Source organism: Rhodococcus sp. FG69, assembly GCF_057808915.1.
Genome location: NZ_JBMDIX010000012.1, coordinates 1 through 107,156 on the forward strand (window position 1 = coordinate 1; position 107,156 = coordinate 107,156).

The following is a 107,156-nucleotide window of genomic DNA, read 5'->3' on the forward strand; positions in this document are numbered from 1 at the left end:
GGTGCCCGCGAACGCTCCGCAGCATCTCTGTGGTGAGTTCGGCATTCTCCGGCCGTCCCATCAGGTACCCCTGCGCGAGATCGCATCCTGTGGCCACGAGCGAGTCGAACTGGGCCTGCGTCTCGACGCCCTCGCCCACAACGGTGACGTCGAATGCCTTGGCCAGAGCGACGATTGCCGCTACCACCGCTTGCGCGCGTGGATTGGGCAGCGCGGCGATATAGGACTTGTCGATCTTGAAGCACTCGAACATCGGGTACCGGTCGAGGTACGAGATCGAGCTGTGGCCCTTGCCCAGGTCGTCGAGGAGTAGCGCAACACCCATCTCGTGGAGTGCGGTGAGGGTGTCGGCGACACGTGCTGTGTCCGAGACCCAGGTCGTTTCGGTGATCTCCAGTCCGAGAGCGTGGGGAGGTAAGGCGGCTTCCTCGAGCACCGCAGCGACGTCGTCTGGGAATGCCGAGCTGCGCAACTGCAGGGCGCTGACATTCACTCTTATCGTAATGTCCCACACAGCACGCCACTGTGCGGCTTGACGGCACGCCGTCCGCAGCGCCCAGGAGCCGAGAGCTGTTGCCAGTCCAGTTCGTTCGGCAACGGCGACGAACTCGGCCGGCGAGATCGCGCCGAGTTCCGGGTGATCCCAGCGGGCTAGCGCTTCGAGCGCGACGACCGTGCCCGACGCGATGTCGACGATCGGTTGATAGTCAAGGGTCAACGAGCCGTGGGCGAGAGCGTGTCGGAGGTCGATCGACAGCAACCGGACGCGTTCGGCGTCGTAGATGTCGCCGGTGTCGAACACCGCGTAGCCACCGGTTCCGCTGTCCTTGGCGCGGTACATGGCCAGGTCGGCATGGTGAATCAGATCTCTCCGCGTGGTCCCTGGCTCGGACACGGCGATGCCGATGCTGACGCTGAGCGGGGTGGGTGCTTCACCGGAAGGCTGCGGTGCCGCGATCGCGGTCTCGATGTGATGAGCGAGTTCCTCGGCATGGGTGACGCTGTCGATGCCCTCGCAGATGACCAGGAATTCGTCTCCGCCGAGCCGGGCGACGGTATCTCGCTCCCGGGTTGCCGCGGCGAGTCTCCGGGTGAACCGGACCAGCGCGAGGTCACCGGACTCATGCCCGAGACTGTCGTTGATGATCTTGAAGTCGTCGATGTCGAGCAGGAGAAGTGCCACCGACCCCGACTCATCGTGGGCACGCGCCAACGCGTCGTCGATCACTTCGTAAGCGAGAGCGCGGTTCGGCAGGCCGGTGAGGGTGTCGTGCATCCCTCGTAGACGGAGCTGACTGTCCAGGTCGATGCGTGCGAGCGCTGTCGACAGGATGCTTGTGATTGCAGTGAGGAAAGAGACCTCCCACTCTCGGTAGTCGCGCCGGTACGACGAGTAGATCGCGAGCGCTCCCCACGGGGCCGGTGTCGAGATGGGCACTGCGACGCCGCTGTGGAGCCCGAGACTGGTCATCGTTGCCGTGTTGAATCGGGTCTCCTTGTCCACATCGGCGCAGACCACCTGTGTGTTGTGCTTCAGGGCGTACCCGGCCAACGACTCATCGCCGGCACGCACCACGGCGCCTTTTCCCAGCACACGAGTCACGGAGTCGACACGGAGGGTGCTGTCGGTAGGGGAGTCGTGACGAATGACCGCCGCGGATTCGACGCCGAGCAGCGAACCGGCCGCGGCGGTTGCGGCGGCCAGGAGTTCCGGGAGGTCGGCGTCGACGGCCAGCCGGCTGAGCTCGGCGAGTGCCTCCTGTTCGGCGGCGTAGTGCTGAGCTGTGACTGCGGCAGCCTCCAGTTCGGCATCTCGCCGGTGTCCGACGGTGCGATCGCGGATGATCGTCGCGATCAGATCGGGTCGACCCTCCGTTCGGCGGACGATGAAAGTGCAGACGGCGGCAGGTATGCCTGCACCGGTCACTTGGTGCCGTAGCTCGCTGCGGCCTCGCCAGAACCCTTCGCCGCGCAACCCGCTCTCGGCATCGTTCGCCACCTCCAGTCCGCGTGCGGTGAAGAACTGCGAAGTGGTCATCGGGGGGTCGGTGGGCAATTCGTCGAGACCGACGAGAGCCAGGCCGGAGGGGTTGACGTAGACGACTTGTCCGATGAACTCGGACAGGGCAACGAAGTCAGGGGACAGCTCGAGTAGCGCCCGCAGAATTGCCGGGTCGTCCTTTGGGTCGGGCATAGGCCATCCGTTCGTATCCACACGGCATCAGTCCGCGACGCTGGGCCACGTCTTATCGTGTCAGGTCACAACGATCGGGAGACCTCTATGTCATCCGTCACGGTGTCATCGTCGCGCGGCGGCGTTGTGTTTCCCCTGACGCTCGATATCCAATCATTTCCTGTGCGGAACGCGGCTCTCGATGCCAGCGAGGAAGTAGTCGATTCCGGCGAGGAATTGCATACGGTCGTCATGCTCAGGCATCTGCGCCGCTATCCGGTGAAGAAAGGGGAAGCGTGCGGGGTCCAGTTCGGTCCACCGGTGTGCGATCGCGGTGAGGACCGTTGTTCGGTCGGTCTCGTTCCCGTGCAGTCGGGCGTTCGCGGCGTTCTGCACGGCGACGCCGAGGATGTAATTCACCAACGCAGTGGTTGCGTCGAATAGCGCGCTCTCGGGCACACCCAACGCGTGAACCTGCGCGCCGACGACTTCGAGGATCTTTGCGGTAGCCGAGTGCCCGGTCTCGCGGGCGAGTTGAGCGCCGACCCACGGGCGCGCATCGATGGTGTCGAAGAGTGCGAGTGCAGTAGCTGTGATCGACTCCCGAGGGCTTGCTTCGACCGCCTTGTCGGCAAGGACTCGGGTCACTACGCCGTCGGTCGCAGCGTCGAGCAGTTCGCTCTTGTTTCGGACGTGCCAGTAGATCGCCCCGCTTCCCGTGGAAAGTCGGGCCGACAGCGCCCGGAATGTCAGAGCGTTCTCGCCCACTGCATCGAGGATCTCGATCGCTGCGTCGACGATCCGCTCATGAGACAGCGCCTCGGATCGTCTTTCGTTCTTGCGCGCCATTCGTTCATCTTGACATAGCTGGAACGCTGTTCCAATATTCGTTGGAACAGCGTTCCAACGAAGGGATCATCGTGAAGATTGCCATCATCGGTGCGGGCCTCGGCGGCCTCACCCTCGCCCGTGTCCTCCGCCTCCACAACATCGACGCAACGGTGTACGAGTCCGAGGTGTCTCCAGCGGAGCGCACACAAGGGGGTCAACTCGACATCCATGAGCTCGACGGCCAAGTCGCGCTCGCCGCAGCGGGACTGACCGCAGAGTTTCAGGCGATCATCCATCACGGCGCGGAGGCAACTCGCGTGCTCGACAGTGCCGGTGTCGTTCTGTTCGATGAACCCGACGATGGCACAGGCGGACGCCCTGAGGTGCTGCGCGGGGATTTACGGAGGATTTTGATCGACTCCCTGCCGACCGGGATGATCAGGTGGGGCAAGAAGCTGATCGGCGTCGAGCCGCTCGGCGACGGCAGGCATGGCCTGAGATTCGCCGATGGATCCGCTTCTATCTCCGATCTCGTGGTCGGTGCCGATGGTGCGTGGTCGAAGATTCGTCCGCTGGTGTCCTCGGCGACGCCGGAATACGTCGGGACCACTTTCGTCGAAACCTATTCGTACGACGCCGACGAGCGGCACCCCGCAGCTTCGGCGGCCGTCGGCCGCGGAGCGATGTTCGCATTGAGCCCCGGCAAGGGAATCGCTGCGCACCGTGAGGCAGGGGGAATTCTGCACACCTACGTCGAGGTGAACCGTCCCGCCGAATGGGTCGACGGTGTCGACTTCACCGATGCTGCTGCCGCGAAAGCCTATGTTGCCGCCGAATTCGACGGTTGGGCAACTGAACTCACCTCACTGATCGTCGACGCGGACAGCGCGCCGGTTGCGCGGATGATTCGTGCGCTCCCGAACGACCACCATTGGGATCGGGTGCCCGGGGTGACGCTCGTCGGTGATGCCGCGCATCTGATGCCGCCGTCAGGGGATGGTGCGAACCTGGCGATGTTCGACGGTGCAGAACTCGGCAGGGAGATAGCTGAATACCGCGGTGACATCGAAACCGCCCTCGCAGCATACGAAGCCGCCCTGTTCCCGCGGAGCGCAGCAGCGGCCGTCGAGGCACACGAGACGCTGGATCGGTGCCTCGGTGATCGCGCTCCCTACGGCTTGATCGAACTGATCTCCGGCGCTGCCGTCATGGGTTCGTCGTGATGTCGCGGCCGGTCGTCGAACGAATATGAGCGGGAATGTCGTCGCTGCGATCACCAGTGTTGACCGTGCTCGACGGCTCGAACAGTAGGACGGATGCGCCGTCGACGGAGGAAGGCTTGTGTTCGACTCCGCGCGGAACGGTGAACACCGATCCGGCAGCGAGGTGGACGACGCGTTCATGTCCTGGCGTTTCGCGTAGTGCGATGTCGATGTCGCCGCTGAGCACGTGGAAGAACTCGTCGGTGTCGACATGGCGGTGCCAGACGAATTCGCCTCGGATCTTGACGACTCGAACGTCGTAATCGTTGACACGAGTGACGATGTGCGGGCTCCACTCGTCGGCGAACGTGTCGAGGACGCGCTGGAGTTCCGCGGGTTGCGTTGTCATGGATCCGATTCTGCATGTCGCCTGGACATGGTTGTGAGTGCTATAAATTGCACGTGTCGAAAGAAAACTCTCACCCGGGAGATCATCGCGTGGTGGTCATCGTCGACGAGAACTCGAACCCGTTCGAATTAGGCTGCGCGACTGAGGTATTCGGACTCTACCGGGACGAGCTCGGTGGGAAGCTGTACGACTTTCGGCTGTGTGCCCCCGAACCGACGACGAGAATGCGTGACGGGTTCTTCTCGTTGACCTCGGTCGAGGATCTCGGGGCTGCAGACACCGCGGATACGCTGATCGTGCCCAATCGGCCGGACACCGAGGTGCCGCGCAGGCAGGAGGTGTTGGACGCGGTGCGGCGAGCTCATGACCGCGGAGCGCGGCTCATTGGATTCTGTAGCGGCGCATTCACTCTTGCTGAGGCAGGAGTGCTCGACGGTCGTCGGGCCACCGCCCATTGGCAGTGGGCCGAGGTATTTCGCGGACGGTTCCCGCAGGTCGTGTTCGAGGAGGCCGTGTTGTTCGTCGACGACGGCGATATCCTCACTGCGGCTGGGAGCGCCGCAGCATTGGATCTCGGACTGCATGTGGTTCGTCGCGATCACGGTGCGGAGGTCGCGAACTCGGTCAGCCGCAGGTTGGTATTCGATGCCAACAGGGACGGCGGTCAGAAGCAATTCATCGAACGGCCGGTTCCGGCCCTGTCGTCGGAGTCGCTCGGTCCGCTCACGTCGTGGGCCGTGGAGCATTTGAGCGACGCGATCCAGGTGGCGGACCTTGCCCGGCAGGCCCACATCAGCGTTGCGACGCTGCATCGCCGATTCATCGCTCAGCTCGGTACGACTCCGCACGCATGGCTCACTCGCGAGCGCGTGCGGATGGCCTGTCGGCTGCTCGAGCGCGGCGATGCAAACCTGACTGCGATTGCGGCGGCCACGGGTGTGGGAACGACCACGACCCTGCGAACTCTGATGCGCCGAGAAACCGGCCTCACTCCGTCGGCGTACCGTCAGCGATTCGGCGGGCGGTGACCATACGCGGTCGACGGCTTCTGTTTGCGTGCAGTTCACCACCGCGGTGATAGGTCGTCGTGTTCGGACCACGACTCGTAACGTGGGCACTGAACACTTCGGACCATGCAGACTCTGAGGCCCGCGATCGACAGCGAGCAGAATCGAATGTTGGATTTCGCACGGCTGTGGGCTCCGCACGGAGGCGGACCGTCCGAGGACATCATGGTGCGCTTCGGTCTGACATCCACCGAGTTCTTCACACGTCTGCAGTCGCTGCTCGAGCATGATGAGCAGACCGAACTTCTCACACCGGGCACCCGTGCTCTCGTCCTCGCATGCTGCCGACGACGGCTGTGGGTCGAGGCCTGATCTGTTTCACTACCGAAACTCTCTGCAAGTTGCCAGCTTGATTTGCTTCTGGTTCACCTTTTGTCCATCTATCGTTAAGGCTGCCTCGGGACGCGAGGGAGTCGATCGATAGCTAGGCGGAGGGCATGGGCGACTACGCGGACGAGGAGCAAGCACGCGTGTTCGTCGATCTCCTCGGCCGCGAAATCGAGGATATCTCCGACCAGATCGAATGCGAAGAATTGCGCGCCCGTTCCGCTACGGCTCGCACGGATATGCCCACTTTCGAACGGCACCACACTGCAGCCCTCGCGATGAGGTCGACCCTCTACGAGCTGCACCGTCAACTCCAGGCGCTGGACGTCCGGTTCCCCCGCTTACGGATCCGCACGCCTCGTCCGCACGAGTGATGTGCGGCCGCTAGAACCGCGTCGGCGAATAGTGTTCTATGCGGCGTGTTTTCGGCGACGGTGGTAGCTGGGATGAGGCTTACGGCTCGGATCTTCGGAGGCAGGTGGGACGACATACGGGTGACCGTCGTCGCCCATGACGAGTTCCCATTCGGTGGTGTGGATGATGCGATGGCACTCTCCACACACGAGCGCGAGGTTGTTCAGATCGGTGGCGCCCCCATGTTGCCAGTACACGACGTGGTGCACCTGACACCATGCCGCGGGCCGGCCGCATTTCACACAGCATCGATCACGGATGACGACGGCGTTGCGTTGCCCCGGCGTCGCGAGTCGAACACTCTTGCCGAGCATCAGCGGAACCCCGGCACCGTCGACGATGACGGGCGTCATCGATGCATCGCAGGACAGGTATTCGGCGAGCTGGCGGCTGATGGGCCCGGTCCAGTCGAGCTGGAACGGCCAGTCACGTTCGGACCGCTCACCGGGACCGCTTGGCTCCGGAACGTTGTCGGATGGGGGATTGGCGTCGCTTGAATCGTCTGGGTTGCTGTCGGTCCGAGTGGCCGTTGAATTCTGCTGCGGGCATTGATCTTTCTTCATCAGGTCGGCGAAGTTGACCAGTAGGGCGACGTCCCCGGTGCCACCCGTGCCGGGCGGCCGGGAGTCGCCGAGGTAACGGTCGAGTAGTAGTGAGAACCCGTCTGCTCTGCGTTGGCTGGCTGATCTGTGGTCGAGCGTGCCATCAGGCGCGGGTGTGGGTGCGCTCAAAGGCGAGAGCGCGGTGAGGAGTTTTTCGGCCGTGAACTTGTCGACGTTTCCGTCGATCTTGCTGCGGCCATTGGCAAGCAAGAAGATGCCAAGTGTGTTCAGGGCGGTGTTCTCTGACATCGGAGTCGGCGGCGGCCCGGGAGGCGGGTCGTCAGGGTTTGGGTCTTGGTCTGGGGCGGGATCGGGGTGGAGATTGTCGACCGGGTCCTCTGCCTTCGTGCGTTCTCTCTCTTTGCGTTCTTGTTCTCGTCGACGCTGTTCTTCCTCGAAGCGCGCCGCAGCGTCGGCTGCAGCGTGGTGTGCGAGTTCCTGTGCACGTTCGGTGACAGCTCTGGCGGTCGAGCGGGTGGCGACGTCCAGGAGCACTCGCACCACGTCCGGCTGGGCGGAGTCCGTGAGGGTGGGCTCGGACAGAACGACGAGGGCCAAGCCGTCGGCGATAGCTCTGGCATGTGCAGCATGGATGGTCCCGTCGCTCAACGCGTCGGCGACCGTTCGGCGTTCGCCGAGCCAGTATCCGAGGGAGATCTGCTTTTCTGCATTGAACTCGGGGATTCGAACCGCGTCGGCGTACCAGCGCTTCACCGAACCGTGGCCGAGTTTCTTTGCGAGCCGACGGCGGTCGGCTTCGGCGAGCATGGCCATTCTCGCGGCGGCCAGGTATTTCTCGGTGGCATCGACGTGCGCGAGTCCGGACACGATCTCCTGATCGGAGAGCGTGTGTGCTGTGGTGAAGTCCCCCAACTTCTTCATGCCACGCAAGCTACAACGCACGACCGACAAGAAGTGGCGGGCGCGGAGGCGTCGGATACTCCGTGGCTGAATCGCTGCTCCGTTGTCTCTTGCTTCGAGCGTCCATGTAGTTCTACCGTTAAGGATATTCTCAGCCTTTTCCGTAATTCTTCGACCGACAAAAGGACCGTTGGGTCTGAAAGACGAGAATTCATCGGTGGCGATGCGGGCATACGGGCTGTTGTCCATATCGAAATGAGAAGAATGTGTCAGGAGGCCTCCCCTGAATTCAGTCGTACTCGGTAGTTGGCTAACCTGGTAGCTATTCCCTCGACACGAAAGGCCTCGCACTGTGGCTAAGCAAGTCATCTATGAATTGGTCGACGACATCGACGGCACCTCTATCGACGAGGGCCAAGGCGAGTCCATCGAGTTCTCGCTCGACGGCGTCGACTATGTCATCGATCTGAAGAACAAGAATGCCAACGATTTTCGAAAGAAGCTCGACTACTATGTTGGCTTCGCCACGCGCGTAGGTGGGCGCAAGCGCAAGGTTGCATCGGCAGGCGCCGTCGCCAGTGCCGGCGCGCCCGCGCAGCCGGCCGCCTCGACGAAGCGTGATCCTGCGCAGACGCGTGCAATCCGCCAGTGGGCTGCGGATAGTGGATATGACATCAACGATCGCGGCCGAATTCCGGCAGAGATCGTGGAGGCATACGAAGCAGCGAATTAGGCCTGTCGAGCCGGCGCCGGTTTTACAAGGTGGTGCTGGCTCGATCGGCAGTGCTTCCCTGCTCTCCGGGTCGTCGCATCGGATTCGGTTGGTTACGTACGGGTTCGATCGCCTGACAACTCGTGCACAGCGCGGAACTTCGTTCGTCGCAGCCCTGCGGGCCGTGATTTCCGATTCCAGTTTCCCGACCTCGGTAACGTCCGCCTGCCCTGGCCCGACGTGACAGTTACGACTGTCGACGAAGGGTGTGACGAGCATGAGGAATGTGAGCCGACGAAGTGCGGTCCTCACCGGTGTGATGGCGCTGCCGATCGCAGCGGGGGCCACTGTCGGTGTGGCGACCGCGGCTGCCGATCCCTGGCACTACGGACCGGTCTACCGATCTGAATCCTCCGGAGAAGGTGGGCAGTATCTCTGCAACAAGGCCCAGTCGCTCGAGCAGGCGACGCAGTCGATCGTTCTGGTGCCGTGCACCAATGAACCCAACACCGATGTCTGGTACCGAATAGTGGTGAACCCGTACAACTGGGGGTGGAGCGGGTAGGGGCAGCGCGGCCAGTCAGGCCATCGGTTCACGTGTCAGGCGAAAGCCTTTACTGCCCAGAGCTACACCGAGTGCGGCGCCGAGGCCTGCGCCGACGAGGGGGAGGACGCTCGCCCACCGATTCAAGAAGACCCCGGATCGAGCCTCGAACGAGATGTTCAGAGCTGTCTCGTCGGCTTTGCTCATTTCTACGCCGCGCAGGGGTTCGTAGACTCCGTTGTATTCGACTTCGGGCGCGAAGAAGGTCTCTTGGATCAAGTCCGAGAGCATCGGCAGCAGACCCACTGTGAGGCCGAGCGCCATGAGCAACAACACGAGTACACGCATGGGTGAAGGGTGCGTAACCTCCGCAAGAATCTCACGTGGCTGCAGTAGACATCGCGCCTGTGCCGACGGTACTATTTTGCCGGACCGACGCTCGGTCAGCGCTAGATGCTGTCCGCTCGAACTGCCGGGGGTCGGTGGGCACTTCGGTGCTGTGTTCTTTTGCAGCAGCTCTCCTCGTGCCGGTCTCGAGTTCGAGCGTGAAGCACCCGAAGGGCATTGTGGATTCGCATATCAGGAGCGCTGGCGAGGATTCGGCCAGCGAGAAGTTCGACGACGAAAACTATCCCGCCTACAACATCGGCACGGCCGCGCAGATGCTCGGTGCGACGCCGGGTTTTCTGCGTAGCCTCGACGAGGCAAAACTTCTGTCTCCGCACCGATCCGAGGGTGGTCACCGGCGGTATTCGCGGTATCAACTGAGGATCGCGTCGCGCGTTCGGGATCTACTCGACGACGGTATGGCGCTCGAGGCTGCGTGTCGCATAGTGCTTCTGGAAGATGAACTGGCCGATGCGCGTAGCCGCAACTCCGACTTGCAAAAGGCAATCGACCACCGTGAGAAGGCTGACGGGAAGGCTCCCGACAGCAAGGTGTGACAGTCGCCTGGCTGTTCAGTTGATCTGGGTGCAGATAGTCGGAGGGCCCCGGTGCCGAAGCACCGGGGCCCTGGAGGGGAATTACTACCATCTGTTTCCACTTGCCTGAAGCAACTGCAATGTTCGCCCCGAAAATCTTGTCCATGCGGGCGAACTGACGATACGCAACTCCTTCCTTCTTCCAATTTCCAATTACACCTGCTCGACGGCGATGGTGCTGCCGTCGTCCTGCTCGCGGGCAGTTCGTTCTCTCCCGCGCCTTGCGATCTCTCTTTGTCTTACGTCAGAAACTATAGCCAGACCGATCCTGAATGTCTACTCCGACCGAGATAGATTTTTGATGTTGGTTGAGATCGGTTGTTCCGCTGGTCGCGGTCCTCCTGCATCCAGGCGAGGCACCCGTACGCTCGGTTCTATGGAGACAGCACTGCTTGGGGCGGCGGGATTGCAGGACTCCGGCATGGACTGCATGCCAGGCTTCGGGTCCTTCCTGCTGCTCTACGGGGGCGGGTTCCTCGCTCTGCTCGTGTGGATTCCCATCTGTGTTATCGCAACCTTCGGTGTCCTGGGTGCGACCAGTCGCCTCGGTGTGGGCCTGAGCGTGTCGTTCGTGCTGGGAATCTGGCTCGCGCCATTGATCGGACTGGGCGTGTGGCTGGCCTACGAGAGATCGGTTGGAGAACGCCGCCCTAGTGACGCTCCACTGGAATCCACAGCTGGCCTTTCCCCGAGCTCCAATCCCCGGACGTTTCGGTAGTGGTCGGCAGCTCCCTTCGTGATCGTGGCTGGCCGCCGGCAACTCACTGGAATTGTCAACTGATCTGGCCCCGCGGTGGCTTCCTTCCGTGAGATGCACCATCAGGTCGCGAAGGCGGGATCAGCAGGTGCACTCTTTCGACGAGGCCCAGTGCAGTGTTGGTATCGGCACCGTCGAATACTGCTGTGTGAATGCCGCGCATCGCGCCGGTGAGGAGGTGCGCTGCAGCGAATACGTCTGTATCACTGTCGATCTGCTCCGCTTCGGTCGCAGCACGGAGCAGCTGGGCGATCGCATCTACGAAACTGTCGTGCCAACGTTCGGCTGAGCCCTCGGATTTCGGTACTCCGAGATTGCGGAACAGTACGTGGGTTCTCGGGGTGTCGTAGATGCTCGCTGCCGCGATACGAAGAAATGTCTGCAGCTGCTCGAGTGGGGTGTCCGGCCAGGTGGCGGCTGCCGATTTCTCGTGGATACGGTCTATCAGCACGGTCGCGGCGTCGTCGACGGCAGCCTGGAAGAGTTCACGCTTGGTGGGGAAGTGGTGGAATGCAGTTCTCGGTGCGAGACCGCATCGGAGAGAAACACTTTCGATCGTGATGTCCCCGTAATCGGCGTCCCGCAGCAGTTCCTGTGTGGCCTCGATCAGTCGGGCCGCTGCGGGCCCGGGTTCGTCGGTAGCCGACGACCCGGCCCAGCGATAGAGCGTCGTGGTGTGGATGCCCAGTGAGCTCGCCACGGCCGCCGGGCTCTCGGAACCGCCGAAAGCACGTGCGACGGCTTCCTGCCGATCAGCGAGTGTGAATCTGGAGACCCTGGCCATGCTCGTGACACTACATTCCTCGTCGGGTGCCGAGTCCGGCCCGAACCTAGTGGAGCATCCGCGCGAGGGTAGGCAGTAGAACTCGCGCGGGGACGAGACTCGCAGCGATCGCCTGAACAGTGTTTCGTCGGCCCGAGATCACCTGCGGGCGAGACCGTCTGGCGTCGAGTATGCGCATGGCAGTGGCGACGACCTCGGTCGGTGTTTGGTAGCTGCCGGCCGCCGCAGCGGTGTCTCCGATGACGTCGAAGAACTCGGTACGGGTCGGGCCTGGATTGAGCGCGAACACTCTGACTTCGTGTTGTGCTGCTTCGTACCACAGGGACTGGCTGAAGCTCAACACGAATGCTTTGGCGGCCGCGTACACCGCGAGCGACGGGACGGGCTGGAACGCAGTCGTGCTGGCGACGTTGACGATGGTGCCGGTCGAACGATCGATCATGTCCGGGAGGAACGCCGAGCAGATATCCACGACAGCGCGGATGTCGACGGCGATGAGGCGCTCGAAGTCGTCGGCATCGCCGTCTGCGAACGGTCCCTGTACGGCGAACCCTGCATTGTTGACGACGAGATCGATCTGCTCGGGCACGACATCGCGCAGTCGGCGTCCGCTCGATTCCTTGGACAGGTCCCAGGCGACTGTCCGGCAATGGATTCCGTGGATTTGCTCGAGCTCCTTCGCCAGGGTGGTGAGGCGGTCTTCTCGTCGTGCGACCAGTACGAGATCGGAGCCTCGGGCGGCCAGTGCTCGGGCGAACTCGGCACCGATTCCCGAGCTTGCGCCGGTGACCATGGAGCGTCCAGGTCGGTAGCGAGAACCTCGGAGGTTCATCGGTCCGAACCGACGGGCGTGCGCCCGAGCTCAGCGGCCGAACGGCGTGCGAACTCCTCGTACGACGTCGGTGTGTGTCCGAGCAGAGTCGGAAGAACCGTCAGGTCTCCGGCCGGTAGGCCGTGGCTGTCGTAGTAGGTCATCATCGTGCGGTACGCCTCGCGTGCATCGGCGGGCCAATTCTTCATGTCACGAGGGTTGGACGCGGCCCTGGCACCGCGAACGAGGTGGCCGGCCGAGTGCAGCTTCGTCGATCGCACAGCATGCCCGACAACCGAGGCGAGTGCAGGCAACACGTCGAGTGAGTTCGTCAGGGACGACGGGGGAATCCGAACGGCAGTCACCCGGTGGCCCAGCACGCGCGACCAGATCTGTGCCATCTCGTGGCGTGTGAGTTCTACCGTGGAGAGGTCGTAGGTGCGACCGGTGTGTGACCGCGGATCGATCAGGATGTTCGCCGCGGCCTCTGCGACATCGGCGACGTCGACAACACCCATGACGCTGTCCGGGGACACCGGGTACGGCATGACGCCCGCCTGCAGGAATTCCCATACTTCTAGGTAGTTCTGCATGTAGTGCGACGGTCTGAGCACCGTGGTGGGGATTCCGCTTTCACGCAGCAGGCCTTCGGCGATGTCCTTCTGGTGATGGTGGGTCAGTTGATGCAGGTGTGGATGGATAACGGAGTGGAATACGATGTGCTGCAGCCCGTTTGGAGGCCCTATCGCGATCAGGTGATCGATGATCGGTCGTTCGTCGATGATCTGAGTCGGTGCCGCGTGGTACAAGACGTCAGCCCCCGTCAGGGCGGTATCGAGGGTCTCGGCCGACCTTAGATCTCCTACGACCACCTCGGTCGCCCCGTCCTGCCGGGTGGTCGCAGCCTGGGTCGCATTCTTCACGACTGCGCGAATGGGCACATTCTGTACTGCGAGTTGTCGGACCAGTAGACGTCCGACTCCGCCCGCTGCGCTGGTCACTGTGATCATCAGTCCTCCTCGGCGATGAGTGAGGCGGGTGCCTGGCTCATTTGCGAATATTGCATATTGAGTGCATATAACGCAAGAGATCGAGGTGGAAGCTGCAGCTTCTGCGTTCAGGGCTGGGAATTGCCTGCGACAGCTCGGATGGTGACCGCGGTCCCTAGTTTCGCTCCACCGGAATCCACAGCTCGCCCTTCCCCGAGCTCCAGTCCTCGGACTTCTCGGTGATGGTCAGCAGCTCCGGCCCCGGCACCACTTGGTATGGATTGGACGGGAACCACTCGCTGAACGCGTCGGCCCACAGTCGTTGCAGTGCGTCTGTGAGATTTTCCTGACTGGTGGCTTCGAACACAACCCACTTCGATGCAGGCACCGCCAGGTTGTCCCAGTCATCGTGAACGTGGCTGGCCGCCACGGCGAAGTAGTAGTCGAAAAGGCTTCCGTCCTCACGTTCGGACTCGAATCCGGTGCTGACGAACAAGATTTCAGGCAGATCCGGTATATCGGCAAGCATGCGTAGCTCTGTCCCAGTTCCCGAGGGAAGGCTTCGATGGAATTCGGTCATGGCGAGGTTCTCGCCCTGATACTTCAGCGGGATTCGGGTCTTCCTGCCGACAATTGAAAACTCCGGTAGATCTACGATGCGGTATCGCATGGTGCGCCGCCCTCCTATGGTGAGTTGAAATGACACGGCTTGCTGCGAACGAAGGACAGCTCCAGGGCGACGGGCCTGCGACGGGGTCATGCCGTTCATCTGCCGGAATGCTCGGCTGAATGCATCGCCCGACGAATACCCGTACTTCGCGGCGACCTCGAGTATGCCGGTGCCGTCGAGTATTTCCGCTGTAGCCAACGTCATTCGGCGGTTTCGGACGTACTGCGACAAAGACATGCCTGCTAAGGCGGAGAACACCCGCCTGAAGTGGTATTCGGACGAAAGGGTGATCCGCGCCAGCGTGGCGGGGTCTATCGCACCGTCTAGGTTGTCCTCGATGTAATCGAGTGCGGCGTTCCATCGTTCGAGCATCGCGTGTAAACCTTCCCTCGTTCTGATCGAAACGATAGGGGCGGGCGCGGTGTCGAGTCTCGACTATTCCTGCCGCGAATTGTCGTCCGAATTCGTGAGTTCGGCCAGGATGGCGGCGTGTGGCCGGTACTCGAGTCCGGTGCGCGTGTGGGTCTCGGCGATCGCGAATCCTGCAGCGTCGAGTTGCGCACTCAGCGCCCCGACGGGCCACCGGTACGCAGTGATGACCGCATGATCGAATGGTTCGAGGGCGGGGGCCTCGAAGAACCCGATCAGCAGTTTTCCGCCGGGCCTGAGCGCCCTCGCGAATTCTTCGAAAGCAAATCGAATATCGCCTGGGTCGTGGTGAATCAGCGAGTACCAGGCGAGTATCCCGGCGACGGAACCGGACTGCGCATCGAGATCCTCGGCCCGGCCGTCGTCGAACCGGCAGCTCGGGTAAGTGGTGCGTGCATGTTCGACGAAGGCGTGAGTCGAGTCGATTCCACGGACATCGACGTCGTGCAGTTGGAGGTGGTTGGTCCACTGTCCAGGCCCGCAGCCGACGTCGATGACAGGGCCAGCGATCGACCGAGCCCAATCGGTGACGAGTTGCTTGTCAGACGGGTGCACCATCTCCATCGAACCCACGACGCGCACATACTCCTCGGCGCGGTCGGCGTACGAGGCCTCGACATCTCCCATGTATAGAAGATAGTTCAGCGGTGCTGCTGCGAATGAAGTCTGGCGCAGCTGTCGGGCCTCGCGGCGTAACACAGTCATTTCGAGTTGAGGTGCTGGATCAGGAGTCTGAATTCGATCCTGGTCTCGGCGGCAGCGGAGTAGGGGATTGCGCTGCAGCCCATTCCGCGGACCACTGCCACAGGGGTTCGAGTGCCGCGCTGAGTGCAACACCCGCCTGAGCTAGCTCGTACGTCCGCGAGGGACTCTTCTCGATCAGTCCAGCGTCCTGGAGTTGTCTGAGTCGTTCTGCAAGCATGCTCGACGAGCAGTTGTCCATTCGCCGTCTCAGCTCCAGGAACCCAAGCTGTCCGGCCTCGAGTTCCCACAGGATCCGCAAACTCCACTTCTGACCCAGAAGGTTCATCGCCGCGTGCGCAGCCGCGGTTTCGTCGGCGTGGCCTGCAGGCGGTGGCGATGGAGTGTTTGCGCTTCTCATTCAGAAGCACCATACTCACTTCTGTTTCAGAAGCGTTCGGTGACGGTGAGGGGCAAGCATGGAGGCAAACCAGGATGGTTCGGGGCGAGTAAGTCTCGTGACGGGTGCATCGCGCGGGATCGGCGCCGAAATAGCCCGACTCGGCGGCGCCGCCGGAGACACGGTCGTGGTGAACTATCGCGAGAAGCGGCCGCGTGCGATCGCGGTGGCGGCAGAGATCGAACGCGCTGGAGGCCGGGCTCTTCCGATCGGCGCCGACCTGTCGGACGACACGAGTGCGTCGGCGATGATCGAAGACATCTCACGCACCTTCGGTCGTCTCGATGTGCTCATTTTGAATGCATCCGGAGGGTTGGAACGCGGGGCTGATCCCGACTACGCAATGCGTCTCAATCGTGATGCGCAGGTGCGTCTTGTCGAACTGGCCATGCCGCTGATGAAGCCGGGTAGCCGGGTCGTCTTCGTCACCAGTCATCAATCGCACTTCTACGGGCAGAAGCCCGTACCCGAAGACTACGAGCCCATTGCCCAGAGCAAACGGGCAGGTGAAGATGCGTTGCGAGAACGTATCCCGGAACTTCACAAGCGCGGAATCACGCTGACCGTCGTGTCGGGCGACATGATCGACGGGACGATCATCGTCCGGTTGCTCGAGCGACGGGATCCCGATGCCGTTTCCGGGCGGCGCGAACACGGAGCATTGCCGACTATCGAGGAGTTCGCGTCGGTAGTGGTCGATGCATCGCTCGCGCAGGTCGAGTCCGGGCACACCTTCTATGTAGGCGGCGACGACTATTTGTCTTGAACGACATGCGCCAGTGGTCGGGCGGGGTTGCGTCTCAGTCCGACTCGCAGGCGGCGGCGAGACGTCAGCAGGCAGGAATGTCCCACAAGCGGTAGTCGGCGATCGTGGTGAACCCCATGCCGGCGTACATCGGATAGCCCGGGGTGGTCGCCTGGAGCACCGCGGCGTCAGCACCACGGTCGAAGCCGTCCTTCATCGCCATCCAGGTGACAGCTGCACCGTAACCGGATCGACGATGGCCGCGTCGAACGGCGACGAAGTAGATGCCGATCGTGCTCTCGTTCTTCACTCCGACGCTCACTGCTACACAACGGCCGTCGATCCACCCCAAATTGAACCGGATCGAGTCGTCGGAGAGAGCGCGTTTGTGTGCGATCGGCTTCAGTACCGCCGGGTCCATCCGGTATCCCGCAGCCGCGCAATCGACGAACGCACGGAGATCGGCCACGTCGCCGGCAGTAGTGAATGTCAGCGCCGCGGAAGGAGGCGGCACAGCCGTGGCCGCCGGGATGGCCATGATCGGATACAGGGGTTGGCGCTCGATTCCTCGGTGTTCCGAATATTGCTGTGCTGCTGCACTATTCACGTGGCTGATGATCCGCCAGTCGACGCCGCGCCGGTCGAAAATCGCCTCGGCCGCGGAGAGCACTGAATCTTCGTCGGCCTCGAGGTGGAGTTGATTGAAGCCGGTGGCCGGGATGCCCGTCGCGACAACAGTTCCGCCGGATAGATCGTGCACTGCGCCGTCGCAGATCCGCGAGACATGCTGCCAGAATGCGAGGTGGTTGCCGTTGGCCGAGTGGATGTCGATTGTCTTCCCCTGATCTGCGGTCCGGTGCAGAAACGACGCTACCTCGCGCGCCTGAATGTCGACGACGGCGGTAGGTTTGCTCGCTCGTCACCTAGTCTGGCCCGAACGAGAGTGCGGTGTCGCGTCCATCCCGCCGCACCGACCGCGAGTGCGATCGCCACCAACGCCGCGCTCGACCACAGTGGCGCCCGGTAGCCCAGGCCCAATCCGATTGTGAGCGCTCCGAGCGCCGGACCCAGTGCGGCACCGACGTTGAATGCGACGGTCGCGAACGAGCCACCGAGCGTCGGGGCGTCGTCGGCGGCGTAGAGCACCTGTGAGATCAGCGTCGAACCGACCGCGAAGGAGAGCGCACCCTGGGTGAACAGCAAGGCCAGCGTCACAGCTGGATGGGAAGCAGCCCAGGCGAATACGATCCAGCCCGCGAGCAGCACCACTGCCCCGACGCTCAGTAGCGACAGTGGCCGTGCGTCGGCGAGCCTGCCCGCAACGCTGACTCCTATGAATGATCCGAGCCCGAACAGCCCGAGAAGCACAGGCAACCAATGTGAGTCGAACCCCGAGACGTCCGTCAGCATCGGCGCCAGATAGGTGAACGAGCAGAAGGTCGCACCGTTGACCAGCGCGCCGAGTACCAGCATGAGGACGAGCTTCGGGCGGCGCAACGATGCGCATTCTGCTCTGGCATTCGGGATGGATCGTGTCGGTGGATCCGACGGTGTCGCACACAAGATCGCTACGACTGCGGGTGCGGAAATCACCACGATCGCCCAGAACGAGGCGCGCCAGCCCCACAAGTCTCCGAGAATGGCGCCGCCTGGCACCCCGACTACGCAGGCAATGGTCACGCCCCCGAGGAGCACTGATGTCGCCCGTCCCTTCATGTCGGCGGGGACCATCGACATCGCCACGCTCAAGGCCACCGCCAGGAACCCGGCGTTGGCCAGCGCGCCGATGATGCGGGTGACCATCAGCACCTCGAAACTGACTGTGAGTGCGCCGATTACGTGCACCACCATGAATGTGATCAGGAACGTCAGAAGTGCTCGACGGCGCTGCCATCGAATGCTTGCGACAGCCATCAACGGTGCTCCGACGATCATCCCGACTGCGAAAGCGGAGGTCAGCAGTCCCGCTGCGGACACTGATACTTGTAGGTCGTGGGCCATGTCGGGGATAAGGCCGGACAGCATGAATTCCGATGTGCCTTGGGCGAATACAGCAAGACCGAGGACGTAGATTGCGAATGGCATCGTGAAACTCTCAATCCGAGATCGCGAGAGGCTGTGCGGGTACGTGACCCGCGAGAGCAGAGGACACGACGTGCGTCACAGTATGAGTGTGCGCAGCCGACTTTTCGACTCGAAGTTCAGAAGATAGAGGTGTGCCACCGATTGCGCACGCGAAGAGAACGGCCGCGGTTCAACGCGGTACTCGAGCGCAACGAGATGTGGCCACCGGACTACTTCCGGTGGCTAGAGTCTGGACGCCTTGGGGCTGGACACAGTTGCGAACGTAGCAAACGCCGCTCGGTGATGTCCACCGCATTCGATCCAGCAATGTCGGAGCCGTGCGATACAGGGTGGCGCATATCTGACTCGTCCTGTACTTTGCCTTGCATGATCGAATTCAGTTCATCCACGACGACGCCGGGAGATGCCGGTGTCATTGCGACGGACTGACTGAGTCGGTCCAACCCAAGCCCCGGAACAGCTCCGGGGCTTTTTGCATTCCTGGGGTCTGTGTCGGGATTCATCGATTCAGGAGCACTCTATGGACTACGACCACCGCGATCTCAATCGAAGTATGTCGATCTTCGCCACAGACCCTCAGGTTGGCTCGGGGGTGCCGATGTGGCTGCCATCGGGCGCGGCCATTCGCCACGAGCTCGAATGCCTGGCGCGGGAACTTGCTCATGCCGATGGCTGTGTCAGCGTCTACTCGCCGGTTCTCGGAAAGCGGGGCCTCTACGCGCGTTCCGGGCATCTGAGCAAGTTCAGCGAAGACATGTTTCCCGCAATGCAATTGGGTGATGATGACCTGATGCTGCGACCTGCGAATTGCCCGCATCATGCGTTGATTTTCGCTGCTGACAATCGTTCCTACCGCGACCTACCGATCAGACTGAACGAACTTGCCTCGATGTTTCGTGCCGAACGTTCCGGTGTCGTCTCCGGACTGAATCGGGTTCGCCAGATCAACCTCGACGATACGCATGTGTTCTGCAGGCCGGACCAGGTTTTGGGCGAAGTACAGCGAGCGCTACGGTCCGCTCTCCGCGCGCAACAGACTCTGGGTCTGCCCGTGGACTACGTACGACTGTCGAAGCGTGACGACTCCGGCTCGTGGCTGGGGAGTGCTACTCAGTGGTCCGAAGGCGAGGGTGACCTGCGGGCTGCCGGTACTCCGGTCGCCGAGGAGCACGGGATCGGTGTTGTCGAAGTAGCGGGGGAGGCAGCGTTCTACGGACCGAAGCTGGACATCCAATCGCGCACTGGGCGCGGAAACGAAGAAACCATTGCCACCGTGCAACTCGACTTCACTCAACCCGAACGTTTCGACCTGAAATACAAGGGCGAGGACGGGCATTTTCATCGGCCCGTGATGATTCATCGGGGAACCGTTGGATCCATGGAACGTGTGACTGCGCATCTGCTCGAGCACTATCGAGGCCGTTTACCGTTCTGGTTGGCTCCGACTCAGATCGCGCTGCTTCCCCTCGGCACCGAACAGGACGCGTCGGTGCGCAGCTTCGCCGACGATGCGATCGGGTTGGGACTTCGGGTGAGAATCGACCATGGAGGTTCACTCGGCTCGCGAATCCGTGACGCGCGCGCACGCCGGGATCACCTCATCGGTGTGGTCGGGCCGAACGAGGACGAGGCGAATACCGTCCAGATCACCGATGTCGTCGGAGGCGCCCGACTGCAGATCGAGCGATCGGAATTACTGGCACTGATGCACAATGCCCACCGCGCACGCCGGAGGGCACCGAACTGGCCGTCCTCCGAATCGAACTCGACCGAGCTGATAGGAACTAGCGAATGACCGCATTCGCGAAACTGTTCGCCGTTACCGTCGACTGCACGGACCCGGTGCAACTGGCCACGTTCTACCAGGGTTTCATCGGTGGACAGATCCGGTCGTCCAATCCGGATTTCGTCGTGCTCACCAGCCCCCACGACGTACGCATCGACTTCCAGCGCGTGGAGAACCCGGAGCCACGTCCATGGCCGAGTCTCGACGGACCGCGGCGCGTGCACCTGGACTTCGGCGTCGACGACCTAGCCGAGGCCGAGCGAAAATTGCTCGGCCTCGGTGCAGAACGTGCATCGCATCAACCGGGTGGTGACAGGTTTCGGGTATTCCTCGACCCGGCCGGGCATCCGTTCTGTGTCACAACATTCGAGACTGCAGCGGCTGTGCCAGATGCGTAGGCTGCTTTCCTCAGCGGCATCGTCCACCTGCCAGATCGAGGGTGTTCCAGGAGTCCGTGTCGCGGAGCATCTGCCGGTCGTGGGTTGACACCACCACCGCGGCTTCTGTTGCGTCGAGCGCTCGAGTCAACTCATCGACCAACCTGATGGACAGATGATTCGTCGGCTCGTCCAGCAGCAGCACATGCGGCCGGTGAGCCAGCGCGACTGCGAGGTCCACTCTGCGCTGCTGTCCCATGGACAGCTCACCGATCCGCTGATCGACCTCCCGCGAGTGCAGAATCCCCAGCGAGGACAAGGACGCTGAGATGTCTGCATGCGAGCGAAAGTACTCGCCTGCTCGGCGATCTGCGGGAAGAGATGATTCCTGGCGGAGCAGAACTATCCGCGTCCCGTGGGGTGCATGACGTCGTCCCGTCGTCGGGTGCAACTCTCCTGCCAATACGGCTAGCAGAGTGGACTTTCCGGATCCATTGGGTCCGGTCACCACGAACTTGGAACGAGCGGACAGAGCCAGTGAGACTGGCATGTTCAACCGCCCGTCGACGGTGACCTCCTCGGCATCGAGCAGCGACACCCCGCTCCGAGCCCGCAGCTCAGGGAACCGAAATCGTTGTGGGGGTGCGGGGATAGGCAACAACTGAGACTGCAACGCCGATTGGCGACGACGCACGTTCTGAACGAGACTGCCGGCTCGGGTCGCGCGTTGGTGCTTTCCTGTACCTTTCCCGGGCCGCCATCCACTGACAAGGCGATTCTGCGCGCTGCTGAGATCCTCGCGCAGCTTCGTCGTCTCCGCTCGCTGCTGTTCGTATTCCTGCTCCCACCGATTCGTTTCGGACTCTCGTCCCGACCGATAGCTCGCGTAGCCGTCTCCATAGGTACGGGGGCGACCGTCGGGCGTCGGATCGAGATCCACTATGTGTTGTGCAACATCGGATATCAGCGCACGATCGTGACTGACGACGACGACTCCGCCCGCTCTTGTCGACAGTCGTTCGGTCAGATAGTCCAAACCTACCCGGTCGAGGTGATTGGTCGGCTCGTCGAGCAGCAAGAAGTCGTCCTGTGCACCGAGCAAGCACGCCAGACGAACACGATAGCGCTGTCCTACCGATAGTTCGGTCAGGAGACGCGACCGATCGGATTCGGCTCCCAGACCGTCGAGTGCGATGTCCACTCGACGGTCTGCATCCCACGCTCCGAGGGTCTCGACGTGTTCGAGCGCTGAAGAATAGCGCTCGTCGGAACCCGGCTGTCCTGATGCTAGCCTGATCGTCGCTGATTCGAATTCTTTCAGTGCGGAAAGGGATTCGGCGATCGTATCGTCGATGACCTGGCCCACGGTTCGATCGTCGGTGGTGCGCAGTTCCTGCTCGGCGAGACCGAGGGTGCCGACGCGTGAGACGCTGCCGGAATCCGGAACGAGCGTCCCCGCAAGCACGTGGAGAAGGGTGGATTTGCCACGGCCGTTCTCGCCCACGATGCACAAGCGTGACGTCGGCGTGACAGTGAGGTCGACACCACTGAGTACGGGGGTGTCGTTATAGGTGACGGTGATGTCGGAGGCGATTAGTTGCGCGGACGAGCGCGCAGGAACAAGCGTCGAGTCAGGCATTTTTCTCCCGAAGAGCGCGCGTCACCCAAGGCAATCGAAGTTGGATGAGGGCGCGCGAGTTGACGGCCGACCGCAGGGGTCCGAGGTTCACGGATGACCGGAACTGTCCGTCACTCGAAGATCAAATGCATGCCGTCACGGTAGCAGCGGACTGACAATCGCGCACCGTCTTTTCTTTCAGTGCTGGACGTCCCTGCTGTCATCGTCTTTGGGAGTGCTGCGTACTTGTCGTCGATTCCGTGCTCCGTGGACCGCGAGATACAGGACGCTCAGACCGCACACCACTGCCCCCGCGCCGATAGGTGCCGCCGCAGAAGCTGCATCGATACTGACAGCGCCGACAAGAGATCCCACCGCAATGGACACGTTGAATACCAAGACATACAGCGAAGTTGCGGCCTCACGCGCGTGGGGCGCCGCAGCGAATACGGCCAGTTGTAAGAGGACAGGCAATGCGGAGTACGACAGGCCCCACATCGCGATTACCGGACCCGGAAGGATCGCACCGAGCGGCAATGTCAACAATACCAACGATGAGGTGAGCGCCGCGGTACCGATCAGCAGACCGTTGCGCTGGGGTCCCACGCGGCCGACCAATACGCTGGCCCCCGCATTTCCGATGACGCCCGCCACGCCGTATGCGAGAAGATAGATGCCTACCGACTCGGATCGAATGCCGAGTTCGCCGACCAGAAATGGCGCAATGAAAGTGTAGGCGGCGTAGTTCCCGACGACGACGAGACCGGTCACGCACAGAATCCCGCCGATGCCGTTCCCTAGAGAGGGGACACGCCACATTCGAACCGGTGTGGAGTTCGAGGGTTCGAGCGTCGGCAGCAACACGAAGACAGCGCAGGCCGCCAGTGCGGTGAAGACAGCAAGGACCGCGAACGCACCGCGCCATCCGACGAGGGATCCCAGCAATGTTCCTGCAGGAACGCCGAGTACGAGTGCAAGTGATATTCCGGACAGCACCACGGCCGTCACCCGGGCTGCCGACTTGGGCGGCACCAACCGAATGCGGACAGCTGCGACCATCGACCTCAGCAGGCCGTGGAAGACTCCAATTGCCAAGCGCACCAGCAGTAATACAGGAAAGGAGTTCACCATCGCCGTTGCTGCATTGCCGACGACGAACACACCGAGGATGACCAGCAGCAGGACCCGACGGTCGCAGCGGCGAGTGCGTGAGGTCATCGCAGGTGCGAGCAGTCCGGCAACGATCCCGTAGATCGTGACGCTCAATCCTGCAGTTCCCTCGGAGACGCCTAGTTCCGATGCCATGGTCGGGAGCAGCCCGATCGGGAGCATCTCGGTGGTGGTCACCGCGAATACAGCGACAGCGAGGGAAACTGCTGCGCTCCAGGCGCGTAGCGGTGAAGCACATCCCGGAGACTGACTCGCAGTGCCGTACATCGATCCCCTTCGAAGGCAATGAGCTACAGAATTTGCCACTACTATCGCGCACAAGGGAACCGAATGTAAGTAGGTACCTACGGGTGCCCTACTGCTCGACGGGGAGAAGTCACGTGACATCGATACACGAGGACGCAGAAGAGTTCGTGGCCGCGGCTCAGCACGATTCGTTCCTTGCGACGTGTAGCAGCCGGCTGCTGCTGGCCCGACCGGCGGACAAGTGGGTCACGTTGGTGCTGTGCGCGTTGACGGAAGGGCCCATGCGCCACTCTGCACTTGCACGAAAGATCACGGGGGTAAGTCAGAAGATGCTCACTCAGACCTTGCGGAACCTCGAACGAGTCGGACTACTGACCCGAACTGTCACCCCGACAGTTCCGCTGACGGTCGAATACGAGCTGACGCCTCTCGGCCTCTCGTTGGTCGATGTGTTTCTGCAGCTCAAACGGTGGTCGGATGCCAACATGGACGAGGTTGCACGGGCACGCCGAACCTACGATTCCCGCACGGGTTAATCCTGGTCGAACTGCACTACTCGAAAGTTTTGTGCACCTTCATGATAGTTCCCTGTGCAGCCGCGACGAGTCGCTCGTCGCGTCCGTCGATGGCGTACACGAGGCTCTGGCAGATCGCCTGTGTGCGTGTAGTCGACAGGGTCGAGGCCCGCGCGAGGACGTACTCGCCCACCGCAGGCTTGATGTAGTTGATTTTGTATTCGGCAGTGACTGCGTCGCCGCCGAGTGCCGCTTTGTGTGCAGTGGCCATGGCGTCATCAGTGGCGGCGTCGCCCGTCACTGCTCGGCACTCTTGGGTCGCGCCCAGAACCAGGCGAGCGCCCCGAAGATCGGTACGGCAAGCACCAGCACACACCACCAGAACTTCCCACCCAGCCGGTCGTGGGAGGTCCGCAGAATCGACACCCATGCGATACCGCAGAGAGCCAGCCAGATCAGCGCTATCGCCGACCATGCGAGGTCGAACGCAAGCGGCACTGTGGGATTCATTGTTCTTCCCTCTTCCTCTGGTGCGGGTTCCGCAACCCTACTGCGCGTAGGCGTCGACTCAATGCACCCACGGCCGCGTCCCACGCAAGCGTGGTGGCGATCAGGTGGGGCAGGAAACGCATCGGCGATCCGCGGACGGCCAGCGACCGGATTGCCGACGAATCCGAGGCGGTGGTCAGGCTGGCAGCCCGACCGTCGGTCATTCGCTCGATCACGTGTAGTGCGACCAACTGGTGGGTGTCGAGTGCACTGTGACCGCTGTCGATGACCACGAGATGTGCGTCGGGAAGGAGACTGACGGCGGATTCGGCCACGGGCCTCGGCGTTCGCAGATCGCGCGTGCCGGAGATGATGGAGGTAGGCCACTCGAAGTCGGGCATGTGCGCGGCAATGTCGAACGGTTCGGAGGCGAAAGGTGGGCACTTCGATGCGATGTCGATGAATTGTGGCGCAGGATCGAACGGCTGGCCATCCGGTGGCGGAGCGTAGTTGAGTTCGGTGAACGCGATCGCGCCGACCGGACCGAACTCCATCCAATAGGGCATGGCAGTGTCGTCGACGGTTTCGCTGCGACCGAGCTGCGCGACGAACGTCCAGGTGCGTCGTGCATCGCCGGTACGAGCGAGGGTGAGGAGTCGGCGTAGTAGTTCTGGCCCGCCGAATTCGTAGACTTTCCGCACGACATCGCATGCTTCGTCCTGGTCGACGCCGCCGTCGACGAGGTCGCGGAGCATTCGAGCGCAGTCCTCGAGTGCCGGTTCGTCTCCGTCCCACAGCAGTGACCGCGCGTGCGCGCCTACGACATGGTGATCGTGCGCCGACATCACCGTCGAGTCGAGCACCATGCCCGCCACCCGATTCGGGTGCGTGATGCCGAAGCCGCACGCCACATAGGTCCCATACGACGAACCGTAGATCACTGCGGCGTCGATCTCCTCGTGCTCGAGTACGGCGGCGATGTCGCTGATCACCGCCTCGATCGTGATCGCAGCGGCCGGGAGATCGTTCCCGTCGATGTCGCTGCGAGAGAGTCCGATTCCCCGATGTTCGATCATGATGGTGTCTATGCCGAGCTTCTTCGCCCGCGAGCGGAACCTGCGGTACGGCAGAACCGATGCCAGACCGGGCCCACCTGGCAGTACGACGACGGGAACCGCCGACCTCGGGCCAGTGCGAGTGTAGGCCAGGTCGAATGCCGGACCGGCGTCCGTCGCTGGCCGTCGGAGAGTCCGAAGCCCGGGAGCCGCGAGCGCAGTCTTGCGTAGGCGCGCATGTCGTCGGTCGCTCGTCATGCTCGATTGCTTCCGAGAACGCCCGCGAAGTGCCGGGCAAGCAGTCGGCGCCCTTCGGGCACGGTGGTGGGTGACCCGGGTGTGAGTGCCTCCATGGCGATACCCACCGTCAGCGCAATGGCGGTGTTGGCGGCGTCGTCGACCGAGTCCGCATCCAGCAGGCTTTCGTCCACGAAATGTCGCAACCATCGACGCATGTGCTCGTGTGACCTGGCTGCCGCGGCGGCCAGCAATCGCTGGTTGGACTCGGCCGGGTTCGGTCCCAGTGCGGATGAGTAGGAGGTGAACCAAAGGCGAAGTGCCGCAACATCGTCAAGATCATCGGGCAGGAACTGAGTGATCATGCTCGAGATGCGAGCATCCAGTGTCGCTGAGGTGTCGAGCACGACGGAATCGTCGATTACCGTGTCGACCCGCCGCGCGACGATGGCGTCGAACAGTTCTTTCTGGGTTGGGAAATAGTGCCGAAGGGTGCCGACTCCAACACCTGCTCTGTCGGCAGTAGCGCGAACGGTGACGGCGTCGAGACCGTCGGTATCCGCGATCGACGACGCCGCGGCGAGTATGGATTCGCGACGACCACCCCGGTCCTTCCCTGCCATTCGCCCACGCTAGCACGTCGTACTAGTACGTTGTATCAAATCGAGTGTCAGGACTGGCGAGTCAGAATCCCGACTGCAACCGTGATGTAGAAGACGTTGACCGAGAGGATGAAGATTCGCTCGGAGATGCCGAAGGCGTAAGGCCGCAGCGGACGAATGACGAGGGCTGCAACGAGTGCAACGAGCGAGATGAGCGCAATCCACGAAACGACGACCAGTACCGATCCCAGCGGTTCGTCGGTGATCGGGCGCAGCAGGTTCACGAAGTTGCTCATGCACGCGTAGCTGAGTGCAAACCAGGCGATCGCGGCCACGTAGTGCAGCCGACCGACGGTGGTGGACTTCTGCCCCTCCAGGTCAGTGGGCAGAAACGGAAGCACGACGAAGATCGCGGCGAGGACGACCAGGAAGATGGTGACCTTTGTGCGATCGTCCCAGTCGGGGAATCCCGTGATCACGGCGAGTGCAAGTGCACCCCAGAGGCCCGCAGTGACCCAGGTCATGATCGAACTCAACGTCCGAGTGGGACCGACGGCGTAGTCGCTGACGGCGTGTTCGACGATGTTGTATTCGCTCTTCACGACGTGCAAGGCGATGAAAAGCGCAAGGCGCACCACGCCGAAGACGAGTGCGACTGTGGCGAACACGGTGGTCATGGTGGTTCCTTCGTTCACGGATGCGGTAGTTTGGCCGAATCGTCCGATTTGCAGGGTATTTGACGCTCCGGCCGGTGTGCAGCACTCGAAACATACGGCAATCATGCGTTTTCGGGGAGACCGTACGAAGGGTCCGACGTGTTCTCCCGTGCCGAGTCGAAATCGGTTCGGAAGGCGATGAATCGACCACACAAGGCCTGTACAAGCGGGGTGTCGTTTGCGAAGTGGGCTGCGCGGGTAACAGGAACGAATGGTGACGTCGAACCGTCGCCGATCTCGCATAGATGATCCCGGGCGTGGGCCGGGGAGCACGACGCATCCAGCATGTGGTGCTCCCGAATTCCAATACTGCATCCAGGTCGGTTCTTGGTGACAGCAGTCGTGGACGGGTACGAGTCCGAATCCAGGCAACAGTGAGGCCAATCCATGACGAACGACGTCGAAAAGCGGTGGCACGACTCCCATGGCTTTCGATCTGCCGCGGTTTACACCGTTGCGGTGATCGTGTCGGCCGTGGCGATACTGGTCGCTTGCATCATGTGGGCGGTGTGGGGCACGAATGCGGGCGCCTGCGATGACGCAGCATTCGTTGTATGCGCGGATCCTGAACGGACGGTTCTCGTCACCGTTCCTCCGGCACTCCTGCTTGCAGGTGGAATAGGCGCGTTCGTACAGACCTACCGGGTGTGGCGCAGGGGCGGAGCGTGGCCGATCTGGCAAGGAGCCGGGTGGGTGATCCTGGTCTTCATGGTGATCTACATGGGAATGGCAGTCAGTGTTGATCGCTGAATATCCAGCGGCTCCACCGCAGTGGCGCGGGTGGGTGTCCCAGGATGCACTTATTCGTGCCACTGGCGGCGGAGCCGCCAAGGAATCGACGTCGGAAGTTGAACTGAGAAGGATGTCATTCAGTGTTGAGTGAAGATACGTCGGGCGCACGCGCCGTGCCGCGCACACGTGAGCTCGCGAGTCACCGGGTCCGGTTCGTCGACCACGGCAGCGGCCCGACGGTGGTGTTGGTGCACGGGCTGATGGGCACATTGCACGACTGGGATCCTCAGATTGCCGACTTGTCAGCGCACTTCCGGGTCATCGCGGTGGATCTGCCAGGACACGGTGAGTCCGACAAGACCCCGGGAGACTACTCGTTGAGCGCGCACGCTGCGACCATCCGCGACCTCCTCGTCGATCTCCGAGTCGACTCGGCCACGATGGTCGGGCATTCGTACGGCGGAGGGGTGTCGATGCAGATGCTCTACCTCTTCCCCGAAATGGTGGACGGTATCTGCTTGATCGCCAGCGGAGGTCTGGGACAGGAAGTGAACCCCGTGCTGCGAGCGGCATCGATGCCGGGTAGCGGTATCGCGATTCCGTTCGCCGCGTCCCCTCTTGTCCGCGGTGTGCTCGGTGGTGTGCTCGGGGCCCTCAAAGGGCTTCGGGTCTTCACTATGAGTCCGGGGGATCGCCGCGCGTGGAGGAACTTCGCCTCGATGTCCGACGCGCCTACCCGCCGAGCTTTCCTCTCGACCGCCAGATCGGTGATCGACTACCGCGGACAGATTGTCAGCGCCGCCAGGCTACTGTCGTCGTTCGCCGACGTGCGGGCGCTGCTGGTCTGGGGTGACGGCGACGCCATCATCCCTCTCGCCCATGCACATTCGGTTCGAGATCAGATGCCCGTCGGAACCGTCATCGAAGTCGTCTCCGGGGCCGGCCACTTCCCGCACCTCGACGAGCCCGAACAATTCGCGTCGGTGTTTCGTACGTTCATGTCCTCGGCCGACGAACACGCCCCACCGCAAGTGGGGGCGTGAAAGCGCTGGCTCGCGCACACTCCCTGACCGGCCCGTGCACTTCACTATCGAAGGGGCCACCCGACGTCCGGCGCGATGTTCCAAACGCGCTGGGCTTTCGTCGCCGGCGGAATGTGCCTGCGTTAGATACACACCGTCTGCTCGTTTACAACACTCCTGTGCGTTGTAAACAAGAAATGTTGTTGCAAACGCAGGGGGATGAGTACTCATCCGAGCACAGATGGCTCGGCTCATTCGTTCGCTGGCACCAGTTTGAACGTCTCGAACTCCCCTAGCGCTCAATGCGATCAGGAGGACTTTCGGGCCTGCAGACGTTCCACGAGCCCGAGGGTGAACCGTTCGATCTTCTCGACGGAGAAGTTCTCGTCACCGTCGACGACGAGTGACGGACGGCGAAGGAAGTGCTCGCCGCCGACTGGGACGCTGATCAGTTCCACAAGTCGTTGTAGCCATCGAACGGGTCGGACGGACGATACGACGTGGTCGGCGAGCAGCAGGGTTCCTCCGGGCCGCAAGACTCGTGTCATTTCGGCGAGCGCGTCGTCGGGGGAGGGGATGGCACACAGGGAGAAGGTACAGACAACGGTGTCGAACGATGCGTCGGGGAATTGCAGATGGTGTGCGTCGCCGAGAACGAGTCGAGCATCCGGCATGACGTTCGCGGCGCGGATCTGTGCGAGCGCGAGCATGTCCGGACTCAGTTCGATTCCTGTCAGAACCGTGCCGGTTGGGTAGTGATCGAGATTGAGCCCCGTCCCGACAGCGACTTCGAGGACCCGGCCACTGGCACGCGAACAGATCCAAGATCTGGTGTCCCGAAAAAGTACACGATCGAGGAACGTCATGTGCTTGTCGTAGGTAGCCGACTGCGAGTCCCAGTAGCGCTGCCATCTGACGAGACGGCGCGTCGATTCGTCTGGCATCGTCAGCCGGCTTCCGTCGTGATCCCAGCGTCGACCGCGTTCGAGTAGTCATCGTCCACGAGCACCACGTCGCGTCCTGCCCGGTCGAGAAGACTGGCCGCTATGGAGGCGCGATATCCGCTGGCGCAGTGCACCCACAGTTGCCCAGCCGGGAGGGTGTCGAGGCGTTCGAGCAAATGATGCATCGGAACGTGTGCTGCGCCGGGGATATGTCCGGCGTCGTACTCATCGTCACGCCTTACATCGAGAATTACCGAATCGCCGTCGGTTGCGTCGTCAGCGGCGACGACGCTGGCCGGCAGTTCGGCGAAGGTGTGCACCGGGTACGACGAGAGCGGGGTGTCGCCACTGAGCTCCTCAGCGGAACCTGTTGCTGCGCCTTGCAATTCATCGACTCCGATGCGCACCAGCATTCGCTGTGCGTCGGCCACCTGTTCCGCAGTGTCACCGATCAAGGACAGAGGTGTCCCCCAGGGCATCAACCAGCCGACGTAGGTGGAGAACTGGGTTCCCAGTGCTATCCCGACACTGCCGTGAACGTGGGATGCCGCGTACGCGGTCTGGTCTCGCAGGTCGACGATCCATTCGCCCGCATCGATGCGAGTGCGTAGCTCGTCGGCGTGAAGCGGACTCGGGGGTGTGAGGTCGGGAGCCGTAGGACCTTGGCGGTTCAGCGCACCCATGTGTGCGTAGTAGGCCGGATAGGCCGTCAGATTGGCGATCAGCTTTTCGACGAATGCATCCTCGTCGTCGGTGGTCAACGCGTCGTTGCGTTGTTTCTCTTCTCCGATGGTTCCGCCGTCTCCGCCCGCTGCCGATCCCGACGAACAAAAGCTGCCGAAGCCGTGGGTAGGGAAAACCTCTGTCGCATCGGGAAGTTCGGCGGCCAACCGTCGCGCGGAGTGGAACTGGGCGCGAGTGAGTTCGTCGGTGCGTGCGACATCGACCAGGTCGGTTCGACCCACCGAGCCGTAGAGCAACGACCCTCCGGTAAAGACGGCGGGTGTCTCATCGCCCTCGCTGATCACGTACGACAGGTGAGTGTCGGTATGACCGGGAGTGGACAACACTCGGACGGTCATCTTTCCGACGGCCAGCTCGTCACCGTCACGAACAGCGTGTCGCTCGAACGAGACCTTGTCGTCGGCGTTGACGACGTAGGGGCAGCCGTTGCGTTGCGCGAGGTCGTATCCGCCGGTGACGTAGTCGTTGTGTATGTGGGTCTCGACGACCATCGCGCACGTGACGCCATGTTCGGCGAGGACTTTCTCGACGCGATCGATGTCGCGTTGTGGATCGACCACAACGGCGGAAGTTCCGTCGTGGACAAGATAGCTGCGGTCTCCGAGGTCTTCGGTCGAGATCACTTCGACGTGCACGACGATCACTCCTTGATGGTTGTACCAACGTACCTACTCAGCGTCTGAATAACGCTTGACCAGGGCTTGCTGCTCTGCGGCTCACGATGACGGGCGTCTTTCCAGTCAAACACCTGCTCGGGCGCAGCGCGACTATTTCTTGGAGAACATGCGGGACAGGAATCCCGGCGATTTCGGATCGGCGGCGTGTCCTTTGCATCGATCGGATGCCGGAACGCCCCGCATCACTTGGTCGACGTGTTGGCCGCAACCCGCCCAGGTGGTCTTTCCACACTTCTTACATTTGACTGCCCTGCACATGGCATCTCCTTCACTTGTCGAGCAATTCACCCGACTATACCCCATGGGGTATATGAACGGCGGCGGTCGCGGAATTCGGCGGGGTTCTCAGAAGTGGGGTACGACCTTGAACGCGGTGTACCCGCCGGTATCCGCAGCCAGTGCGACACCGTTGGACGTCACCACTGTCGGCGCATCGCCTGGTGAAGTGCCGGTGACGCGGCCGGTGGCCGCATCGATGGCGGTCACATCCGATTTCGAGCCGCCGTACACGACTCCGCCGACGAGTGTGAAGCGGTACGCGCCGGGAAATTGATCGGCGGTGAACCCTGTGGTGCCGTATTGCTCGAACAGAACCGCGATACCGTCGTCGGTGAGGTCATCGGTAGTGATCAGGGTTGATCCGCTACTGGCATCGGCAACAACCGTCATCGGGGTGCGAGCACCACTTACCCATCGGACTTCGGCGTCCGAAAGACGGTAGACCGCTTGGATCGGCTCGGAACGAGTAGGGATTGTCCACGCAACGATCACCGAGTTGCCCGCGGCACCGATGAATCGTGCGGATCCGGCTAGAGCTGCGGGCGGCGGTGTCAGCGTTTCGGTGGACCAGGCAGTGTTCCCGGTATCGACGGTGACGATTCGCGCGTTCTCGCCGTCGGCGACGACCGCGTGTCCGCCGAATTCTGTGACCGCGCCACTCAGGTCGATGGTGTGTCCGTCGGCTGCCGATACCGCTCCCTCTGCTGAATTCGATTCTGCAGCATTGTAATCGGCGTCGATCAGGAGCCCGGTCCCGGTCAAGCAGCCCTGGGTGCGGACAGGGCCCCACACGATTTCACCGGTCCGGGTGTCGCGTGCGGTGAGATAATCGATGTTGTCGGAGTCGGTGTCGCCGACGTCCTGGGTGATCAGTAGTTCACGACCACGGACAGATGCGACGGCGAACTGTAGGCGGTTCGCCGGCACGTCGACCCCGAACCGTGGTGCGCCGGTGTCGCCGAGTACCTGCACTGTCGCCGAATCGGATGCCTCTGTGTAGCCCAGTATTCCGGCGAATCCTTCGTCGACAACCTGGGGCGTCGAGATGAACGGGACCGACCACAATGGGGTTTCGAGGAATCCGGGAGGTGAAATCAGTTGCGACGTCGACGGATTCTCGACCGCGACTGCATTCGAACCGTTCACCTCGGCGACCGTTGATCGACTGCATCCGGAGAAACTCGACACAGCGCAGATTCCCGCTGTGGCGATGGCGGCGACTCGAACGCTTATTGGCAAGTCGGTCAGAATGTTTCGATCCTCCAACCTTTGTCCTTTTTTGAGGTGCCAAGAGCGGCGTGCGTCGAGGGCGCTCAGGTCATACCGAGCACGACGATGTAGTGCAGTCGCGTCTGCGCCATCGGAAGACCACGGCTGCCACCAACATTGTCAGCGATACGCCCGCAAGAATCGGTTGTATCGGCGCCCACAGCCCCAATGCGCCTGATGTGCCGAGCGTGAGGAGGACGAGCTTGTTGCACACGGGACAGCCGACGGCGAAGAAGGTCAGCACTACTCCGAGAGCGGCCGGAGTGCCGGTGCGCTCGGACTGCTCGGGCTTGTCGATACCGAACCACACGGCGGTCAACACGGCCGTAGCCAGCAGGACCGGGAGCTCCCATGCCCGCACCGGAACCTCGCGGCCGAACACCGGGGTGTCGATGATGTCGGTGGGAATCCCGACCACGAGCGTGGCGATCACCCCGGTCAGGGTGCCGCGCAGTAGTCGCATCCCCCACCTGCTGGGTCGTCCGGCTGCGCTGAGTTCCCGACTATCGGGAACTACAGCGACATTGACGTCGCGGCGTACGGACGTAGTGGGCTCAGGCATGAACTGGATTCTCCTACGGGTCGTAGTTGTGTGCGTAGGGTGTGTCGTGAGGGTATACCCGGATGGGTATATTCGCCAGCATCGCCGACTACCGAAAGGTATTGCATGACTTCGCCATCTCGTTCCACCCGCCGCCGAGACGCCTGGCTTCTTGGTATCGCCGTGCTGGTGGCTGCCGTCCTTGTGGGAGTTCTGGTGGTCGGAATGCGCGGTAGCGACGAACCGCAGGCGGCCGCGGACGGGGGAGCGAGTGCGATACAGGAGATGGGTCCCCTAGGGGACCTCGCGCGCCGCACGGTCGACGATCCGATGGCCCTCGGTGAGGTCGATGCGCCCGTCGTGATGATTGCGTTCTCGGATTTGCGGTGCCCGTTCTGCGCCCAGTTCAGTCGGGAGACCGAGCCACAATTGATCGACCGGTACGTCGACGCCGGCACCCTGCGCATCGAATGGCGTGATCTCCCGATTTTCGGGCAGCAGTCCTTCGACGCCGCTCGAGCCGCTCGAGCCGCCGCGGCCCAAGACAAGTTCTGGGAGTTCACCCATGCGGTCTACGCCGACGCACCCGAGACCGGGCATGCAGACCTGACCATCGAATCGCTCGAATCCTATGCTCGACAGGCCGGTGTCCCAGATCTCGCACGATTCACCGACGATGCCACCGGAACCGAGTTCGACGCCGCGATCACCGCGGACGCCAACGAGGCGCAATCGCTCGGTATCCCGGCCACACCGGCGTTCTCGGTGAACGGCGATCCCGTTCTTGGAGCGCAACCGTTCTCGGAATTCGTCGACTTGATCGACGCTGCGGCCGGATAGGGACCTGATGTCTCAGATCGGTCTTCTCGGAGCATTCCTCGGCGGACTTCTGGCCCTGGTCAGCCCCTGCTCGGCGTTGCTGTTGCCCTCGTTCTTCGCCTACGCGTTCGGCGGAGCCGGCAAGCTCGCCGGCCGCACCGGGGTCTTCTACCTCGGGCTTGCCGCGGTACTGGTCCCCCTCGGAGCCGGAGTCGGTGCCATCGGCTCCGCCATCACCCAATACCGCGAGATCACCACGATGATCGGCGGAGTGATCATCATCGGACTCGGGGTGATGATCATCGTCGGCCGCGGATTTGCACTGGGTTCGGCGCAGCGAGCAGCCGCACGCATCGACGTCTCCTCCACCGGCTCGGTGTTCGCGCTCGGAGCGGTGTACGGGCTCGCAGGCTTCTGTTCCGGGCCGCTGCTCGGCGCAGTGCTGACGGTTGCGGTAGCCGGCGGGCAGGCGATGTACGGCGGGGTCCTGATGGCGCTCTACGCAGCGGGGATGGTGGTTCCCTTGTTCGTTCTCGCCCTGGCGTGGGACCGATTCTCGCTGGGCTCGCGAACATGGTTGCGCGGCAGAGAAATTCAAATCGGTCCAGTACGCACCCACACCACGTCTTTGGTATCGGGTTTGCTCTTCGTCGGCATCGGTGTGTTGTTCCTGCTCACGGAAGGAACCGCCAACCTCGGTGGAGTGATGGGCGTCGACAGTCAGTACTCGCTTCAGGTGTCACTCGGCAACATCAGCGATTCGGTGTCGAATACGGCGGTCCTGCTCGTCGGAGTGCTGGTGATCATCGCGGTCCTGGCGGTGCGGATCGTTCGCAGCCGTAGCCGCGAAACCGAAGACGTGGTGCCCGCGAAAGGCGACGACGGGACGACGTGAGATACCGCGCAGATCGACCTATTCGGCTACCAGGACCAGCTTGCCGAACGCCCCACCGCTCTCCAACCGGTGAAGGGCCTTCGCGATCTCGGTCTCGGACGTTGCACTGGACACGGAATCGACCACGGGCCGAATGCCGTGCTCGTCGACGAAAGCTGTCAGCTGCTCGTACATCTCGCGTGATCCCGTCTCGACTCCGTGGATCGTGACGTTGCGGGTCACGAAGTCGTAGGTGTTGATCGACGCCGACAGGCCGGCTATCAGACCGATGAAGCTGATACTTCCGCCGACTCGAACCGACCTCAGAGAGACGTTGAGATTTTCCCCACCGACGGTCTCGACCACATGGTCGACGCCACGCCCGTCGGTCCAGTCCAGAACGCTCTGCGCAACGTCGTCGCGTCGATAGTCGATGGTGTGCTCGGCCCCGAGTGCGCGCACCTGTGCCAGCTTCTCCTCGCTGCTCGACGTCACAGCCACGCGGGCGCCCAGAGCTGTAGCTAGTTGGATCGCGTGGAGTGCAACGCCTCCGGTGCCGTGGACGAGCACGGTCTGTCCAGCCTCGACCTGTCCTCGGACCACCACTGCGTGCCAGGCCGTGAGAGCTGCGACGGGCAGTGTCGCCGCCTCTGCAGTGGTCAGTGTCCGCGGCGGCTCGGCTGCCTCGTCCTCGTGGACCACGACGTATTCCGCAAGCAACCCGCGGTTGACCGGACCACCGACCGGCAAGACGTACTTCTCGTCGCTGAGTTCGCCGTTCTGCCAGTGCGGCAGGAACATCGGCGAAACTCGACCACCGAGATCGAACCTCGTCACACCGTCCCCGCGCGCTACGACGACACCGACGCCGTCGGACAAAGGCACGACTGGACGTGGCGGACTCCATCCGTCCTCGCCGTTGATGACGAGAAGGTCGCGATAGTTGAGTGACCATGCGCGCATCCGAAGAAGAACCTGGTGTTCGCCAGGGGAGGGCACCGCCACAGCGGTACGTCGAAGGGTGTCTGTTCCGTGACCGTCGGTGAGCCACGCGAACATCGATTCAGGTACTACCGTTGAAGGATCGTGGTTCGTCATGGCACCGTGGATGTTGTGGTTCCAACGTGTTGTGGTCACCTGTCCACTGTGGCGTCGCCTCCGCGAGAAATCAATACCGATCGGTATTGTCGTGGGCAAGAGTGACCTTGATTGGCCCATGGGTGCAGTCCACGGCTGAGGAACTGGCTATCGATTCCACCTTGTAAGGCCCCAGAATGGGACTACCAGTCCGCTGCACAACCTGCCGAAAGATGAACGATGATCTCAATACACCTGCGGTACGAGATCGACCCCGACCGACTCGACGACTTCCGCGAGTACGGCCGTCGATGGATTCCTCTCGTCGAGCGGTTCGGCGGTCGACATCACGGCTACTTCCTGCCGAGCGAAGGTGACAGCGACGAAGCGTTCGCGCTGTTCACCTTCGACTCACTTGCGGCCTACGAGAAGTACCGACAGGATTCCGCCGTAGACCCCGACTGCATCGAGGCATTCCGGTTCGCTCGGACCACGGGATGCATCAGGCGCTACGAACGCCGTTTCTTGTCACCGTTGTTTGCGGGTGAGTGAAGACCTAGACGAGCGACGCCGACAGGCCCCCGTCGAGAATGTAGTGGCTTCCGGTGATCCACGACGCTTTGTCGTTCGACGCGAGGAACAGCGTTACCTCTGCGATGTCCTCGGGTGTTCCCAACCGTCCTTGTTTGGCAGCGACGAGATCGCCGAACGGCATCTGGGTAGCGGCTTCGAAGTCCGGGACCAATCGATCGACCATTGCAGTGTCGGCGAAGCCGGGGCATACGGCGTTCACCCGGACTCCCGAGGCTCGCATCTCGATGGCCGCGACACGCGTGAGCTGAATGACCGCAGCCTTTGTGGCGCAATAGGAACCGAGTAGCGGGCTGCCGCCGACGCCGGCGAGTGAGGCGATGTTGACGATGTTGCCCTTCGACTCGACCAGCGGGCCGATCGCGGCCTTCATGACCAGGAACGGGCCCTTCACGTTCACGGCATAGATCTTGTCGAAGCTCTCCGTCGACTGCTGCAGCAGCGGCGACGAGATTTCGATACCGGCGTTGTTCACCAGGATGTCGAGTCCGCCCAGAATCTCCACGGCCTGCGCGACTGCGGTCTGCACCTGGCCCTCATCGGAGACGTCGCAGTTCGCGATGCCTGCAGCGCCGATCTCCTCGGCGGCCTTGGCTGCCGCTCCCTCGTCGACATCGCTGACGACGACGCGTGCACCACGGTCGATGAACATCTTGGAGATGGCTTTTCCGATGCCGGCGCCGGAGCCGGTGACGAATACTCGCTTGCCCTCGAACTCGGTCATGGTGTGCTTCCTTTCGATGATGCTGAGAGTGTCATGGTGGTGCGCACTTCGGTCTTGAGAACCTTCCCGACCTTCGAACGGGGAAGGTCGGTCCATATCTGAATCTGTTTGGGCGCCTTGATGCTGCCTATTCGCTTCTTCACGAAGTCGATCAGTTCTTCTCCTGACGCTTCGCGGCCGGGACGAAGAAGAACTGCAGCGGTGACCCGTTCACCCCACTTTGCGTCGGGTAGGCCGACGACGGCACTTTCCTTGACCGAGGGGTGGGACAGCAACGCCTGTTCCACCTCGGCCGAGTAGACGTTGAAGCCACCCGTGATGATCATGTCCTTCGCCCGGTCGACGACGTAGAGATAATTGTCGTCGTCGAGATACCCGATGTCACCGGTGTGGTGCCAGCCATGCGCACCGACTTCGGCTGTGGCGTCGGGATTCTCGTGGTAGCCCTGCATCACCAGAGGGCCGCGGACGACGATCTCGCCACGCTCGCCGCGCCCGAGCAGTGCACCGTCGTCATTCATGATCGCGACCGACGTCAGCGGTGTCGGTTTGCCGGCGGAGGTCAGCCGCTCGATGGCGATGGAGCCGTCACTGCGGAAGTGATCGGCCGGTGCGAGCGTGGCGATCATGTTGGGTGCCTCGGTCTGTCCGAACAGCTGTCCGAGAACGGGCCCGATTCGGGTCAGGGCCTCCTCCAGCCGCGTCGGTGACATCGGTGCTGCGCCGTACCATAGGCACCGTAACGACGACAGGTCCGTTCCGTCGAGATCCGGATGATCGAGTACACCGTAGATGACCGTCGGAGGAAGAAATGCGTGCGTGATGCCGTGCTTCTCGATCAGGGACAGAAACTTCCCGACGTCGGGGGCCGGCATGACGACCACATGTCCTCCGAGGCTGAGGACGGGGAACGTCAGCACTCCTGCCGAATGAGTCAGCGGCGCGAGCGCTAGGTATTGCGGACGTTCACCGAAGGGATAGCTCATCAACGCCGTCGCCGTGGAGGTCATCATGTTCTCCTCGGTCAGGCACACGCCCTTCGGTCGGCCCGTGGTGCCGCCGGTTCCGGCGATCATGCACAGCCCGTCGGCAGGCCGTCTGTCGGCGACCGAGTCGGATCCGTGTTCGGCGAGCCACTGCTCGTACGACAGTGCGCCCGGCACCTCCCCGTCGAGACATACGATCCATTCCAGTTGTGGCAACTGGTCGCGGATACGAGCAACAAGTTCGGCAAAAGCGCTCTGAAAGAACAAGAATCGGCAACCGAACAGGTCGAACAGTTGACGGTTCTCGTCTGCCTCGTTGCGCGGGTTGATCGGGCACCACACTGCACCTGCTCGCGAGATCGCGAACACGCACGTCAGCGCGAGCGGATCGTTGGCGGACAGCACTGCCACACGATCGCCCGTGTCGATCCCGGTGTGTTGCAGTGCGCTGGCGATCCTCACCGTGTCGTCGTAGACCTCCCCGTAGCTTCGGGTTCGGTCACCCATGGTCAGACACGGTGCATCTCGGCCCAGTGATACCCCTTTGTCGAGGTAGTCGGACAGCCTCATCGGCCCTGTCCTCAGCTGTGTGCGGTGACGATGGGGTCGAGTACAAGTCCGAACGCGCGCAGCACGCCGAGTAGTTCTCGATGACCGAATGCCTGGCAGCTGGAGGCGAATCCGACCTTCTTCGGTGGCCCCTGCAGCAGGTGCGCAGCCGCGAATGCGTTGAGCAGCGCGGTCTGCTTGTAGTTGCAGTTGCCGTGGATCACTGTGTGCACCCGTCCGAGCGGACCCGACGCGTACACCGAATCGAGCGAGGTGTTGATTCGCGGGTTCTCGCGAGGAGGAGTCTCGCTACGGACCGAGGCCGACACCGTGTCGATGATCTGGTACTTCTCGGCATCCGACTTGCCCTCCATCTGTGCCAGTGCAGCAGAGATGATCTGGGGCACCGCCAGCATCAGCGGCTTGTTGATCACGCCGCCGTAGGCCTTGGCGTTCGCGACCCGCGGATCGTTCTTGAACCACACCGGATGTGACGTCCCGCCCCACGGCAGCGCCAGACCGAGTTCGTGCTGACCGGGCACCACGACCTGGAAGACCCCGTCGTCGGCCGGCCACTCGACATACTCGTTCTGCTCGAGGTAAAAGGCCTTGGAGAAGGCGGCGTTGGTCAGGATGGTGTTGGTCGACGCGACGGTCGGATGCCCCTTCCAGAAGACCTCGATGTCGAGCGTGTCCAGTCCGGGTGTCTCGAGACAGATGTTCGCAGCGATCTCCCCGATGCTGTACATCTGGGCCAAACCTGGTGTGAGCACGATGTTTCGGGACGCGAAGTCGGCGCCGTACTTCTTCTCGGCGTCGATCATCCAGTCCTGCTCACCGGTCGTGTCGGTGTAGTGCGCGCCGATCTCGAGGCATGCCTGGACCACTTCGTGTCCGAAGCGTGAGAACGGACCTACGGTGTTGAGAATAACCTCTGCACCCCGGAATGCCTCCACTAGAGCATCTTTGGTGTGTTCGACCTCGGCGATCTCGTATTCGACGGTGTCGATGCCGGGGACCGCGTCGAGGATGCCCTTCACTCGGCCCTGGCTACGGCCGGCGGCAAGGAACGGGATGTTGTACTCCCTCAGGTATTCACAGATCAGTCGACCGGTGTATCCCGACGCTCCATAGACGACGACGCGCTTGTCGGTTGGCATGGAAAAGGTCCTCTCGTGAACGGTCTGCCAGCACGGCGGACCGAGGTGGGTTGGAACCGGGGCACCTTCTTCGGGAGGGTGTATATCCGCGCTCCCAAGATGTGCTGCCGATCACACTATGGGAGAATCTATACAGACGTCAAGATTTTTCTTGACGACTGCCCAAAGTTTGGAAAAATGACGTCGGGCCTACACTGATGTCGAGTGATTCACGACGAGCGCGCGGAAAGGACACGGATAATGACCCAGACTGCCGATCCCCGCGCGCGTGTCGAAGAGCGTGCTCGCAACAAGTTCGAGGCCAAACGCACCGAGCTGGCAGAGGCGACGCTGCACACGCTCGCCGAACTCGGGTATGCACGCACATCGCTCCGGGAAATCGCGCAGAATTCCGAGTACTCACACGGCGTGCTGCACTACTACTTCACGGACAAGCTCGATCTCATCACCCATGCGGTGCGCCAGTACGAAGCCATCTGTGTCACCCGCTACGACGAGGTGGTCGCAAGCGCTGCCGACGCCGAGCACTTGTTCTCCGACTTCGCCGATAAGTACTTCGCCACTCTCGTCGCGGACGCTGGAATTCACCGCTTGTGGTACGACCTGCGGAATCAGGCCCTGTTCGACGGCTTGTTCCGAAGCGACGTACTCGACATCGAAGCGCGCCGCGAAGACATGATCTGGCGCGTCGTGGTTCGCTACTGCGATCTGCTGGGAACGACGCCGACTATGGACCGGGCGTCGGCCTACATCCTTCTGGATGGCATTTTTCAGCGGGCGCTTCTGCACCACTTCGCCGGAAACGTCGACGAGATCGACACCGCGCGCGGGCAGCTCCGGTCCGCATTCGCGATGTTGGACTGCGCGGCGAGCAGCGCGTCAGCCGCGCGCTCGTAGCACCTCTTCGACGTTGCGCTCGGCCAAAGCGCTGATGGTCAGCGACGGATTGACGATCCCGGTGCTGCCAGGCACGAGTGAACCGTCGACGACGTACAGGCCGTCGTAACCGTTCACCCGCCCGTACCCGTCGGTTGCCTTCCCGAGCACGACGCCACCCAGCGGATGAGCGGTGAAGGTCGCGTTGACATCTCGCACGCCCAGTGGCGGATATCCAGTGCCGATGTCGGAGCGTTCGGCGATCGTGTTGTGTACCGCTCTGAGTGCTTCTTCGACGTATCGATTGCCCTGGTCCGGCCACTCGAGCCGTACTGCGTCGAATGCAGGGTCGTAGACGAACCGGCCACGAGTGGGGTCGAGAACCATGCCGAGTGAGCCGATGAGAGACAGGTCGACAGGGGAGCCGGGTACGTACCAATTCTCCAATGTCAGCGGCGTGCCCGATTCGTCGGTGATGCGCGTCGCCGAGGGGGAGCCCTGTACGACGCCGACGCCCTCTGCGCTCATGCCGCGCACCAGAGCTGCATCACCGTTGGTGCCCCAGCCTTCGCCGATGTGCTCGTCCAGGTTCGGCAACGCCCCGGTGTCGCGAGCGCGGACCAGCAGCTCGGACGTGCCCATGGAACCTGCGCCGAGGAACAGTCTGTCGCAGGTGATGGTGCGTCGATCGATCACCGATGCGTCGGGCGCGAGGATGGACACCGTCAGGGCGTACCTTCCGTTCGGCTCCTGCGTGACGGTCGTGACCTCGTGGCGCGGATGGATCGTGCATCGACCGGTCGCTTCCGCCGATGCCAGGTAGTTCTGCGTCAGATCGAACTTTGCGCCGTTGGAGTTTCCGAGATTGGATTCGCCGAGGATGGCCGATGGCCGCGATCTGCCGCTCAGTTCCGCGCGGACGGTGTCCCAGTTCCAGATTCCGTCGATGCGGAACGGGGTGTACCCGGCGCGGCGAACCTGCGCGTCCCACACCCGCGAGTGGGTGAACGGAGTGGAGGCGTAGACGTCGTCCGGCATGGCGGACAGGCGCAGCTCGGACCGGACGCGAGGGTAGTACACCGAGGTCAGTTCGTCGTAGGACAGGGTGGACCCGAACACGGCGTCGAAGTAGCGGCGTTCCGGGGCGATCATGACACCGGTGAAGACCAGCGACCCACCGCCTACCCCTGCGGCTCGCCAGACATCGATGGTTCCGTGTTCGGACACGTCGAAGACGCCGCCGAACGAGTCGGTGGGAACGGTGGGCAGGCCCGTCAGCGGTGCGAGGCCTGGGCTCCGCCAGAATGCGCGACCGTCCGGCATGAAGTCGTTGGCGAAGATCTGCCGGAACGGGTCACTGGGCCAGCGGGATCCGCGCTCGACGATGGTGACCGACACGCCCGCGTCTGCCAAGCGGCGTGCGGTGATGGCTGCGCCGAACCCAGAACCCACCACGATGGCATCCGAGTGGGCCGGTGCGTACTCGACCGGGGCGTAGATTTCGGGCACGAACTGCGCGTACATCGAGTCGAGAACCGGTGCCGCAGTTGCGCGCTGCGCGGTACCGCCGAGAAGCGTTGCAGCCGCAGCTGTTCCTGCGATTCCGGCGGCCTTGACGAATTTCCGACGGTTCATGCTCATGTTTCACCCTCGTCCGACCAGTTGCGTCGGCCACGGGTGCGGCGACGGAAGCGAGCATGGGTTACCGGCGAGTAAGTTGTCCACACGGAGCTATCGGTTTGCCGTGAGGATCACGTCACTGGGCGTGTGTGACGGGTGCCACCGAGTTGAGTGTTCTGGCTGTTCAGGCCGGCGTTATGTGCCTGGATGGAACTGGGCTCGAGTAGACGACGTTGGTTGTGATGCCCCCGAGCGTGGCAAGCCGTCCGGTAATTCGTTCGAGGTCGCGCATCGACCGTGCGACCACCTTGATGATGAAGCAATCCGCGCCCGTGACGTGATGTGCCTCGATGACTTCGGGCAGCGAGTCGGCCAGATCGTGGAAGGGCTTGTAATTGCCCGTCGGGTAGGCCAACCGCACGAACGCGGTCACGGTGTACCCGAGCGCTTCGGGGTCGACGGTGACGGAGTAGCCCGTGATCACACCGCCGTCGGTGAGGCGTCGTACGCGATCGGCTGTTGCGCTGGGCGACATACTGATTGCGCGTGCGAGTTGCGCGACGCTGGCGCGACCGTCCTGTTGCAGGAGCTCGATAATGGCGTGATCGGTCGAATCGAGGTCCAACCGTGATTTCGACTGCACGGGTGGGAATATACCGTGGAATGTGCTGCAGAAGTGCGGTTCTATCCGTGGATCAGTAGTTCTCTTCAGTTCTGGTGAGCTGTCTAATGATCGGCATGAAGCCATCATTGTCGGCGGCCGAGTTCTTCGCCGCGAAACTTGCCTACGAGATCGACCCGGCTGACCTTGCCGCAGACCGGGCCACTGGTGCTCCCATGATCGTCATCGACACCCGCTCTGCGGCGTCATGGAGTCAGGGCCGTATCCCCGGGGCCGTGCACATCCCGAACGCCGACCTCGACAAGCGCATTGAGGACTTTGTTGGCGACCGGGACTCGCCGATCGTCGTCTACTGCTGGGGCCCGGGATGCAATGGGAGCACGCGCGGCGCCCTCACCCTGGCAAACCTCGGCTACACGAACGTCCGTGAACTCATCGGCGGATTCGAGTACTGGGCCCGCGAAGGACTCGCAACCGTGAGCGACGACGGTCGTGGGCGTCGGGCGCCGGATCCGCTGACCGCACCTATCCGGTAGTTCATGAATCCCGGCTGAGTATCCAATAATGGGTGATGTAGACCACTCCATGGTGGTGAAGTCCTGCCTTGCGTTCGAGTGCACTCCAAGACGTAGCGTCGCTTTCATGAGTGCACGGATCGCTGCCGCCCCGATCGATGACGGGATTGGAATCGCCGAGATGGCCGCGTGCTCTGGGCTCAGCCAGGACACGCTGCGGTGGTACGAGCGTGAGGGACTGATCCCCGGCATTGCTCGAACGTCCGACGGCCGTCGGACGTTCACGCCACGAATGGTTGCGTTGGTCCAGCTGCTGTCGCGGCTTCGATCGACGGGCATGCCGACGGCTGACATGCGCGAATTCGCCACACTCGTCGACGGCGGTGCGGGCACTCATCAGTCGAGGATCGAACTGCTCTCCAGACATCGCGAGCGTATAGCCGAACGTCAACGAACTCTGACCGAGGCCAGTGACGCCCTGGAAGCGAAGATTTCCCACTACGAAGATCTGGTTTCGCGTGGGCTCGACTGCAATGGAACCCCGATAGACGAACAAGGCCAGGAGCGGCAATGACACACCCAACTCGTAAAATTCCCGCGCTCGATCGCGACGTCAGTGCTGTGGGCTTCGGCTGCATGGGCATCAACTGGGCATACTCGACCGTCAACCCCGAATCGTCTCGCGCAGGATCGCAGGTACTCGCCCACGCGCTGGAATCGGGCATCGACTTCTTCGACACCAGCGACGCCTACGCTGCGGGGGAGAACGAGACCGTCGTCGGACGTGCTTTGGGCGGTGCAGACGTGCTCATCGCGACGAAGGGCGGACTCATCGGATCCATCGTCGACGGCAGGCCGACGATCGCTCGCAATGGACGTCCCGAGCATCTCCGTCAGGCCTGCGACAACAGCCTTCGTCGGCTCGGAATCGACACGATCGACCTGTACTACCTGCATCGCGTCGACGAACAGGTGCCCATCGAGGAGTCATGGGGAGCTCTGTCCGAGCTCGTCGAAGCAGGCAAAGTGCGAGCACTCGGGCTCAGCGAGGTCACTACCGCGCAAGCCGACACAGCGCATGCCATCCATCCGGTTGCGGCTGTGCAGTCCGAGCTGTCGGTATGGACCCGAGATGCGTTGGGGGACGGATCCGAAGACGGGAGCATCGTCGAATGGTCACGAGCACGCGACGCCGTATTCGTTGCGTTCTCTCCACTTGGTCGCGGATTCCTGACCGGGGAACTGAACACAGAGAATCTCTCGTCCTCGGACTTCCGGTCCACTCTCCCCAGGTTCAACGGTGAAGCAGCACAGCAGAATCAAGCGATCGTCGACGCCGTCGCGGAAGTGGCGCGGCGGCACGAGACCACCTCGGCCGCAATCGCTCTGGCATGGGTTCTTGCTCAGGGTCCGCATGTCATCCCGATTCCGGGCACCACCAAGACTCGACATCTCGACGCCAATCTCTCTGCCGCACAGCTTGTCCTCACGGCCGAGGACCTCGATATCCTGGACAATGCGCCGTCCGCCGTCGGGACCCGTTACTGAAATGATCGGCTCGAAGACAGCACTGCTCGAGATCGACTTTCAACCGTGGATCATCGCGCTCGGGCACGATCCGGACGTTCTCGGTCGGGCACACGGTATTCGTGAGGAGTTGCGGGCGCAAGGATCGCTGGTGGTGTGCACTCGCTATCTGAGCCTGGACTCGAGCGATCCCCGCTCCGATCCCGATAGTGAGGGATCACGTTTTCATCCCACTATGCTGCCGGAACCCGGGGATCTCGTTGCAACGAAACATGACAGAGATATCTGGAGCAATCCGGGCCTCCATCTTCAGCTGCGGCGCAATGGTATCGAGCACATCGTCGTCGACGGCGTGGTCACCGATTTCGGTGTCGATCTCGCGGCCCGGGGAGCACACCGCCTGGGCTACCGCGTGACAGTGAGGTCCGACGGGTGCGCTGGGACATCGCTGAGTGCACACGACACCGCACTCGAGGCGCTGGCCGACGTCGGTATCGAAGTTCTGTCCGATTGCGCACCGCAGATGCGCACATAATTGCCAGGTGCGCGTCGGATTGCTGGCAACTGGCCGCGCACCTGGCAAATCCGCGCGCAGCTATCCGATAGCGACGTCGACGATCAGCCCGTGATGGTCGGAACCTGTGATCGTGACGCGCTCCAACGACTGCGCACGGGCATCCTTGGTGAGCACGTGGTCGATTCCGACGATGGCGGGGAACTGCTTGTCCGCCGGGTATGTCGGCACGATGCCGGAACCCAGTTGGTCGGCCGCATCGGCATACCCTGCGTCGAGTAGATCGCGGAATTGCTTGTGAAGGTAGGTGGTGTTGAAGTCTCCACTCACGACGACGGGGCTGTCGGTGGCAGCGAACGCGGCCAGCTGTTGGCGTAGGTTGTCGAGCTCTGTGGTCCATATATCGGGTGGGGTGACGACGGCCGGGCCCGGATGCACCGCGACGAGGGTGAATGGCGTCGTGAAATCTACGGTGGCAACCAGATTGGTCGGTCCGTAGCCGTCGAGCTCTCTGGTGTCGGTCAGCGGGTAGCGGCTGTAGATTCCGGCACCGCCACCGCCACTCTCGTCGGGAATCAAGTATTGATACTGCAACAGCTGTTCGAGTCCGCGGTCTTCGAGCCTTGTCGCAAGCGTCTCGGTGAGTTCCTGGACCGTGAGGACATCGACGTCACGCTCACGCACGGTGTCGACCAAGCTGGCGGGATCCGCAGCGCCGAACAGCAGGTTGGCTTGCATGACTCTCAACGACGGGCCGTCGACGGTATCGCTGTTGGCCACGTACAGGGGTGCGACAACCACCGTCGCGACGCCGACGACGACAACCGACACCGTCAGCAGAATCCAGCGTCGAAAGACCAGGGACACCAGCAACCCTAGGCCGGTGACCACCAGAAACAGAGGAACGAACGATGCAATCGCGATCAACGGATTGATCGGTGCGGTGGTGAACATAGCGGACACGGCGACGATTCCGACGGCGATCCCTACGAGGCCGAGGAACTGCGCCACGCGTCGGGCTGGGACGTTGTCCCTGGTGAAACTCATACCGAAAGGTATCAGTACCGTGGCTGCATGGGTCGCGCCGAAAGTGGGTTACCCCGTCCGCCCGGGCTCGGAACGCTGGCGATGACGGCGATGTCCGTACTCGGACTGCTGGCAATGCGGTACAACGTTCCTGCCACTCTGTCGGGTATGACCGCGCCGGACGAGTTGGTGACAGATCTGCTGCTCATGGGTCTGTTGGTGGTGGCTGGTGCGTCGTGGTGGTACAGGACGTTGCGGGTCTTGGAACAGCAGCGATGGTCGTGGCGCTGTGTTGACTCGCCACTGGTTGTACTGTCGGGCGCGGCGGTGTATTTGCTGATTCCGCCTGGAACGCAACGGGCGCAGGGTGGTTCGTATCAGGACATGCTGGCCGCAGCGATGAATCTGGTCTGATCCCGATTGTGACTTGCGATGTAGCCTATCGGAACAGTTCGGCTATCGCACAACGGAATTGGATCGTTCGCCAGGTCCGGTGGAGGATGCGCAGTCGTGGTGGCCGCTGGGGCGGCGGTGCAGTGGTGTCGATTCGAGCGTGCCCAACGCAGTGAGGATGTCGACGGCTTCCTGGCGCTGTTCGACGACGAGGCCGTCTGGGTCAGTGCTGGCGGTGTTCGTCTGATCGGCCGCGACGCTATCGCTGCGTTCACTCGAAAAGTGCTGCCGGGGGCGTTTTCTGATGGATCCGTGCGGTACGACGTCGACCACATTCGATTCGTCACCCCGGACATCGCGTTGACGGGTGTGAATCAGGAGTACCTGACAGCAGACGGCGAAGTGCTGGTCCCGAGACAGGAAGGTCGACCCAGCTATGTGTGGCAGCGAAAGAGCGGGCAGTGGCTCATTGGCCAGAACACGTCTGTGCCCGTGAATCGGCATAGCTACTGAGGTTCCTACAACCGCAGCAGCCCCGCAGTTGTCGGCGCGAAACCGCATGCAACGGTGTAGAACTGAGTCAGGTGGGGCTCGTAGTCGACATGCAACCACTCGATTCCAGCTGAACGCAGATCCGAGGTTAGGGTGGACACTAGGGCGCTACCTACGCCTTTTCGTTGAAGTCGGGGGTCGACTGCCGTGTCGAGTAGAAACGCGTGCCGGCCTCCATCCCACACCGCATGCACGAACCCGCAGAGCCGTCCGTCGCTGAACGCTCCAACCCACGACTTGCTGTGCCGCTCCAATTGGGAACGCCAGGAGACAAGTTCATAGTGTCCACCGAACGCATCGTGGTGAAGCCGCGAGAGTTCGGTGTCGTCGACAGCAAATCGAGTGCGATATTCGATCGTGGCGTCGGACCGCTCGTGCTGCATAGCAGTTCAGTCCGCGAGTAGGGCAGCTGTGCTGACCACCGTCGCGAACTCCCCATGTAGGTTCGTCGCGGTGATGGACGACAGGGTTGCCGCGGGTACGGTCGTTCCGTCGGGGGCGAGGCGATCGAAGGTGTGCGTGGCGTCGATGGCGAAGTACGTGTCGTAGCCGAGGTTTCCGGCCATTCGCGCTGTGGTTTCGCAACAGTGATTGGTCGTGATTCCGCAGATCACCATTTGGTCGATGCCCTCGGCGCGCAACCATGCGTCGAGATCCGGTGTGCCATAGAAGCTGGAGTTGACCCGTTTGCGAACCAATAGATCCGGTGCACCCCCGATCACATCCTTGAACGCGTGCCCTGGGCTCGACGGCGACAGCGGAGAGAGTGGGTCGTCGGAGTCGTGCTGGACGAAGACGATGGGCCAGGAGTTAGCTCGCCAAAAGTTCACGAGTGCTGCGATATTGCTCTCGCATTCCGGGTTGTCGCGCGGGCCCCAGAACTCGTAGTCGTCGAATCCGGCTTGTACGTCGACGACTACGAGCGCGGGGCGACGAAGGTCGATCGTGGGAGCGTCCATGCGTCGAGGATAGCGGGGGAGTTCAGCTCGGGTTGGTGACCGAATGAGTCGTTCGGTCACTGGGGTGCGGCCGGGTTGCTGCGCAGGTTGCAGCGAGTGCGCAGGTTGTAACTTGTGTGTGGGCTGGAAGGTGCGCGTTCAGCTCGGGTAGTGACCGAATGAGTCGTTCGGTCACTGGAGTGTGCGCCGACGAGTAGGGTGTTCGAACAATTCTGCTGCCGGGCGGCCCCTTACCCACCCTCGTCTTCTTCGACCAGCACACGGTGATGTGATGTGCGCGATGCACCGTCCTCCGTGAAGTGTACTGAGCTGCACTGTTATCCGAGTGATTGCTCGGACGCTGCTCACCACGCAGGAGAAGGGCCGGAAATCCGCCGACCCGCGGCACGTGCTCGCTTCGAAGAAGACTACCTACTGCCCGGCAGCCACTTCACTCGTCGATCAGGTCGTACTCCCAGTTGACACGTTGAATCTCGAGGTCGACTTGCCGTATACGTCTGGCGAGATCATCAGCAGCAGAACGTAATTCCGCGACCGGCAATGCTGCTATGTAGACGAGTTCCGACCGCAGCTGACGTGGGCCGTAACGGTGCTCGTGTTCTCGCCCCGATGCTGCGTCCGCAGCCGCGGATATGGCTTTGTGCCGCATGCGCAGAACGTCACGGGATGCTAGTGCGTCGGTGATGGTTCCGTCGTGCACCATTGCGGCACTGTTGGTGCGATTGATTCTGCGAATCAGCACTTCCAGCCTGTCGAGCACCGTGCCGAACTCCGACAGCAACACGGAAGCGTTCTCTGCAGGTGATTCGCCGTCTTGATGGCGGGCGTTCGCCAGAATCCGAACCTTCAGGTGTTCGGTGCGCCGGATCAGCTCCCCTCGTTCAGCGAGGGCTTCGGCTAGCTTCATGATCTACACCCCGGTGTCTCGGCACCGAAAGTGGGGGATGTGCGGGCGCTCATGCGCCTTTCGGCGTGTCGAATGTGTTCATACTCAATAACTACCATAGTTTCCAATGCAGTGGAAGACTGTATTGATGGAGCTTCATCCATCGATCGACGACCTACACGAGCACTGTCACGCTCACAATCTGGACGCAGACCTGGGGACGATGTTCCGTAACCCCGCTCTGCGATGCCGCGGGAAGGTGTTCGCGTTCGTCGGATTCGGTGGGACCCTAATCGTCAAACTGCCGCACGCCCGCATCGTCGAGCTAGCCAGTGAGGGAAGCGCAGAACAAGTCACCATGGGCAAGCGCACCATGCGTGAATGGGCGGAAGTCGCTCTGTTGTCGAGCCCGCGTTCGACAGCCGACTTATGGTTCGGCCTGGTGGAGGAGGCGCACAATTTCGTGAGCTCACAGGCTGGCAAGTAGATCGCGAATTGACATGATCACGCACAGGTTCGGAGGAAGTGTGCCGCTTCTGGTCGTAGTCGGTAGTGCTTCTGTGTCCCCTCGGCCTTGAACACTGCTGAGGTTTCCGACAAGCGCGTCATCGTGCCCTCTTGGTAGGGATCGTCCCAGCTCGTCGAGGAATTGGTCTGCTGAGCATTGGTCGGATCCACTTCCCAGTACTCACCCGCGAACTTTGCTTCCAGCGCACCACAATGGGTGTACATCTCGTAGCTGTATGCGGTTCCGATCTCGACTTCCTCGGGGGATGGCTCGGACGGAGCTCTGCATCCGATCACGCAGAACGCGAGCAGAGCTGCCATGCACGACCAACGGGTGGCCTGGGAACATGTCATGAGTCGACATTAGCGTCACAGTCGATGCGGTCTACTCCGCGCAGCCTCTCAGATCATCGAAGGAGATCGGCAGTTTTCTTGAGGGTTGCGTATCGCACTGCATTAGCAGCATTGACGACCGCGGCCATGCTTGCGGCGAGGACGGAGCGTTCCTGTCCCGCGGCCCATCGAACGACGTTCCCGACGCGGTATTCCAGCAAGGTCAGTGCGTCGCTGTCGTTGCCGGTATCGACGCTCGTTTGATGGAGACTGAGAACGTCGACGTGGGTGCCGTGCGCGGCGAGGGCGTCTGTCAGTGCTTCCACTGGACCGACACCGTCATGCGCGCTGACCACTTCTACGTCGTCGACCTTCAGTGTCAGGTCCGTGCGAATCCGTCCGGCCGACTCGGATGTGTCGTAACCCGCGAGTGAGATGGCGCGTGCGTTGTCGTTGTGCGACAGGTACGTTCGTCGGAAGATGTCCCACAGATCTCCTGCGGCCACTTCGGTGCCGGTGTCGTCGGTGTGATTCTGAACGTGCCTGGCGAAGTCGATTTGAAAGCGCCGTGGCAGCTCGATGCCGTACTCGGACTCGAGCAGGTACGCGATGCCGCCCTTGCCCGACTGGGAATTGACCCGGATGACGGCGTCGTAGCTTCGACCGATGTCGGCCGGATCGATCGGCAGATACGGCACTCGCCATTCCAGCTGCTGTTCGGATCGACCCTCTGCGGCTGCGCGAGCGCGGTGCTCGGCAAAGCCCTTCTTGATCGCGTCCTGATGAGTGCCACTGAACGCGGTGTGAACGAGGTCTCCGACATACGGATGACGCGGGTGAATCTCGATTCGGTTGCAGTGCTCGACGGTTCGGCGGATCTCGTCGATGTCGGAGAAGTCGATCATCGGGTCGACGCCCTGAGCGTGCAGGTTGAGCGCAAGGGTGGCGATGTCGACGTTTCCGGTACGTTCACCGTTCCCGAAGATGCAGCCTTCTACTCGCTGGGCGCCTGCCAGGACGGCAAGTTCGGCGCACGCGATCCCGGTACCACGGTCATTGTGCGGATGCACGGACAGAATCACGCTGTCGCGGCGAGACAGGTTGCGGTGCATGTACTCGATTTGATCGGCATACACATTCGGCGTCGCGATCTCGACGGTCGCCGGCAGATTGAGGATCACCGGACGGTCTGGGCTAGCGTCCCACAGGTCGGTCATGGCATCGCAGATCGTCAATACGTAGTCGGGCTCGGTGAGATTGAAGACCTCGGGTGAGAACTCGAACCGGACATTGGGCAAGTCGCCCGCATACTTCAGTACGTCTCGTCCGCCTGCGACGATGAGGTCCTGCAGGTCGACTCGGTCATGTCCCAGGACGACATCGCGCCAGGTCGGAGCGGTGGCGGTATACATGTGGATGACGACGGGGTTGGTGATGCCGCGTACCGACGCGACGGTTCGTTCGATCAGATCGCGACGGGCAGGGGTGAACACCACGATCGTCACGTCGCCGGGTGCGATGTCGGTGTCGGCGATGAGGCGGACGAAGTCGTAGTCGGTTTGCGATGCAGAGGGATATCCGACCTCGATCTCCTTGTAGCCCATTCGAACCATCAGCTCGAAGAACCGTCGCTTGCGTGGTGGGTCCATCGGCTCGGCGAGGGCCTGGTTGCCGTCCCGCAGGTCGACCGGCACCCAAAGTGGGGCGTGGGTGAGGCGACGGGTCGGCCACACGCGCTCGGTGAGCGGAACCTCGACGCGGGAGTAGACGTCCGAGTAGCGGTGCGAGGGCATCTGGGAATGGCGCTGCCGATTCCAGATCGGCGCGTACTCGGGCACTGGGCCGGCGGGTGAAGACACGCGGATCGACGATGCAGGGTTCATGACTTGTCCTTGCTCTGCTGGGTCTCGCCGTCTCGACTGAGATGATGTAGCCCGATGGTGGGTATGAGTAGACGGTAGCAGAACTCCTCAGACAAGTAGAGAAGTAAGGTGTTGGTTGTGGGCATACAACGAGTCACGATGGCAGACCAGGCGGCAGAGTTGTTGCTCGGTCGCATCACGTCGGGAGAGTGGAATCTCGGGGAGAAGCTCCCAGGTGAAACGACGCTTGCGCCTCAGCTGGGTGTCGGGCGATCGACCGTCCGCGAAGCGATCCGGCAACTGGCTGGGCGTGGTGTGCTCACGTCTCGCCAAGGCGCAGGAGTGTTCGTCGCTGCCCTGGATGTTCGTGACGACTGGGATGCTGTGCTGCAGCGTGCTGACATCATCGCGGTGATCGAAGCGCGCAACGCGATCGAAACGGCGGCGGCAGGCCTGGCAGCTCAGCGTCGATCGGCTACGGACTTGAAACGAATCCGGCGTGCACTGGCCGAACGGCAGGTGCGACGGTCGGGAATCGAAGAACACGTCGACGCCGACATCGCCTTTCATCGTTGCGTCGTCGCAGCTGCGCAGAACCCCATCCTCGACGAACTGTTCGACAGCTTCACTCCGCGTGTGCGGCAATCGATGATCGAAATGTTGCGCATCCACCGGGAATTCGGGAGCGACAGCGATCACGACGCCCACGTTCATCTGGCCGATGCCATCGCGAACCACGACGAATCGGGGGCCGAGGAACTGAGCCGATCACATCTGCTTGCGCTGAAGAATCGGCTTGCGTGATCCCACTCTCCGGATTCACAGTAGTGTGGCGGCGTGTCGATCAGTGAAGAGTGGACAGCATTGTCGACGGTGCTTGCCGATGCGGCCCCAAGGACATTCGCGACGATCCGTCGGCCGGCGGGGTACGAGGCCGTAGTCGCTGCCGAACGCGCGACCGCTCCGTGGCCGGACGAGTTGCGTGAGTTCTTCACTCTGCACGACGGCGAGAACGATGTCGGCGGGGCAGGTTCGATCCTCCCGACCGGACGTTTGTTGTCAGTAGGAGAAATTCCCGATTGCCACGCCATGATGATCGAAGTGATGGCGGAGATCGTCGCCGACGACCCAGACGGATACGAAGAAAGCTACGAAGATCTGGTGTCTGCGGCTGGAACGGCAGGCGTGGACGCCGAGGACCACCTATTCCTGCCGGGTTACATACCTATTGCGAAGTGGGACTCGCACTATGTGTTCTGTGACGTGCGGTCGGGCGATCTCCGTGGCTGTGTCTCCCATCGCGGTAACGAGGGCGATCACATGGGAATGCCTCAGTGGAAGTCGTTGAGCCACATGATTCGTGAGGTCCGAGAATCTGTTGCGACAGGAGCAGCGCTCGGTTGGTACGAACCACGCACTCTCGACGGCTCGCTTCAGTGGGACATCGTCACCTGATCGGCTTGGTCCATATGTGACTAGCGCCATCCGTCCTGGTCGAGGACGCTGATTACGTACGGCTCACCGTCCACGGGCTCGAAGATCACGGTGAGGGTGCTTCGAGGTCGCCTGCGCAACAGCATGTGTGCGACGCGCTTGGCTTCGCCTTCCGTTCGCGCTTCATGTGGCGGCCCTGACGCCTCGATGTCGAGGGGTTCTGGCGAGACCTCGGCTATCCGATACACACCGGGCTGGTTCGGGTCGGTCGACCTGTTCATCCGTGTTCCTCGGTGGCGCGGAACTGCCTTCGATTGCCGCCGTCGACTCCGTACGGGTAACGCTTCCCCACTGCGAACCAGAGGATCGGCCCGACGAAGGGCAGGACGAACGCCACGAACGCCCATGCCACCTTGGCGATCAATCCCAGAACGGAATCGCGGGTGATCGACACCAGGGCTGCGATGATGAGTACGAAGGCGATCGTGCCTCCTGCGGATGCAGAAACCATGGCCTCAGCGTAGCCCTCGACGTTATCCCTGGTCTCGAACGACGTCGATCAATCTGTTCGCAAACGTGGTCGCCGTGATGACCAATCCATTGTTCAGCTGCGGATCCAAGACCGCGCTACGTCCGGCGCTGACGGCCGGGAGGTTCTGCCATGCAGCGAGTCCCTCGATCGTCGTCGGATCCGTTGTCTGGTGAAAGATGAAGTCCGCGTCGGCGATGCGATCGAAATTCTCGACAGACAGACGATAGTTTCCTTCGTCGTCCTCCGAATCGTAGTGCAGTACATCGAATCCCAAATCTGAGGCCACTGCGTTGCCGAGGTAGTTCGTCCACAGAATTACGTAGCCTTTGGCGACCGGTTCGCTGGTGATGAGCGCGATCTTGCGGCCCGCGACGGACGCGGACCCGTCGGTGACAGTCCGGTGGTAGTCGTCGAGACGTGACTGCACGGACGGGAGCAACCCCAGCGCCGAGAACTGAGCAACCGTCTGCTGCTCGAAATTCGGTTCGTTCACCTCGACGGGAAGCACCGGCGCGATCGTTGTCAACTGCTCGTTCCCGTACCAATCGAGGCGCCATCCATTTGCGCGCATCACGATCAGATCGGGTGCGAGAGCGGCGATCTCCTCGGCGGTCGGCCCGTCAGGTCCGCCGATGACCTGGGTATGCGAATCGAGCATTCCCTCGAACTGTCCTGACGGGCGTGCGCCCGGTCGGAAAGTATTGCCAGTTGCAACGATGGGATATCCCGCGAGCAAGGCAAATTCGAGGTCGCCGCGCCCTTCCATCACCACAACCCGCGTTGGTCGAGTGGGGACGGTGACATCGAACCCGTCGCCTGTCAACTGAACCATTTCCGTGGTTTCCGAAGACTCCTTCTCGACATCGGGCGCGCAGGCCGCGGCGACGGCGACGGTCCCTGCGACCAGAAAGAACGTTCGACGATTCATGGCACTGGGTCGCAGAGTGCGTGGTGGCATTTGGGTAGCCTACCCTTGCGTGTTCCGCTGTAGCGACTGGAGTGGGCCAACGATGGCCATTGTCGCCGTTGCGCCAGAACGCGAGTCACAGCTTCGACGCAAGCGTGTACGCGAGGATTGCAACCTTGACGGATCGAGGTACAGTCAACCCGAATTGCCGATCCACTCACCGGCCCCGCCTCCGACATGGCGAACACTATGACACTTCTCGATGAGAGGGCGCCGACCCTTTCTGCCCGGTGAACCGCAATCGACCGCGTCCAGCGCGGAAAGATGGTTGGGCTCTTCAATACCTCGCGCAGTGGCGTCAGCGCGTCGAATCGGTCGAGCGGCGAGTGCGCGTCGGATCGACCTCCCCGTTCGACAATGGGGTGCCGCTACTGCTCGGGTTCACGGGCTGCCCCATGTGTGACGGCCACTTCTACGGCGATGGCGCCCGTGACCGGCTGGAACGACTCATGCGCCGCGACGGTCGGCATGCTCATCGGCTAAGAGTTGCAGTGACCGAGCTCGACGAGCGCTATCGCGATGCGACCGTGGAAGTCTCGGCTCCTGCGACATTCCCCTGGTGGGAGCGGCGCGTTCCATGGGTGTGATCGTCGATGTCAGCGCGGGGCTCGTTACGTTCACGGACTTCGCTACCAATGTCACGCCTCGCCGCCGACGATGTCGATCGTCCGCTGCAGCACTCGAATGGTCGTCGCGAAGGCACCTTTGCTGATTCCTTCCAGTGTTCCGCTTGCAGATCCTGTTGCAATGCGGATGCTCGAGGTCAAGGCGGCGATCGGTTCGATTCAGCTCACTGGACGAATACCGGTGTAGATGCCCGGCACTCGGAAGCGCAAGGGCTCCTCGTCGTACTCCTCCAGTGCGTGTGCGGTCCATCCCACGATACGGGCGATCGCGAACACCGCCTCCGGCGCGTCGGGACGTAGTCCGTACGCGCAGGTGAGCGCGGCGAGGGCGAAATCCGAATTCGGAAAGATACCGAAGCGGTCGCGCATCTCCTCGATCACGACGTCCGCAGCCGCCGTTACCGATGGATCTGCGCCGAGAGCAGGGTCCCGAAGCAGCCGAAGCAATTCCTCGGCGCGCGGGTCCCGATCCGTGTAGATGACGTGCCCGAATCCAGGGACTCGCGTTCCGGACCTGAGCTGTTGTGCCAGAGCAGCAATCGGATCCTCGCGTGCCGTCGTCAGGAACCGGTACGCAGGCTCGGCTGCGGAACCGTGTAGAGGCCCGTCGATGCATCCGAGTCCTGCTGAGAGGACAGAATAGATATGTGCACGCGTGCTGGCAGCGACTCGAACGGCGAGGGTCGACGCGGCGAGTCCATGATCGGCCATCAAATTCAGCGCGGCCTGGAGTATCACGAGCCCTCGGGGATCGGACGTCGCGGACCGCAGGGCATCCCAAATCAGTTTTGCCACTGACTGTTCCGTCGATGATGAACCAAGTGAGGCTCCTATCGTCGCCAAGAGGTGTCCGGCCTCGTCGATCACCGACTTCGCGCCGATGTCGAATCGCATCGGACGATAGGTCGCGCCGATGTCGACGGCAATGCGTATTCGGTCGATCGACCGGCTGCCCGGTGCCATCAGCTCGATGGCCTCTCGACATCGCTGCACGACAACGGGATCCGCGATGAACTGAACATCGTCCTCGACGTCGCCCGTCCATACGAAATGGGCGACGGACTCGAACGTGCGTGAGCTGAGTTGGACGGCGTCGCGTCCTCGGTAATAGAGCGTGTCGTGATCGAGCAATGTGGTTCGAGTCCGAATGCGTTCCACTGCGCCGATATCGGTTCGACGCGCGGTGTCGCGTCCGGCGAGTGATTCCACCTCGTCGACGTCGAACATGCTTCCTCGCACGCCGGGTAGGCGGGTACTGGTCAGCATACCGCGGCTGACGTAGGCGTACACGGTCTCGGGCTTGACGCCCAGCCGCGCCGCGGCCTGCGCCGTCGTGAGTAGGTCTCGGCCATCCTTCATATTGATCCAATCAACATTGACAAAAATCAATGTTAGCGCGGATCGTAGGGGTTGACCAGCACAAAGGAGTCCTGCCATGACCGTTCTCGATGCCCCACGAGGGCTGCACAACGTCGTCGTCACCACTACGTCGATCGGCGACGTGCGAGGTGACGAAGGTTTCTACCACTATCGCCAGTACTCGGCGATCGACATCGCACGAACCCTGACCTTCGAGGACGCGTGGTTCCTCATGGTCGAGGGTCATCTTCCGATTCGGTCCGAGCGCACCGATTTCATGCAGGCGATCGCGCCACTGCGGACACTGCCGGACGACGTACGAGCGGCCGTCGCGACGGTCGCCCGAACAGGGCCGGCGCAGCCGCTCTTTGCGTTGCGCACGGTGTTGTCCGGGTTGGTCGATTCGCTACCCCTCTACGAATCGTCGGAGTCGGACACACGCGCTGTCACGCTACGACTGTGCGCGATGACACCGACCATCTTGGCTGCTGTGTACCGAATTCGAGCCGGCCTGGAACCGATCGAACCGCGCGGGGATCTGACGACGGCTCAGAACTGGCTGTTCATGATCACCGGAGACGTACCTGACGACGAACACGCTCGGGCTATCGACCGGTACCTGACCGCGACCATCGATCACGGGTTCAATGCGTCGACGTTCACTGCGCGAGTGGTCGCGTCGACGGGCTCGGATGTGACGTCCGCGGTGTGCGCAGCGATCGGCTCGTTCGCTGGTCCACTGCATGGCGGAGCGCCGGACAGGGCGCTCGAAGGTTTGGACCAGATCGCCGACCTCGAGTCCGCCGATTCGTGGGCACGCGCGAAAATCGCTGCAGGCGAACGGATCATGGGCTTCGGGCACCCGGTGTACCGGACTGAGGATCCTCGGTCGGTGATGCTGCGCGACACCGCGCAGGAACTGGGCGGCGAGCTGATCGACAAGGCCGTCCAGGTCGAAAAGGTCATCGCTGCTGCGTTGGCGGATCTGAAACCGGATCGGAAGCTGTACGCGAACGTCGAGTACTACGCCGGTGTCCTGATGGAACTGTGTGGGATCCCTCGATCGATGTTCACGCCGACCTTCGCGTGCAGTCGCATGGTCGGATGGTGCGCCAATATCGTCGAACAGTCCCACGACAGCAAGATCATCCGGCCGATCGCACGCTACAACGGACCAACTGCGCCGCAACCACTTCCGGCCCGGTAACAGACCCTGTATCGGCTAAGCAGCCGCCGGAGAAGCGTGTGGAGTGGCCGGGTACAGGTCGTCGTCGAGCGGCACTTCTTGCTGCTGCTCGATGAAGTCTGCTGTATCGCACTCGTGAACTCCGCTGTCGATGCCGAGGGTGCGTCGCCACCACTGCTCGCGATCGGGAGCGTCGGGCCACACCACCGTCTCGCTCTGGGGCGAAGCGGTCGAATCGAAACGAAGCACAGCAACCACCTCCTGTTCAAGATGCGCCCGCCCCGCTGGCGGGCTGCTCCTCATCACTGTGCGATAACGAAATTAGCACCCTCGTCCGGAGAGTGCCAAGATGGTTGTACACAATTTTTTGAGATGGCGTCGTCCCACAAGGACGGCCAATGGTGCTGCGCGAGAGCAATTGCGGGCAGCGCCTGAAGAGGAAGGATCAGTGGGTGACGGTGACAACGAATCGACCGGACGCTCGGGTCACGGGCGGCGGCACAGAGTCCCGGCGATGGTGGCAACGGCGGGCATACACACGGACCGAGAACACGGACTTGGCGACGATGCTCGGAGCGCTGTCGGTGGTCTGCTTCTGGGCGCCAGGGGTCGGGATCGTCCTTGGGCTTCTCGCGATCGCCGCAGCGGTGTGGGCAGTTCGAAGCGAGCACCTGACGGGTGAACATCCACTGAGCGGTGACACGTGGCTGGCCATCGGAAGCGGCGTCGTGGGTGTGGTCGTCGGCCTCGGCTTCCTGGCGATGGTCCTACCGAACTGGTGAACGTAGCCTGAGGTATGCGCCGTACCTACCTTGTCGCCACGGTGGTGGCGTTGTGTGGACTGGCGTCGACGTCGTGCAGCGACCGTCTGCCGTGGTTCGGCGGGGACACGGTCTCGTACCGACCGGATACGGCCACCACGGCAGAGTCAGCTGACTGCCTGGCAGAGGACATCTACACCGCGCTGACGGGCCTGGGGCCGTGGGACCCGGCGATCACCGAAACTGCGCCCGAACCGGGCTACCCGCCCTCGGAGTTCGAAGCGGTGGAGGTAGTGAGCTGTCAGCGGGGACTCGACCAGAACGGTGTCGAGACTGTCGATTCGGTGCAGCTGGGAGGAGATGTCGACGCCGTCCTGAGAGCGTTCTCCGTCGACTCGCAACGATTCGCAGACGGCGTCTCCGCGTCCTGCGTGTACGAGATCCGTCCTCCAGTCGGGCTATGGCTCGTCGACGACGCTGGTCGTGCCTTCCGTCCGATGTGGCCTGCCAGTCCGTGCGGACAGCAAGAAGGGCCTCTTGCCGCGTTGCAGGCACTGGAGGAGGTAGGGCGGACGGTGCATCCGACTGGGTACGACACGGATTTCTCATCGGTCTGCACGGGCTCCACTGGTTTCTGGGGTTTTGAGAGCACCACATCCGACGACGTCGAGGCGGCAACGGAACGCGAGCGCGCAGGTGGGCAGATGCTTCCGCCCGCCCTCGGTATGCCTGTCGACGACGTCGGTTACACCGACGTATGCCGGTACCCGGTTGTGGCTCGAGCCCCCTCGGTAGTGGAATCGGCGCCGGGGTCTTCGCTCGTCCTCGGCGAAGTCGAGAGCGCGTCGGTCGTCCGCACGTCAGTGAACGCGCCGATCGCGCAGGCGTGCGGTCTGCAGGCAACGCGGCACGCGTCGGCTCAACTACTTCGGCCTGATGGTTCAGGTGGTGCGGTGGTGTCGTTCGAGCTCGACGGGTGCCAGCGGTCTGCCGGGTTCGGAGGCTATCGAGAGATTCCTGCAGACGTTCACGAGGTGCTGATGCGCGGTGTCATCGAGGAGTCCTAAGCTGCATACGGCTGCTATGAGACGCGACGGTGTGGTGGACGATTGCTAGCACGATCGCGACTGCCGCCATAGGGATGGTGGCGGACAGAGCGGCCAGAGGCGACCGCGAGCACGACGGCTGCGATCGCCAAGGTCAGCCATGCCAATCGAATCCATGTCATGTCCCGATCCTGCCAGCTCCTCCTCTCGGGTTGGTGGTACACGGCATCCGCGGCCGAGCGCTAGTTGTTCTTGGTGGCAGGGACGAACCGATCTCCTTGCAGAACGGGAACGACGGCGCTGGTGTTCACTTCCGCTGCGATCGCTACGTCCCTGGGGTGTCCGCCGTCGATCAGTTCGCGTCCGCTCGCGCAGTGCTCGAGTCGTGCCGCGAAGTCGAGCTCGACGCTGTTCCATGCGGCGCTGGCTGCCTCGGCCTCCGGCGAAAACACAGGTAGCCAACCCGATCTCGTCATCGCGCTGAGGACAGCTCCGGCTCCCCACAAGTCTTCGATGGCGGGCCTGAGTGAACCATCTGGCCACTGTTCACCCGCGGCGATGACGGCAACTTTCGCGCCTTGTGGGTATGTAGTGCATATCCATGAGGCGACGGCGCGTGCATTTCTCACGCTCGCTCCGACCACTGTTGTAGCGGACCCGGCGAGTTCGTAGCTGATCGTCGAACCGTTGGGCGAGGGCAGGACGAGCCGCGCCGGGTGCTCGGTGCGATCCCGGATCGTGGACGACGACAAGCTGATCTGGTCGCCCCGGGCAACAGATCGCCCGACGGCCAGCGTCGCGTCGGCCTCGGCTGCGTAGGCGGCGGCCTTGTCGCCGCGGACTCGGAAGGGCAACACGGTGATTCCTGCATCCAAGGCAACGCTCAATGTGGTGGTGAACGAGAGGATGTCGACTACGACGGCCAACTCGCAACCCGGCGCGACTGCTTGTGCGCCGGACAGGCCCCATTCGAATCGAATGCTGTATTTGGCCTGGCGGTGAGCTGAATTCACTGGATGGCCCTACTTCGACGTTCCGTGGCGAGGAGTGCATCGGAGACATCGTCGTCGACGCGTGTCGGCTGGAAGTCCGTGTGCGGCCATTCTCGACCACGGCTGATCCAGGACGTTCGGCATCCGATTAGTTGCGCACCTCGAATGTCTGACTCAGCGTTGTCGCCGATCATCCACGCGCCCTGCCCTCCGCGCCGACCTTCGCCGCAGCGCGACGAAATATTTCTGGATCCGGCTTGGCGATTCCCTCGCTTTGGGATATCACCCAACCGTCGACGATGGCATTCAAACCCGTGCGATGAATCTTGCGCTCCTGCATGGCGGTGGGGCCATTGCTAACGATCACGACGTGTCGACCGGCTGCACGGATATAATTCAACGCAGCCACAACACTTTCGGAAATTTCGACGTCCTCGCTTCCCCCTTCGTCGAGGAGAGCCCAGCAGTCCGTCGAACGCAGCATCGGAAATTCGGCGGTCAGTGCGTCGGCGACGTGCGCGCGTGGGGTGTAGCCATCGGCGTCGAGATTCATGATCCATTGGGCAGCTGGTTCACCGAGACGGTGTACGTGAACGAATCGTTCGACCGATCGACGAAACGCGGCATCACGGTCCAGGAGTGTGCCATCGAGGTCAACCATCACCAGGTCCGAAGTCATCCCGCGAGACTACCGACGTTCGTGGCAGGAGTACGCGAGGACGATAGAACACGGGGCGTCAGCAAGTCAGCTGGACAATTCGGTCGCGGTTGTGCCGCTGGGAGTTACCGACTGGATATGGCGATAGTCCCGCAACGCATTTCGTGGCAAAATTCATGCCTGGGTCGAACCCAGGAAGCCGATCTCGACGACGCGCTCGTCGGTGCGCGGGTCCCGCCAAATCGCTTGACCATCGCGAACGGTAGGGAGTAGTAAGCGCTTCTCCTCGATCGGCCACTGTATGTGCGGCGGATAGCCCGCGAGCTCGCCCTGAACCGCGTCGGCGATAATGACAGTGGCGGTTTCGAGTGCCTGATCGATGTGGGTTCCACCGAACGAGAATGAATGTAGCGGATACGCATTCGGCACCGAGTGTCGAGCGCCTGGTCTGAGACCGACGTGACAGTTGCCCTCCTCGTGCAGCGAGATGGTCCACACTGCAGCAGCGATGTCCACGTCTGGTCCGTACCTACGGTGGTGAAGGTCGCGACCGACTGCGCCGCAAGCGTCGACGATGTGCGTCGGAGCGCCCTCTCCCGACGACGGGACAAGCGGGAGCTCCCACTCTTCTACGCAGTCGAAGTCCTGCCAGTTCATCGACCCTCGCGTTCGGTGTCCGATGCATCGACGAGGTCCGCCGCATCCTTCAGTCCCAGACCAGGGTTTCGTTCCCTCAGCAGCTTGACTGCACCGACTCGCGACGGCGTATCAGCGATCGCGCCGGCAACGTCGGTGGATGGAACGGTGGCGGGGTCGATTCGCTGCGGCTGTGGGTTTTGTCGCAAATTACTGGTTGCAACGACCGCGATTGCCAGCAGCCATGCGAGTGCTTTCGCGATGTCCCAGGCGGACGGATCGTTGATCACGGATTCGACCACATCGGGCCCGGCCAACACGGCCCAGCAACCTACGAGGAGTACCCAGCCCCATTTGTTCAGGAACTCGTTGTCGTACCACTTCCTCTTCGCCATGAGTCCAGCATGCCATCGACCGACTTACACACCTTCCGTTCGTTTACAACACGCACTTGCGTTGTAAACGAATGGAAGCGTTGTGAATCGTTGGGGTCGTTCAGACCCTGACCCAGCGCTCGTCATCCACCCGCCAGAGGGTGGGCTCGTCCTCGATGTGCACGGCATCGACATTGAGCCACCACGTCGTGTCCGGGTCGAAACCGGCGAGCACTGTCGCACCGTCGTTGTTCTGCAACGGTACTGCGATGCCCGGGGTAGTGAGGTAGCCGTTCAGGGTGAGGTGGACGCCGTCGAAATCGTGGGCAACCGCAGCCCAGTCGGGGATGAACCAGTTGTGCACTTCGCCGGTGGTGTCGAGCCAGTCCGATCGCTTGGATCCGGCTACAGCCAGCGGATATGCGTCGACCAATTGTGCCCAGGCTGTGGGGCCGTCGATTTCGTAGACCCGAGGCGTTCCGTGGATGGCGATCGGCCATACTCGGGCCTCGCCCATGCTCGACGAGTCCTCGTCCAGGATCAAGCTCAGCGCGCCCAGCCAGTCCCGAGCTCGGCTGGTCACCGTGGCCGCGCTGGGGAATGGTATCGACCACCAGTCACCGCCGATCCTGTTGTCCGGACGCTCGATTCGCCACTGACGGAAGCGGGCCTCGCCCTCGAGGACGTGTTCGCGCCATCGGTCCAGGGCAGCATCCGCGCTGCGATAGGGCGTCGTCGATTCCGGCCATTCGACGCCGGAAATGCGGTGTCCAACCATCCGCTGGTTGTCGAGGTCGACCGGATCGGACCACCATTGGGTCAGCGGGGACTCCAACACCGCGGACGCTATCGGGCGCAATGCCGTCAGGACATCCGGACTGGCGAACCAGATGTCCTCTTCGTCCGGCGGTTGCCAGTAGCGTGCAAAGTCCGTTGCGAACGCGAGTGCTTCGAGGAGGTCGCGTTCGGATAGGTCGGACACTGCACGAATATCGACGCCCGCGATCACCTCGAGTACGTCTGCGGGTGCACGGGGTCGGTGGTAGCCGGCCGCTCGGTCGTCGGTGCTACACGCGTATGCGACATTCGCGCAGAAGAAACGTCCCCGCGGTGATTCGAGAACGAGCGTGACCATGTCCATCCGTCGACGCTATCGGACGTGGGTTGTGCCGGGACCGGTCCGGCGGGATAGTCATGACATGGACATTGCACAGTGGTGGCCGAAGCTCCGCGACGAGACACGGGATTGGCTCGTCGAGCACAACGGTGAGCCGTTGGATCCCGAAGTCAGCGCAGATATCGTCGCAGTCTACGACGGTGAACCTCGATGGTGGGCGGATAAGTCCGACGATGGACTCTACGAGCTGCCCGACGAGTCCATCGACTGGATCGAGGCGTGGGCGAACGGTGAGACGCCGTGAGTGTCGGTTGAGGCCCGACGCGAATGTGACCGAACGACTCATCTGGTCACTCTGAGTGACCGAAAGGGTCGTTCGGTGCTGGACGGGGCAACCGTGACAGTGTGAGCACTATGCGAGATCAGTGGAATTACGAGTCGACAGTGGATTTCGCATTTTCCTGGTCACAGTTTCTATGGCTCTTGTTCATATTCGTGGGTGTGCCCACGTTGATCGGTGCGGTGGTCATCCGATTGGTCCTGCAGTCGGAGCGAACTGCGCGGACCGGTACTGGCAACTTCGGGTTGTGGGCTACAGGATCGATCGCGTTTCTTCTTGGTTTCGTAGCTTGCGCGGGCTGGCTGAGTTGGTCGGCCGATCAACGAGGCGAGGTTCGAGGTCCGGGACTGCCTGCGCCGAATGCGTTCCCTACGTGGCAAGTTCTCGCGTGCGGAGCGACGGTGGTGCTGGTGTGCTTCGCGGCGGCGCACCTGTCCCGGTGGGCGATGGCGGGTGGCTTGGCCGCGGCGGCGGGTACGACAGCGGGATTCACCACCGCGTTCACTGTCAGCGCCAGCACGGACATCACCGGCCAGTCCGCTGTGGGAATAGTACTGTCCGAAATAGGTTGGGGTCTGAGTCTGGCTGTGCTGATGCTCGTCCGCGGTGTGTGGCTGAACGGGCGCCGCGAACGATCGTCCTGACGCCACGTCATGGGCTCGGCGGGGCGCTCCGTGCCAGTGGCACGTTTGGGTGCACCAGAGTGAACATAACCATGCCGCTGCGGAGCCGCGGGCACCGTGGCGGACGGAGACAGCTCGATGAATACGGTCCTTGCAATACTGCTGCTGGTCGGCCTCGGTGCATTCGCTTACGCTGCCAGCGTGGGCATTCGAGGGAAGGTACTGCACCGCGACTACTACGGCGCGAAGGTGCCCGATCGAGTCGTGACCGACCCTCGGCTGCGCGCGACGGCAAACAGAGCCTTCACGGTGTGGTGCAGCGCAGGCGCGTTGTTACTCGTGGCGCCCATCGTGTGGTTGTTCTCGGACTTCGCTCGCGAGCGGACCGTCTGGGAGCTGGCCTTCTTGGCTGCGTACGTGTTCGTCGCCGTGGTCGTCGGTGGCTACCCGTTCGAGAAGATCAAGAATCTGTGATTCCCAGCTGGCGCTCCGCGCCAGTGGCACGAATAAGTGCATCAGAGTGAACTTAACCGTGCCACTGGCGGCGGAGCCGCCACCGGAGACTCGAAGGTGCGAATCGCGCTTCGGGCGAACGTCTGTGAGACGGTGGAACGGTGGAACGGTGGAACCCATGCGGCCAGTCGACTACACCGAGGCTCCCATCGACGTGCACGCCCGCCGCAAGGACCGCTGGTGGAGACTGTTCTTGCTGGCGTTGTTCCCAACCGAAGCCGTACTGATACTTCGGTTGGACGTTACGTATTGGTGGGCGGCAGCAGTGGGGTGCGTGGCGTTCGTCGGCTTCGAAGGATACTTCTGGCTGTCAGAGCGCCGTCGAACTCGAAACACTCGCTGATGATTGTCCGGGAGTCCGGTTGATTCATCCGGTGGGATCTGTGGCAGATGAGAGGGCTGGATAGCGTTCCAGGGCGTCTGCCACGTACGGACCGCCGAACGGTGTCTCGGTCATCTGCTCGAACGGCAGCTTGGCTGCGGTGACCGCATGGAAGACTTGTTCGCCGAGGACGCTGCGATCGCCCCGCCCTCGCGCTCCTATGCTGATGTCGAAGAGCTTCTGCCCAGGTTGGCGTTCTCGTCTGGAACTGGAATGCCTCTTGTCGAATTGACCGGCACGCTCGGAGGCCAGCGAAAGACGAGTCTGATGGCGCCCAACCTGGTCGAGTACGGGTGAGACTGCCGAACGCAGATCGGCGACGTATTCTTCTGCTTCGGCGTCCGTCGCATAGAACTGAAAGCTGAATTCGATGACCACCGACTCGTCGAACGGTTCGGGTGGATCGGGTGGGAACTCGGACACCGTCGCGCCCAGAACACTCGACCCTCCGACACGACCGAGGTCACTGTCCGTGGATTCGATCAAACACAACATGGCGTGACCGTACAAGGCCGCCAGACGTGCCTGACCCGCGAAGATGTCGAGTACAGCGAGCGCTGTGCGTCGGTCGAGTCGCAAGAAGGAATCGTAGTCGGCTATCGCCACAACCGTTCCTGCAGAATAGGCTTCGCTGCCATAGCTGTAGCGGCCGACGTCGCTGAGAACGTCGTTCAGTGCGTCCAGATTTCGACCGTAGTAGTCCGGAAACGACATCGTCGCGGCGAAGTCCGTGTGCATGTCAGGGACGCTGCGCCATGAGGCAGCGTCGAAGGTGTGGACGACGTAGTCGAGGTCGGAGAGATGGCCGCAGGCGGTGTCGAGGCTGAACCGGTCTGTGTACCGATGGACAATTCCGTTCTGGAGGAGTTGCCAGTCGTAGCCCTGTGTTTGCAGGTCGAACAGCTCCTGGTCAGTGGGATCGAAAGGGGCAGAGCGGCTCGATGTTTCGAGCGAGATCGACCGCATCGACAACTTGATGTGTACGAGATCTTCGTAGGAGAGGTAGTCGCTGCTGAACACGATGTACTTCCAGTCGCCCTCGATCCACTCGTACCGTGTGAGCGTGCGGTCGAGTTCGGACATTGCCGAAGCGGTGTTCCCTCCCGCTGGACCTTCGGCTGGCACTCGCGCCAGGTAGGGATTTCCCTCGAATGGCAGATGCACGAGCACGGCACCGGTGTCTGGATCGCCACCGACAACCTCCGCGTTCAGTCGGCCTGGCCACCAGCGTGGAAGCGGCACTTGCAGCTCAGCAAGCTTGCGTTTGTACTCGCGGTCGGCTGGTTGGTCCTGCCATGGGGGCATCGGCATGTACCGAGCATGTCACGAGTGAGGGCGCATGGTGCCCCGATGTTCGTGGGACCGGGGGGATGTCGGGTGCGGACAATCCCGCACCGTCTGTCCGACTGGTGGAGTTGTTCCGGTCAGCAGCCCACCCGTGGGCGCTCCGCGCCAGTGGCGCGACCAAGTGCACCAGGGTGAACTCAACCGTGCCACTGTGCGAGCCGCACCAACCGCCGCCACGGGAGTTCGCTCCTCGCCGCCGTGACTGTGACAAGGTGAACGGCGTGGCAACCTTCGCCCTGAACGAATCGGCACATCGATGACCGCGACTCGACGCGCCCTCGCGCACCTGACGCTATTCGTGGGTGCATTCGCCGCCGTGTGGGCCCTGACGACGACGGTATCCCGCAGCTTCGCTTTCGTCGCCGGCGGCGATCGCCTCGATGTCTTGTTCGACAGCCAAGTATCAGCGGCGGCTCTCGGCGCGATCGTTGCAGTTGTCGTCGCCGCAGCCGCACAGCGGTCGCAGATGGCCTTGGCCGCAGGTGGACTCGGCATCATGGTGCTCGCCATAGCGTCGGTCATGATGTATGCGGGACAGCTGCAGCTTCGGGGAATCGCGGGAGGGCTGATTCTCGGAGGTTGTGCAGCGCTCGCCAGCGATCGTCGGAATCTGCAGTGCGCATTGGTGTTCGGAGCTCTGTCGGGAATGGTCGCGGTCGGGCCAGTCGATAGCACCGGATCGTCCCAGACGCCTCTGCTGATCATCCTCGGTGTGCTCGCAATCCTGTTGATCGCTGCACTCTGGACCGGCGTATTCGGTGAATTGGCGGTGCGCACTTGGAGGACCGGGCGGGTGGTGTTGGTAGGAACCGTCGTTCCGATCGCAGGACTCGTTCTGTATTGGTTGTTTGTGCGCGCGGTGAATTCACTCGGGTCCGAGGGGGCGATGCAGGGGCGATGGCTCCTCGGGCTGGCCGCCATACCGCTGCTCGTCGGTGCGGCGTTCGCACTACCTGGAATGACAGGGGCGGTGATTCTTGCGGCGTTGGCGTTCCTCGCGGCTACGACCTTGGATTCCCTGACGATGTCGACCGCGCTGTTGTTCGTCGCACTGTTGTTGTCGGGCATCGTGGTCGGATGGCGTCGGCCTTCGCCGCTGTTGGCATTTGCGCTGTTGGCGGTGGTTGCCGCTACCGGGATCTTCATAGATGCGCAGTTCGACGTCGTGAACCTCGTGCTGCCGTTCGCCGTCGGACTGGCATACGCATCGTTGCTGCCGACGAACGGTCCCGCCATGACGATCGCGGTGACCACGCCGATCGCGGTCGCCGTACCTCTCGTCGCCGAATACGGTTGGACCTCATACACGCCGCTGACCAGTATCGAGCCGAGTTCGTGGACCTGGACGTCGACTGCCGTCGCCGTCGGCTCGGTCCTCGCGGCGGCCGTAGCGCTGGTGGTGCTGCGTCGACGGCCGGTTGCGCAGTTGGAGCGCCCGTGAATTTTGCTCCACTCTTCGCCGATATTTACGGGATCCCGTAAATATCGCCGAAGAATGGAGCTCTATGCACCCCCGGACCGAAGCGATTGCGTACCGATGACGGCGAGGACCTGGAGCCTCTCATAGCTCTCGCTGCCCGGAGTCGCCGTATAAACCATCAGCGAGTGGGCGCAGCCCGGATCGATGAGACGTTGGCAGTTGAGCTCCAGCGCACCGACTTCGGGGTGGATCAAGTGCTTGACATCGTGCGGTCGTATCCCGATCTCGTGGTTGTCCCACGCCCGCCGGAACTCATCGCTGCATTCCAAGAGGAGACTCGTCAAGTGCGCCGCTTTGGAGTCAGGGCCGCGGAGGGTAGCGAACTCGCGAAGACCGGACGCATACATTCGGGTCAGAAATGCGTGTTCCTCAGGGGCGTATAGGTTTCGGGCTGCCGGCTCGGTGAACCACCGATAGCAGGAACTGCGAGCGGGCCCGGTGAACTGGGTCGTGTCGCCTGTGAGTGCAACACCCATCGGAGTCTGGCGCAGAGTCTCGCCGATCTCCGTGACGATCTCGGCCGGGGTATCGATCAATCGATCGAGGATGCGTAGCAGGCCAGGATTGATGTGATCGCTCGACGTGCCCCTGGGCGGTGGGTTGTGCCCGGCGAGGCGGAACAGATGATCGCGTTCGTCGATCGACAGGTGAAGCCCCTGCGCGATCGAGGCGAGCATCTGCTGCGATGGCTGCGGTCCACGTTCGCGTTCCAGTCGGGAGTAGTAATCGCTCGACATGTTGCACAGTGACGCGACCTCCTCGCGCCGCAACCCACTGGTCCGGCGCCGCTGTCCGCGAGGCAGACCGACGTCTTCCGGTTGCAGTGCCTCACGTCGATTGCGAAGAAACCCCGCCAACCCACTGCGATCGATCACGACGCTCCTCCTGTCCACAACCTCAGTCGTTTCTACCGCGTGCGTGACGAAGTAGCCACGGCCGGGCGATCTCCCTCTCGGGTTCCGCGTCGGCCCGGTGAGCCTGTGATCAACAGGTCCTGGATAGGGCACAGGCGTCCGACCAGGATCGACACCACGACCGAAGGAACTCACCAAGGAGCGCACAATGCCACGCAGAACGATCGACATCACCATCCCGAACCTGTCCGGACAGCGCGCAGTGATCACCGGAGCGAGCGACGGCATGGGCCTGAGAATGGCAGCTCGACTGGCCGCGGCGGGCGCCGAGGTGATCATGCCGGTGCGCAATATGGCCAAGGGCGAAGCAGCGATCGCGTCGATTGCTCCCGAGTCGAACGTGTCGCTTCGCAGCCTCGACCTGTCGTCGCTGGAATCGGTTGCGGCACTGAGCAACACCTTGCGCGGTGAGGGTCGACCGATTCACTTGCTGATCAACAACGCCGGCGTCATGAGCCCGCCGAGCCGCCAGACGACGGTCGACGGATTCGAGGTGCAGTTCGGCACGAACTACCTGGGTCATTTCGCCCTTGTCGCAGGGCTTCTACCGCTGCTATGCGACGGTGGTGCCCGGGTGACATCGCAGCTCAGCATCGGTGCCCGTCGGGGGACAATCAATTGGGAGGATCTGAACTGGGAGCATAGTTACGACGCGATGCGCGCGTATTGCCAGTCCAAGATCGCGCTCGGGCTGTTCGGCCTGGAATTGGAACGACGCAGCAGAGCGAACGGGTGGGAGATCACCAGCAACCTCGCCCATCCTGGGGTGGCTCCGACTAGCCTGCTCGCAGCCCGCCCCGAGCTCGATCGAGGCAAGGACACTCCGCAGTACCGGCTGATCCGGAGTCTGTCGGCCCGCGGCATACTCCTGGGCACCGTCGAGTCGGCTGGGCTCCCGGCGCTGATGGCCGCAACCGATCCGAAGGCCAAGCCCGGCGTCCTCTACGGTCCCCGTGGATTCGGCAACCTCGGTGGCCCTCCCGCCGAGCAGAAGATGTACGCACCGCTCCGCAGCATCGATGACGCCTCGCGCATATGGAAAGTGTCCGAGGAGCTGACCAAGATCGCCTTCCAGGCCGCCTGACACTCGCGATGCGCGGTGGGGATGCGGGGCGCGTTTCGACGGTTGACATCTGGGTCGGGATGCTCGACGGCTGCGTCGGATGAACTCGAACGCGCAGGTTGCAGCGGGTGCGCAGGTTGCAACCCGGGCGCTCGCGGAAACGTGCGCGTTCGAGCTGGGTTGAGACCGAATGAGTCATTCGGTCACCTGGACCTGGACCGGTTCGACAACCCACGCGGCATCCGAAGTTTCGACGCCACCGCGGGGCAAGACCGGACATTTCGTGCGGACCGTCAGCTGCTACGCCTATCGAACGGGCACGGTGTTGAACTTAATCATAAAAAACCGGTAATTCGTCTGTGAAGTGTCATGGAATCTGTCACGATGTTCCGATGATGTGGTGGATCGTCGGGATCTTAGCCGTTTGGCTGCTGGTAGGTGGGGTTGTTGCCTACTGGCTGGGACGGTCGATCAGCCATACCGAACTCGAAGAATCTGCCGCCGAACTGCGCCGAAACTACCTGCACCTGTCGACCTTCGGCCGCCCACGACCTCGGCCTTGATGCAGTTCTCGCTTCGGACCAGCTCGGCTCACCACGGCGCAATCACGGTCGGTCTCTCTCGCGCGTTTGCCATGTGGTTGGTACATCGCGCTGATCCACCAGGGCAGGAATGGAAGTAGCGCAACTACGGCTGCAGGCGCGAAGTACATCAACAGTCGGGGGTTTTCCAGCCAGTTCGGCAAAGCGATCACCATCGGGAGTGCGACGACCGTCCCGAGACCGAAACCGATTCTGAAGCGTAGCGACGCTTTCAATGCGGGCCATGTGGCGCAGACCAGCACAGCGACAAGAAGGAGGGCTGAACCGATCAGGAATCCGACGACCATGAGCAGAGCAACGATCTCGTACGTGATCACCTATCCGACTGCCCTTCATGTGTGCCCGAAATTGGAGAGCGTGACGCGGACGGCGTCGGCAATAGCTTCGTTGAGCGGTGATGCGTCCTGCTGATCGTTGTGCGATCGGGTCAAGACGACAACAAGGATCTGCTGCCCAGACGGTCCGAACAGTAAGCCGGCGTCGTTGGTGGATCCGTAGTACCCCGCTCCTGTCTTGTCCGCACTGGACCATCCCAGAGGCAGGCCTGCTCTGAATCGTTCGTCCGATGTGCGCGTGTCGCGCATCCATCCCACCAAGCGCTCGCGGTGAGGTTTCTCCAGCGCATCGCCTGTCAGGATTGCACGATATCCAGCGGCCAACGATTCGGGCGTTGTCGTGTCACGCGGGTCGCCAGGTAGCGCTTCGTTGAGTTCGGGTTCCCATCTGGAGAGTTGGCTGCGGGCATCACCGACGCTGCGGGCGAATGCGGTGATGGCAGGTGGACCACCGATGGCCCTGAGCACAATATTTCCCGCGGTGTTGTCGCTTCGAGTGAGGGCGGCGTCGCACGCCTGGGACAGGGTGATCGAGCCCCCGATCAGGGTGCTGAGGACTGGTGAATTGACGACGATATCCGCAGCCGTGACAGGCACGGCGTCGTCGAGGTTCAACAAACCCCTCGAGGCGAATTGGAGCGCGACGGCAACAGCGTAGGGCTTGAATGTCGAGCACATGGCGAAAGATTCTCCAGGACGATACGACGCGATACCGCCGGATGTCAGATCCGAAGCCCACAGACCGATTCGTGCGCCGTATCGCTGCTCCAGGGCTGCCACGTCGTCGTCGATGGTGTTGCGTGCCCGAGCTTGTGGTGGAGCCGAGGTCTCTCCGCACCCGACGAGGGCGACGGTGCCCGCAGCGATGGCGCCCAGTAGAGCTCGGCGTCTCGTGATTTCGTGGTTCATGCACTGACCGAAGCACGTGAAGGGATCGACAAGCCAAGTCGTCGCGGTCTGCGGAGCGATTGCTGATTGGAATAACGGCAGCTCAGAAGCACCTCGAGCGCGGGTCTGACAATGGTGCTTCTAGCGAACGTGTTGACTGGCTGTCATGGACTTGATCGGTCACCTTCGATACTTCGTCGCGGTTGCAGAGCACCGCCACTTCGGTCGAGCCGCAAGTGCACTGGGAGTGACACAGCCACCGGTTTCGCAAGGGCTGCGCCGACTCGAACGTCACCTGGGCCTTCAACTGATCGAACGCACACGAGAAGGGGCCGTCCTGACGGCCGACGGTTCGGCCCTGCTCCCGCGTGCGCGCCTCATCGTCGACGATGCAGCCAGATTCCTCGGTGACGCCCGACATCGACAGGGCTCCCTGCAAGGACTGAAATGGGGGTGCGTGCCGCAACTCGACGACGAGCTGATTGCCCGCTGCACGTTCGGCATTCTGCGGGCGGTCACACCTCGACCCGACCATTCCGTGATCCCTGTGACCGCCGGATCCGCGCACCTGATCTCCGAAGTGCGAAGCGGCGCACTCCACCTCGCCGTCGTGCAGTTCCCGTCGGACACCGAAGGTCTCGATGCCGGCCCGATCATCACGGTTCCTCGATCCGTCGTACTACCCGCTGAGCATCCCGCCGCAGACGCCGCATCACCGCGTCTGAAGATGCTCGACGGTCTGCGCCTCGTCACCGTGCCACGCGACCACAATCCACCCACGCATGACTTGCTCATCGACAATCTCCGGCGCCGCGGGCTCGATCCGGAGGTCGGCGTCGCTTCCACTCACCGTGAGGTTGCCGCCGCCGTCGCGTCCGGATCGTGCTTCGGCTTCGCGACCACAGCGGCACCCGAACACACAGGCACCATGCACAAGCGGATGCTCCCTGACGAGACCGCTCTCCGACTGCGGATCGTGTCGACGCCGGGGATCGACCTGAGCGAACCGGTACATGCCATCGACCGCGAACTGCTTCGGGGTAGAAGATGAGCCCGACCGAAGACCGGATAGTTGCCGTGTTCCACGACGCTGGGTGTCGCGGTTGGCTTCGCGCCCAACGAATCGACGGCGACGGACCGGTGGTCGACGTCAATGGACACGAGCCCGTCGTGGCAGCCTCGGTCTACAAACTCGTCGTTCTTGTTGCTGCGGCGCGGGCATTCGATTCCGGCCATTTGGATCCGCACACACAGGTTCGAGTCGTCCCCGCCGACTGCACGCCCGGGCCTACGGGCATCAGCACATTCACCGATCCGGTAACTCTGTCATGGCTGGACTTGGTCCGATCGATGATCACCGTGTCCGACAACGCCGCTGCGGATATCTTGTTGGGCGCACTGGGATTTGGCATCGTCGAGCAGACTATTGCTGATTTCGAACTGAGCAGTACGCGAATAGTGGGCGGAACGGCGGCCCTTCAAGGGCAACTCGTCCACGACACCGGTGCGCTCAGCCTCGCGGAGGCTGTCGGGCTACTGGCGAGCAACAGCGTCATTCACGAGACCGCCGCATACGATCCGGCGTACACCACTGCTACCAGCGCCGCCGACATCAACGCTTTGCTGTCCGCGATCTGGGAAGGGCGAGCCGCATCACCGCGAATGACGGCCAACATGAAAACGATTATGTCGCAGCAGATATGGCCGCACCGAATTCGGTCCGCGCTGCCGTACTCCGATGTGACGGTTGCCGGTAAGACCGGAACGATAGGTCCTATCCGCAACGAAGTCGCGGTGGTGGTCTTCCCTGGCGAGGCACCAATTGCGGTGTCGGTATTCACTCGTGCTGCGCGATCGGACTTACACCTTCCGCTGGTGGACCAGGCGATCGGGCGCGTCGCACGTATCGCAGTGACGGCATTGCGGTGATCCGAGACCGAGAAGTCTGCGAGGGCCTAGGGGAAACGCACGTGGTGGCGCAGTGTGTATGTAAGTGTTCATCGAGGGGACGCTTGCTGGCCAACTTCTCGGGAGGCCATGGGGGAATCCGGCCGTGATACTGAGTTCATGGCCGGGGCACTCTTCGACGCACGCGAGCGGGAGCGGATGCTTACATTCGCCCGTCGGTGGTTGCCCTATGGCGGCGGCCCGGCCGAGGACATCATGGTCGACTTCGGCATCGCACCCTCGGCATACTTCGCCAGGTTGAAAGATCTGCTCGACGACCCAGACTTGTCGGTTGAGCTCGACCCGGCAACCAAAGGTGCATTGCGTGAGGTGTGTCGCAGGCGGCTCTGGCTGGACGAATAGCACCGGTGGCGACGTCTGATTTCGACCCCCACATGTTCAGCGGCAATTCGCCCAAGCCGATACTGTCAGGTGCCGACGGCTGCCATCGCATGAACCTGGCAGTCTCGCTACAGGTCGAAGAATCCGAGAGGTCCGCACAGACTGCGTGGGAATCCGGGCAAGCCTCCGCAGGGCTGTGGCATGTCGAAGCTGCCAGAAGTAAGTGGAACACGCTCGACGCGCTGCACGATCGTTTTCCCGGCACCGCAGACACCTCGCTGACATCGCGAAAACTGTCTGAGCTAAAGGGTTGACCATGGCGCGTATCGAGGCGGATTCTGAATCGATGACCACCACCGAAGACGACCATATCGCAGCTATACGCGATCGACTGGGCGCAGCGTTCCCAGCCGTTCCGGGGCAAGTCATCGACGACGCGATCGCAGTCGAGCGTGCGCGCTTCGAGAACAAAAAGATCCGTGACTTCGTTCCACTGCTGGTTGAACGGAGAGCTCGGGAATCGTTACAGAACAACCGAGTTCATATCTCCGAAGATGTCATCCTGGACCCGGTAAGCGCGCACTAGGGCACGGCCCTAGCTGAGAGACTTGCGCAGCCGCCGACGCACTCGGCTCACGGCGATGATGCATACGGACAGACCGGCGAAGAACAGTGCGATGGAGGGCGCGTCGAGCCCCGCGGCCTTGCCGATGCCCGGGACGATGAAGAAGAACGCTGCAACGACGACGAACAGCGCGGCCCCTGGGCCACCGAAGAACGAACGGGTGAGGTCGTCGAGTGCGCGAAATCCTTTACCCATGCTATCGACTGTACAACGTACCGATCACGGCATCGAGAATGCCAACTGATCCGCCAGCGAGTCGGTCAGCGGACCCAACGGAACGAAGCCGTCAGCCAACACTCGACGGCAGCCGTCGAGTTCGACGAGCATTCGAACGCGATCCCGCTCGATCGCCTCGAAGTCGTGGCCGATCGTGGTGAACACCGTAGTGGCCCGCTGAGTGCACGGCGGGGCCGGGCGGAGTGCCGGCATGACGTCCGCGAGCGCGACTTCGTCGTCGTACCCGTAGTTGGTGACACCGCGGAACGCCGGTCCGGACCCCGGTAGAGCAAAGTGGCACAGCCCCTCGAACGACAACGTATTCGGTTCCAGTGTTCGCGGGCCAGGCTCGGGCACGGCGAACTCCGGCGAACATCCACGCAGCGCCTCGATGCCGTCGTCGGTGAGTTGAATTGTGTGCTCGACCTTTTCGACCTCAGGGAGATCTTGTACGGCGAAGAGGCCGCTCAGGTTCACCCCGCAATCGGACGATGGATACATCGGTTCCACCGCGCGACCGTCGGCGTCGAGAAGGAACATGTCCGGGATCATCGGCATGCTGTACACGCTGCAGTCGTCTGGAAGAAGGCTCGTGCGAGCGGATGGCGCGTTGAGCTGTTCGATGGCTTCGGAGAAGTCGCCTGCGTAGTGCGATTCGTAGTACTTCACGGATCTGTCGGCGTCGACGAAGCCCTCGGTGAATTCCGCACAGACAACTGCCTCGACGGGGGTGAAATCCTCGGGCACGGTGCCCGCTACGGGCCGTGCGATGGCGGGCGGGGGAGTGAACGTGGTCTGGTGGCCGATCGTCTCGGTGGGCGCAGCGCACGTGAACGCCTCCGCGGGCCCTACTTCCGCGACCCCCCGCGGGGCGGGGGCAGTCCCGATCATGTACCAGGCGAACGCGGCTACAACTACCGCGACGAGCATGAGCCGACCCTTCATGCCCGCAGCCTATAGATGTTGCTTCTTCGCGCACCGGATGTATAGTTAGCTATACCTTCAGTGACCTATACATCAGGAGGAATGCATGACGGCTCGATGGACACTGGCCGGTCTCACTGCGCTGGCTACGGCCGTCGTCGTGGGTCTGGTGACGTTCTTGCTGTCGCCGGTCGCTCCGCTGCTGTCCGCTGTGGTGTTCGGTATCTGTGCGCTGCCGGTGGGAATCGGGCTCGGCTGGATCGTGTGCGTCGCACCTGTCGCGGCGCCGCAACCGGCCATCTCCGACGATGATATCGAATCACGTTGGCAGAAGGATGCTTTGAGTGGGACAGCCACCGATCTCGTTGTCGTCATCGGGCTCGCGTTGACGGCGGTGTCGATCACTCGCGCCGACGTCTCGGCCACCGTGCTGTTGACCGCCTTGCTGTTCACTGCGTTCGCATCGTGCACGATGCGCTACGCGATTCAGCGTCGTCGAGCGCTGTCGGCATGAACACGTGAAAAACGATGTACGACGCCGCCGCGTCGAATTGGGTTGGTCGCAAGCCGAACTTGCCGAGCGGGTCGAAGTGACGCGTCTGACGGTCATTTCGATCGAAAAGGAACGCTTCGATCCCAGCCTGCCGCTCGCGTTCCGGCTGGCATCTGTGTTCGAGTGCAGCATCGAGGACATCTTCGAGCCGGACTGACCGATGCTGTCGCACAGATGATTGCGGACATACTAGGGCGATTCGAATACGTTCGACCGACAGGTATGAATGTCCATTGGGGTTCTCTTTGGGAAATCTCCATCGAATGGTCTCTACGGTTGGAAATTAACCCTAAATTAGGTTTAGATCTGAAATTGTGAAGCTGAACAATCGCCGGTCGGGCCGATATCGAATACGCCAACCGGGCACGCCGAGCCCAATGGAGGCAGTCTTGATTGCGGTGTTGTCGGCTGCCGTTGTGGCCTTGGCCGCCGTAGCAGCGGCGAAAGGCATCCTCTGACGCCTCTTGCCGCAGCGTCGTTCAGGTATGGAACATCGATTGCCACGGCGCATGGCCGACGGCCGGTCCGGCATCGGTTCGAGTGTCACTTTCCCGACCGGCTCTCGCTTGTCAGCGAGTGGATTCCGAATATGGTGTGTGAGTTTCTTTCCCGCGCCGCTGTTTTCGAAGAACTGGCCACGTCGACGCACTGACATGCGGTTCAGAAGGCCACTACGAATCGGTACCAGTCGCCGTTGAACTCCTGGTATCCGATGTCGCCCTCGTGGCGTGGGTCGCCGAGGTACGGAACTCCGTCCGGCATGTGCGCAAGACCGACGGGATCGATCAAGCCGCCGTCCATGTAGAACAGGCAACCGCCGTCGACTCGTTCTGTCATCCATACTCGGTAGAGACCGATCGTCTGGTCCTCGAACGTTTCGCCGCACTGGTCGGCGGCGGTGCTCAGTGCGCGTTTGGACACAGTGAACGCGAAGGTCGACGGTACCGAGAGGGCAACCAGTCCGATTGTGACAAGCACCAATACGGGTGCGACGAGGGTCCACCGAAACGCTCGGTACTTGAACCATCCGATGAGAGCGAACGTCAGCCAGAATGCGCCGAGGACGAGTAGCACCCAGGCGGCGAACGCGAAGATCGGAAAGGACACGGTCGGCGGTATGAAGGAGTAGAGGATGACTCCGCAGACGAGGGTGACAAGCAACGCTGTGATCGCGGTCAGCCAGGTCCACCATCGTGCCGGTCGTCTCGCCTCGACTACCTCGTGGTCAAGCATCGACGAACCCGTGTGTGGACAGAGTGCCTGCTGGCATGGATGGCCTTCCCTCGACGTCGATGTCCGGTAGGTCGTGGATGTGATGGATGGCGTTACATCGTTGGCGGTGGGTGTGGATTGATGGAACCGCCTTTCGGCTCTGTCGATCGGAGGGCGGGCTCTGAGTCGTCGGTTGGTAGTGCATCGTGTATCCCGCAGTTGGGCAGCCGTTTTGACCGATTGTAGTCCGGATGTTGTCGACCCCCGCCGAGATCGAAGTTGTGCATCGTTGTCGCTGGTTGTGGATGCGTAGCTTCTATGTCGGTGGGGTTGGCGCCGGTTGTTATGCGGTGCGTTGTCGTCGTCGGTGGTAGCTGGGGATGGGTTGTCGATTCGGGTCGACGGCGGCGGGCGGGATCGCCTGTGGGTGTCCGTCGTCGCCGAGGACGACTTCCCAGTCTCCGTGGTGGATGGAGCGGTGGCAGCGCCCGCATACCAGCGCCGAGTTGGTCAGGTCTGTTGGTCCTCCGTCACGCCAGTAGTGGAGGTGGTGGACGTGGCACCAGCCTGCGGGTCGACCGCACATGACGCAACATCGATCCCTCGCGATGACAGCGTTCCGTAGTTGCGGTGGGGCGAGGCGCACCGTTCGGCCCATCGCCAGGGGCACTCCGGCGCCGTCGACGATGATCGGGGTCATATCCGCATCGCAGGTCAGGAGTTCGGCGAGTTGTCCGGAGATCGGGCCGGTCCACTCCATCTGGAACGGCCACTCCCGATCGAGTGGACTCCCTTCCCCTGCGGTGCGGTGACTGCAGGGTCGTTTGAGGAGGTCGGCGAGGTTGACGATGAGGTTGACCCGCGCGGGGGCGGTGAAGGTCGTACCTTTGTCGCCGGCGAGGTGGCGGTCGAGGATTTCGGCGAGACCATCGGCGTTGCGCCGGGCGGGGGACCGCGGGTCGAGGGCGCCGCCGGGTCCGGGTTTCGGTGCGGTGAGTGGGGAGAGGGCGGTGCGGAGTTTCTCGGCGGTGAGGGTGTCGAGGTTGCCTTCGACCCGGCTCCGCCCGTCGGGAAGTTGGAAGATTTTCAGCATGTTCAACGCGGGGTTCTCTGCTGCTGATGGTGGGCGGGGGCCGTCGGGAAGATCAGGCAGATCCGGAGCAGGATCATCGCCTGAATCGGTGCTGTCGGGTTCGGGGTTGGGTGTGCCGGTACGCCGGGCTTTGTCTTCTGCGTCGCGTCGGGCGGCTTCTTCACGTGCGCGCCGGGCGGCTTCGTGGGCTTCGGCGGCTTTGCGGGCGGCGTCGTGGCGGGCTTGGGCGTCGGCTGCGGCCTGGTGGGCGAGTTCGCGGGCGCGTGTGGTGACGGTGGAGGCGAGGGAGCGGGTGGCGATGTCGAGCAGCGTCGCGTTGAGGGCAGTGTTGTCGAGGGTGGGGTCTGCGGTGTGGATGAGGGTGTGGCCGTCGGCGATGGCGGTGGCGTGGGCGTGGTGGATGTCGGCGTCGGTCAAGGCGTCGGCGACGGTGGGGTGTTGTGTGAGCCAGTAGCCGAGGCGAATGTGGTGTGCGGACTGGGCTTCGGGAGTTCTGGTGGATTTTGCGTGCCAGTAGGCGACGGAGGAGTAGCCGAGTTTGAGGGCGAGGCCGCGGCGGTCGGATTCGGCGAGGATTGCCAGTTTCGATGCGGCGAGGGAGGTTTCGGTGGTGTGGATATGCGCGAGTGCGGACACGAGCTCCTGATCGGAGAGCGTGTGTGCGCTCTGAAAGTCCCCCAACTTCTGCATGCCCCGAAAGCTACAACCGAGCACCGACAAAAACTCCGACGCGACAACGCCTCGAGCGCGGTTGTCCGAACCATCACCCAGAATCACCCGATATCCGCTGAAACCTGGAGTGGCCACGCGGGCGAAGGGCGGTACGAGGCGTCTGGCCAGGGCTACATTGCCCCGTTGGCAAAGTGCAGGCAGGGTGGAGGGATGAGCGACACAACGAAGGTCACTGTCGAACGCACCATCGAGGCGCCGGTCGACGCAGTTTTCGACGTCCTCTCCAACCCAGAGCGACACCAATCGCTCGACGGCTCCGGGTTCATCCGAGGTGTGGACCACGCCGATCGCATCCAGAAGGTCGGCGAAGTGTTCACGATGAACATGCAGGGCGATCACATGGGCGGCGAGTACCAAACCGACAATCACGTCTCCGGCTACGCCAAGGACAAGTTGTTGGCCTGGAAGACCGCGCCCGCAGGTACCGAGCCTCCCGGGTGGGAATGGCTGTGGGAGTTGGAATCTCAGGGCCCCAACGAGACGCTGGTCCGCCACACCTACGACTGGTCGAAGGTCACCGACAAGAACCTGCTCGAGAAGGTGAAGTTCCCGCTTGTCACGCAGGATCAGCTGTCCGAGACTCTGAGCCGGCTCGATGCGGAGGCCACTACCTGATCGAAGCCGGTCCGATCGTGTGCTGGTAGTTGCGAATACATCGGTGGGCTCGTACTTGCTACTCGTTAGGGATTGTCAAGCGAGACTGGTGAAGTGGATCGACGTGATCTTGCCGTGGTCGGGGGAGAGCGGTTCGGCTGCATGGCAGGCGGTTCGTCGCGCTGATTGTGGCGCGGGTGTCACGTGGATTGTGACGGCGGCACCCGGCGTATCGAATGCTACTTCGGTGTCTTGGCCAGCCGATGTCGTTCCTCGGGGGTACACATCGCCGATTCCGGTAAGCATCCGTAAGGTTCGTATGCCGTGTTCTGCGACCTGAACCGCAGGAGTGTCGGTGCACCGGCCACGGTAGTTGTTCAGTGTCAGGTGGCCGTTGCTGTGTCGTTCGACGATCCTTTCGGCGGTGCTCGGCTCGACATGACCGTAGTAGCTGCCGTCGGGTAGGGCGACCATTCCGCCGGCGAATCGGTCACCGCCCATATGCGTGGATTCGAATACCGGCGAGCGTGCGTCGGCCAAAGCATGGACGACCGGGCGCCCGAACACTGCACAACACGGGTCCTTCTTTCCGTGAGTGCACACCAGATACAGAGGCTGGAATACTCGTTCACCGGACTCCGGCGGGATAGCGGCCACTGCGGCGGCGATATCGAGATCGAGTAGCTGGTTCAGGCGTCGATAGTGGTGGCGCGTGATCCATGGCCCGGAGCGCCCGGAGTGCACCAGGTATGTTCGGCGTTGGGAAGTGTCAGTCCGTGGCCGGTGTGGATCTCGTATCAGCTGAAGTCGGACTCGTAGTTGCGTGCATCGTCGCTGCAGTTCGACGCCGACCGCACCGAGTGGCCCATCCGATTGGAACGGTGCTACCCCCCACGGTCCCGGGTGCTCGATCAGCAGCCAACCCCTCGCCGTGGCAGCGGTGCCGCGCAGTGATTCACCACGTGTGCGAGCGATCGCTGCACAACCAGGAGTACGGCGACCGATTGCTGGTGGCACTGCTGGGATGCCAGTCATCGCTCGGAGACCGTATCGATCAGACGGTGTGCGGTGAGAACACTGCCGAAGAGATAGTCCTTGGACGGCAGCGCAGTGACATCGGTGCCGAGGTTGGCGAACAACGGGTTTTGTTGTAGCGCGGAGGCAGCGTCGTCGGCACCGGCGTCGGTGAGCAGAATCATGTGATCGGCAGCAAGGACGTCGATGAGTTCTGGACTGACATCGACCGTCGTTACCTCCGGAGACCCTAAATCTTGTTGGGCGGGAGCACGGTACCCGAGATCGACGAGCACCGAGTAGGGAAATGATCCGTTCTGGGTCATGTAGCGCACGGAGTCGGTGCGAACCCTGGCCACGGTCATGGTCACCCCGTCGGTATCGAGGGTCTCGCGTACGCGGGCAGCTTCTGCGTCGTAGCCGTCGATCAGGCTGTCTGCGAGATCGGATTCGTTGAGAAAGCCTGCGACTTGGTGGAGGGTGTCTTTCCATCCTGCGTCGGTGTACTCGACGACGACGGTGGGGGCGATGGACTGAACCTGCTCGTAGACTTCACGACTGTTCTCGACGGTGGTGCGCATGATGATCAGGTCGGGTTCGGCTGCCAGAAGCGCTTCGAGGTTGACCCCTGCACCCGCGGTACCGATATCGGTGGGCTCGGTGTTGAGTTCCTCGCGAACAGCCGGAGAGTAGTCACCGGTCAACGGGGGCTTGACCGCGGCGATCGGGTCGACGCCGAGGGCTACGACAGCTTCGAGGGTGCGGTCACCGTCGAGGATCGCGATGCGTTGTGGGTCCGAGGGAATGGTTGTTTCACCGAAAGAATGCTGGACCGTTCTCGAGGTCGACTCGTCTACTCCAGTTGTCTGGTCGGTATTGGGCGTGGTTTGGCCGCAACCGGTCAGCATCGCGAAGAATGCCGCCATTGACGCAGCCCAGACCACGGGCTGCATGGACGACTGTCGTTTTTTCATGAGGGTAGCCTAACGTCAGCGCCACCGACCGCGCCCGCAGGTGCCGGTCCTCCCGGATGGGAGTGGCTGCGCGAGTTGGATATCAGGGCCTCGATGAGTAGTCGTTCACTGATCGCGGCTGCCGGCTTCGAGCAGCGCCGTCCGAGCGTGAGAGATGGTGTGCAGCAGCCACACTGCCTGCACCGGGACGCGCGGGGCGTCGGCGAGGCTCGATACCCGCACCTGCCCGTTCAGAGCCGGGCCTACGGCTGCAGTGACGAGGGCGACTCGGTCCGTTCCTACGACGGCCGTCACCGGAGGTGTTCCCTGAATGGGGTTCACAACCAACGTGGGCTCGAAACCCGCACGTCTACAGGCAGAGACGAGGAAGTCAGTGTAGAAGGAGTGGCCGGGTGGTGCCCACACCACCAGTGGCCAGTCGGCGATGTCCGGCAGTGAGATCTCGTTGCACCGGGCGAGGTCGTGGTTGGAATCGACTGCAATGTTCAGTGTGTCGTAGTGGAGTACCGCAGTGGCGAGATCCGGTGGCGTCATGACTCCGCGTCGCAGTACGACGTCGACGGTCCGGTCCACGAGCTCATCGTGAATTCGGTCCGGGAACATCTGCCGGACGGTCACCGACATCTCTGGCATTGCTGCGCGAAGTGGTTCGATCTTGGTGAAGGCCTCCTCGGATGTGATTGCGGGAGAGTGGCCGACGACGAACGGCTTGGCCGCGCCCCGGGCGGCCCGTTGAGTTGCCGCACCCAACGAGTCGGCGGCAGCGAGGAGCGTCGGGGCACCTTGGCGGAGCTCGAGGCCGGCTGCGGTCAAGACGGTCGAGCGCCCGCGTCGATCGAGCAGTCGTACCCCCAGGTCCTTCTCCAGCTGACGCATGGCACTGCTCATTGCCTGTTGTGAGACGAAGAGCAGGGCCGCGGCGGCAGTCAGCGACCCGGTATCGGCGACGGCAACGAACTGGCGCAGTCGACGGAGGTCGAGCTGCGGGGTCGACTGAGGCGTCATCTATCTCCTCCCACAAGTAATGGTTGTGCAAGCACGCATTCTTTGCGTTTTTCAATTGTGCATCCCGACCCTACCGTTGGTCTCGAGATCGACACCAACGCGAAGGAGATTCGGATGACCAACTCGCTACAGGGCAAATCAGCGGTCGTAGCTGCGGGGGCGAAAAACCTCGGCGGTCTGATCAGCACCACACTTGCCGAGCAAGGCGTCAACGTTGCAGTGCACTACAACAGCGACAGCACCGAGGCCGACGCCGACCGGACGATCGACGCCGCACAGGCAGCGGGTGTCGAGGCCGTGAAGTTCCAAGGCGATCTCACGCGTCCAGCGAACATCGTGAAGCTGTTCGACACAGCTGTCGACGCCTTCGGTGGCGTCGACATTGCCGTCAACACCGTCGGCAAGGTTCTACGCAAGCCGATCGTCGAGACGTCGGAGGATGAATACGACTCGATGTTCGGTATCAACAGCAAGGCTGCCTACTTCTTCATTCAGGAAGCAGGCAAACGAATCAACGACGACGGCAAGGTGATCACAATCGTCACCGCCCTCCTCGCCGCATTGACCGACGGCTACTCGACGTATGCGGGCGGCAAGAGCCCGGTGGAGCATTTCACCCGCGCCGCGGCGAAAGAGTTCGGTGTGCGCGGGATCTCGGTCAACAACATCGCTCCCGGACCGATGGACACACCGTTCTTCTACGGCCAGGAAACCCCGGAGCGCGTCGAGTTTCACAAGTCGCAGGCGTTGAAGAACCAGTTGACGCAGATCGAGGACATCGCGCCGATCGTTCGTTTCCTTGCAAGCGAAGGATGGTGGATCACCGGGCAGACAATCTTCGCCAACGGTGGCTACACAACGCGCTGACCACTAGCGACGGTAGTGCTGTTGTGCCGGTACGAACACTCATGTGAGCCGCCCGAGGAAGGTTTGCCGATGCGCTCGCCCATTCTGGACTATCTAGACAGCATCATCGCTGCTACCGAGCACGTCGTCTCGGGATCGACAGCAGACTACATTCCCGAACTCGCTGCAGCCGATCCGTCTCGTGTGGCGATCGCGTTGTGCACCACCAACGGTACGGTCTATGCCTGCGGCGATACCGACCACCAGTTCACCATCCAGTCGATGTCCAAGCCGTTCGCGTATGCGCTCGCGATCGAGGACCACGGCCTCGAATACGTGCTCGATCGCATCGGCGTCGAGCCGAGCGGTGATGCATTCAACGAACTCTCACTCGACCCGGAGACAGGCAAGCCGCGCAACCCGATGATCAATGCGGGCGCGATCACCACACACGCCCTGATCGAATCCGGCGGGGGGCGAACGGCGATCGATCGTATGCTGGGGTACTTCGGCGACCTGGCGGACCGTCCGATCGAGGTCGACGAGGCGGTGGCGAACTCGGAGCTGAAGACGGCTCATCGCAACCTGGGACTTGCGTACCTGCTGCATGGGTCGGGAGCATTGCCTGCCGATCCCACCGAGTCGGTCACGGGCTATATTCGCCAGTGCGCGGCTTCGGTGACGGTGAGCGATCTCGCCCTCATGGCAGCCACCCTGGCCAACGGCGGCGTGCAACCCAAGACCGGTGAACAGCTTCTCTGCAGGCGCACCAATCGTCACCTGCTCAGTGTCATGGCCTCGTGCGGGATGTACGACGCGGCGGGCAACTGGTTGACGACGGTGGGTATCCCGGCCAAGAGCGGGGTGGCCGGCGGAATCATCGGGGTATTGCCGGGACAGATTGGCGTGGCGGTGTTCTCGCCTCGGTTGGATGCGCACGGCAACAGTGCCAGGGGTGTGGCGATGGTGGAATTGTTGTCCGAGGACATGGGTCTGCACCTGATGGAGGCGACCAGGCCGTCCCGCTCCTCGCTGCGCGAGACGCAGGTCGTCTCCCTCGGCGACGGTACGGAAGCGACTGTCTATGTGTTGCAGGGCGACCTCGTGTTGAGCAGCATCGAGTCGTTGGTCCACGAGATCCTCACTCACCCACCGCGGACAGATCTGGTGATCTTCGACATGAGCCGGGTCGACGAGGTGATGCCCGTAGCGGAACGCACGTCCTCGGAGACGGCCACCACACTGATCGAAGAGGGCTATCGGATCATCGTCGTCGACCCCGAGGGAACCGTCGAGAACTTCACCGACAGCCAAGGCCGGGCCATCGAGCGATGGACACCGGAACAGTTGAGCAACGCGATGGAGTAGAGCACGCGGCCGACTACAAAGGCGAGCACTACCGTTCGGACCGGTGACGAATCCACACGTTCGGCTCGACGTACACCGCCGTCCCGTGCGCGAGATCGCACAGCACCGGCGTAAGGGCTCCAGGAACCTCTACCGGCCCGGAGCTGTCGAACGGTAGGCCGGTCCAATTTCGCCACTCGTCGAGAGTTCCGGGGATGACCATCGACCGCTGAGCGACGCCGTCGATGCGTCCTCCTGCTCGCACATGGACGCGCAGCCACGGGTCGGCGGGTAGTCCGTCGGCCCGCGTTCGGTAGGCGTAGGTGCTCATCGGCTCGTCGATGTCGGTCTTGCCGTTGGGCCGCAGCGGAACAATCAGTTCGTCGAATCCGAGCCTGCGACTGTTATCTCTCAACGCGACGAGCAGCGTCGACGACAGTCCACGCCCTTGCGCGTGTGGTGCCACAGCGATTTCGAGGGCGCAGACGGCGTTCGGAATCCGGCCGGTGAGCCGAGTGCTCATGCCGCGTCGGATCGCGCCGTCCCAGCCATCGCTCGGTAGCGGGTCTCCGTCGGGGAGATGGAACGGGATCGAATATGCCTTCCCGACGACGGTGCCAGTCTCGTCCTGGCATACGAGTACGTAGTCGGCAAACAGCTCGACGACGTCGGGTGTGTAGTACATCTGTGCGATGGGATCGCGCGTCACGAATGTCGGCCACGAGTCCGGCATGCTCCACACAGCATCGGCGAGATCGGGTCGATCGGCGAGGACTGAGACGGTGAGGCCCATGACGCCATGGTGTCAACACTCGGAGGTGCTTGTCGACCCGTATTTATTACAGCACAGCGTATTCGGACGGAATCCGTTCACCGGCAAGCACAGCCGCGAGGCCTTCCTGTAGATCCTTGACGAAGTAATCGGGAACCTCCAGCGACGGGAAATGTCCTCCGGTGTCGGGTGTCCTCCATCGGACGATATTTCGGAATCGCTCCTGCGCCCAGGCGCGTGGGTACTTCTCGATGTCGCGGGGATACGTGGTGATCGCTGACGGGACGTCGACCCGAAGTTCGGGATCGAGCGAGTTGTGGCTTTCGTAGTAGATGCGGGCCGATGATGCGCCGGACCGTGTCAGCCAGTACAGGGTGACGTTGTCGAGGATGCTGTCCATCGAAATCGCTTCGAACGGGCTGTCTTCGGTGTCTGTCCACTCGGCGAACTTGTCGAGGATCCAGGCCAGAAGTCCGACGGGTGAGTCGACGAGCGAGTAGCCGATGGTCTGCGGCCCGGTTGCCTGCTGCTTCGCGTACGCCGCGCGGTGGTGCCAGAACTGGTGGGTCTCCTCGGTCCACTTGAGCTCGGCCGCCGTCAGCCCGTCCGTCGACAACCCCGGCGGGGCCTGCGCGAACGTGGTGTGGATACCGAGAACGTGCGACGGGAACCTGCCGCCGAGGATCGTGGTGATCACACCTCCCCAGTCGCCGCCGTGGGCCACGAACGTGCTGTATCCGAGCCTTCCCATCAGTTCCACCCATGCGGCCGCGATCTTTTCGGTTCCCCACCCCGTGTTGGTCGGCTTGTCGCTGTAACCGAAGCCCGGCAGCGACGGGACCACGACGTGGAAGGCCGGAGCGTCCGTGTCTGTCGGATTTGCCAACTCGTCCACCACATCGATGAACTCGGCAACGCTGCCCGGCCAGCCGTGCGTCAAGATCAGAGGAGTGGCATCTGTGCGCCCGGATCGGCGGTGCAAGAAGTGAATTCCCAGACCATCGATGACCGTGCGGAACTGGTCGATCTGATCGAGGCGCGCTTCGAATGACCGCCAGTCGTATTCGGTGCGCCAGTAGTTCACGACGTCGATGAGGTCGACGAGCGGAACTCCTTGTTCCCAACGGCGAGGGCCGGGCTTGGCCGACGAGACCGTCTCGGCTTCCGGCAGCCGTGCCGCGGCTAAACGTGCGCGGAGATCGTCGAGGTCATCTTCAGGTGCGTGGGCTTCGAAGGGGTGTACGTCGGTGGTCATCGGCTTCGCATTCCTTGATCGTCGGTGGAACCGGCTTAGATGGTTCTAACAGTTCCTCGCGCCGCAAGCAACCGGCTAAGCTGGTTCCATGGATGCTGGCCACCCCGATTTTCGTCTCGGTACCGTGCTGGCGACGAGTTTCACGGCGACTCTGACCGAACGTCGTGGCGACGCTGTGGAACGCATTCCTACGCCGCAGCGACTCGTCGATTGGCTGGCCGTGAGTGGTCTGACCGTGGAGTCCTGCACCGCTGCTCAGCTCGACCTCGCTCGGGAATTGAGGGAATCGATTCACGCTGCCGCGACAGCTGCCGCGACCCAGGGGGTTCTCCCTGCACCAGCTGTCCGCGTCATCAATGACTGCAGCAGTCAGGGGCGGGCCGCAGCGATTCTGACGCCCGAGGGCGATCAGCGCTGGCGCCTCAGGGCGGCGTCCGACGGCGTCGTAGATGCCCTGGGAGTCATCGCCGCTGACGCGATCGGCATCATCGCAGGGGAACGAGACGGGAGATTGGCCCTCTGCGCATCGCCGACCTGCCACGCTGCCTTCTTCGACACCAGCCAAAGCCGCACCCGCAAATGGTGCGACATGAACACGTGCGGCAACCGTCAGAAGAAGGCGCGATTCACCGCGAGCAGGCGCAAGAACTCCGCATCAGCGGACTGATCGTCACTCTCGCGCGGAGATCCCGTCGTACATAACCCGTCTGATGGCGGTGCCCATGCGTTCCTGGGCGGCCGGGTCGGGTTCCCTCAATGCGGCAAGAACCCCGGAGAGAATCATGCCGTTGATGGCTCGGGCAGTGGATTCGATGTCGAGATCGGTGCGTAGATAGCCGATCTCGACGCCATGTTCGAGGTAACCGGCAGTCAGTCCTACGGCGACTTCGTGGAAGTCCAACACCCGTTCGCGCATGTCGGCGTCGATTCCGGCGGCTTCGAGGACGAGGAAGCGTGCGATCCTCGGATCCGAGCCGAAGACCGATGCGAGGGCGTCGCCGATTCGTGCCGTCTGGCGACGGTAGTCGGCCAGGCTGCTCGCCGCCTCGGGGGCGTTTTCTGCGGTCAGTGACCCGACCACTCGTTCGATGAGATCGGTGATGACGTGGTCGACGATGTCGCGCTTGTTCTCGTAGTACCGGTAGAAGGTGCCGTGACCGATACCGAGCCGTGCGGCGATGTCGGCGATCCCGGTGGCGTGATATCCGCGCTCCGCGAAGCACTCGAACGCGGCTTCGACGATTTCCCGTCGTAACTCTTGTTTCTTCCGCTCGGCACGAGTCAGAGATGAACCCACGGTCATGGGGCTCAGCCTATTGCATAGCGCACAAAACTGACATACCGTTCCGAAAGTGACGTCAGATACCGACGCGTGTAGGTGGCGGCCGAGATTGCTCACGACATCGAACACCTGACCGGCACGCCCACCTCGATCTTTAGGAGATGTTCATGGTCACGGACTATGACGCCATCATCATCGGCGCCGGATTCGGCGGAATGGGTGCCGCAATCGCGCTCAACCGGCTCGGCTACCACAATCTGCTCATCCTCGAACGCGAGTCGGATCTCGGCGGAACCTGGCACGTCAACCGGTACCCGGGACTGGCCGTCGACATCCCGTCGTCCACGTACTCATACTCCTTCGAACCCAATCCGTACTGGTCGCGGCTCTTCGCGCCGGGCGCGGAGCTCAAGAACTATGCCAGCCACGTCGCCGAGAAATACGGTCTCCGACGGCTCATGCGCTTCGACACCGTCGTCGACGGCGCCACATGGGACGAGGACAACGCCCAGTGGACGGTGAGGTGCAGCGGCGGTGAGCAGCTGACCGCGAAGTACCTGTTCACCGCCACCGGGTTCCTGTCCCAGCCGAAGGTGCCCGACATCGACGGCATCGATACCTTCGCCGGCAAGATCATCCACACCACCGACTGGGATGACACCTACGACCTGACCGGCAAACGCGCCGCGATCATCGGCACCGGCGCCACCGCAGTCCAACTCATCCCCGAGGTCGCCGAGAAAGCCGCCGAACTCACCGTCTATCAACGCACGCCGATCTGGGTGAGTCCGAAACCCGACGTCACCATCCCCGCCGTCGTGCAGAAGACGTTTGCGGCACTGCCGCTGACGCAACGACTCGTACGGATGATCGGCACATCCATTCTGGAGATGATGATGGTCTCCGGTGTACTGCACTACAAGCAGTTGCCGCTGGTGAACAAGCTGGGCGAACTGTGGTGCCGGGCCCATCTGTCCCGTCAGGTGCGGGACCGCGAGCTTCGCCGAAAGCTGACCCCGGACTACTCCTTCGGATGCAAGCGCCCGACCTTCTCCAACGACTACTACCGCACATTCACGAAACAGCATGTGAGCCTGCAGACCTCGTCGATCGTGAGTGTCGACGCCGACGGAATCCGGACCGCCGACGGCACCCGACGTGACATCGACGTGTTGGTGTTGGCCACCGGATTCAACCTCTGGGACGTCAACTTTCCGGCGATCGAGATCATCGGTCGCGGCGGACGCAACCTCGGCAACTGGTGGCGCGAGAACAGATTTCAGGCCTACGAGGGGATCGCGGTTCCGGAATTCCCCAACCTCATCTCCCTCAACAGTCCGTACTCCTACTCCGGACTGTCGTACTTCACGACCATCGAGTCACAGATGAGGCACATCGACCGACTGTTCACCGCGATGCAGGAACGTAACGCAACGGTTTTCGAGGTCACCCACCACGCCAACGACGACTTCCTGGATCGCATGACGGCGAAGGTCGGTGACTCGGTCTTCGCTCTCGGGCAATGCTCGACGGCCAACAGCTACTACTTCAACCAGCACGGTGAAGCGACACTGCTCCGGCCGAGCTCCACACTCAGCACGTACCGCCAGGCAAGCAGCTTCCCGCTCGACGATTACGACTACGCCTGAGACCTCAGGCGAGGGGAACGTCGGTCGGCACAGTGACGAAGCTCGGTCGCTGGGGATCGAGGACGAGATGTTGTGGGGCCAATTGGGATTCGTTGAGCAGGGGTCGCGGGAGCAGACCCTTGGGGAAGTTACCGGCGAAGATGTCCACCCGAAGCCTGTGTCCTGGTTGGAGTACCGCGTCGGTCTTGCGGACCGATGCCGCGAGCTGCCCTGAGGTGAGAGCGGTGGAAGTGCCGTCGGGTGCCACGTCGTTGAGTGTGGCGGTCCAGTAGCCGTCGGTGGTGTCGAGCATCGTTTCGAGGTGGACGTTGACCGGCCCGGAGATCTGGGTGGCCGCTCCCACCGGTGCGCTCGTGAATGTCTGGGCCGAGTGTTCGGCAATGCGCGAGTCCTTGCCGCAGGCATCCAGAATTGCGGTGATCCCTGCCAATCCTTGTGCGCTGTCCTGTGAGCACAGCGTCGCCAGCCCCGGTGCGACGGTTAGCGTCCCGGCGCTGCGGGTGTCGGTCCGAAGGCTGCCGTCGTGTACCGCATGAGGGCTCGTGCCGCTCGATTCCGGGTCGAGGTACATCCGCTGATAGTTCATTCCGGGCCGCGGGAACGATGGCAGGCTCGCCCAGGGTCCGCCTTGCTGCTTGACCGTGACTGGGCCGTAACTGTCGATTCCGTTGTCGATGCCCTCGAGCCAGTGGTCGAACCATGCGCGCTGCAGGACGTCGAGACGTGGTGGTGCACCCGGTGTTCCGAATTGCGCGGCGGGGCCCAGGTGGTACGTGTCGCCCATGATCAGTTGCTTGTGCCCGGGTGGTAGTGGAATCGCGTTGTACATCCGGGGTTGGCTGTTGGTGAAGATGTCGTGCCAGCCTCCGTACAGCATGGTCGGGACGCCGATGTTCTCTGGATGCGATACGAGATCGGTTCGTATCGAGGAGTTATCGGTGAGCAGCGCCTCCAGTTCCGGGGGCACGGTGTCGATCGACTCGGTGACCAGTGCTGCGATGAGTAGGTCGAAGAAGACGGCCGGGTGCTCGAGTCGGCTCCGTAGCCACTGTTGATCGAAAGTGCCGTTCGCGAGGGACTGTACGTCCGGGACGAGCTTGAGGGCATTGACCGCGGTCAACCACGGCAGAAGGAACCCGATGCCGACACCGCCTCCGGGGGCGATGATGTCGCGTCCCATCGGTCTCCGATAAGCGTGTCCCACCTGATCGGCCGCTGGGGCGAGGTGAGGAGCGGTAAGGCTGCGCCGCTGCAGATACCTTAGACACTGTGTCTCATACAGTCCAGCATTCGGGCCGCTGACTATCGTGTTCGCCATGGCCAACGAACGTGATCAGCCCGGATCCGCGGTAGACGGACGTACCGTGCGATGGGCGGATCACAAGGCGGAGCGCCGCGCGAGAATTCTCGACGCGGCCGTCGCTGTCATCGGCGAGGAGGGGCCCGACGTCGGGGTTGCGACGATTGCGCGACGCGCCGGCGTTCCACGGTCCGTGGTGTATCGAGTGTTCGAAGATCGTTCCGATCTCGATGAGCAAATACGCATTCGGATTCTGGGGATTCTGCTCGACCGCCTGGCCATGGACCCCATGGGAACCATCGGAGAAGCCGTCGCCGACGGAGTGGACAGCTACCTGAGCTGGGTGGTCAAGTTTCCGCAGTTGCACCTGTTTCTGGGCATCGGCTCGGCGAGTCGCCGGACCGCGGGATCACGGACGGTGACCGGTGCGAAAACCGCTGTGGCGGTGAAGGTGGCGGCCGTGCTCGACATGAATCTGCGCGCGCGCAACGCCGATCCGGCATTGGCCGAAACTGTGGCATTCGGGTTGATCGGGCTGATCGATCACAGCGTCAACAGATGGCTCGCCAATCCCGAGCGGACCATCGACGAGCAGCAGCTGGCCGAGTTCTTGAATCTGTCTATCTGGCAAGTACTGGACGGGGTGGCCAAGCACGCGGGGATCGAGATTCGACCGAGCGATCCGGTCATCTACTCGTAGCGCAGCGGCAGGTCAGGAAGCCCGGGTGAGGGGTTCGCTGCGATAGCGCGAAGGCCGGCCGTCGATACGCATTGCCTTCCACACTCGACGCGAGAAGCGATTCATCAGTCCCAGTTCGGTGCACAGCATGCGCACGTCACCGAACATGTCGCGCAGAACCTTGCTCGAGTGCTCGCTGTCCCACCACACCTCGTCGACGACCTCTTTGGGAATTCCGAGGTCGCGCTGCATCTTTCGGGTGGGTTTGAGGATGGCGTCGCACAATACGCGCATGACGATCGGCGTGGCGACGCCCATGATGGCCCGTTGACGCGCGCTCAGCTTGGGTGCTTTGTACTGCAGATATTGGTGCGCGAAACCGATGTGTCGTGCTTCCTCGGCCACGTGGATCTGCATGATGCGGGTGACAAGCGGGTGACGCTCGTGCCCGCTGCGCAGCATGGTCTTCTGAACATGGTCGATCGGTTCCTCGCCGGCCAGAACTCCCACGAAGAATCCGAAGGGAAGCGGGGCAGCGGCCAAGGGCATGAGCGGTGCGAGCTTTCGGAACCAGCGCGGTCCGCCGGCAACGTCGATTCCGATGCGGTTGACCAACTCCTGGAACATCTGAGTGTGGTGGCACTCCTCGGTCGCTTCGTGGGTGGAGTAGCGAAACTCCGGTGAGTTGTTCGGCAGCGACAGCGCGTAGTGCATGAGGCCGCTGATGAGGATCTGCTCGAACTGCAGACCGACTTTCATGGTGTTGGCCTGCATGTACATGCCGATCTCGATCTGCCGTTGCACTGGCAGCGATCGGTACCACGTGGTGGAGCCGAGTGGGTCGAACGAAGGCAGGACCCAACGTGGATCATCGGGAATCACCGCGTAGTCGGGGTCATCCCACGGGATGTCGACGAAGGCATCGAAATGTTGGTGCACCGAGGCGGTGGAGAGTGTCTGCAGGGTTTGCTCGTACGCGATTCGCGTTGTGCTCGCAGTCATGGTGACGAGGTCCTTCCGAGCGAGACGATCGCCCAAACATCTACATTGGACAAGCTGTCCCACTCACATTAGTGCAACGCGGTGTTACAGACAACAATGGACGCGAGATTTCCGGGCGCACTAGCTCTTCCGATACCCCGTGTCCGGATTGTGTCGGTATCGTGGATTCATGGGCAGCAGCACCATCGACGACGGCTCCCACCAGGGTGGTGGCCGACGACGGTGGCGCGCGAGCGACGGCACGACGGCCATCGGCGTGGTGTTGGGAATTCTGCTGCTCGTGGGCGTGCTGGCGCGATTCTGGGTGATGATCCTCGCGGTCGTGATCATCGCCATCGCGGTGTGGTTGATACACGACAGCAGGGTGCAGCGGCAGGTCCGCCGCGATCTGGAAGAGCGGAGAATCGCAGACCTACGGTCGCGAGCAGACGCCGAGCATCAAGCCTTCCTTCGAGGCGAACGCCGTGGGCTGTACGGGCAATACGAGCCGCCGGAATTGTGAGCCGGTCACCAGTAATCGAACGAACAAATGCAGACGCCGACGCCCATTGCCATGATTCAGTAGGTGAGTAACCATGGATGTGAAGCGATTGCCGGTCACGCTCGACAGTGAGGACCAAGCCGAGGTGGCAGTGTTTTCCGACCCGAATCGCCTCGAATCAGCCATCCTGCGTGAGTGGGCGCAGCAGAATCACATCACCGTCCGTGACAATTCCGAGTCAGGGATCGTGCGTGCGTTGCTGCGTGCAGGTGCGGAATCACTTCGCGAGAAGGCGCTGGAAACCGGCTATGCCGCGCTTGCCAAGGACCAGGAGGACGGGCTTGGCGAGCAGCGCACGCGCGGTCCAGTCCAGCCAGAACGGCCAGTCACAGTCGCTGGGGCTCGGCGGAGTGTGCCGCTGAGTTGCGTTGTGGCGGTTGGTGTTCTCCGCGTTGGTAGGTTTCTTCAGCAGATCGGCAAGTGGCACGGTCAAGTTGACGTTGACTCCGCTCGATCCGGTGCCTGTCCGGGCGTGCAAGTAGCGATCAAGGAGTTCGCTGAGTCTGTCGGCGTTGCGTCTGTCTGGTGTGCGTGTGCGTGAGCGGGCTGGGTGTCGCAGAGACGGAAGTCGAGAGCAAGGAGCTCCCCATGACGACGCCCGCCGGATGGCATCCAGACCCGGAAGGCTCCGGGCAACTTTGGTGGTGGGACGGGCAACAGTGGACCTCGGAAGTGGGCAAGGCCTGATCGACCAGCTGATGTACGAGGGCTTCACCTATGAGCAAGCGCAGTACGGAGTCGATCAGGCGGGAATTCGACGTTTGGTCATGTGCCAGAGGACGTACGTCGGCGTCTCAGTGGTCATGCGGTTGGACCCGCTCCCAGGAACGAGAGTGAACTACACATGGCAGTTACGAGAGAGCAGTTCGACGTCCGATGGATGGAGGTCGAAGATGCCGCGTTGGCAGTGGGATCGAAGACCATGTTCGACGGGAGTGCGGACGAATAGATGTGGACTGAACCTGATCCGTCGAGAGTCGAGATCGGCCGGTTCTACCCTCACGCCACCGATGTGGTGTGGCGAGCGATCACCGACCCGACTCTGCTCGAACGGTGGCTGATGCCATCGACTGGGTTCGTGGGTGCGGTCGAAGGAACACACTTTCGCTTACACCGAGTTCGTCTGCAGCGCGTGCTGCAGCTGGCTGAACTCCGCCCAGCTCGATCAGTGGTTGCGAAGTGCGTCTATCAGTTCGTCTTTCTTAAGCTTCGAATAGCCGTCGATTCCGAGCTCTTTGGCGCGGTCGGTGAGCTCGTCGACGGTCCAGTCCTCGTACGACGGTGAATTCCCGCCCTTCTTCCCCACATTTCCTCGACCCTCGTTGGCCGCTGCGTTGGATATTCGTGCCGCCTTCTCCTTCGAGTTGCCCTCGTCGCGCAGTTTCTCGTAGAGGCCTTGGTCTTTCAGCTGCGGTTGATTGTCGGACTTGTTCGTCGGCATCCTCGTTCCTTTCGCTTGTAATCTTCCCCCGCGTTTTCGTTGGGGCTTCCCTACAGCGCTACCCGCTCGGGAATGGAGCGTACGTTCGGAAAGTGTTGTCGGTCTGCGCTACTCTCGGCAACCGTGGACACGGCGTAGGTGCCCCGACTGGCGATGCCTACCGGCGAAATTGCGGACTCAGGTGCTACATCGAGGCCGAGAATCGATGCCCACCACGCTCGCTGCTGGGGTGTCTCTGTCCAGATCACTACCGAGTCGGTATCTGCGTCCTGATGCATGCGTGCCCTCCGCCCTCTTTGCTGTCGTCGTTCACCACGCACATGTATTCCCTTCACGACCATCGGTCAAACCCGATCCGACCGCGTACTGCAGGGTGGTTGACCAGACGATCCTGGACCCGGAGCTTCGACGCAGAACGTTGTTGAACTCGGTCAGTGTGCGCCGGGATCGGTCAGGTCGCGGCCTTCCTTGGCGTTGACTCGTTTGCGTTCGAGCAGCACAATCGTCAGACCGGCCGCGAACAGTACGACGGTTGCGATGGAGCCGATCCAGACCCATCCGCCGAAGCCGTAACCAGCAGCGGTCAGGGTCAGTCCGAGGGCCGCGAGGGCAACGCCGATGCACAGGTATCCGGGCCAGTTGCGGACATCTTCGAGTGCTTCACCGGCATGCTCGCGAACGGAGTTGGCGCTGTCGGCGGTGTAGTCGTCACTGCGTACGTTGTCGTCGGTCATCAGTTCCCTCCAGGGTCGTGTCGGCTGTTGGGTGGGTTATTTTCGGCGTCGTCTCTGCGGTGGCGTTGTACGCCGATCAGGTGCCGTCGTCTACCGCACTGCGCCACCACCGATCGTCGGGGCCTACGGGTGTGGTGCGTTTGTGCCGGGTCTTGTCGAACCACTGCTCGATCGTGTGCGCGACGTCGTCGTCGACGGGATCGCCCTGCAGGTAGGCATCGATCTGCCCGTAGGTGACCCCGAGAGCTTGCTCGTCGGGCAGAGCGGGCCGGTCGTCCTCGAGATCGGCGCTCGGTACTTTCGTCCACGTCGATTCGGGGGCATCGAGATGCCGGAGAAGCTGTGCACCCTGACTTTTGGTGAGCCCGAACAGCGGGGTGAGGTCCGCTCCGCCGTCGCCGTACTTGGTGAAAAAGCCTGTTACCGCTTCGGCGGCGTGATCGGTACCGACCACGAGCAGGTCCTCTTGGCCGGCGATGGCGTACTGAGCGATCATCCGTTCGCGGGCTTTGATGTTGCCGCGGACGAAGTCGTCGAGCTGCTCCACATCGAGGGCTGCCGCCGCCGAGCGTGCTGATGCGTCGACCGCATCCTTGATGTCGACGGTGACCGTCCGATCCGGGGCGATGAAGTCCAGCGCGATGTCGGCGTCGGCTTCATCTGCCTGTGTCCCGTAGGGCAAGCGTACGGCGACGAATGTGGCGCGTCCGCCGAGTTCGATCACCTCGCGCGCGGCAAGTTGTGCGAGTTTTCCGGCCAGGGTGCTGTCCTGTCCGCCGCTGATGCCGAGAACGAAACCGGCCGCTCCGCTGACGCGCAGGTAGTCGGCGAGAAACGTGACGCGGCTGCCGATCTCGGCGGAGGGACCGATCGAGGGCCTCACACCCAGTTCGTGCTGGATCGTGGTTCTCACGGTGAAGTCCATGCTGTTCTTCCTTTCTTCCTTGCCGAATACGGTCACTTCGGTTGGGACCTCAGGCGTGAGCGCGTACGCGGGCGTGACGGAGGAGGCTGTCGAGGGCGAACGAGAGTGTTTGCGCCAGTACCTCTTCGGGGTCGCCGTCGAACTCTTTGCACTCGGACCTGACGTTTCCGCGGTCGTAGACCGCCGCCCACACGGTGCCCGGCGGCTGGTCCTCCTGACTCTGCGGTCCGGCTTCGCCGGTGACCGCGATTGTCAGGTTCGCTCCCAGCAGCGTGGCGGTCGATCGTGCCATCGCTGCTGCGGCTTGTTCGCTGACCACCGGGCCGTCGGGGACTTCGAGCAGGGTGTGTTTGACCTTTTCGTGATAAGCGACGATTCCGCCCCGGTACCAGTCCCCCGACGACGATGCTTTACCGAGCATCGCTGCGAGGTTGCCGGTGGTCAGCGACTCGGCGGTGCCGATGGCGATGTCGTAGGTGACGGCGAGTTCGGCGATCTTCTCGCATATCTGCGACAGCTGGGGTTCGGTGGCGATGCGTTGCTCGGGGGCGGTGCTCATGGCGTGCTCCGGAGTGTCGGGATGTGCCGCGGGCAGCGGCGGCGCATCGGCGGCGGTGTCGCCGGAAGGCTTCAGCGACCGAAGGTACGGCGGCAAGATTGCAGGGTGCGAGATGTCATCTCTCGGGCCTCGGTTGCTCGTCGCCGGTGCACGGGCGAGTACGCCCGAGCTCTTTCAGAGGCTTCCACGCATCGGCGCGGACGAAACACACAACGAAGAATTCTTCCGCGGCGAGCGCAGGGTTTGCATATGGATTCGGAGCTGACCCCCGTACCAGTCAAAGTCAGGGTCTGCGACGTTCCCGCCGCGATTCAGCCCTCGACGCCAGTGGCGGTGTGTGAGCTACCGACCGGCTTCGATTCTGGCGAACCACGTTGACGTAGGTATATGGAAAGCACCACCATCGTGGCCACGGCCAGAAATTCGGATTGCCAGTTCTGCAGGGTGCGGTTCCAGAAGTCCGCTGAGCTCGTGTACCCCCGCCAGGACAGGGGCACTTCGAGGTTCTGCAGCTGGCTCTCGTTGTATTCGCTGGTCCCGCTGATCGATTGCGCAAGCCAGGACAAGACGAAGATGGTGCCCATCACCAGTCCGAGGGAGCGCGAATACAGCCTCAGGCGCCACCCACCGGCTCTGGCCCACCGCGGCGATTCGGCATCGGCGTGTACGCCGACACGTTGGTCTTGATCCGACTCGGTGCCGCGACGGCCCAGATTCTTCGACTCCGGCGAGCCCTTCTGCAGCAGCCAGACAGTGGCATAGACGTAGAGGAAGAACTGCAGATACTCCGATTGCCAGTTCTCGGTGACATCGACGGCGAATGCCGACGAGGTCACGTACTGCAGCGTCGAGATCTCGTCGAGTCCGCTGCTGATCTGCTCGTTGTTGTACAGGGCAACCCCGGTGAGGGCCTGCCCGATCAACGCGGCCACGAAAATGAGTCCGAAGAACAAGGCCAGTGCGTTGTCGGCGACTCCGCGCTTGAGTGCCCCGCTCATCGGTGCAGCAATCCGATGGCAGTGAAATATGCTAGCCCCAGCGCAATGACCGCAAGGCACACCCAGAACACTATTTTCATCGCTGCATCACCTTTTCGTCGCCGCATCATGGCCCTTCGATCACGCAGTCGTACGGTCCGCCTGGTTCCGGTCGGCAGCCGGCAGCGGTGACCTTCCACTCCCCGTCGGCGATGGTGAGAAAAACCGTGTCGGTATCCATCCGGACTTGTGCTGCGCGGCCGTAGGCACGCACGTCGATCACCGAGCCGGCAGCGGGTAGGTCCTCGCCGACAATGCCGTCCATGCAGGGGGCTTTCGTGGTCTTTTCCAACTGTTCGACGGTGGCAGGGGCCAACACTGCACATCCGGCGGCTCCGTCCCCAGCGGAGAGCGCGGTATGAAAGTTCTGCGCGATCCGCGCGGCGGCAGCGGTATCCGGCCCCAGCGACGCGCACCCAGAGAGGGCGAGTACCGCCGCCGTCACTACTAGAGCACGGAGTCTGCGCATGGCAGTGACACTAGATCCAAACCGGGGTGCGCAACGGCCAGACGAACCGATCACGATCGCATTGGGCACCGCGGCCCGCTACCGCGAGATCGAACCGCCTACTCATCACCACCGTGACCAGGCCACTTCTAATGTGTGGCATTGTGGTCGGCACGGTAGGCGTCCCCGGACGGTCGAACTGTCGCCGCCGGTGCATCACAGAATTGGACGGGTTCACAGTCCGCGTCGGCGTAGTTCGTTCGTTACTGCCACGTGGCGGGCCTCGATCGCGCCGACATCGTTATCGGCGGCGAGCCGGTCATGGTCAACCATCGAGCGGCGGCGCTCAGCCGCTTCTCACAGGCTATCGATGATGCGTTGGGCAATCTCGCGTAGGGGTGTGTTGGTGTCCTGAGACAGCTTGGACATGAGAGAGAACGCGCGCACGGCATCGACTGTGTAGCGCTCCATCACGATGCCCTTGGCTTGAGCGATGATGTCTCGGCTGGTGAGTGCAGACTCGAACTGGATCTGGCGGTTGGCGGCGACGAGCGCGGCGGCGGCGTGGGTGGCGAGCATCGCCGCCACGGCCTGATCTGAGAGACCGAACGGACCGACGGTGCGGCCGAACAAGTTCAGCGCACCGCTGCCGCCGATGACTTTGCGTTTGTTCTTGCTGGGATAGGTGTACAGGTGGAACGACATCATGCTGCGCACACCGGTTTGCAACGCGGCCGCGGCGAACACGGGCCAGCGTTCCTCGCGGCTGAGGTCGGCGCTGTGAACGAGCGGCTCATTGGTGGCGGCCTCCAGGCACGGCCCTTCCAGCGACTCCATCTGGAGGGTGTCGAGATGCACGGCGAGCGACGCGGTCGGTGCCAGTGATCGGTGCCCTTGCTCGTCGATGAGCAAGATGTCGGCGAAATCGACGCCGTCGATCAATCGCACGGCTTGATCGGTCACGGCATCGAGGATGGGTTCGAGTTCGGTTTCGGTGGCGAAGCTGTCCGCCAACTCGGCCATCGCCGACCTGATGTCCTCGAGATCCGGAGACTTGTTCGTCGTCACTGTCTTTCCTTCCGGGGTCAGACCTGGCTGGCGTGGCAACCTGAACATATTGGCGTGGCACCCGAACATAACGGAGCGGAAGTGCGGCCGTGAGGGAGTCTGTCAGTATCGACCCGCTTCCGTCGCGAGAAGGGCGTACTCGCGATCGAGCCGAGTAGCCCGATTCGGGCGAGGTACGACAACGCGGCCTGTCAAAATTTGGAGTGCATGGGCGGCGGGGAGCGACCCGGCCTTCTCGCGGTAGGGCAGAGCAGCGAGTTCTGTGCGATTCCGGCTCGTGAAGTCTCGGCGGCCCACGACGGACACCATGCCGACTCCGGCATCGGGGCCACGCTCGCGAAATGATCGTCTACCGAACGCAATCCGGGGTGGGGATTGGTCCTGGAGATCAACGAGATGGGGTAGACGATCTGTGGTTCGACGACCGGAATTCGACGGAGGTGGCGAGCGGCTGTTTTCGGGCAGACGAGAAGCTCAGTGGTGGAGTCGAATGCGTGAAACTCGAGTGCTTCCTTTGCAAACCCGAACGGGACGCAGGTCCGCGAGGAACCTGTGTCGCGCTCATCTCTTGACGATGGCCTTAGGAGACGGCGGTGAGCCAGCTTGCGAGAGCGGTCACGATCTCGCTCGGGCGATCTTCGGGGAGGAAGTGAGTTCCGGCTCCGACGGCTGCGAACGTCATGCTCTGGCCATGAGCGGAGCACCATGCGATCTCGGCGGGGCCAATGAGGGCGCCTGGCGTGCCGTGTATCAGGAGCGTGGGCAAAGCGGGGTCGCGGAAGACATCGAGGTTCTCGCGGATCACGTGGGCGACGTCAGACGGGTTACCCGCGATGGGGATCTCGCGCACCCACTGCAGAATGGGCGCACGAGACGCGGGATCTTGGAAGGGTGCCCGATAGCGATCGTGATCCTCTCGGCTCAGGCTGCGAACGATGCCAGAGGGGAGAACGACTTCGACGAAAATGTTCTCCTCCAGGACCGTCTGCTCTCCTGAACCCTCGGCTCTAAGTCTCGAGAACATCTCCTGATCTGGTCGGGGGAGATCCGACCAACTGTCGATCGGGTGGATGTGTGCCTCGAGGATCGAGACCCCGCGCACCTGATCGGGTCGTGACCGAGCGAGGGCAAGCGCCAGGACGCCTCCCCAGTCGTGACCGACGAGCGTGAGCTCGTTGACCGCAAGCGCGTCGAGAAAAGTTTCGAGGTGGGCGAGGTGATCGACCAAACGATAGCCTCGATTGGACGCGCCTGAAGCTCCCATTCCGATCAGATCGACCGCGATCGTTCGGTAGCCGTGTGCTGCGACGGCGGGCGCGATGTTGCGCCAAAGGTAGGACGAGGTGGGATTGCCGTGCAGAAAGAGTACGAGTGGACCGGAGCCCGCATCCGTGAAGCTCATCGTGCTGCCGAGCACGGGCAGAGTTCGTGGCTTCACCAGGGTGTTCCTTCGGCCTGAACCGGCGGGGCCTCTGCGGACTGTCGCGGGCCGCTAGTGGGTCTGGAGGGCTTTGCGGGCTTTGCGCTCGACGAACAACGGGACGAAGTCGCGGATGGAGTTGCCGTCGAAGCGGGCGTGCTCTGCGGCGATGGTCTCGTCGATGACTGACCGCGGCACGTCGGGAAACAGGGTTTCGAGGCGATCACGGACGGCGTCGATGTGCTCGTGTTCGGTGGTGGTCGTCATGAGTTCAACCATGCGCTCTGCTCGGGGTGCGGTCAACAGGGGGTCCTGCGCTGTCTCGGGGTCGTGCCGTCGGTGCCTACCCCGCGACATCGGGAAACCGCGTGTGGATGGCGTCGAGTTGGCGGTGAAGCTGGTACAACATCTTTCGCTGCGAACGGGCTTCTTCGTTGTGCCAGAGCCGGGCGGTGCCTTGGCCGACTTGCCTGGCTTTGTGGGCGAGTAGTTCGGCTTCGTCGACGAGCGCTGAGACGGCGTCGATTTCAGCGGTCAACATCGCAGCGAAGACCTGCGCCTGCGCACGATCGGAGCTGTCGGGCGCTCTTCGTGATGCGGTTGGTGGCGTTGGCTTTGTGCTGGGTGCGTTCATCTTCCGGTCATCGGAACGTGAAGAGTGGTCTGTCTCAGGTGAATACGTGATGAACTGCGCTGACGCCGTGACTGTGCCCACTGCGCGCGTGGTGGTCATTGCCCGACCTGTGGGTGGCCGACGGATGCTGCGCTGTGTTCGAGGCGGCCACGGCACAGCCGCAGCAACGCTTCCACGGTCCGCGCGTCGAGGTCGACGGTCTGCCCCGGGTCGGCAAGTAGGTGCCTCAGCCTGCGGAAATACGTCTCCGACGGGATCCCGAACGCGACCATGATGTCTTCGGCGTCGCCGCCGCCGTAGGGCATCCACTGCACGGCGAACGCGAGCATCCGATCGCGCTCGTGCGGGGTGTGGGGTGTCGACGGCATGACTGCAGTATCACCCGGCCAGTCGACCTTCGCAGACGCTGCAAGCATCCATAGAGCGACGACAAGGTGAACACTGAAAAAACGCCATGTACAACCCAATATTGGCCTGACAAGCCCGGTGGGCACCGAGCCGCCGGACCGAACCCCACTCCCCGGCGTGAATCCTCGGAGCGTGGGACCGAATCGTGATGGTTTCGATCTCTATGTACTCGGGGCATCCATACCGATGACGACATCGACGATTTCCTCGACACCACATCGAGATGCGGCTGCGGCACCGGTGGCCGCCTACGTGCGTGAGCAGATCAGTGCCATTCGAGACGGCGATGCCGCGCTGCGCCGCGGCGAGGATCCGATCCATCCCACGCGCGTCGCCATCCGCAGACTTCGCAGCACGCTTCGCGTCTTCGCCGACACCTTCGACCCGGCCGTCGCTACCCATCTGGACGAGGAACTGTCCTGGTACGCCGGGATCCTCGGCCACGTTCGCGACCACGAAGTGCAGCGCGCTCGCTTCGCGCAAGCCGTGGCCGATCTCCCCGACGAGTGGGTGCTCGGTCCCGTGGCCGCCGACATCGAGACCACCCTCGCTGCCGAACAGCGCACCTACCGAGCTGATGTCGATACCGTTCTCACCGGCGATCGGTACGCCGCGCTGATAGGCGCACTCGACGCCCTCGACTCCTCGGTGCGTTCCGTGCCGCGCAGGAACGTGACGTCACTGGCGAACAAGGCCGGCAAGAAGGCCCGTACCCGGCTGAAGGCTGCGATCGCGGGCGAGGCCGGCGATGACGAAGCCCTGCACCGAGCCCGTAAGGCGTTCAAGCGTGCCCGGTACGCCGCAGAGCTGGCGACACCGCTGGTCGGCAAGAAGCACGCCAAGAAGAAGATCCGGCGCTACAAACACGTGCAGGAAGTGCTCGGCGAACACCAGGACAGCTTGGTCGCGGCAGAGTTTCTTCGCCGCCTCGGAGCTGCGGCGGGAACCCGGCCTGCAGAGAACGGTTTCACGTACGGGCTGCTGTTCGCACACGAGCAGCAGGCAGCTGCAGCCGCGCAACGGCGCGCTCGCACCCTGAAGCTCTGACCGGTACGGACGGTCGACGTCGCTGCACTGCCCGACAATGCTCTGTAAGTCGCCCAGAGCATTGTCGGACTGTGTTCAGGCGTAGACCGCCGTTTCGGTCATCCAGTTGTCGATTGCGGTCATGGTCAGATCGAGGAACGGCCGGTCGAACAGTGCATGATCGGCTCCTGGGATCTCGATATGGTCCGCGTCGGAGTACCGCCGTGCGGTAGCGCGGGGGATTCTCGGGTTGACGGCCCTGTCCTGTTCGGCTCCGATCACGAGTACAGGGGCGGTGACTGCGGCGAAGTCGACGGTTGCCGCGTGGTGCCGGTCCAGATACGGGAAACTCATCTCGCAATACGCTCGGCCCGATTCGGCGACTGCGTCGTCGAAGAGTTCGCGGACGTGCTCGGGCGGCTGATGCTGTGCGATGACCTTGAAGCGGGTCATGGTGGGCATCAGTGGTCGACGCCATGGCGCACTGGGGTGGAGGAAATGGGTCCCGAACAGGCGAATCATGCTCGGGTACACGGCGAAGATGCCTGCTGCAGGTGCCGGCGCTACGGCGACGACACCTGCGGTCGGGGTTCGCGCTGCGACCAACTGCACCAGCAGTCCGCCCATCGAGAGCCCTGCCACCAGGGGCGGGGAATCCAGGGATCGGCACAGCTCGACCAGGTCGTCGGTGTAGTCCCGCAGACTGAGGCCCGCGATCAGTGGCGCACCTTCTTCGCGGGGTAGTTCGTGGTGACGCAGGGTCGGAGTGTGGACGGTGAACCCGCGGTCGGTGAAGGCCTGCGAGGCTGAGCCCCACCATGTGGGGGTACCCCGGCCCCAGGTGCCGTGAACAAGGACGACGTGGCGATTGGACATGCGCGTGAATCTACACGGATCGTTCGATTTGGCAATCGGTCGATCCGGTTATATCCATCGTTAGAGTGACCGTATGGATCGAGGAGGCGACGAGCCCAACGCTTCGGTCGACGGCCGCGCCGCCCGCTGGGCACACCGTCGACCGGAATTGGTGGCCGCCGCCACCCACTACGTCCTCGACCATGGCGTCTCGGATCTCACGCTGCGGCCTCTGGCCTCAGCGATGGGGGTGACCATCGCGACGGTGGTACGTCAGTTCAGGTCGAAGGAAGCGCTCGTCGAGGAGATCACCCGCGCCATCAACGAGGACCTGCTCGCCACCCTCCGCGAAGACCCCGAGCTCGTAGGTCTAACTCCATTGGAGACGCTCCGCACCCTGTGGCGGCGATGGTTGGACCCTGCGCAGAGTCGGCAGTTCCGAATGATGTTCGAGCTGTTCGGCTTGGCCTCGCATCACCCCGAGCAGTATCGGTGGTTCACCGACTCGATCGTCACCGACTGGCTGCCGCAGATCGAGGCCCCTTTGATCGGCGACGGAGTCGATCCCTCTGTTGCACGCCACGCAGCCACCCTGGTGTTGGCGGTTCTCAGAGGACTGCACCTCGACCTCGTAGCGACGGGCGACGTCGACCGCGTCGATGCCGCGTTCGAGCTGGCCGTGGCAACGCTCGCCCCCGCGTTCACACCAACGCGGTGACCGACTTTCACTACTGGCCAGAACTGCGTCCGATGCCTCAACTACCGGTCGATGCAGGTCTCTGGAACGCCTGTCGCGAGGCGGCCCGATCTCGAACCGAGTTGTGGGACTTCACCGTCCGTCCCCAGTGACGTAGAACGCGGTGGTGGCCTCGACCGCCGCCGCGACGTGGCCCGGTTCACCGCCGCCGGCCAGATGGGCCTCGCCACACCCGAGCGAGACTATGGGATCTTCGCGGCGACGCGGTTCGCGAGGAGGGCGTACTCGCGATCCAGCCGAGTCGCCCCAGTTGGGCGGGGGATGACAACGCGGCCCGTCACCTTTTCATCCGATGAGAATTGGCCGCGGGTCAGATCGATATCCGTTCCGTCTGGCAATCGGTTCCACCAGTGGTAGTCACTTGCACGCCACCGACGTGTACCTCGCCGCGAACGAGTTCGCCGCCGAAGTAGTCGTGGACAACGATTGCGGTCGTGGCGCACTGTCCGCGCGACGGGTTCGCCTCTGTCCAGGAGCTGACGTTTTCGGGTGCGCAGGTGTCCGGGCCCCAAGACTCGTGAAGCGCCGCAGTCAACTGTGTGAGGGAGACGCGACGCATCGCCGCAGACTACATGCGTACTCCGTCACGATCTTCGGCAATCGAACGCTGCTAGTCACTTCCGAACGTGGGCCAGTCCAGCCCACGAACAGAGTCAGGCAGCGAGCGACTCGGACCAGTTCTCGGAACCCCGGAGGATCGCGCGCCACCGCTGACGGTTCGCAACGAGTGCCTCGGACTCGTCGGTGGCACTTGCAGTTCTTGCCAAAATTTGGAGTGCATGGGCGGCGGGGATCAACCCGACCTTATCGCGGTACGAGAGAGCGTCGAGCTCTGTGCGAGCACGCTCCGGTGAGTACCCGCAGAGCCGAACGAGGGTACGGACCTCGTCATCGATCTGGTTGTACTGAGCATCGGACATGGTGTCACCTCTTTCGGTCGGGAAAGACTATTTTCTGACGCGGGGCGATGGATGTCCACTGTTTTGATCGCGATGATTCTTACCCGACAAACGTGTCGTTCGCATGAACTACATCGAAAAAGAAGAACGACGCTTGGTTCATCAGGTGTTTGTGTTCCGTTGGCCCGGCAGCGATCTCGCGGCAAGTGTCGAGGTTTGTGAGTTCGAACAGGACGCCGCAGGAAGCAGAGTAGGGCGCGCGGTCGGTTGGTCCTTCCGACTATCATGTGCATGCGAGGGCAGGCCGTCGACGCCGACGCACCGAACCTTACTTCTGCA

137 protein-coding genes are annotated in these 107,156 nt (G+C 62.5%); 55 read left to right on the top strand and 82 right to left on the bottom strand.

What is annotated here, in order from left to right; genetic code table 11:
* Together ACODSO_RS11335 and ACODSO_RS11340 are read right to left on the bottom strand one after the other, a co-directional pair.
* Positions 1–2,194 (bottom strand): putative bifunctional diguanylate cyclase/phosphodiesterase (locus ACODSO_RS11335; protein WP_489037061.1); only part of this gene is annotated, 2,194 nt, incomplete at its 3' end.
* A 153-nt stretch (positions 2,195–2,347) separates the two neighbouring features.
* Entirely contained in the window at positions 2,348–3,022 is a 675-nt protein-coding gene (locus ACODSO_RS11340) for a TetR/AcrR family transcriptional regulator (protein ID WP_489037062.1), read from the bottom strand.
* A 65-nt stretch (positions 3,023–3,087) separates the two neighbouring features.
* Here ACODSO_RS11340 and ACODSO_RS11345 point away from each other — a divergent pair, with 65 nt between their 5' ends.
* Positions 3,088–4,227 carry an FAD-dependent oxidoreductase gene (locus tag ACODSO_RS11345; protein WP_489037171.1) on the top strand — a complete coding sequence of 380 codons (1,140 nt, stop codon included), beginning with the start codon at positions 3,088–3,090 and terminating at the stop codon, positions 4,225–4,227.
* Here ACODSO_RS11345 and ACODSO_RS11350 read toward each other — a convergent pair.
* Positions 4,211–4,615 carry a cupin domain-containing protein gene (locus ACODSO_RS11350; RefSeq protein ID WP_489037063.1) on the bottom strand — a complete coding sequence of 135 codons (405 nt, stop codon included), beginning with the start codon at positions 4,613–4,615 and terminating at the stop codon, positions 4,211–4,213. The two genes, ACODSO_RS11345 and ACODSO_RS11350, sit on opposite strands and share 17 nt — an antisense overlap.
* A gap of 53 nt (positions 4,616–4,668) precedes the next feature.
* Between ACODSO_RS11350 and ACODSO_RS11355 the strand changes: the two genes are divergently transcribed.
* From ACODSO_RS11355 to ACODSO_RS11365, 3 genes are all read left to right on the top strand, one after another.
* A complete protein-coding gene (locus ACODSO_RS11355; RefSeq protein ID WP_489037064.1) occupies positions 4,669–5,643 on the top strand; it encodes a GlxA family transcriptional regulator in 975 nt (324 codons plus the stop codon).
* Between the two features lie 105 nt (positions 5,644–5,748).
* Positions 5,749–5,994 (top strand): DUF3263 domain-containing protein, encoded by a 246-nt coding sequence (locus ACODSO_RS11360; RefSeq protein WP_068372194.1) that lies wholly within the window; start codon positions 5,749–5,751, stop codon positions 5,992–5,994.
* A gap of 125 nt (positions 5,995–6,119) precedes the next feature.
* Complete coding sequence (locus ACODSO_RS11365; RefSeq protein ID WP_489037065.1) at positions 6,120–6,383, top strand: hypothetical protein; 264 nt, start codon at positions 6,120–6,122, stop codon at positions 6,381–6,383.
* A 36-nt stretch (positions 6,384–6,419) separates the two neighbouring features.
* On the opposite strand, the gene ACODSO_RS11370 is transcribed toward ACODSO_RS11365, so the two are convergent.
* The gene (locus tag ACODSO_RS11370; RefSeq protein WP_489037066.1) at positions 6,420–7,907 is read right to left on the bottom strand and encodes an HNH endonuclease; all 1,488 of its coding nucleotides are present in this window, start codon (positions 7,905–7,907) and stop codon (positions 6,420–6,422) included.
* Positions 7,908–8,238: 331 nt separating this feature from the next.
* Here ACODSO_RS11370 and ACODSO_RS11375 point away from each other — a divergent pair, with 331 nt between their 5' ends.
* Complete coding sequence (locus ACODSO_RS11375; RefSeq protein ID WP_489037067.1) at positions 8,239–8,619, top strand: histone-like nucleoid-structuring protein Lsr2; 381 nt, start codon at positions 8,239–8,241, stop codon at positions 8,617–8,619.
* Positions 8,620–8,875: 256 nt separating this feature from the next.
* Positions 8,876–9,163 carry a hypothetical protein gene (locus tag ACODSO_RS11380; RefSeq protein WP_489037068.1) on the top strand — a complete coding sequence of 96 codons (288 nt, stop codon included), beginning with the start codon at positions 8,876–8,878 and terminating at the stop codon, positions 9,161–9,163.
* A 15-nt stretch (positions 9,164–9,178) separates the two neighbouring features.
* Here ACODSO_RS11380 and ACODSO_RS11385 read toward each other — a convergent pair whose 3' ends face one another.
* Complete coding sequence (locus tag ACODSO_RS11385) at positions 9,179–9,490, bottom strand: hypothetical protein (protein WP_489037069.1); 312 nt, start codon at positions 9,488–9,490, stop codon at positions 9,179–9,181.
* Positions 9,491–9,687: 197 nt separating this feature from the next.
* Between ACODSO_RS11385 and ACODSO_RS11390 the strand changes: the two genes are divergently transcribed.
* On the top strand, positions 9,688–10,086 hold the full coding sequence (locus tag ACODSO_RS11390; RefSeq protein WP_489037070.1) for a helix-turn-helix domain-containing protein: 399 nt from the start codon (positions 9,688–9,690) through the stop codon (positions 10,084–10,086).
* Between the two features lie 415 nt (positions 10,087–10,501).
* Positions 10,502–10,843, top strand: a complete 342-nt coding sequence (locus ACODSO_RS11395) for a hypothetical protein (protein ID WP_489037071.1) — start codon at positions 10,502–10,504, stop codon at positions 10,841–10,843.
* 55 nt (positions 10,844–10,898) lie between these two features.
* Here ACODSO_RS11395 and ACODSO_RS11400 read toward each other — a convergent pair whose 3' ends face one another.
* The 6 genes from ACODSO_RS11400 to ACODSO_RS11425 all read right to left on the bottom strand — a co-directional run bounded on the left by ACODSO_RS11400 (position 10,899) and on the right by ACODSO_RS11425 (position 15,667).
* Positions 10,899–11,666, bottom strand: coding sequence for a TetR family transcriptional regulator (locus ACODSO_RS11400; protein ID WP_489037072.1), 768 nt, complete (start codon positions 11,664–11,666; stop codon positions 10,899–10,901).
* 46 nt (positions 11,667–11,712) lie between these two features.
* On the bottom strand, positions 11,713–12,498 hold the full coding sequence (locus tag ACODSO_RS11405) for an SDR family NAD(P)-dependent oxidoreductase (RefSeq protein ID WP_489037073.1): 786 nt from the start codon (positions 12,496–12,498) through the stop codon (positions 11,713–11,715).
* Complete coding sequence (locus ACODSO_RS11410; RefSeq protein ID WP_489037074.1) at positions 12,495–13,487, bottom strand: SDR family oxidoreductase; 993 nt, start codon at positions 13,485–13,487, stop codon at positions 12,495–12,497. The genes ACODSO_RS11405 and ACODSO_RS11410 overlap by 4 nt, the downstream gene beginning before the upstream one ends.
* 154 nt (positions 13,488–13,641) lie before the next feature.
* Positions 13,642–14,508, bottom strand: coding sequence for an AraC family transcriptional regulator (locus ACODSO_RS11415; protein ID WP_489037075.1), 867 nt, complete (start codon positions 14,506–14,508; stop codon positions 13,642–13,644).
* A 63-nt stretch (positions 14,509–14,571) separates the two neighbouring features.
* Positions 14,572–15,192 carry a class I SAM-dependent methyltransferase gene (locus ACODSO_RS11420; protein ID WP_489037076.1) on the bottom strand — a complete coding sequence of 207 codons (621 nt, stop codon included), beginning with the start codon at positions 15,190–15,192 and terminating at the stop codon, positions 14,572–14,574.
* Between the two features lie 97 nt (positions 15,193–15,289).
* Entirely contained in the window at positions 15,290–15,667 is a 378-nt protein-coding gene (locus ACODSO_RS11425; RefSeq protein ID WP_489037077.1) for a winged helix-turn-helix transcriptional regulator, read from the bottom strand.
* 58 nt (positions 15,668–15,725) lie between these two features.
* Between ACODSO_RS11425 and ACODSO_RS11430 the strand changes: the two genes are divergently transcribed.
* Positions 15,726–16,472: an SDR family oxidoreductase gene (locus ACODSO_RS11430; protein WP_489037078.1), complete on the top strand. Its 747-nt coding sequence runs from the start codon at positions 15,726–15,728 to the stop codon at positions 16,470–16,472.
* Positions 16,473–16,536: 64 nt separating this feature from the next.
* Here ACODSO_RS11430 and ACODSO_RS11435 read toward each other — a convergent pair whose 3' ends face one another.
* On the bottom strand, positions 16,537–17,211 hold the full coding sequence (locus ACODSO_RS11435) for a GNAT family N-acetyltransferase (protein WP_489037079.1): 675 nt from the start codon (positions 17,209–17,211) through the stop codon (positions 16,537–16,539).
* 110 nt (positions 17,212–17,321) lie between these two features.
* A complete protein-coding gene (locus ACODSO_RS11440) occupies positions 17,322–18,536 on the bottom strand; it encodes a Cmx/CmrA family chloramphenicol efflux MFS transporter (protein WP_489037080.1) in 1,215 nt (404 codons plus the stop codon).
* A gap of 520 nt (positions 18,537–19,056) precedes the next feature.
* Here ACODSO_RS11440 and ACODSO_RS11445 point away from each other — a divergent pair.
* Both ACODSO_RS11445 and ACODSO_RS11450 read left to right on the top strand, forming a co-directional pair.
* Complete coding sequence (locus ACODSO_RS11445; protein WP_489037081.1) at positions 19,057–20,331, top strand: aminoacyl--tRNA ligase-related protein; 1,275 nt, start codon at positions 19,057–19,059, stop codon at positions 20,329–20,331.
* Complete coding sequence (locus tag ACODSO_RS11450; RefSeq protein WP_489037082.1) at positions 20,328–20,720, top strand: VOC family protein; 393 nt, start codon at positions 20,328–20,330, stop codon at positions 20,718–20,720. The genes ACODSO_RS11445 and ACODSO_RS11450 overlap by 4 nt, the downstream gene beginning before the upstream one ends.
* 10 nt (positions 20,721–20,730) lie before the next feature.
* Here ACODSO_RS11450 and ACODSO_RS11455 read toward each other — a convergent pair whose 3' ends face one another.
* Positions 20,731–22,338, bottom strand: a complete 1,608-nt coding sequence (locus ACODSO_RS11455; protein ID WP_489037083.1) for an ABC-F family ATP-binding cassette domain-containing protein — start codon at positions 22,336–22,338, stop codon at positions 20,731–20,733.
* 177 nt (positions 22,339–22,515) lie between these two features.
* Positions 22,516–23,874: an MFS transporter gene (locus tag ACODSO_RS11460; protein WP_489037084.1), complete on the bottom strand. Its 1,359-nt coding sequence runs from the start codon at positions 23,872–23,874 to the stop codon at positions 22,516–22,518.
* Here ACODSO_RS11460 and ACODSO_RS11465 point away from each other — a divergent pair.
* Positions 23,868–24,269, top strand: a complete 402-nt coding sequence (locus tag ACODSO_RS11465) for a winged helix-turn-helix transcriptional regulator (RefSeq protein ID WP_489037085.1) — start codon at positions 23,868–23,870, stop codon at positions 24,267–24,269. The genes ACODSO_RS11460 and ACODSO_RS11465 overlap by 7 nt on opposite strands.
* A 16-nt stretch (positions 24,270–24,285) precedes the next feature.
* On the opposite strand, the gene ACODSO_RS11470 is transcribed toward ACODSO_RS11465, so the two are convergent.
* From ACODSO_RS11470 to ACODSO_RS11490, 5 genes are read right to left on the bottom strand one after another with little or no spacing between them, the layout of a single operon-like run.
* Entirely contained in the window at positions 24,286–24,519 is a 234-nt protein-coding gene (locus tag ACODSO_RS11470) for a PaaI family thioesterase (RefSeq protein WP_489037086.1), read from the bottom strand.
* 26 nt (positions 24,520–24,545) lie between these two features.
* A complete protein-coding gene (locus tag ACODSO_RS11475; RefSeq protein WP_489037087.1) occupies positions 24,546–24,758 on the bottom strand; it encodes a PLDc N-terminal domain-containing protein in 213 nt (70 codons plus the stop codon).
* The gene (locus ACODSO_RS11480; RefSeq protein ID WP_489037088.1) at positions 24,755–26,050 is read right to left on the bottom strand and encodes an alpha/beta hydrolase; all 1,296 of its coding nucleotides are present in this window, start codon (positions 26,048–26,050) and stop codon (positions 24,755–24,757) included. The genes ACODSO_RS11475 and ACODSO_RS11480 overlap by 4 nt, the downstream gene beginning before the upstream one ends.
* Positions 26,047–26,652, bottom strand: coding sequence for a TetR/AcrR family transcriptional regulator (locus tag ACODSO_RS11485; protein ID WP_489037089.1), 606 nt, complete (start codon positions 26,650–26,652; stop codon positions 26,047–26,049). Before ACODSO_RS11485 ends, ACODSO_RS11480 begins: the two co-directional genes overlap by 4 nt.
* A gap of 47 nt (positions 26,653–26,699) precedes the next feature.
* Positions 26,700–27,308 (bottom strand): DUF998 domain-containing protein, encoded by a 609-nt coding sequence (locus ACODSO_RS11490; RefSeq protein ID WP_489037090.1) that lies wholly within the window; start codon positions 27,306–27,308, stop codon positions 26,700–26,702.
* Between the two features lie 426 nt (positions 27,309–27,734).
* Here ACODSO_RS11490 and ACODSO_RS11495 point away from each other — a divergent pair, with 426 nt between their 5' ends.
* Both ACODSO_RS11495 and ACODSO_RS11500 read left to right on the top strand, forming a co-directional pair.
* Positions 27,735–28,097 (top strand): hypothetical protein, encoded by a 363-nt coding sequence (locus tag ACODSO_RS11495; RefSeq protein WP_489037091.1) that lies wholly within the window; start codon positions 27,735–27,737, stop codon positions 28,095–28,097.
* A 122-nt stretch (positions 28,098–28,219) separates the two neighbouring features.
* Entirely contained in the window at positions 28,220–29,122 is a 903-nt protein-coding gene (locus ACODSO_RS11500; protein ID WP_489037092.1) for an alpha/beta fold hydrolase, read from the top strand.
* 287 nt (positions 29,123–29,409) lie between these two features.
* Here the strand turns inward: ACODSO_RS11500 and ACODSO_RS11505 are convergent, their stop codons facing one another.
* The 5 genes from ACODSO_RS11505 to ACODSO_RS11525 all read right to left on the bottom strand — a co-directional run bounded on the left by ACODSO_RS11505 (position 29,410) and on the right by ACODSO_RS11525 (position 33,576).
* Positions 29,410–30,045: a class I SAM-dependent methyltransferase gene (locus ACODSO_RS11505; RefSeq protein ID WP_489037093.1), complete on the bottom strand. Its 636-nt coding sequence runs from the start codon at positions 30,043–30,045 to the stop codon at positions 29,410–29,412.
* Positions 30,046–30,047: 2 nt separating this feature from the next.
* Positions 30,048–31,424, bottom strand: coding sequence for an MBL fold metallo-hydrolase (locus tag ACODSO_RS11510; protein ID WP_489037094.1), 1,377 nt, complete (start codon positions 31,422–31,424; stop codon positions 30,048–30,050).
* A 132-nt stretch (positions 31,425–31,556) separates the two neighbouring features.
* Entirely contained in the window at positions 31,557–31,724 is a 168-nt protein-coding gene (locus ACODSO_RS11515; RefSeq protein WP_489037095.1) for a hypothetical protein, read from the bottom strand.
* Positions 31,725–31,811: 87 nt separating this feature from the next.
* Positions 31,812–32,891, bottom strand: coding sequence for a hypothetical protein (locus ACODSO_RS11520; protein ID WP_489037096.1), 1,080 nt, complete (start codon positions 32,889–32,891; stop codon positions 31,812–31,814).
* 172 nt (positions 32,892–33,063) lie between these two features.
* Entirely contained in the window at positions 33,064–33,576 is a 513-nt protein-coding gene (locus tag ACODSO_RS11525) for a hypothetical protein (protein ID WP_489037097.1), read from the bottom strand.
* 105 nt (positions 33,577–33,681) lie between these two features.
* On the opposite strand from ACODSO_RS11525, the gene ACODSO_RS11530 reads away from it, so the two are divergent.
* Both ACODSO_RS11530 and ACODSO_RS11535 read left to right on the top strand, forming a co-directional pair.
* A complete protein-coding gene (locus ACODSO_RS11530; protein WP_489037098.1) occupies positions 33,682–34,395 on the top strand; it encodes a DsbA family protein in 714 nt (237 codons plus the stop codon).
* Between the two features lie 7 nt (positions 34,396–34,402).
* Positions 34,403–35,269 (top strand): cytochrome c biogenesis CcdA family protein, encoded by an 867-nt coding sequence (locus ACODSO_RS11535; protein ID WP_068372277.1) that lies wholly within the window; start codon positions 34,403–34,405, stop codon positions 35,267–35,269.
* An 18-nt stretch (positions 35,270–35,287) separates the two neighbouring features.
* Here ACODSO_RS11535 and ACODSO_RS11540 read toward each other — a convergent pair whose 3' ends face one another.
* Positions 35,288–36,385 (bottom strand): zinc-dependent alcohol dehydrogenase family protein, encoded by a 1,098-nt coding sequence (locus ACODSO_RS11540; RefSeq protein WP_489037099.1) that lies wholly within the window; start codon positions 36,383–36,385, stop codon positions 35,288–35,290.
* A gap of 180 nt (positions 36,386–36,565) precedes the next feature.
* Between ACODSO_RS11540 and ACODSO_RS11545 the strand changes: the two genes are divergently transcribed.
* Positions 36,566–36,877 (top strand): NIPSNAP family protein, encoded by a 312-nt coding sequence (locus ACODSO_RS11545; protein ID WP_338888631.1) that lies wholly within the window; start codon positions 36,566–36,568, stop codon positions 36,875–36,877.
* A gap of 4 nt (positions 36,878–36,881) precedes the next feature.
* Here ACODSO_RS11545 and ACODSO_RS11550 read toward each other — a convergent pair whose 3' ends face one another.
* From ACODSO_RS11550 to ACODSO_RS11560, 3 genes are read right to left on the bottom strand one after another with little or no spacing between them, the layout of a single operon-like run.
* Positions 36,882–37,640, bottom strand: coding sequence for an SDR family NAD(P)-dependent oxidoreductase (locus ACODSO_RS11550; protein ID WP_068372322.1), 759 nt, complete (start codon positions 37,638–37,640; stop codon positions 36,882–36,884).
* Positions 37,637–39,196 (bottom strand): acyl-CoA synthetase, encoded by a 1,560-nt coding sequence (locus ACODSO_RS11555; RefSeq protein WP_489037100.1) that lies wholly within the window; start codon positions 39,194–39,196, stop codon positions 37,637–37,639. Before ACODSO_RS11555 ends, ACODSO_RS11550 begins: the two co-directional genes overlap by 4 nt.
* A gap of 11 nt (positions 39,197–39,207) precedes the next feature.
* Entirely contained in the window at positions 39,208–40,335 is a 1,128-nt protein-coding gene (locus tag ACODSO_RS11560; protein WP_489037101.1) for a DUF5938 domain-containing protein, read from the bottom strand.
* Positions 40,336–40,575: 240 nt separating this feature from the next.
* On the opposite strand from ACODSO_RS11560, the gene ACODSO_RS11565 reads away from it, so the two are divergent.
* The gene (locus ACODSO_RS11565; protein ID WP_489037102.1) at positions 40,576–41,232 is read left to right on the top strand and encodes a TetR/AcrR family transcriptional regulator; all 657 of its coding nucleotides are present in this window, start codon (positions 40,576–40,578) and stop codon (positions 41,230–41,232) included.
* On the opposite strand, the gene ACODSO_RS11570 is transcribed toward ACODSO_RS11565, so the two are convergent.
* Positions 41,215–42,852 carry a GMC oxidoreductase gene (locus ACODSO_RS11570; RefSeq protein ID WP_489037103.1) on the bottom strand — a complete coding sequence of 546 codons (1,638 nt, stop codon included), beginning with the start codon at positions 42,850–42,852 and terminating at the stop codon, positions 41,215–41,217. The genes ACODSO_RS11565 and ACODSO_RS11570 overlap by 18 nt on opposite strands.
* Positions 42,853–43,015: 163 nt before the next feature.
* Entirely contained in the window at positions 43,016–43,474 is a 459-nt protein-coding gene (locus ACODSO_RS11575; protein WP_489037104.1) for an Lrp/AsnC family transcriptional regulator, read from the bottom strand.
* 95 nt (positions 43,475–43,569) lie between these two features.
* On the opposite strand from ACODSO_RS11575, the gene ACODSO_RS11580 reads away from it, so the two are divergent.
* From ACODSO_RS11580 to ACODSO_RS11595, 4 genes are all read left to right on the top strand, one after another.
* Complete coding sequence (locus ACODSO_RS11580; protein WP_489037105.1) at positions 43,570–43,989, top strand: rhodanese-like domain-containing protein; 420 nt, start codon at positions 43,570–43,572, stop codon at positions 43,987–43,989.
* Positions 43,990–44,095: 106 nt separating this feature from the next.
* Entirely contained in the window at positions 44,096–44,542 is a 447-nt protein-coding gene (locus ACODSO_RS11585) for a MerR family transcriptional regulator (RefSeq protein WP_489037106.1), read from the top strand.
* Positions 44,539–45,516 carry an aldo/keto reductase gene (locus tag ACODSO_RS11590; RefSeq protein ID WP_489037107.1) on the top strand — a complete coding sequence of 326 codons (978 nt, stop codon included), beginning with the start codon at positions 44,539–44,541 and terminating at the stop codon, positions 45,514–45,516. Before ACODSO_RS11585 ends, ACODSO_RS11590 begins: the two co-directional genes overlap by 4 nt.
* Position 45,517: 1 nt before the next feature.
* A complete protein-coding gene (locus ACODSO_RS11595) occupies positions 45,518–46,030 on the top strand; it encodes a cysteine hydrolase family protein (RefSeq protein ID WP_489037108.1) in 513 nt (170 codons plus the stop codon).
* 60 nt (positions 46,031–46,090) lie between these two features.
* On the opposite strand, the gene ACODSO_RS11600 is transcribed toward ACODSO_RS11595, so the two are convergent.
* Positions 46,091–47,056 carry an endonuclease/exonuclease/phosphatase family protein gene (locus tag ACODSO_RS11600; protein WP_489037109.1) on the bottom strand — a complete coding sequence of 322 codons (966 nt, stop codon included), beginning with the start codon at positions 47,054–47,056 and terminating at the stop codon, positions 46,091–46,093.
* Positions 47,057–47,083: 27 nt separating this feature from the next.
* Here ACODSO_RS11600 and ACODSO_RS11605 point away from each other — a divergent pair, with 27 nt between their 5' ends.
* Together ACODSO_RS11605 and ACODSO_RS11610 are read left to right on the top strand one after the other, a co-directional pair.
* A complete protein-coding gene (locus ACODSO_RS11605; protein ID WP_489037110.1) occupies positions 47,084–47,449 on the top strand; it encodes a hypothetical protein in 366 nt (121 codons plus the stop codon).
* 96 nt (positions 47,450–47,545) lie between these two features.
* Positions 47,546–47,941, top strand: coding sequence for an SgcJ/EcaC family oxidoreductase (locus tag ACODSO_RS11610; protein ID WP_489037111.1), 396 nt, complete (start codon positions 47,546–47,548; stop codon positions 47,939–47,941).
* A gap of 5 nt (positions 47,942–47,946) precedes the next feature.
* On the opposite strand, the gene ACODSO_RS11615 is transcribed toward ACODSO_RS11610, so the two are convergent.
* Positions 47,947–48,234, bottom strand: a complete 288-nt coding sequence (locus tag ACODSO_RS11615; protein ID WP_489037172.1) for a GNAT family N-acetyltransferase — start codon at positions 48,232–48,234, stop codon at positions 47,947–47,949.
* Between ACODSO_RS11615 and ACODSO_RS11620 the strand changes: the two genes are divergently transcribed.
* Positions 48,169–48,384 carry a hypothetical protein gene (locus ACODSO_RS11620; protein WP_489037175.1) on the top strand — a complete coding sequence of 72 codons (216 nt, stop codon included), beginning with the start codon at positions 48,169–48,171 and terminating at the stop codon, positions 48,382–48,384. The two genes, ACODSO_RS11615 and ACODSO_RS11620, sit on opposite strands and share 66 nt — an antisense overlap.
* Here the strand turns inward: ACODSO_RS11620 and ACODSO_RS11625 are convergent.
* Both ACODSO_RS11625 and ACODSO_RS11630 read right to left on the bottom strand, forming a co-directional pair.
* Positions 48,370–48,939 carry a cysteine hydrolase family protein gene (locus ACODSO_RS11625; RefSeq protein WP_489037112.1) on the bottom strand — a complete coding sequence of 190 codons (570 nt, stop codon included), beginning with the start codon at positions 48,937–48,939 and terminating at the stop codon, positions 48,370–48,372. The genes ACODSO_RS11620 and ACODSO_RS11625 overlap by 15 nt on opposite strands.
* A 430-nt stretch (positions 48,940–49,369) precedes the next feature.
* Entirely contained in the window at positions 49,370–49,846 is a 477-nt protein-coding gene (locus ACODSO_RS11630) for a DIP1984 family protein (RefSeq protein ID WP_489037113.1), read from the bottom strand.
* 106 nt (positions 49,847–49,952) lie between these two features.
* Between ACODSO_RS11630 and ACODSO_RS11635 the strand changes: the two genes are divergently transcribed.
* Positions 49,953–50,312: a hypothetical protein gene (locus tag ACODSO_RS11635; RefSeq protein WP_489037114.1), complete on the top strand. Its 360-nt coding sequence runs from the start codon at positions 49,953–49,955 to the stop codon at positions 50,310–50,312.
* A 17-nt stretch (positions 50,313–50,329) separates the two neighbouring features.
* Here ACODSO_RS11635 and ACODSO_RS11640 read toward each other — a convergent pair whose 3' ends face one another.
* Both ACODSO_RS11640 and ACODSO_RS11645 read right to left on the bottom strand, forming a co-directional pair.
* Complete coding sequence (locus tag ACODSO_RS11640) at positions 50,330–50,686, bottom strand: hypothetical protein (RefSeq protein ID WP_489037115.1); 357 nt, start codon at positions 50,684–50,686, stop codon at positions 50,330–50,332.
* Positions 50,687–50,739: 53 nt separating this feature from the next.
* Complete coding sequence (locus ACODSO_RS11645; RefSeq protein ID WP_489037173.1) at positions 50,740–52,458, bottom strand: 2-isopropylmalate synthase; 1,719 nt, start codon at positions 52,456–52,458, stop codon at positions 50,740–50,742.
* Between the two features lie 228 nt (positions 52,459–52,686).
* Between ACODSO_RS11645 and ACODSO_RS11650 the strand changes: the two genes are divergently transcribed.
* Positions 52,687–53,331 (top strand): FadR/GntR family transcriptional regulator, encoded by a 645-nt coding sequence (locus ACODSO_RS11650; RefSeq protein ID WP_489037116.1) that lies wholly within the window; start codon positions 52,687–52,689, stop codon positions 53,329–53,331.
* A gap of 33 nt (positions 53,332–53,364) precedes the next feature.
* Positions 53,365–53,982, top strand: a complete 618-nt coding sequence (locus ACODSO_RS11655; protein WP_489037117.1) for an SMI1/KNR4 family protein — start codon at positions 53,365–53,367, stop codon at positions 53,980–53,982.
* 20 nt (positions 53,983–54,002) lie between these two features.
* Here the strand turns inward: ACODSO_RS11655 and ACODSO_RS11660 are convergent, their stop codons facing one another.
* Genes ACODSO_RS11660 through ACODSO_RS11670 form a run of 3 tightly spaced genes read right to left on the bottom strand, consistent with a single transcriptional unit; the run spans position 54,003 to position 55,451 of the window.
* The gene (locus tag ACODSO_RS11660; RefSeq protein WP_489037118.1) at positions 54,003–54,242 is read right to left on the bottom strand and encodes a hypothetical protein; all 240 of its coding nucleotides are present in this window, start codon (positions 54,240–54,242) and stop codon (positions 54,003–54,005) included.
* Entirely contained in the window at positions 54,239–54,472 is a 234-nt protein-coding gene (locus tag ACODSO_RS11665; RefSeq protein ID WP_489037119.1) for a PLD nuclease N-terminal domain-containing protein, read from the bottom strand. Before ACODSO_RS11665 ends, ACODSO_RS11660 begins: the two co-directional genes overlap by 4 nt.
* A 22-nt stretch (positions 54,473–54,494) precedes the next feature.
* On the bottom strand, positions 54,495–55,451 hold the full coding sequence (locus tag ACODSO_RS11670) for an ABC transporter substrate-binding protein (RefSeq protein ID WP_489037120.1): 957 nt from the start codon (positions 55,449–55,451) through the stop codon (positions 54,495–54,497).
* A gap of 239 nt (positions 55,452–55,690) precedes the next feature.
* On the opposite strand from ACODSO_RS11670, the gene ACODSO_RS11675 reads away from it, so the two are divergent.
* Positions 55,691–56,047 (top strand): hypothetical protein, encoded by a 357-nt coding sequence (locus ACODSO_RS11675; protein WP_489037121.1) that lies wholly within the window; start codon positions 55,691–55,693, stop codon positions 56,045–56,047.
* Between the two features lie 51 nt (positions 56,048–56,098).
* Here the strand turns inward: ACODSO_RS11675 and ACODSO_RS11680 are convergent, their stop codons facing one another.
* Together ACODSO_RS11680 and ACODSO_RS11685 are read right to left on the bottom strand one after the other, a co-directional pair.
* The gene (locus ACODSO_RS11680; RefSeq protein ID WP_489037122.1) at positions 56,099–56,227 is read right to left on the bottom strand and encodes a hypothetical protein; all 129 of its coding nucleotides are present in this window, start codon (positions 56,225–56,227) and stop codon (positions 56,099–56,101) included.
* 18 nt (positions 56,228–56,245) lie between these two features.
* Positions 56,246–57,445 (bottom strand): citrate/2-methylcitrate synthase, encoded by a 1,200-nt coding sequence (locus tag ACODSO_RS11685; protein ID WP_489037123.1) that lies wholly within the window; start codon positions 57,443–57,445, stop codon positions 56,246–56,248.
* 76 nt (positions 57,446–57,521) lie between these two features.
* Here ACODSO_RS11685 and ACODSO_RS11690 point away from each other — a divergent pair, with 76 nt between their 5' ends.
* The gene (locus ACODSO_RS11690; protein WP_489037124.1) at positions 57,522–58,652 is read left to right on the top strand and encodes a citrate/2-methylcitrate synthase; all 1,131 of its coding nucleotides are present in this window, start codon (positions 57,522–57,524) and stop codon (positions 58,650–58,652) included.
* Positions 58,653–58,667: 15 nt separating this feature from the next.
* Here the strand turns inward: ACODSO_RS11690 and ACODSO_RS11695 are convergent, their stop codons facing one another.
* Positions 58,668–58,880, bottom strand: a complete 213-nt coding sequence (locus ACODSO_RS11695) for a hypothetical protein (RefSeq protein WP_068372399.1) — start codon at positions 58,878–58,880, stop codon at positions 58,668–58,670.
* Between the two features lie 203 nt (positions 58,881–59,083).
* Here ACODSO_RS11695 and ACODSO_RS11700 point away from each other — a divergent pair, with 203 nt between their 5' ends.
* Positions 59,084–59,413, top strand: coding sequence for a hypothetical protein (locus ACODSO_RS11700; protein ID WP_489037125.1), 330 nt, complete (start codon positions 59,084–59,086; stop codon positions 59,411–59,413).
* Positions 59,414–59,427: 14 nt separating this feature from the next.
* Positions 59,428–60,459, top strand: coding sequence for a hypothetical protein (locus ACODSO_RS11705; protein ID WP_489037126.1), 1,032 nt, complete (start codon positions 59,428–59,430; stop codon positions 60,457–60,459).
* A gap of 221 nt (positions 60,460–60,680) precedes the next feature.
* Here ACODSO_RS11705 and ACODSO_RS11710 read toward each other — a convergent pair whose 3' ends face one another.
* The 6 genes from ACODSO_RS11710 to ACODSO_RS11735 form a co-directional block, all read right to left on the bottom strand.
* Positions 60,681–61,451 carry a 2-phosphosulfolactate phosphatase gene (locus tag ACODSO_RS11710; RefSeq protein ID WP_489037127.1) on the bottom strand — a complete coding sequence of 257 codons (771 nt, stop codon included), beginning with the start codon at positions 61,449–61,451 and terminating at the stop codon, positions 60,681–60,683.
* Positions 61,448–61,624 (bottom strand): HAD hydrolase-like protein, encoded by a 177-nt coding sequence (locus ACODSO_RS11715; protein ID WP_489037128.1) that lies wholly within the window; start codon positions 61,622–61,624, stop codon positions 61,448–61,450. Before ACODSO_RS11715 ends, ACODSO_RS11710 begins: the two co-directional genes overlap by 4 nt.
* Positions 61,621–62,109: an HAD family hydrolase gene (locus ACODSO_RS11720; protein ID WP_489037129.1), complete on the bottom strand. Its 489-nt coding sequence runs from the start codon at positions 62,107–62,109 to the stop codon at positions 61,621–61,623. Before ACODSO_RS11720 ends, ACODSO_RS11715 begins: the two co-directional genes overlap by 4 nt.
* Before the next feature lie 153 nt (positions 62,110–62,262).
* A complete protein-coding gene (locus ACODSO_RS11725; protein WP_489037130.1) occupies positions 62,263–62,745 on the bottom strand; it encodes a hypothetical protein in 483 nt (160 codons plus the stop codon).
* Complete coding sequence (locus ACODSO_RS11730) at positions 62,742–63,119, bottom strand: hypothetical protein (protein WP_489037131.1); 378 nt, start codon at positions 63,117–63,119, stop codon at positions 62,742–62,744. The genes ACODSO_RS11725 and ACODSO_RS11730 overlap by 4 nt, the downstream gene beginning before the upstream one ends.
* Before the next feature lie 100 nt (positions 63,120–63,219).
* Positions 63,220–64,239 (bottom strand): hypothetical protein, encoded by a 1,020-nt coding sequence (locus tag ACODSO_RS11735; protein ID WP_489037132.1) that lies wholly within the window; start codon positions 64,237–64,239, stop codon positions 63,220–63,222.
* Positions 64,240–64,297: 58 nt separating this feature from the next.
* Between ACODSO_RS11735 and ACODSO_RS11740 the strand changes: the two genes are divergently transcribed.
* From ACODSO_RS11740 to ACODSO_RS11755, 4 genes are all read left to right on the top strand, one after another.
* The gene (locus ACODSO_RS11740; RefSeq protein WP_489037133.1) at positions 64,298–64,519 is read left to right on the top strand and encodes a hypothetical protein; all 222 of its coding nucleotides are present in this window, start codon (positions 64,298–64,300) and stop codon (positions 64,517–64,519) included.
* Between the two features lie 110 nt (positions 64,520–64,629).
* Entirely contained in the window at positions 64,630–65,199 is a 570-nt protein-coding gene (locus tag ACODSO_RS11745) for a hypothetical protein (protein ID WP_489037174.1), read from the top strand.
* Between the two features lie 117 nt (positions 65,200–65,316).
* Entirely contained in the window at positions 65,317–65,652 is a 336-nt protein-coding gene (locus ACODSO_RS11750) for a hypothetical protein (protein WP_489037134.1), read from the top strand.
* Positions 65,653–65,809: 157 nt separating this feature from the next.
* The gene (locus ACODSO_RS11755; RefSeq protein WP_489037135.1) at positions 65,810–66,034 is read left to right on the top strand and encodes a hypothetical protein; all 225 of its coding nucleotides are present in this window, start codon (positions 65,810–65,812) and stop codon (positions 66,032–66,034) included.
* Positions 66,035–66,058: 24 nt separating this feature from the next.
* Here the strand turns inward: ACODSO_RS11755 and ACODSO_RS11760 are convergent, their stop codons facing one another.
* Positions 66,059–67,384, bottom strand: a complete 1,326-nt coding sequence (locus ACODSO_RS11760; RefSeq protein ID WP_489037136.1) for a barstar family protein — start codon at positions 67,382–67,384, stop codon at positions 66,059–66,061.
* A 292-nt stretch (positions 67,385–67,676) separates the two neighbouring features.
* On the opposite strand from ACODSO_RS11760, the gene ACODSO_RS11765 reads away from it, so the two are divergent.
* Positions 67,677–68,861 (top strand): hypothetical protein, encoded by a 1,185-nt coding sequence (locus ACODSO_RS11765; RefSeq protein ID WP_489037137.1) that lies wholly within the window; start codon positions 67,677–67,679, stop codon positions 68,859–68,861.
* A gap of 62 nt (positions 68,862–68,923) precedes the next feature.
* On the opposite strand, the gene ACODSO_RS11770 is transcribed toward ACODSO_RS11765, so the two are convergent.
* Entirely contained in the window at positions 68,924–69,775 is an 852-nt protein-coding gene (locus ACODSO_RS11770; RefSeq protein ID WP_489037138.1) for a helix-turn-helix transcriptional regulator, read from the bottom strand.
* Between the two features lie 187 nt (positions 69,776–69,962).
* On the opposite strand from ACODSO_RS11770, the gene ACODSO_RS11775 reads away from it, so the two are divergent.
* Positions 69,963–70,898: an SDR family oxidoreductase gene (locus tag ACODSO_RS11775; RefSeq protein ID WP_489037139.1), complete on the top strand. Its 936-nt coding sequence runs from the start codon at positions 69,963–69,965 to the stop codon at positions 70,896–70,898.
* 496 nt (positions 70,899–71,394) lie between these two features.
* On the opposite strand, the gene ACODSO_RS11780 is transcribed toward ACODSO_RS11775, so the two are convergent.
* Positions 71,395–71,796, bottom strand: a complete 402-nt coding sequence (locus tag ACODSO_RS11780) for a hypothetical protein (RefSeq protein WP_489037140.1) — start codon at positions 71,794–71,796, stop codon at positions 71,395–71,397.
* 15 nt (positions 71,797–71,811) lie between these two features.
* A complete protein-coding gene (gene bla, locus ACODSO_RS11785; protein ID WP_489037141.1) occupies positions 71,812–72,723 on the bottom strand; it encodes a class A beta-lactamase in 912 nt (303 codons plus the stop codon).
* Positions 72,724–72,868: 145 nt separating this feature from the next.
* Between bla and ACODSO_RS11790 the strand changes: the two genes are divergently transcribed.
* The 5 genes from ACODSO_RS11790 (at position 72,869) to ACODSO_RS11810 (ending at position 75,577) form a co-directional block, all read left to right on the top strand.
* Positions 72,869–73,753, top strand: a complete 885-nt coding sequence (locus tag ACODSO_RS11790) for a LysR family transcriptional regulator (RefSeq protein ID WP_489037142.1) — start codon at positions 72,869–72,871, stop codon at positions 73,751–73,753.
* A complete protein-coding gene (locus ACODSO_RS11795; protein ID WP_489037143.1) occupies positions 73,750–74,631 on the top strand; it encodes a serine hydrolase in 882 nt (293 codons plus the stop codon). The genes ACODSO_RS11790 and ACODSO_RS11795 overlap by 4 nt, the downstream gene beginning before the upstream one ends.
* A 138-nt stretch (positions 74,632–74,769) precedes the next feature.
* The gene (locus tag ACODSO_RS11800) at positions 74,770–75,012 is read left to right on the top strand and encodes a DUF3263 domain-containing protein (protein ID WP_489037144.1); all 243 of its coding nucleotides are present in this window, start codon (positions 74,770–74,772) and stop codon (positions 75,010–75,012) included.
* A gap of 5 nt (positions 75,013–75,017) precedes the next feature.
* On the top strand, positions 75,018–75,305 hold the full coding sequence (locus tag ACODSO_RS11805) for a hypothetical protein (protein WP_489037145.1): 288 nt from the start codon (positions 75,018–75,020) through the stop codon (positions 75,303–75,305).
* 32 nt (positions 75,306–75,337) lie between these two features.
* On the top strand, positions 75,338–75,577 hold the full coding sequence (locus ACODSO_RS11810) for a three-helix bundle dimerization domain-containing protein (protein ID WP_489037146.1): 240 nt from the start codon (positions 75,338–75,340) through the stop codon (positions 75,575–75,577).
* Between the two features lie 9 nt (positions 75,578–75,586).
* On the opposite strand, the gene ACODSO_RS11815 is transcribed toward ACODSO_RS11810, so the two are convergent.
* Positions 75,587–75,811: a hypothetical protein gene (locus ACODSO_RS11815; protein ID WP_489037147.1), complete on the bottom strand. Its 225-nt coding sequence runs from the start codon at positions 75,809–75,811 to the stop codon at positions 75,587–75,589.
* A gap of 24 nt (positions 75,812–75,835) precedes the next feature.
* A complete protein-coding gene (locus tag ACODSO_RS11820) occupies positions 75,836–76,777 on the bottom strand; it encodes a hypothetical protein (RefSeq protein ID WP_489037148.1) in 942 nt (313 codons plus the stop codon).
* An 85-nt stretch (positions 76,778–76,862) separates the two neighbouring features.
* Between ACODSO_RS11820 and ACODSO_RS11825 the strand changes: the two genes are divergently transcribed.
* Positions 76,863–77,270, top strand: coding sequence for a hypothetical protein (locus tag ACODSO_RS11825; protein WP_489037149.1), 408 nt, complete (start codon positions 76,863–76,865; stop codon positions 77,268–77,270).
* A 4-nt stretch (positions 77,271–77,274) separates the two neighbouring features.
* On the top strand, positions 77,275–77,466 hold the full coding sequence (locus ACODSO_RS11830) for a helix-turn-helix transcriptional regulator (protein WP_489037150.1): 192 nt from the start codon (positions 77,275–77,277) through the stop codon (positions 77,464–77,466).
* Positions 77,467–77,969: 503 nt separating this feature from the next.
* Here ACODSO_RS11830 and ACODSO_RS11835 read toward each other — a convergent pair.
* A complete protein-coding gene (locus ACODSO_RS11835; protein WP_489037151.1) occupies positions 77,970–78,542 on the bottom strand; it encodes a hypothetical protein in 573 nt (190 codons plus the stop codon).
* Between the two features lie 322 nt (positions 78,543–78,864).
* A complete protein-coding gene (locus ACODSO_RS11840; protein WP_489037152.1) occupies positions 78,865–80,304 on the bottom strand; it encodes an HNH endonuclease in 1,440 nt (479 codons plus the stop codon).
* Positions 80,305–80,496: 192 nt separating this feature from the next.
* Here ACODSO_RS11840 and ACODSO_RS11845 point away from each other — a divergent pair, with 192 nt between their 5' ends.
* The gene (locus ACODSO_RS11845) at positions 80,497–80,961 is read left to right on the top strand and encodes an SRPBCC family protein (RefSeq protein ID WP_489037153.1); all 465 of its coding nucleotides are present in this window, start codon (positions 80,497–80,499) and stop codon (positions 80,959–80,961) included.
* Between the two features lie 75 nt (positions 80,962–81,036).
* On the opposite strand, the gene ACODSO_RS11850 is transcribed toward ACODSO_RS11845, so the two are convergent.
* From ACODSO_RS11850 to ACODSO_RS11860, 3 genes are all read right to left on the bottom strand, one after another.
* On the bottom strand, positions 81,037–81,975 hold the full coding sequence (locus ACODSO_RS11850) for a ferredoxin family protein (protein ID WP_489037154.1): 939 nt from the start codon (positions 81,973–81,975) through the stop codon (positions 81,037–81,039).
* A complete protein-coding gene (locus ACODSO_RS11855) occupies positions 81,972–82,928 on the bottom strand; it encodes an ABC transporter substrate-binding protein (RefSeq protein ID WP_489037155.1) in 957 nt (318 codons plus the stop codon). Before ACODSO_RS11855 ends, ACODSO_RS11850 begins: the two co-directional genes overlap by 4 nt.
* Before the next feature lie 105 nt (positions 82,929–83,033).
* Positions 83,034–83,933: a LysR family transcriptional regulator gene (locus tag ACODSO_RS11860; RefSeq protein WP_489037156.1), complete on the bottom strand. Its 900-nt coding sequence runs from the start codon at positions 83,931–83,933 to the stop codon at positions 83,034–83,036.
* 114 nt (positions 83,934–84,047) lie between these two features.
* Here ACODSO_RS11860 and ACODSO_RS11865 point away from each other — a divergent pair, with 114 nt between their 5' ends.
* Together ACODSO_RS11865 and glsA are read left to right on the top strand one after the other, a co-directional pair.
* Positions 84,048–84,800, top strand: a complete 753-nt coding sequence (locus ACODSO_RS11865) for an SDR family oxidoreductase (protein ID WP_489037157.1) — start codon at positions 84,048–84,050, stop codon at positions 84,798–84,800.
* Positions 84,801–84,869: 69 nt separating this feature from the next.
* Entirely contained in the window at positions 84,870–86,147 is a 1,278-nt protein-coding gene (gene glsA / locus ACODSO_RS11870) for a glutaminase A (RefSeq protein ID WP_489037158.1), read from the top strand.
* A 28-nt stretch (positions 86,148–86,175) separates the two neighbouring features.
* On the opposite strand, the gene ACODSO_RS11875 is transcribed toward glsA, so the two are convergent.
* On the bottom strand, positions 86,176–86,919 hold the full coding sequence (locus ACODSO_RS11875) for a hypothetical protein (RefSeq protein WP_489037159.1): 744 nt from the start codon (positions 86,917–86,919) through the stop codon (positions 86,176–86,178).
* 46 nt (positions 86,920–86,965) lie between these two features.
* Positions 86,966–88,153, bottom strand: coding sequence for an epoxide hydrolase family protein (locus ACODSO_RS11880; RefSeq protein ID WP_489037160.1), 1,188 nt, complete (start codon positions 88,151–88,153; stop codon positions 86,966–86,968).
* Between the two features lie 88 nt (positions 88,154–88,241).
* Between ACODSO_RS11880 and ACODSO_RS11885 the strand changes: the two genes are divergently transcribed.
* On the top strand, positions 88,242–88,820 hold the full coding sequence (locus tag ACODSO_RS11885) for a CGNR zinc finger domain-containing protein (RefSeq protein ID WP_489037161.1): 579 nt from the start codon (positions 88,242–88,244) through the stop codon (positions 88,818–88,820).
* Positions 88,821–88,823: 3 nt separating this feature from the next.
* On the opposite strand, the gene ACODSO_RS11890 is transcribed toward ACODSO_RS11885, so the two are convergent.
* The gene (locus ACODSO_RS11890) at positions 88,824–89,456 is read right to left on the bottom strand and encodes a TetR/AcrR family transcriptional regulator (protein WP_489037162.1); all 633 of its coding nucleotides are present in this window, start codon (positions 89,454–89,456) and stop codon (positions 88,824–88,826) included.
* Between the two features lie 146 nt (positions 89,457–89,602).
* Here ACODSO_RS11890 and ACODSO_RS11895 point away from each other — a divergent pair, with 146 nt between their 5' ends.
* Positions 89,603–91,084, top strand: coding sequence for a flavin-containing monooxygenase (locus tag ACODSO_RS11895; protein WP_489037163.1), 1,482 nt, complete (start codon positions 89,603–89,605; stop codon positions 91,082–91,084).
* 4 nt (positions 91,085–91,088) lie between these two features.
* On the opposite strand, the gene ACODSO_RS11900 is transcribed toward ACODSO_RS11895, so the two are convergent.
* Positions 91,089–92,264, bottom strand: a complete 1,176-nt coding sequence (locus ACODSO_RS11900; RefSeq protein ID WP_068372518.1) for a CocE/NonD family hydrolase — start codon at positions 92,262–92,264, stop codon at positions 91,089–91,091.
* Between the two features lie 136 nt (positions 92,265–92,400).
* Here ACODSO_RS11900 and ACODSO_RS11905 point away from each other — a divergent pair, with 136 nt between their 5' ends.
* Positions 92,401–93,084 (top strand): TetR/AcrR family transcriptional regulator, encoded by a 684-nt coding sequence (locus ACODSO_RS11905; RefSeq protein WP_068372521.1) that lies wholly within the window; start codon positions 92,401–92,403, stop codon positions 93,082–93,084.
* A gap of 12 nt (positions 93,085–93,096) precedes the next feature.
* Here the strand turns inward: ACODSO_RS11905 and ACODSO_RS11910 are convergent, their stop codons facing one another.
* Positions 93,097–94,065 carry an AurF N-oxygenase family protein gene (locus ACODSO_RS11910; RefSeq protein ID WP_068372524.1) on the bottom strand — a complete coding sequence of 323 codons (969 nt, stop codon included), beginning with the start codon at positions 94,063–94,065 and terminating at the stop codon, positions 93,097–93,099.
* Between the two features lie 169 nt (positions 94,066–94,234).
* On the opposite strand from ACODSO_RS11910, the gene ACODSO_RS11915 reads away from it, so the two are divergent.
* Positions 94,235–94,567: a hypothetical protein gene (locus ACODSO_RS11915; RefSeq protein WP_068372527.1), complete on the top strand. Its 333-nt coding sequence runs from the start codon at positions 94,235–94,237 to the stop codon at positions 94,565–94,567.
* 256 nt (positions 94,568–94,823) lie between these two features.
* On the opposite strand, the gene ACODSO_RS11920 is transcribed toward ACODSO_RS11915, so the two are convergent.
* Positions 94,824–95,084, bottom strand: coding sequence for a hypothetical protein (locus ACODSO_RS11920; RefSeq protein WP_156520288.1), 261 nt, complete (start codon positions 95,082–95,084; stop codon positions 94,824–94,826).
* A 110-nt stretch (positions 95,085–95,194) separates the two neighbouring features.
* Between ACODSO_RS11920 and ACODSO_RS11925 the strand changes: the two genes are divergently transcribed.
* Positions 95,195–95,293: a DUF2510 domain-containing protein gene (locus ACODSO_RS11925; RefSeq protein WP_082897723.1), complete on the top strand. Its 99-nt coding sequence runs from the start codon at positions 95,195–95,197 to the stop codon at positions 95,291–95,293.
* A gap of 478 nt (positions 95,294–95,771) precedes the next feature.
* Here ACODSO_RS11925 and ACODSO_RS11930 read toward each other — a convergent pair whose 3' ends face one another.
* The 12 genes from ACODSO_RS11930 to ACODSO_RS11985 all read right to left on the bottom strand — a co-directional run bounded on the left by ACODSO_RS11930 (position 95,772) and on the right by ACODSO_RS11985 (position 103,240).
* Complete coding sequence (locus ACODSO_RS11930) at positions 95,772–96,047, bottom strand: DUF7218 family protein (protein WP_068372533.1); 276 nt, start codon at positions 96,045–96,047, stop codon at positions 95,772–95,774.
* 50 nt (positions 96,048–96,097) lie between these two features.
* On the bottom strand, positions 96,098–96,325 hold the full coding sequence (locus ACODSO_RS11935; protein ID WP_068372535.1) for a hypothetical protein: 228 nt from the start codon (positions 96,323–96,325) through the stop codon (positions 96,098–96,100).
* Positions 96,326–96,478: 153 nt separating this feature from the next.
* Positions 96,479–96,781: a hypothetical protein gene (locus ACODSO_RS11940; protein ID WP_068372538.1), complete on the bottom strand. Its 303-nt coding sequence runs from the start codon at positions 96,779–96,781 to the stop codon at positions 96,479–96,481.
* A 76-nt stretch (positions 96,782–96,857) separates the two neighbouring features.
* Positions 96,858–97,706: an NAD(+) synthase gene (gene nadE, locus ACODSO_RS11945; RefSeq protein WP_068372578.1), complete on the bottom strand. Its 849-nt coding sequence runs from the start codon at positions 97,704–97,706 to the stop codon at positions 96,858–96,860.
* A gap of 49 nt (positions 97,707–97,755) precedes the next feature.
* A complete protein-coding gene (locus ACODSO_RS11950; protein WP_068372581.1) occupies positions 97,756–98,265 on the bottom strand; it encodes a CinA family protein in 510 nt (169 codons plus the stop codon).
* A 311-nt stretch (positions 98,266–98,576) separates the two neighbouring features.
* Positions 98,577–99,263 carry a DUF6766 family protein gene (locus ACODSO_RS11955; protein ID WP_068372541.1) on the bottom strand — a complete coding sequence of 229 codons (687 nt, stop codon included), beginning with the start codon at positions 99,261–99,263 and terminating at the stop codon, positions 98,577–98,579.
* Positions 99,264–99,369: 106 nt separating this feature from the next.
* Entirely contained in the window at positions 99,370–99,771 is a 402-nt protein-coding gene (locus tag ACODSO_RS11960; RefSeq protein WP_068372584.1) for a hypothetical protein, read from the bottom strand.
* A 336-nt stretch (positions 99,772–100,107) separates the two neighbouring features.
* Entirely contained in the window at positions 100,108–100,818 is a 711-nt protein-coding gene (locus ACODSO_RS11965; RefSeq protein WP_231912457.1) for a GAF and ANTAR domain-containing protein, read from the bottom strand.
* A gap of 580 nt (positions 100,819–101,398) precedes the next feature.
* Positions 101,399–102,256, bottom strand: a complete 858-nt coding sequence (locus ACODSO_RS11970; protein ID WP_156520289.1) for a haloalkane dehalogenase — start codon at positions 102,254–102,256, stop codon at positions 101,399–101,401.
* 54 nt (positions 102,257–102,310) lie between these two features.
* A complete protein-coding gene (locus ACODSO_RS11975; RefSeq protein WP_068372592.1) occupies positions 102,311–102,505 on the bottom strand; it encodes a three-helix bundle dimerization domain-containing protein in 195 nt (64 codons plus the stop codon).
* Between the two features lie 76 nt (positions 102,506–102,581).
* Complete coding sequence (locus tag ACODSO_RS11980; RefSeq protein WP_156520290.1) at positions 102,582–102,779, bottom strand: hypothetical protein; 198 nt, start codon at positions 102,777–102,779, stop codon at positions 102,582–102,584.
* A gap of 188 nt (positions 102,780–102,967) precedes the next feature.
* The gene (locus ACODSO_RS11985) at positions 102,968–103,240 is read right to left on the bottom strand and encodes a DUF3263 domain-containing protein (RefSeq protein WP_068372598.1); all 273 of its coding nucleotides are present in this window, start codon (positions 103,238–103,240) and stop codon (positions 102,968–102,970) included.
* A gap of 172 nt (positions 103,241–103,412) precedes the next feature.
* Here ACODSO_RS11985 and ACODSO_RS11990 point away from each other — a divergent pair, with 172 nt between their 5' ends.
* Complete coding sequence (locus ACODSO_RS11990) at positions 103,413–104,327, top strand: CHAD domain-containing protein (protein WP_068372547.1); 915 nt, start codon at positions 103,413–103,415, stop codon at positions 104,325–104,327.
* A gap of 75 nt (positions 104,328–104,402) precedes the next feature.
* Here the strand turns inward: ACODSO_RS11990 and ACODSO_RS11995 are convergent, their stop codons facing one another.
* Positions 104,403–105,182 (bottom strand): alpha/beta hydrolase, encoded by a 780-nt coding sequence (locus ACODSO_RS11995; protein WP_068372550.1) that lies wholly within the window; start codon positions 105,180–105,182, stop codon positions 104,403–104,405.
* 73 nt (positions 105,183–105,255) lie between these two features.
* On the opposite strand from ACODSO_RS11995, the gene ACODSO_RS12000 reads away from it, so the two are divergent.
* Positions 105,256–105,879 carry a TetR/AcrR family transcriptional regulator gene (locus ACODSO_RS12000; RefSeq protein WP_068372552.1) on the top strand — a complete coding sequence of 208 codons (624 nt, stop codon included), beginning with the start codon at positions 105,256–105,258 and terminating at the stop codon, positions 105,877–105,879.
* 221 nt (positions 105,880–106,100) lie between these two features.
* On the opposite strand, the gene ACODSO_RS12005 is transcribed toward ACODSO_RS12000, so the two are convergent.
* The 3 genes from ACODSO_RS12005 to ACODSO_RS12015 form a co-directional block, all read right to left on the bottom strand.
* Positions 106,101–106,256, bottom strand: coding sequence for a YunG family protein (locus tag ACODSO_RS12005; RefSeq protein ID WP_442971333.1), 156 nt, complete (start codon positions 106,254–106,256; stop codon positions 106,101–106,103).
* Positions 106,229–106,477, bottom strand: a complete 249-nt coding sequence (locus tag ACODSO_RS12010) for a YunG family protein (RefSeq protein ID WP_442971334.1) — start codon at positions 106,475–106,477, stop codon at positions 106,229–106,231. Before ACODSO_RS12010 ends, ACODSO_RS12005 begins: the two co-directional genes overlap by 28 nt.
* A 94-nt stretch (positions 106,478–106,571) precedes the next feature.
* Positions 106,572–106,838: a hypothetical protein gene (locus tag ACODSO_RS12015; RefSeq protein ID WP_068372554.1), complete on the bottom strand. Its 267-nt coding sequence runs from the start codon at positions 106,836–106,838 to the stop codon at positions 106,572–106,574.
* Between the last annotated feature and the right edge of the window lie 318 nt (positions 106,839–107,156).

Coding starts and splice junctions, on each gene's coding strand:
- ACODSO_RS11340 (WP_489037062.1), bottom strand. CDS start 3,022: ATGGCGCGCAAGAACGAAAGACGATCCGAGGCGCTGTCTCATGAGCGG.
- ACODSO_RS11350 (WP_489037063.1), bottom strand. CDS start 4,615: ATGACAACGCAACCCGCGGAACTCCAGCGCGTCCTCGACACGTTCGCC.
- ACODSO_RS11360 (WP_068372194.1), top strand. CDS start 5,749: ATGCAGACTCTGAGGCCCGCGATCGACAGCGAGCAGAATCGAATGTTG.
- ACODSO_RS11365 (WP_489037065.1), top strand. CDS start 6,120: ATGGGCGACTACGCGGACGAGGAGCAAGCACGCGTGTTCGTCGATCTC.
- ACODSO_RS11370 (WP_489037066.1), bottom strand. CDS start 7,907: ATGAAGAAGTTGGGGGACTTCACCACAGCACACACGCTCTCCGATCAG.
- ACODSO_RS11380 (WP_489037068.1), top strand. CDS start 8,876: ATGAGGAATGTGAGCCGACGAAGTGCGGTCCTCACCGGTGTGATGGCG.
- ACODSO_RS11385 (WP_489037069.1), bottom strand. CDS start 9,490: ATGCGTGTACTCGTGTTGTTGCTCATGGCGCTCGGCCTCACAGTGGGT.
- ACODSO_RS11395 (WP_489037071.1), top strand. CDS start 10,502: ATGGAGACAGCACTGCTTGGGGCGGCGGGATTGCAGGACTCCGGCATG.
- ACODSO_RS11400 (WP_489037072.1), bottom strand. CDS start 11,666: ATGGCCAGGGTCTCCAGATTCACACTCGCTGATCGGCAGGAAGCCGTC.
- ACODSO_RS11405 (WP_489037073.1), bottom strand. CDS start 12,498: ATGAACCTCCGAGGTTCTCGCTACCGACCTGGACGCTCCATGGTCACC.
- ACODSO_RS11410 (WP_489037074.1), bottom strand. CDS start 13,487: ATGATCACAGTGACCAGCGCAGCGGGCGGAGTCGGACGTCTACTGGTC.
- ACODSO_RS11415 (WP_489037075.1), bottom strand. CDS start 14,508: ATGCTCGAACGATGGAACGCCGCACTCGATTACATCGAGGACAACCTA.
- ACODSO_RS11420 (WP_489037076.1), bottom strand. CDS start 15,192: ATGGGAGATGTCGAGGCCTCGTACGCCGACCGCGCCGAGGAGTATGTG.
- ACODSO_RS11425 (WP_489037077.1), bottom strand. CDS start 15,667: ATGAGAAGCGCAAACACTCCATCGCCACCGCCTGCAGGCCACGCCGAC.
- ACODSO_RS11430 (WP_489037078.1), top strand. CDS start 15,726: ATGGAGGCAAACCAGGATGGTTCGGGGCGAGTAAGTCTCGTGACGGGT.
- ACODSO_RS11440 (WP_489037080.1), bottom strand. CDS start 18,536: ATGCCATTCGCAATCTACGTCCTCGGTCTTGCTGTATTCGCCCAAGGC.
- ACODSO_RS11445 (WP_489037081.1), top strand. CDS start 19,057: ATGGACTACGACCACCGCGATCTCAATCGAAGTATGTCGATCTTCGCC.
- ACODSO_RS11450 (WP_489037082.1), top strand. CDS start 20,328: ATGACCGCATTCGCGAAACTGTTCGCCGTTACCGTCGACTGCACGGAC.
- ACODSO_RS11455 (WP_489037083.1), bottom strand. CDS start 22,338: ATGCCTGACTCGACGCTTGTTCCTGCGCGCTCGTCCGCGCAACTAATC.
- ACODSO_RS11460 (WP_489037084.1), bottom strand. CDS start 23,874: ATGTCACGTGACTTCTCCCCGTCGAGCAGTAGGGCACCCGTAGGTACC.
- ACODSO_RS11470 (WP_489037086.1), bottom strand. CDS start 24,519: ATGGCCACTGCACACAAAGCGGCACTCGGCGGCGACGCAGTCACTGCC.
- ACODSO_RS11475 (WP_489037087.1), bottom strand. CDS start 24,758: ATGAATCCCACAGTGCCGCTTGCGTTCGACCTCGCATGGTCGGCGATA.
- ACODSO_RS11480 (WP_489037088.1), bottom strand. CDS start 26,050: ATGACGAGCGACCGACGACATGCGCGCCTACGCAAGACTGCGCTCGCG.
- ACODSO_RS11485 (WP_489037089.1), bottom strand. CDS start 26,652: ATGGCAGGGAAGGACCGGGGTGGTCGTCGCGAATCCATACTCGCCGCG.
- ACODSO_RS11490 (WP_489037090.1), bottom strand. CDS start 27,308: ATGACCACCGTGTTCGCCACAGTCGCACTCGTCTTCGGCGTGGTGCGC.
- ACODSO_RS11495 (WP_489037091.1), top strand. CDS start 27,735: ATGACGAACGACGTCGAAAAGCGGTGGCACGACTCCCATGGCTTTCGA.
- ACODSO_RS11505 (WP_489037093.1), bottom strand. CDS start 30,045: ATGCCAGACGAATCGACGCGCCGTCTCGTCAGATGGCAGCGCTACTGG.
- ACODSO_RS11515 (WP_489037095.1), bottom strand. CDS start 31,724: ATGTGCAGGGCAGTCAAATGTAAGAAGTGTGGAAAGACCACCTGGGCG.
- ACODSO_RS11525 (WP_489037097.1), bottom strand. CDS start 33,576: ATGCCTGAGCCCACTACGTCCGTACGCCGCGACGTCAATGTCGCTGTA.
- ACODSO_RS11530 (WP_489037098.1), top strand. CDS start 33,682: ATGACTTCGCCATCTCGTTCCACCCGCCGCCGAGACGCCTGGCTTCTT.
- ACODSO_RS11535 (WP_068372277.1), top strand. CDS start 34,403: ATGTCTCAGATCGGTCTTCTCGGAGCATTCCTCGGCGGACTTCTGGCC.
- ACODSO_RS11545 (WP_338888631.1), top strand. CDS start 36,566: ATGATCTCAATACACCTGCGGTACGAGATCGACCCCGACCGACTCGAC.
- ACODSO_RS11550 (WP_068372322.1), bottom strand. CDS start 37,640: ATGACCGAGTTCGAGGGCAAGCGAGTATTCGTCACCGGCTCCGGCGCC.
- ACODSO_RS11555 (WP_489037100.1), bottom strand. CDS start 39,196: ATGAGGCTGTCCGACTACCTCGACAAAGGGGTATCACTGGGCCGAGAT.
- ACODSO_RS11560 (WP_489037101.1), bottom strand. CDS start 40,335: ATGCCAACCGACAAGCGCGTCGTCGTCTATGGAGCGTCGGGATACACC.
- ACODSO_RS11565 (WP_489037102.1), top strand. CDS start 40,576: ATGACCCAGACTGCCGATCCCCGCGCGCGTGTCGAAGAGCGTGCTCGC.
- ACODSO_RS11570 (WP_489037103.1), bottom strand. CDS start 42,852: ATGAGCATGAACCGTCGGAAATTCGTCAAGGCCGCCGGAATCGCAGGA.
- ACODSO_RS11580 (WP_489037105.1), top strand. CDS start 43,570: ATGAAGCCATCATTGTCGGCGGCCGAGTTCTTCGCCGCGAAACTTGCC.
- ACODSO_RS11585 (WP_489037106.1), top strand. CDS start 44,096: ATGAGTGCACGGATCGCTGCCGCCCCGATCGATGACGGGATTGGAATC.
- ACODSO_RS11590 (WP_489037107.1), top strand. CDS start 44,539: ATGACACACCCAACTCGTAAAATTCCCGCGCTCGATCGCGACGTCAGT.
- ACODSO_RS11595 (WP_489037108.1), top strand. CDS start 45,518: ATGATCGGCTCGAAGACAGCACTGCTCGAGATCGACTTTCAACCGTGG.
- ACODSO_RS11600 (WP_489037109.1), bottom strand. CDS start 47,056: ATGAGTTTCACCAGGGACAACGTCCCAGCCCGACGCGTGGCGCAGTTC.
- ACODSO_RS11605 (WP_489037110.1), top strand. CDS start 47,084: ATGGGTCGCGCCGAAAGTGGGTTACCCCGTCCGCCCGGGCTCGGAACG.
- ACODSO_RS11620 (WP_489037175.1), top strand. CDS start 48,169: ATGCACGAACCCGCAGAGCCGTCCGTCGCTGAACGCTCCAACCCACGA.
- ACODSO_RS11625 (WP_489037112.1), bottom strand. CDS start 48,939: ATGGACGCTCCCACGATCGACCTTCGTCGCCCCGCGCTCGTAGTCGTC.
- ACODSO_RS11630 (WP_489037113.1), bottom strand. CDS start 49,846: ATGAAGCTAGCCGAAGCCCTCGCTGAACGAGGGGAGCTGATCCGGCGC.
- ACODSO_RS11635 (WP_489037114.1), top strand. CDS start 49,953: ATGCAGTGGAAGACTGTATTGATGGAGCTTCATCCATCGATCGACGAC.
- ACODSO_RS11640 (WP_489037115.1), bottom strand. CDS start 50,686: ATGACATGTTCCCAGGCCACCCGTTGGTCGTGCATGGCAGCTCTGCTC.
- ACODSO_RS11645 (WP_489037173.1), bottom strand. CDS start 52,458: ATGCCCTCGCACCGCTACTCGGACGTCTACTCCCGCGTCGAGGTTCCG.
- ACODSO_RS11650 (WP_489037116.1), top strand. CDS start 52,687: ATGGCAGACCAGGCGGCAGAGTTGTTGCTCGGTCGCATCACGTCGGGA.
- ACODSO_RS11660 (WP_489037118.1), bottom strand. CDS start 54,242: ATGAACAGGTCGACCGACCCGAACCAGCCCGGTGTGTATCGGATAGCC.
- ACODSO_RS11665 (WP_489037119.1), bottom strand. CDS start 54,472: ATGGTTTCTGCATCCGCAGGAGGCACGATCGCCTTCGTACTCATCATC.
- ACODSO_RS11670 (WP_489037120.1), bottom strand. CDS start 55,451: ATGCCACCACGCACTCTGCGACCCAGTGCCATGAATCGTCGAACGTTC.
- ACODSO_RS11685 (WP_489037123.1), bottom strand. CDS start 57,445: ATGAAGGATGGCCGAGACCTACTCACGACGGCGCAGGCCGCGGCGCGG.
- ACODSO_RS11690 (WP_489037124.1), top strand. CDS start 57,522: ATGACCGTTCTCGATGCCCCACGAGGGCTGCACAACGTCGTCGTCACC.
- ACODSO_RS11705 (WP_489037126.1), top strand. CDS start 59,428: ATGCGCCGTACCTACCTTGTCGCCACGGTGGTGGCGTTGTGTGGACTG.
- ACODSO_RS11715 (WP_489037128.1), bottom strand. CDS start 61,624: ATGATCGGCGACAACGCTGAGTCAGACATTCGAGGTGCGCAACTAATC.
- ACODSO_RS11720 (WP_489037129.1), bottom strand. CDS start 62,109: ATGACTTCGGACCTGGTGATGGTTGACCTCGATGGCACACTCCTGGAC.
- ACODSO_RS11725 (WP_489037130.1), bottom strand. CDS start 62,745: ATGAACTGGCAGGACTTCGACTGCGTAGAAGAGTGGGAGCTCCCGCTT.
- ACODSO_RS11730 (WP_489037131.1), bottom strand. CDS start 63,119: ATGGCGAAGAGGAAGTGGTACGACAACGAGTTCCTGAACAAATGGGGC.
- ACODSO_RS11735 (WP_489037132.1), bottom strand. CDS start 64,239: ATGGACATGGTCACGCTCGTTCTCGAATCACCGCGGGGACGTTTCTTC.
- ACODSO_RS11740 (WP_489037133.1), top strand. CDS start 64,298: ATGGACATTGCACAGTGGTGGCCGAAGCTCCGCGACGAGACACGGGAT.
- ACODSO_RS11745 (WP_489037174.1), top strand. CDS start 64,630: ATGCGAGATCAGTGGAATTACGAGTCGACAGTGGATTTCGCATTTTCC.
- ACODSO_RS11750 (WP_489037134.1), top strand. CDS start 65,317: ATGAATACGGTCCTTGCAATACTGCTGCTGGTCGGCCTCGGTGCATTC.
- ACODSO_RS11755 (WP_489037135.1), top strand. CDS start 65,810: ATGCGGCCAGTCGACTACACCGAGGCTCCCATCGACGTGCACGCCCGC.
- ACODSO_RS11760 (WP_489037136.1), bottom strand. CDS start 67,384: ATGCCGATGCCCCCATGGCAGGACCAACCAGCCGACCGCGAGTACAAA.
- ACODSO_RS11765 (WP_489037137.1), top strand. CDS start 67,677: ATGACCGCGACTCGACGCGCCCTCGCGCACCTGACGCTATTCGTGGGT.
- ACODSO_RS11775 (WP_489037139.1), top strand. CDS start 69,963: ATGCCACGCAGAACGATCGACATCACCATCCCGAACCTGTCCGGACAG.
- bla (WP_489037141.1), bottom strand. CDS start 72,723: ATGAACCACGAAATCACGAGACGCCGAGCTCTACTGGGCGCCATCGCT.
- ACODSO_RS11790 (WP_489037142.1), top strand. CDS start 72,869: ATGGACTTGATCGGTCACCTTCGATACTTCGTCGCGGTTGCAGAGCAC.
- ACODSO_RS11795 (WP_489037143.1), top strand. CDS start 73,750: ATGAGCCCGACCGAAGACCGGATAGTTGCCGTGTTCCACGACGCTGGG.
- ACODSO_RS11800 (WP_489037144.1), top strand. CDS start 74,770: ATGGCCGGGGCACTCTTCGACGCACGCGAGCGGGAGCGGATGCTTACA.
- ACODSO_RS11810 (WP_489037146.1), top strand. CDS start 75,338: ATGACCACCACCGAAGACGACCATATCGCAGCTATACGCGATCGACTG.
- ACODSO_RS11815 (WP_489037147.1), bottom strand. CDS start 75,811: ATGGGTAAAGGATTTCGCGCACTCGACGACCTCACCCGTTCGTTCTTC.
- ACODSO_RS11820 (WP_489037148.1), bottom strand. CDS start 76,777: ATGAAGGGTCGGCTCATGCTCGTCGCGGTAGTTGTAGCCGCGTTCGCC.
- ACODSO_RS11825 (WP_489037149.1), top strand. CDS start 76,863: ATGACGGCTCGATGGACACTGGCCGGTCTCACTGCGCTGGCTACGGCC.
- ACODSO_RS11835 (WP_489037151.1), bottom strand. CDS start 78,542: ATGCTTGACCACGAGGTAGTCGAGGCGAGACGACCGGCACGATGGTGG.
- ACODSO_RS11840 (WP_489037152.1), bottom strand. CDS start 80,304: ATGCAGAAGTTGGGGGACTTTCAGAGCGCACACACGCTCTCCGATCAG.
- ACODSO_RS11845 (WP_489037153.1), top strand. CDS start 80,497: ATGAGCGACACAACGAAGGTCACTGTCGAACGCACCATCGAGGCGCCG.
- ACODSO_RS11850 (WP_489037154.1), bottom strand. CDS start 81,975: ATGACTGGCATCCCAGCAGTGCCACCAGCAATCGGTCGCCGTACTCCT.
- ACODSO_RS11855 (WP_489037155.1), bottom strand. CDS start 82,928: ATGAAAAAACGACAGTCGTCCATGCAGCCCGTGGTCTGGGCTGCGTCA.
- ACODSO_RS11860 (WP_489037156.1), bottom strand. CDS start 83,933: ATGACGCCTCAGTCGACCCCGCAGCTCGACCTCCGTCGACTGCGCCAG.
- ACODSO_RS11865 (WP_489037157.1), top strand. CDS start 84,048: ATGACCAACTCGCTACAGGGCAAATCAGCGGTCGTAGCTGCGGGGGCG.
- glsA (WP_489037158.1), top strand. CDS start 84,870: ATGCGCTCGCCCATTCTGGACTATCTAGACAGCATCATCGCTGCTACC.
- ACODSO_RS11875 (WP_489037159.1), bottom strand. CDS start 86,919: ATGGGCCTCACCGTCTCAGTCCTCGCCGATCGACCCGATCTCGCCGAT.
- ACODSO_RS11880 (WP_489037160.1), bottom strand. CDS start 88,153: ATGACCACCGACGTACACCCCTTCGAAGCCCACGCACCTGAAGATGAC.
- ACODSO_RS11885 (WP_489037161.1), top strand. CDS start 88,242: ATGGATGCTGGCCACCCCGATTTTCGTCTCGGTACCGTGCTGGCGACG.
- ACODSO_RS11890 (WP_489037162.1), bottom strand. CDS start 89,456: ATGACCGTGGGTTCATCTCTGACTCGTGCCGAGCGGAAGAAACAAGAG.
- ACODSO_RS11895 (WP_489037163.1), top strand. CDS start 89,603: ATGGTCACGGACTATGACGCCATCATCATCGGCGCCGGATTCGGCGGA.
- ACODSO_RS11900 (WP_068372518.1), bottom strand. CDS start 92,264: ATGGGACGCGACATCATCGCCCCCGGAGGCGGTGTCGGCATCGGGTTC.
- ACODSO_RS11905 (WP_068372521.1), top strand. CDS start 92,401: ATGGCCAACGAACGTGATCAGCCCGGATCCGCGGTAGACGGACGTACC.
- ACODSO_RS11910 (WP_068372524.1), bottom strand. CDS start 94,065: ATGACTGCGAGCACAACGCGAATCGCGTACGAGCAAACCCTGCAGACA.
- ACODSO_RS11915 (WP_068372527.1), top strand. CDS start 94,235: ATGGGCAGCAGCACCATCGACGACGGCTCCCACCAGGGTGGTGGCCGA.
- ACODSO_RS11925 (WP_082897723.1), top strand. CDS start 95,195: ATGACGACGCCCGCCGGATGGCATCCAGACCCGGAAGGCTCCGGGCAA.
- ACODSO_RS11930 (WP_068372533.1), bottom strand. CDS start 96,047: ATGCCGACGAACAAGTCCGACAATCAACCGCAGCTGAAAGACCAAGGC.
- ACODSO_RS11935 (WP_068372535.1), bottom strand. CDS start 96,325: ATGCATCAGGACGCAGATACCGACTCGGTAGTGATCTGGACAGAGACA.
- ACODSO_RS11940 (WP_068372538.1), bottom strand. CDS start 96,781: ATGACCGACGACAACGTACGCAGTGACGACTACACCGCCGACAGCGCC.
- nadE (WP_068372578.1), bottom strand. CDS start 97,706: ATGGACTTCACCGTGAGAACCACGATCCAGCACGAACTGGGTGTGAGG.
- ACODSO_RS11950 (WP_068372581.1), bottom strand. CDS start 98,265: ATGAGCACCGCCCCCGAGCAACGCATCGCCACCGAACCCCAGCTGTCG.
- ACODSO_RS11955 (WP_068372541.1), bottom strand. CDS start 99,263: ATGAGCGGGGCACTCAAGCGCGGAGTCGCCGACAACGCACTGGCCTTG.
- ACODSO_RS11960 (WP_068372584.1), bottom strand. CDS start 99,771: ATGCGCAGACTCCGTGCTCTAGTAGTGACGGCGGCGGTACTCGCCCTC.
- ACODSO_RS11975 (WP_068372592.1), bottom strand. CDS start 102,505: ATGACGACCACCACCGAACACGAGCACATCGACGCCGTCCGTGATCGC.
- ACODSO_RS11980 (WP_156520290.1), bottom strand. CDS start 102,779: ATGTTGACCGCTGAAATCGACGCCGTCTCAGCGCTCGTCGACGAAGCC.
- ACODSO_RS11985 (WP_068372598.1), bottom strand. CDS start 103,240: ATGCCGTCGACACCCCACACCCCGCACGAGCGCGATCGGATGCTCGCG.
- ACODSO_RS11995 (WP_068372550.1), bottom strand. CDS start 105,182: ATGTCCAATCGCCACGTCGTCCTTGTTCACGGCACCTGGGGCCGGGGT.
- ACODSO_RS12000 (WP_068372552.1), top strand. CDS start 105,256: ATGGATCGAGGAGGCGACGAGCCCAACGCTTCGGTCGACGGCCGCGCC.
- ACODSO_RS12010 (WP_442971334.1), bottom strand. CDS start 106,477: ATGCGTCGCGTCTCCCTCACACAGTTGACTGCGGCGCTTCACGAGTCT.
- ACODSO_RS12015 (WP_068372554.1), bottom strand. CDS start 106,838: ATGTCCGATGCTCAGTACAACCAGATCGATGACGAGGTCCGTACCCTC.